Source organism: Arthrobacter sp. ov118, from assembly GCF_900116495.1.
Lineage (GTDB): Bacteria > Actinomycetota > Actinomycetes > Actinomycetales > Micrococcaceae > Arthrobacter.
Window position 1 is genome coordinate 56722 of sequence record NZ_FPAY01000009.1, and the last position, 113133, is coordinate 169854.

General features: G+C 67.2%; 111 protein-coding genes and 1 pseudogene (2 of these 112 cut by a window edge). 87 read left to right on the plus strand and 25 right to left on the minus strand.

The window, feature by feature from the left end:
- Both BM372_RS15655 and BM372_RS15660 read left to right on the plus strand, forming a co-directional pair.
- Positions 1-309: the final stretch of a phosphatidate cytidylyltransferase gene (locus tag BM372_RS15655; protein WP_090956381.1), read on the plus strand. 624 nt of this gene lie to the left of the window's left edge; the window shows 309 of its 933 coding nt (coding positions 625-933); its start codon lies beyond the left edge, outside the window; its stop codon occupies positions 307-309.
- A gap of 33 nt (positions 310-342) precedes the next feature.
- The gene (locus BM372_RS15660; RefSeq protein ID WP_090956382.1) at positions 343-969 is read left to right on the plus strand and encodes a DivIVA domain-containing protein; all 627 of its coding nucleotides are present in this window, start codon (positions 343-345) and stop codon (positions 967-969) included.
- Between the two features lie 36 nt (positions 970-1005).
- Here BM372_RS15660 and BM372_RS21105 read toward each other — a convergent pair whose 3' ends face one another.
- From BM372_RS21105 to BM372_RS15680, 4 genes are all read right to left on the minus strand, one after another.
- Positions 1006-1731 (minus strand): hypothetical protein, encoded by a 726-nt coding sequence (locus BM372_RS21105; RefSeq protein ID WP_256214323.1) that lies wholly within the window; start codon positions 1729-1731, stop codon positions 1006-1008.
- Positions 1732-1846: 115 nt separating this feature from the next.
- Positions 1847-2251 (minus strand): DUF4383 domain-containing protein, encoded by a 405-nt coding sequence (locus BM372_RS15670; RefSeq protein ID WP_090956383.1) that lies wholly within the window; start codon positions 2249-2251, stop codon positions 1847-1849.
- A 127-nt stretch (positions 2252-2378) separates the two neighbouring features.
- Positions 2379-3083 carry a hypothetical protein gene (locus BM372_RS21110; RefSeq protein ID WP_256214324.1) on the minus strand — a complete coding sequence of 235 codons (705 nt, stop codon included), beginning with the start codon at positions 3081-3083 and terminating at the stop codon, positions 2379-2381.
- 186 nt (positions 3084-3269) lie between these two features.
- Positions 3270-3743, minus strand: a complete 474-nt coding sequence (locus tag BM372_RS15680) for an Lrp/AsnC family transcriptional regulator (protein ID WP_090956384.1) — start codon at positions 3741-3743, stop codon at positions 3270-3272.
- Positions 3744-3938: 195 nt separating this feature from the next.
- Between BM372_RS15680 and pdhA the strand changes: the two genes are divergently transcribed.
- The 3 genes from pdhA to BM372_RS15695 are packed head-to-tail and all read left to right on the plus strand — an operon-like array spanning position 3939 to position 7560.
- Complete coding sequence (pdhA, locus tag BM372_RS15685; protein WP_090956385.1) at positions 3939-5117, plus strand: pyruvate dehydrogenase (acetyl-transferring) E1 component subunit alpha; 1179 nt, start codon at positions 3939-3941, stop codon at positions 5115-5117.
- Positions 5117-6127, plus strand: coding sequence for an alpha-ketoacid dehydrogenase subunit beta (locus BM372_RS15690; protein ID WP_090956386.1), 1011 nt, complete (start codon positions 5117-5119; stop codon positions 6125-6127). Before pdhA ends, BM372_RS15690 begins: the two co-directional genes overlap by 1 nt.
- Complete coding sequence (locus tag BM372_RS15695; RefSeq protein WP_090956387.1) at positions 6124-7560, plus strand: dihydrolipoamide acetyltransferase family protein; 1437 nt, start codon at positions 6124-6126, stop codon at positions 7558-7560. The genes BM372_RS15690 and BM372_RS15695 overlap by 4 nt, the downstream gene beginning before the upstream one ends.
- Before the next feature lie 127 nt (positions 7561-7687).
- Here the strand turns inward: BM372_RS15695 and BM372_RS15700 are convergent, their stop codons facing one another.
- Complete coding sequence (locus BM372_RS15700) at positions 7688-8338, minus strand: SACE_7040 family transcriptional regulator (RefSeq protein ID WP_090956388.1); 651 nt, start codon at positions 8336-8338, stop codon at positions 7688-7690.
- Between the two features lie 147 nt (positions 8339-8485).
- Here BM372_RS15700 and BM372_RS15705 point away from each other — a divergent pair, with 147 nt between their 5' ends.
- From BM372_RS15705 to BM372_RS15735, 7 genes are all read left to right on the plus strand, one after another.
- Positions 8486-10093: a carboxyl transferase domain-containing protein gene (locus BM372_RS15705; RefSeq protein WP_090956389.1), complete on the plus strand. Its 1608-nt coding sequence runs from the start codon at positions 8486-8488 to the stop codon at positions 10091-10093.
- A 7-nt stretch (positions 10094-10100) separates the two neighbouring features.
- Positions 10101-12323 (plus strand): ATP-binding protein, encoded by a 2223-nt coding sequence (locus BM372_RS15710; RefSeq protein WP_090956390.1) that lies wholly within the window; start codon positions 10101-10103, stop codon positions 12321-12323.
- 89 nt (positions 12324-12412) lie between these two features.
- Entirely contained in the window at positions 12413-13576 is a 1164-nt protein-coding gene (locus tag BM372_RS15715) for an acyl-CoA dehydrogenase family protein (protein ID WP_090956391.1), read from the plus strand.
- Positions 13577-13595: 19 nt separating this feature from the next.
- Positions 13596-14399 carry a CoA transferase subunit A gene (locus BM372_RS15720; RefSeq protein ID WP_090956392.1) on the plus strand — a complete coding sequence of 268 codons (804 nt, stop codon included), beginning with the start codon at positions 13596-13598 and terminating at the stop codon, positions 14397-14399.
- A 2-nt stretch (positions 14400-14401) separates the two neighbouring features.
- Positions 14402-15163 carry a CoA transferase subunit B gene (locus BM372_RS15725; protein WP_090956393.1) on the plus strand — a complete coding sequence of 254 codons (762 nt, stop codon included), beginning with the start codon at positions 14402-14404 and terminating at the stop codon, positions 15161-15163.
- A complete protein-coding gene (locus tag BM372_RS15730) occupies positions 15160-15720 on the plus strand; it encodes a MaoC family dehydratase (RefSeq protein WP_090956394.1) in 561 nt (186 codons plus the stop codon). The genes BM372_RS15725 and BM372_RS15730 overlap by 4 nt, the downstream gene beginning before the upstream one ends.
- Positions 15717-16550 (plus strand): HpcH/HpaI aldolase/citrate lyase family protein, encoded by an 834-nt coding sequence (locus tag BM372_RS15735; RefSeq protein WP_090956395.1) that lies wholly within the window; start codon positions 15717-15719, stop codon positions 16548-16550. Before BM372_RS15730 ends, BM372_RS15735 begins: the two co-directional genes overlap by 4 nt.
- 144 nt (positions 16551-16694) lie before the next feature.
- On the opposite strand, the gene BM372_RS15740 is transcribed toward BM372_RS15735, so the two are convergent.
- Genes BM372_RS15740 through BM372_RS15755 form a run of 4 tightly spaced genes read right to left on the minus strand, consistent with a single transcriptional unit; the run spans position 16695 to position 20265 of the window.
- A complete protein-coding gene (locus tag BM372_RS15740; RefSeq protein ID WP_090956396.1) occupies positions 16695-17096 on the minus strand; it encodes a universal stress protein in 402 nt (133 codons plus the stop codon).
- Entirely contained in the window at positions 17093-18754 is a 1662-nt protein-coding gene (locus BM372_RS15745; RefSeq protein WP_256214327.1) for a tripartite tricarboxylate transporter permease, read from the minus strand. Before BM372_RS15745 ends, BM372_RS15740 begins: the two co-directional genes overlap by 4 nt.
- Complete coding sequence (locus BM372_RS15750) at positions 18755-19258, minus strand: tripartite tricarboxylate transporter TctB family protein (protein WP_090956397.1); 504 nt, start codon at positions 19256-19258, stop codon at positions 18755-18757.
- Positions 19255-20265: a Bug family tripartite tricarboxylate transporter substrate binding protein gene (locus BM372_RS15755; protein WP_090956398.1), complete on the minus strand. Its 1011-nt coding sequence runs from the start codon at positions 20263-20265 to the stop codon at positions 19255-19257. Before BM372_RS15755 ends, BM372_RS15750 begins: the two co-directional genes overlap by 4 nt.
- 291 nt (positions 20266-20556) lie before the next feature.
- Between BM372_RS15755 and BM372_RS15760 the strand changes: the two genes are divergently transcribed.
- From BM372_RS15760 to BM372_RS15815, 12 genes are all read left to right on the plus strand, one after another.
- Entirely contained in the window at positions 20557-22134 is a 1578-nt protein-coding gene (locus BM372_RS15760) for a sensor histidine kinase (RefSeq protein WP_090956399.1), read from the plus strand.
- Positions 22131-22808 (plus strand): response regulator, encoded by a 678-nt coding sequence (locus BM372_RS15765; RefSeq protein ID WP_090956400.1) that lies wholly within the window; start codon positions 22131-22133, stop codon positions 22806-22808. Before BM372_RS15760 ends, BM372_RS15765 begins: the two co-directional genes overlap by 4 nt.
- Before the next feature lie 45 nt (positions 22809-22853).
- Entirely contained in the window at positions 22854-24038 is a 1185-nt protein-coding gene (gene dxr / locus BM372_RS15770) for a 1-deoxy-D-xylulose-5-phosphate reductoisomerase (RefSeq protein ID WP_090956401.1), read from the plus strand.
- A gap of 33 nt (positions 24039-24071) precedes the next feature.
- Positions 24072-25403: a M50 family metallopeptidase gene (locus BM372_RS15775; protein WP_090956402.1), complete on the plus strand. Its 1332-nt coding sequence runs from the start codon at positions 24072-24074 to the stop codon at positions 25401-25403.
- 149 nt (positions 25404-25552) lie between these two features.
- Positions 25553-26401, plus strand: a complete 849-nt coding sequence (locus BM372_RS15780) for a MarR family transcriptional regulator (protein WP_256214330.1) — start codon at positions 25553-25555, stop codon at positions 26399-26401.
- Complete coding sequence (locus tag BM372_RS15785) at positions 26398-26982, plus strand: hypothetical protein (protein ID WP_090956403.1); 585 nt, start codon at positions 26398-26400, stop codon at positions 26980-26982. The genes BM372_RS15780 and BM372_RS15785 overlap by 4 nt, the downstream gene beginning before the upstream one ends.
- Positions 26983-27050: 68 nt before the next feature.
- The gene (locus BM372_RS15790; RefSeq protein ID WP_090956404.1) at positions 27051-27344 is read left to right on the plus strand and encodes a YciI family protein; all 294 of its coding nucleotides are present in this window, start codon (positions 27051-27053) and stop codon (positions 27342-27344) included.
- 40 nt (positions 27345-27384) lie between these two features.
- Positions 27385-28551, plus strand: a complete 1167-nt coding sequence (gene ispG / locus BM372_RS15795) for a flavodoxin-dependent (E)-4-hydroxy-3-methylbut-2-enyl-diphosphate synthase (protein ID WP_090956405.1) — start codon at positions 27385-27387, stop codon at positions 28549-28551.
- Positions 28505-29401: a GNAT family N-acetyltransferase gene (locus tag BM372_RS15800; RefSeq protein ID WP_371261753.1), complete on the plus strand. Its 897-nt coding sequence runs from the start codon at positions 28505-28507 to the stop codon at positions 29399-29401. Before ispG ends, BM372_RS15800 begins: the two co-directional genes overlap by 47 nt.
- Positions 29402-29935: 534 nt before the next feature.
- Positions 29936-31747 carry a proline--tRNA ligase gene (locus tag BM372_RS15805; protein WP_090956406.1) on the plus strand — a complete coding sequence of 604 codons (1812 nt, stop codon included), beginning with the start codon at positions 29936-29938 and terminating at the stop codon, positions 31745-31747.
- Positions 31748-31776: 29 nt separating this feature from the next.
- The gene (locus tag BM372_RS15810; RefSeq protein ID WP_090956407.1) at positions 31777-32571 is read left to right on the plus strand and encodes a sulfite exporter TauE/SafE family protein; all 795 of its coding nucleotides are present in this window, start codon (positions 31777-31779) and stop codon (positions 32569-32571) included.
- An 82-nt stretch (positions 32572-32653) separates the two neighbouring features.
- Positions 32654-34066: a pyridoxal phosphate-dependent decarboxylase family protein gene (locus BM372_RS15815; RefSeq protein WP_090956408.1), complete on the plus strand. Its 1413-nt coding sequence runs from the start codon at positions 32654-32656 to the stop codon at positions 34064-34066.
- Between the two features lie 63 nt (positions 34067-34129).
- On the opposite strand, the gene BM372_RS15820 is transcribed toward BM372_RS15815, so the two are convergent.
- From BM372_RS15820 to BM372_RS15830, 3 genes are all read right to left on the minus strand, one after another.
- On the minus strand, positions 34130-35194 hold the full coding sequence (locus tag BM372_RS15820) for an aminoglycoside phosphotransferase family protein (protein WP_090956409.1): 1065 nt from the start codon (positions 35192-35194) through the stop codon (positions 34130-34132).
- Positions 35195-35236: 42 nt separating this feature from the next.
- Positions 35237-35965 carry a VIT1/CCC1 transporter family protein gene (locus BM372_RS15825; RefSeq protein ID WP_090956410.1) on the minus strand — a complete coding sequence of 243 codons (729 nt, stop codon included), beginning with the start codon at positions 35963-35965 and terminating at the stop codon, positions 35237-35239.
- 130 nt (positions 35966-36095) lie between these two features.
- Positions 36096-37394, minus strand: coding sequence for a DUF4439 domain-containing protein (locus BM372_RS15830; RefSeq protein WP_090956411.1), 1299 nt, complete (start codon positions 37392-37394; stop codon positions 36096-36098).
- A gap of 106 nt (positions 37395-37500) precedes the next feature.
- Here BM372_RS15830 and rimP point away from each other — a divergent pair, with 106 nt between their 5' ends.
- The 5 genes from rimP to rbfA all read left to right on the plus strand — a co-directional run bounded on the left by rimP (position 37501) and on the right by rbfA (position 43527).
- A complete protein-coding gene (gene rimP / locus BM372_RS15835; protein WP_090956412.1) occupies positions 37501-38118 on the plus strand; it encodes a ribosome maturation factor RimP in 618 nt (205 codons plus the stop codon).
- Positions 38118-39098, plus strand: coding sequence for a transcription termination factor NusA (nusA, locus tag BM372_RS15840; protein ID WP_090956413.1), 981 nt, complete (start codon positions 38118-38120; stop codon positions 39096-39098). The genes rimP and nusA overlap by 1 nt, the downstream gene beginning before the upstream one ends.
- Positions 39099-39398: 300 nt before the next feature.
- Positions 39399-39731, plus strand: a complete 333-nt coding sequence (locus BM372_RS15845; protein ID WP_371261756.1) for a YlxR family protein — start codon at positions 39399-39401, stop codon at positions 39729-39731.
- 152 nt (positions 39732-39883) lie between these two features.
- Complete coding sequence (gene infB, locus BM372_RS15850; protein WP_090956415.1) at positions 39884-42775, plus strand: translation initiation factor IF-2; 2892 nt, start codon at positions 39884-39886, stop codon at positions 42773-42775.
- Positions 42776-43017: 242 nt separating this feature from the next.
- Entirely contained in the window at positions 43018-43527 is a 510-nt protein-coding gene (gene rbfA / locus BM372_RS15855; RefSeq protein WP_090956416.1) for a 30S ribosome-binding factor RbfA, read from the plus strand.
- 103 nt (positions 43528-43630) lie between these two features.
- On the opposite strand, the gene BM372_RS15860 is transcribed toward rbfA, so the two are convergent.
- Entirely contained in the window at positions 43631-44758 is a 1128-nt protein-coding gene (locus tag BM372_RS15860; RefSeq protein ID WP_090956417.1) for a ScyD/ScyE family protein, read from the minus strand.
- A 490-nt stretch (positions 44759-45248) separates the two neighbouring features.
- Positions 45249-46463, minus strand: coding sequence for a pyridoxal phosphate-dependent aminotransferase (locus BM372_RS15870; RefSeq protein ID WP_177236038.1), 1215 nt, complete (start codon positions 46461-46463; stop codon positions 45249-45251).
- 129 nt (positions 46464-46592) lie between these two features.
- Between BM372_RS15870 and truB the strand changes: the two genes are divergently transcribed.
- The 3 genes from truB to BM372_RS15885 are packed head-to-tail and all read left to right on the plus strand — an operon-like array spanning position 46593 to position 48362.
- Entirely contained in the window at positions 46593-47546 is a 954-nt protein-coding gene (gene truB, locus BM372_RS15875; protein ID WP_090956420.1) for a tRNA pseudouridine(55) synthase TruB, read from the plus strand.
- Positions 47546-47899 carry a hypothetical protein gene (locus BM372_RS15880; RefSeq protein WP_090956421.1) on the plus strand — a complete coding sequence of 118 codons (354 nt, stop codon included), beginning with the start codon at positions 47546-47548 and terminating at the stop codon, positions 47897-47899. Before truB ends, BM372_RS15880 begins: the two co-directional genes overlap by 1 nt.
- Before the next feature lies 1 nt (position 47900).
- Positions 47901-48362: a hypothetical protein gene (locus BM372_RS15885; protein WP_090956422.1), complete on the plus strand. Its 462-nt coding sequence runs from the start codon at positions 47901-47903 to the stop codon at positions 48360-48362.
- 37 nt (positions 48363-48399) lie between these two features.
- Here BM372_RS15885 and BM372_RS15890 read toward each other — a convergent pair whose 3' ends face one another.
- Positions 48400-48945, minus strand: coding sequence for an NUDIX domain-containing protein (locus BM372_RS15890; protein ID WP_090956508.1), 546 nt, complete (start codon positions 48943-48945; stop codon positions 48400-48402).
- 364 nt (positions 48946-49309) lie between these two features.
- On the opposite strand from BM372_RS15890, the gene BM372_RS15895 reads away from it, so the two are divergent.
- Positions 49310-51157, plus strand: coding sequence for an HNH endonuclease signature motif containing protein (locus BM372_RS15895; protein WP_090956423.1), 1848 nt, complete (start codon positions 49310-49312; stop codon positions 51155-51157).
- 31 nt (positions 51158-51188) lie between these two features.
- On the opposite strand, the gene BM372_RS15900 is transcribed toward BM372_RS15895, so the two are convergent.
- Positions 51189-51656 (minus strand): hypothetical protein, encoded by a 468-nt coding sequence (locus tag BM372_RS15900; protein WP_090956424.1) that lies wholly within the window; start codon positions 51654-51656, stop codon positions 51189-51191.
- Positions 51657-51770: 114 nt separating this feature from the next.
- Between BM372_RS15900 and BM372_RS15905 the strand changes: the two genes are divergently transcribed.
- Positions 51771-52154: a hypothetical protein gene (locus tag BM372_RS15905; RefSeq protein ID WP_090956425.1), complete on the plus strand. Its 384-nt coding sequence runs from the start codon at positions 51771-51773 to the stop codon at positions 52152-52154.
- A 65-nt stretch (positions 52155-52219) separates the two neighbouring features.
- On the opposite strand, the gene BM372_RS15910 is transcribed toward BM372_RS15905, so the two are convergent.
- Complete coding sequence (locus BM372_RS15910; RefSeq protein WP_090956426.1) at positions 52220-52864, minus strand: DUF937 domain-containing protein; 645 nt, start codon at positions 52862-52864, stop codon at positions 52220-52222.
- Positions 52865-53099: 235 nt separating this feature from the next.
- Between BM372_RS15910 and BM372_RS15915 the strand changes: the two genes are divergently transcribed.
- The 15 genes and pseudogenes from BM372_RS15915 (at position 53100) to BM372_RS15985 (ending at position 69810) form a co-directional block, all read left to right on the plus strand.
- Positions 53100-54083: a bifunctional riboflavin kinase/FAD synthetase gene (locus tag BM372_RS15915; protein ID WP_090956427.1), complete on the plus strand. Its 984-nt coding sequence runs from the start codon at positions 53100-53102 to the stop codon at positions 54081-54083.
- A 144-nt stretch (positions 54084-54227) separates the two neighbouring features.
- Entirely contained in the window at positions 54228-55082 is an 855-nt protein-coding gene (gene kynA, locus BM372_RS15920; protein ID WP_090956428.1) for a tryptophan 2,3-dioxygenase, read from the plus strand.
- The gene (kynU, locus tag BM372_RS15925) at positions 55079-56407 is read left to right on the plus strand and encodes a kynureninase (protein ID WP_090956429.1); all 1329 of its coding nucleotides are present in this window, start codon (positions 55079-55081) and stop codon (positions 56405-56407) included. The genes kynA and kynU overlap by 4 nt, the downstream gene beginning before the upstream one ends.
- Positions 56408-56545: 138 nt before the next feature.
- Entirely contained in the window at positions 56546-56815 is a 270-nt protein-coding gene (rpsO, locus tag BM372_RS15930; RefSeq protein ID WP_090956430.1) for a 30S ribosomal protein S15, read from the plus strand.
- A 246-nt stretch (positions 56816-57061) separates the two neighbouring features.
- Positions 57062-59320 carry a polyribonucleotide nucleotidyltransferase gene (locus BM372_RS15935; RefSeq protein WP_090956509.1) on the plus strand — a complete coding sequence of 753 codons (2259 nt, stop codon included), beginning with the start codon at positions 57062-57064 and terminating at the stop codon, positions 59318-59320.
- A gap of 175 nt (positions 59321-59495) precedes the next feature.
- Positions 59496-60839 (plus strand): M16 family metallopeptidase, encoded by a 1344-nt coding sequence (locus tag BM372_RS15940; protein WP_090956431.1) that lies wholly within the window; start codon positions 59496-59498, stop codon positions 60837-60839.
- A 108-nt stretch (positions 60840-60947) separates the two neighbouring features.
- Complete coding sequence (locus BM372_RS15945; protein WP_177236039.1) at positions 60948-61400, plus strand: DUF1579 domain-containing protein; 453 nt, start codon at positions 60948-60950, stop codon at positions 61398-61400.
- Between the two features lie 249 nt (positions 61401-61649).
- Positions 61650-62843, plus strand: coding sequence for a substrate-binding domain-containing protein (locus tag BM372_RS15950; RefSeq protein WP_090956433.1), 1194 nt, complete (start codon positions 61650-61652; stop codon positions 62841-62843).
- 59 nt (positions 62844-62902) lie between these two features.
- Positions 62903-63666 (plus strand): annotated as a pseudogene (locus tag BM372_RS15955) (ABC transporter ATP-binding protein).
- Positions 63663-64460, plus strand: coding sequence for an ABC transporter ATP-binding protein (locus BM372_RS15960; protein WP_090956434.1), 798 nt, complete (start codon positions 63663-63665; stop codon positions 64458-64460). The pseudogene BM372_RS15955 and the gene BM372_RS15960 overlap by 4 nt, the downstream one beginning before the upstream one ends.
- On the plus strand, positions 64457-65332 hold the full coding sequence (locus BM372_RS15965; protein WP_090956435.1) for a branched-chain amino acid ABC transporter permease: 876 nt from the start codon (positions 64457-64459) through the stop codon (positions 65330-65332). Before BM372_RS15960 ends, BM372_RS15965 begins: the two co-directional genes overlap by 4 nt.
- 155 nt (positions 65333-65487) lie before the next feature.
- On the plus strand, positions 65488-66564 hold the full coding sequence (locus BM372_RS15970; RefSeq protein WP_256214349.1) for a branched-chain amino acid ABC transporter permease: 1077 nt from the start codon (positions 65488-65490) through the stop codon (positions 66562-66564).
- Positions 66561-68237, plus strand: coding sequence for a class I adenylate-forming enzyme family protein (locus BM372_RS15975; protein WP_090956437.1), 1677 nt, complete (start codon positions 66561-66563; stop codon positions 68235-68237). Before BM372_RS15970 ends, BM372_RS15975 begins: the two co-directional genes overlap by 4 nt.
- A complete protein-coding gene (locus BM372_RS15980) occupies positions 68234-68911 on the plus strand; it encodes a TetR/AcrR family transcriptional regulator (RefSeq protein ID WP_090956438.1) in 678 nt (225 codons plus the stop codon). The genes BM372_RS15975 and BM372_RS15980 overlap by 4 nt, the downstream gene beginning before the upstream one ends.
- On the plus strand, positions 68908-69810 hold the full coding sequence (locus BM372_RS15985; protein WP_090956439.1) for an alpha/beta hydrolase: 903 nt from the start codon (positions 68908-68910) through the stop codon (positions 69808-69810). The genes BM372_RS15980 and BM372_RS15985 overlap by 4 nt, the downstream gene beginning before the upstream one ends.
- Here BM372_RS15985 and BM372_RS15990 read toward each other — a convergent pair.
- Both BM372_RS15990 and moaA read right to left on the minus strand, forming a co-directional pair.
- The gene (locus BM372_RS15990; protein ID WP_090956440.1) at positions 69807-70073 is read right to left on the minus strand and encodes a MoaD/ThiS family protein; all 267 of its coding nucleotides are present in this window, start codon (positions 70071-70073) and stop codon (positions 69807-69809) included. The two genes, BM372_RS15985 and BM372_RS15990, sit on opposite strands and share 4 nt — an antisense overlap.
- A 7-nt stretch (positions 70074-70080) precedes the next feature.
- A complete protein-coding gene (moaA, locus tag BM372_RS15995; RefSeq protein ID WP_090956441.1) occupies positions 70081-71214 on the minus strand; it encodes a GTP 3',8-cyclase MoaA in 1134 nt (377 codons plus the stop codon).
- Positions 71215-71346: 132 nt separating this feature from the next.
- Between moaA and BM372_RS16000 the strand changes: the two genes are divergently transcribed.
- The 9 genes from BM372_RS16000 to BM372_RS16040 all read left to right on the plus strand — a co-directional run bounded on the left by BM372_RS16000 (position 71347) and on the right by BM372_RS16040 (position 79278).
- Positions 71347-72090 carry a response regulator transcription factor gene (locus BM372_RS16000; protein ID WP_090956442.1) on the plus strand — a complete coding sequence of 248 codons (744 nt, stop codon included), beginning with the start codon at positions 71347-71349 and terminating at the stop codon, positions 72088-72090.
- Positions 72077-73456 carry a sensor histidine kinase gene (locus BM372_RS16005; RefSeq protein WP_090956443.1) on the plus strand — a complete coding sequence of 460 codons (1380 nt, stop codon included), beginning with the start codon at positions 72077-72079 and terminating at the stop codon, positions 73454-73456. Before BM372_RS16000 ends, BM372_RS16005 begins: the two co-directional genes overlap by 14 nt.
- A gap of 35 nt (positions 73457-73491) precedes the next feature.
- Positions 73492-75168, plus strand: coding sequence for a molybdopterin-dependent oxidoreductase (locus BM372_RS16010; RefSeq protein WP_090956510.1), 1677 nt, complete (start codon positions 73492-73494; stop codon positions 75166-75168).
- Between the two features lie 25 nt (positions 75169-75193).
- Complete coding sequence (gene glp / locus BM372_RS16015; protein WP_090956444.1) at positions 75194-76417, plus strand: molybdopterin molybdotransferase MoeA; 1224 nt, start codon at positions 75194-75196, stop codon at positions 76415-76417.
- Positions 76405-76926 carry a cyclic pyranopterin monophosphate synthase MoaC gene (moaC, locus tag BM372_RS16020; RefSeq protein WP_177236040.1) on the plus strand — a complete coding sequence of 174 codons (522 nt, stop codon included), beginning with the start codon at positions 76405-76407 and terminating at the stop codon, positions 76924-76926. Before glp ends, moaC begins: the two co-directional genes overlap by 13 nt.
- Positions 76923-77435 carry a MogA/MoaB family molybdenum cofactor biosynthesis protein gene (locus tag BM372_RS16025; RefSeq protein ID WP_090956445.1) on the plus strand — a complete coding sequence of 171 codons (513 nt, stop codon included), beginning with the start codon at positions 76923-76925 and terminating at the stop codon, positions 77433-77435. Before moaC ends, BM372_RS16025 begins: the two co-directional genes overlap by 4 nt.
- Positions 77425-77898 carry a molybdenum cofactor biosynthesis protein MoaE gene (locus BM372_RS16030; RefSeq protein WP_090956446.1) on the plus strand — a complete coding sequence of 158 codons (474 nt, stop codon included), beginning with the start codon at positions 77425-77427 and terminating at the stop codon, positions 77896-77898. The genes BM372_RS16025 and BM372_RS16030 overlap by 11 nt, the downstream gene beginning before the upstream one ends.
- Before the next feature lie 133 nt (positions 77899-78031).
- Positions 78032-78790, plus strand: a complete 759-nt coding sequence (gene dapB / locus BM372_RS16035) for a 4-hydroxy-tetrahydrodipicolinate reductase (RefSeq protein WP_090956447.1) — start codon at positions 78032-78034, stop codon at positions 78788-78790.
- Positions 78791-78795: 5 nt separating this feature from the next.
- Positions 78796-79278, plus strand: a complete 483-nt coding sequence (locus BM372_RS16040; RefSeq protein ID WP_090956448.1) for a hypothetical protein — start codon at positions 78796-78798, stop codon at positions 79276-79278.
- Between the two features lie 29 nt (positions 79279-79307).
- On the opposite strand, the gene BM372_RS16045 is transcribed toward BM372_RS16040, so the two are convergent.
- Positions 79308-80561 (minus strand): heparan-alpha-glucosaminide N-acetyltransferase domain-containing protein, encoded by a 1254-nt coding sequence (locus BM372_RS16045; protein WP_090956449.1) that lies wholly within the window; start codon positions 80559-80561, stop codon positions 79308-79310.
- Between the two features lie 93 nt (positions 80562-80654).
- Here BM372_RS16045 and BM372_RS16050 point away from each other — a divergent pair, with 93 nt between their 5' ends.
- The 8 genes from BM372_RS16050 to BM372_RS16085 all read left to right on the plus strand — a co-directional run bounded on the left by BM372_RS16050 (position 80655) and on the right by BM372_RS16085 (position 89563).
- A complete protein-coding gene (locus tag BM372_RS16050; RefSeq protein ID WP_256214338.1) occupies positions 80655-81086 on the plus strand; it encodes a hypothetical protein in 432 nt (143 codons plus the stop codon).
- Positions 81087-81090: 4 nt separating this feature from the next.
- Positions 81091-81855 carry a carbon-nitrogen hydrolase family protein gene (locus tag BM372_RS16055; RefSeq protein ID WP_090956450.1) on the plus strand — a complete coding sequence of 255 codons (765 nt, stop codon included), beginning with the start codon at positions 81091-81093 and terminating at the stop codon, positions 81853-81855.
- 105 nt (positions 81856-81960) lie between these two features.
- Complete coding sequence (dapA, locus tag BM372_RS16060; RefSeq protein WP_090956451.1) at positions 81961-82869, plus strand: 4-hydroxy-tetrahydrodipicolinate synthase; 909 nt, start codon at positions 81961-81963, stop codon at positions 82867-82869.
- A gap of 60 nt (positions 82870-82929) precedes the next feature.
- Positions 82930-84621: a ribonuclease J gene (locus BM372_RS16065; protein WP_090956452.1), complete on the plus strand. Its 1692-nt coding sequence runs from the start codon at positions 82930-82932 to the stop codon at positions 84619-84621.
- A 202-nt stretch (positions 84622-84823) separates the two neighbouring features.
- Entirely contained in the window at positions 84824-87769 is a 2946-nt protein-coding gene (locus tag BM372_RS16070; RefSeq protein WP_090956453.1) for an FtsK/SpoIIIE family DNA translocase, read from the plus strand.
- A 25-nt stretch (positions 87770-87794) separates the two neighbouring features.
- Positions 87795-88433 (plus strand): CDP-diacylglycerol--glycerol-3-phosphate 3-phosphatidyltransferase, encoded by a 639-nt coding sequence (gene pgsA / locus BM372_RS16075; RefSeq protein WP_090956454.1) that lies wholly within the window; start codon positions 87795-87797, stop codon positions 88431-88433.
- Positions 88434-88495: 62 nt separating this feature from the next.
- A complete protein-coding gene (locus BM372_RS16080; protein ID WP_371261757.1) occupies positions 88496-88972 on the plus strand; it encodes a CinA family protein in 477 nt (158 codons plus the stop codon).
- Between the two features lie 138 nt (positions 88973-89110).
- A complete protein-coding gene (locus BM372_RS16085; RefSeq protein ID WP_018774460.1) occupies positions 89111-89563 on the plus strand; it encodes a helix-turn-helix domain-containing protein in 453 nt (150 codons plus the stop codon).
- A gap of 151 nt (positions 89564-89714) precedes the next feature.
- Here BM372_RS16085 and BM372_RS16090 read toward each other — a convergent pair whose 3' ends face one another.
- Positions 89715-90230 carry a MarR family winged helix-turn-helix transcriptional regulator gene (locus tag BM372_RS16090; protein ID WP_090956456.1) on the minus strand — a complete coding sequence of 172 codons (516 nt, stop codon included), beginning with the start codon at positions 90228-90230 and terminating at the stop codon, positions 89715-89717.
- Between the two features lie 41 nt (positions 90231-90271).
- Between BM372_RS16090 and BM372_RS16095 the strand changes: the two genes are divergently transcribed.
- From BM372_RS16095 to dapF, 6 genes are all read left to right on the plus strand, one after another.
- On the plus strand, positions 90272-90508 hold the full coding sequence (locus tag BM372_RS16095) for a DUF3046 domain-containing protein (RefSeq protein WP_090956457.1): 237 nt from the start codon (positions 90272-90274) through the stop codon (positions 90506-90508).
- Positions 90509-90743: 235 nt separating this feature from the next.
- A complete protein-coding gene (gene recA, locus BM372_RS16100) occupies positions 90744-91796 on the plus strand; it encodes a recombinase RecA (protein WP_090956458.1) in 1053 nt (350 codons plus the stop codon).
- 265 nt (positions 91797-92061) lie between these two features.
- Positions 92062-92535, plus strand: coding sequence for a regulatory protein RecX (locus BM372_RS16105; RefSeq protein ID WP_090956513.1), 474 nt, complete (start codon positions 92062-92064; stop codon positions 92533-92535).
- A 55-nt stretch (positions 92536-92590) separates the two neighbouring features.
- A complete protein-coding gene (miaB, locus tag BM372_RS16110) occupies positions 92591-94201 on the plus strand; it encodes a tRNA (N6-isopentenyl adenosine(37)-C2)-methylthiotransferase MiaB (protein WP_371261754.1) in 1611 nt (536 codons plus the stop codon).
- 70 nt (positions 94202-94271) lie between these two features.
- Positions 94272-95201 carry a tRNA (adenosine(37)-N6)-dimethylallyltransferase MiaA gene (gene miaA, locus BM372_RS16115; RefSeq protein ID WP_090956460.1) on the plus strand — a complete coding sequence of 310 codons (930 nt, stop codon included), beginning with the start codon at positions 94272-94274 and terminating at the stop codon, positions 95199-95201.
- Between the two features lie 51 nt (positions 95202-95252).
- Positions 95253-96206 (plus strand): diaminopimelate epimerase, encoded by a 954-nt coding sequence (gene dapF, locus BM372_RS16120; protein WP_090956461.1) that lies wholly within the window; start codon positions 95253-95255, stop codon positions 96204-96206.
- Here dapF and BM372_RS16125 read toward each other — a convergent pair.
- Positions 96187-96801, minus strand: a complete 615-nt coding sequence (locus tag BM372_RS16125; RefSeq protein ID WP_090956462.1) for a class I SAM-dependent methyltransferase — start codon at positions 96799-96801, stop codon at positions 96187-96189. The genes dapF and BM372_RS16125 overlap by 20 nt on opposite strands.
- Positions 96802-97384: 583 nt before the next feature.
- Between BM372_RS16125 and hflX the strand changes: the two genes are divergently transcribed.
- Both hflX and BM372_RS16135 read left to right on the plus strand, forming a co-directional pair.
- The gene (gene hflX, locus BM372_RS16130) at positions 97385-98995 is read left to right on the plus strand and encodes a GTPase HflX (RefSeq protein ID WP_090956463.1); all 1611 of its coding nucleotides are present in this window, start codon (positions 97385-97387) and stop codon (positions 98993-98995) included.
- Positions 98988-101111 carry an ATP-dependent DNA helicase gene (locus BM372_RS16135; RefSeq protein ID WP_305728173.1) on the plus strand — a complete coding sequence of 708 codons (2124 nt, stop codon included), beginning with the start codon at positions 98988-98990 and terminating at the stop codon, positions 101109-101111. Before hflX ends, BM372_RS16135 begins: the two co-directional genes overlap by 8 nt.
- A 2-nt stretch (positions 101112-101113) precedes the next feature.
- On the opposite strand, the gene lexA is transcribed toward BM372_RS16135, so the two are convergent.
- A complete protein-coding gene (gene lexA, locus BM372_RS16140) occupies positions 101114-101863 on the minus strand; it encodes a transcriptional repressor LexA (protein ID WP_090956464.1) in 750 nt (249 codons plus the stop codon).
- Between the two features lie 353 nt (positions 101864-102216).
- Between lexA and BM372_RS16145 the strand changes: the two genes are divergently transcribed.
- The 8 genes from BM372_RS16145 (at position 102217) to BM372_RS16175 (ending at position 108637) form a co-directional block, all read left to right on the plus strand.
- Positions 102217-102630, plus strand: coding sequence for a LysM peptidoglycan-binding domain-containing protein (locus tag BM372_RS16145; protein WP_256214343.1), 414 nt, complete (start codon positions 102217-102219; stop codon positions 102628-102630).
- Positions 102631-102697: 67 nt separating this feature from the next.
- Entirely contained in the window at positions 102698-103816 is a 1119-nt protein-coding gene (locus BM372_RS16150) for a histidinol-phosphate transaminase (RefSeq protein WP_090956516.1), read from the plus strand.
- Between the two features lie 96 nt (positions 103817-103912).
- Positions 103913-104539 (plus strand): imidazoleglycerol-phosphate dehydratase HisB, encoded by a 627-nt coding sequence (hisB, locus tag BM372_RS16155; RefSeq protein ID WP_090956465.1) that lies wholly within the window; start codon positions 103913-103915, stop codon positions 104537-104539.
- Complete coding sequence (hisH, locus tag BM372_RS16160; protein WP_090956466.1) at positions 104536-105327, plus strand: imidazole glycerol phosphate synthase subunit HisH; 792 nt, start codon at positions 104536-104538, stop codon at positions 105325-105327. The genes hisB and hisH overlap by 4 nt, the downstream gene beginning before the upstream one ends.
- Positions 105328-105486, plus strand: a complete 159-nt coding sequence (locus BM372_RS20740; protein WP_177236041.1) for a hypothetical protein — start codon at positions 105328-105330, stop codon at positions 105484-105486.
- A 49-nt stretch (positions 105487-105535) separates the two neighbouring features.
- Positions 105536-106282, plus strand: coding sequence for a bifunctional 1-(5-phosphoribosyl)-5-((5-phosphoribosylamino)methylideneamino)imidazole-4-carboxamide isomerase/phosphoribosylanthranilate isomerase PriA (gene priA / locus BM372_RS16165; RefSeq protein WP_090956467.1), 747 nt, complete (start codon positions 105536-105538; stop codon positions 106280-106282).
- A gap of 13 nt (positions 106283-106295) precedes the next feature.
- Entirely contained in the window at positions 106296-107261 is a 966-nt protein-coding gene (locus BM372_RS16170; protein WP_090956517.1) for an SseB family protein, read from the plus strand.
- A 62-nt stretch (positions 107262-107323) separates the two neighbouring features.
- A complete protein-coding gene (locus tag BM372_RS16175) occupies positions 107324-108637 on the plus strand; it encodes an MFS transporter (RefSeq protein WP_090956518.1) in 1314 nt (437 codons plus the stop codon).
- A 105-nt stretch (positions 108638-108742) separates the two neighbouring features.
- Here the strand turns inward: BM372_RS16175 and BM372_RS16180 are convergent, their stop codons facing one another.
- Entirely contained in the window at positions 108743-109129 is a 387-nt protein-coding gene (locus tag BM372_RS16180) for a DUF1844 domain-containing protein (protein ID WP_090956468.1), read from the minus strand.
- Positions 109130-109421: 292 nt separating this feature from the next.
- Between BM372_RS16180 and infC the strand changes: the two genes are divergently transcribed.
- The 4 genes from infC (at position 109422) to BM372_RS16200 (ending at position 112477) form a co-directional block, all read left to right on the plus strand.
- Positions 109422-110627, plus strand: a complete 1206-nt coding sequence (infC, locus tag BM372_RS16185) for a translation initiation factor IF-3 (RefSeq protein ID WP_256214350.1) — start codon at positions 109422-109424, stop codon at positions 110625-110627.
- A gap of 115 nt (positions 110628-110742) precedes the next feature.
- Entirely contained in the window at positions 110743-110937 is a 195-nt protein-coding gene (rpmI, locus tag BM372_RS16190) for a 50S ribosomal protein L35 (RefSeq protein ID WP_009358635.1), read from the plus strand.
- A 122-nt stretch (positions 110938-111059) separates the two neighbouring features.
- Positions 111060-111515, plus strand: a complete 456-nt coding sequence (gene rplT / locus BM372_RS16195) for a 50S ribosomal protein L20 (RefSeq protein WP_090956470.1) — start codon at positions 111060-111062, stop codon at positions 111513-111515.
- Positions 111516-111580: 65 nt separating this feature from the next.
- On the plus strand, positions 111581-112477 hold the full coding sequence (locus BM372_RS16200) for a TrmH family RNA methyltransferase (protein ID WP_090956471.1): 897 nt from the start codon (positions 111581-111583) through the stop codon (positions 112475-112477).
- 109 nt (positions 112478-112586) lie between these two features.
- Here BM372_RS16200 and BM372_RS16205 read toward each other — a convergent pair whose 3' ends face one another.
- Complete coding sequence (locus BM372_RS16205; protein WP_090956472.1) at positions 112587-112853, minus strand: GlsB/YeaQ/YmgE family stress response membrane protein; 267 nt, start codon at positions 112851-112853, stop codon at positions 112587-112589.
- A 229-nt stretch (positions 112854-113082) separates the two neighbouring features.
- Here BM372_RS16205 and BM372_RS16210 point away from each other — a divergent pair, with 229 nt between their 5' ends.
- Positions 113083-113133 carry the start of a cation diffusion facilitator family transporter gene (locus BM372_RS16210; protein ID WP_090956473.1) on the plus strand. The gene runs 870 nt beyond the window's last position, so 51 of the gene's 921 nt are visible here — the first part of the coding sequence; it begins with the start codon at positions 113083-113085; the stop codon falls past the right edge of the window.

Below are 113133 nucleotides of genomic sequence, written 5' to 3' on the forward strand. Positions count from 1 at the left end.
CCGAAGAAGACCTGGGAAGGCTTCGCGGGCTCCATCGCCGGCGCCGTGATCATCGGCGTCCTCGCCTCGGTCTTCGTGCTGGGCGGTCCCTGGTGGGTCGGCGTCGTCCTTGCCGTCGGCATGGTGGCGGCCGCCACTGCGGGGGACCTTGCCGAGTCCATGGTCAAGCGGGAACTCGGCATCAAGGACATGAGCAGCATTCTCCCCGGGCACGGAGGCGTCATGGACCGCCTGGACTCGATCGTTTTCGCCGCGCCGACGGCGTTCATCCTGTTTTCGGCCGTGGCCGGTGTGGTCGCCGGTGGCTAGGTGCATCCCGGATTAGCCTTTCCGGCGCCTAGAATGGTGCCGAGCAAACCAGCCGAACGGCATCGAAGGAACAAAGTTACAGTGGACATTCAACGGCAAATTCCTGCGTCTTTTGACCGCGTGCAGCGGAACCAGTATGGCTACAACGCCAGGCAGGTTGACGAGTTTCTGCAACGCGCACGGGTGTCATTCGAAGCTCCGAGCTCGGCCGGGCGGTCTATCCATAGCGCCGATGTCCGCGCCGTCTCCTTCGATCCCGTCAAGGGCGGCTATGCTGCAGCCGGCGTGGACGCTGCACTGGACCGGCTGGAAGACGCCCTCGCCCGGCGGGAGCGCGACGAGTTGGTTGCCGAACGCGGCGAGGAGGCATGGCTGCGCGAAATCGGCAGGCTGGCGGGTGTCCTGCGCGGGCGTCTGCACCGCCCGGACGGCCAGCGCTTCCGGCGCCCGTCCAAGGCCAAGGTGCGCAGCTACAACACGAGTGACGTTGACGATCTCTGCCGAGAGCTGATCGGCTACCTCGAGGAGGACCAGCCGCTGAGCGTTGACAACGTCCGGCGTGCCGTCTTCCGCCCCGCCGTCGGCCCGGACGGCTACGAAGAAAGCCAGGTTGACGCGTTCCTGGAGCGCGCCGTCGAGCTCATGGCGGCAATCGACTAGTTCCGCCCCCGCCCTCGTGCAGGCGGCGGGGTGCGCCTATCCGCCGTGGTGGCCCGAGGCAGGGGCCCCGTGGCTGCCATGGGGGACCGCGAAGTGGCCCGCGGTTGAGGCCGCCAGGCCGGGTGTGGCCACTGCGGCCACCAGAACTGCGCAGCCAAACGCGGCGAGCAGGAGCCGTCCGGGCCGAAGACTGGCTGTGTCCGCGCCTCCCGGAGCCGTGCCCGCGCCGGAGCCGTGGCGGCGCAGCCAGCCTGCGGCCGCCAGGATCATGAGGGTCAGAAGCAAGGCCGCAAGGTGGCTCACCACGAGCGACCCGCTGCTCATCGATTGCCCTCCGGCCGCCGCGACGGCATGCACGAGTGCCGCCGCCGCCAGCAGTGCCGTGGTCGGACCGGTCCGCATCAGCTGTCCCCGGCGCAGCGTCAGGACCGTCCACGCAAGGACGGCTAGACCCCAGATCCCGGCGACGGCTCCCGCAGCGGCGAGGCCGCCAGCCGGCGGGGCGCCCGCTCCTGCCGCCGGTGGCAGGAGCAGGCTCGCTGAGATCGCCAGATTTACCGCGCCGGCGCCGAACCCGGCGAAGCCGGCAAATAGCCCGACGGCGGCGGCCTTAGTACTGCTGGAGACCGTACCGCCGGAAGGCGTACCGCCGGAAGCCGCACCGCCGGAAGCCGTACCGCCGTGCGCCCAAGCGCTGCCGGCTGCCGCCCCGCCGCCGTCCGCCGTCGTGCTGCCAGGCCTGTGCCGGGGAACTGACCGCATCTCGACCATCCTTTGCCTTCACTAGTGACGCTGTTAGGCGCCGTGAGCTGACTGCTGAGCAGAACTAACTGCTGGCCAGAACCACCTGCTGAACAGAATTGTCCTAGGCCTCGGCCTAGGCGCGGGCAGGAGCCACGGCCTTGTCCATGGAGAGCCCGACGCCCAGCAGCAGTACGGCGCTGGCAAGGTGCAGGACGTTGTCCGGACCGTTGAGGGCGATGATGTTCAGCGGCGAGCTGAGCAGGAAGAGCCCGATGATGCCCACGAGCAGATACACGGCACCCACAGCGGTGTTGATGGCCTTGGCGGTGGCCACGCCCTTAAGGCCCGCGTAGAGCAAGGCTGCGCCGATGGCCAGGTGGATGACGTTATGCAGAGGGTTCACCTCGAAGATGATCAGGTTGGAGCCTTCGGTGGCGGCAAAGCCGACGCCGGAGGTGACCACAAAGCCAAGGAGGCCGACAAGCAGGTAGACGGCTCCGAAGACGGTGGCGATCAAACGGTTCGGTGATGTGCGCATGGTTCCGAATCCTTTCTACGGGCCGACTTGCTGGTCGGCCGGGGTGGGAGCCCCCGGGCGGGACTCTCTGTAGGCGATTCGGACCCTTCGCGGCTGTGGATGGGCGCCGCTCGGAGACTTTCCAGGGTCAGCCCTCCGGCCGCAAGCGGATATTCACCATCTTCAGCTCATCGCGGCCCTCAAAGCGGTAGGCCAGCTCCACCCGCTTGGTGGAACACTCGATGAATCCGGCGATCTCGGCGGCGTTGGCGCCGTTGCTCGAATTGACCTTGACGCTGGAGTAGGTAGGTTTACAGCTGCCGTCCAGCCTCAGGCTCTGCACCCCGGCGGCAAACTCCTCCCGGGACAACTTCTGCATGAGGGCCGGGTCCAGGTAATTCTCATAGGCAGTGTTGACGTCGCCGGCAACGATCAGTCTGGTGAACTCATCCGACAGGCCCCGGGCCCGGTTGGTGGCGCCGCCCACCAGGCTGACCAGGATCGCGACGCCGGCGGCCGCCAGCAGGAGGACACCGCCGACGACCCCCAGGACGATCCACAACGCCTTGCGGCTCTTCTTTGGCGGTGGCTGGCCAGGGAACACGTAGTAAGGCGGCCCGTAGGACGGCGGCCCGTAGGACGGCGGCCCGTAGGACGGCGGCCCCGACGGCGGCCCGTAGGGCGGGGCGCCGTTGGTGGGCTGGGCGCCGTAGGGCGGGGCGCCGTAGGTGGGAGGCCCGGCCGGGGCCGCATAGTAGGGAGTGGGCGGCTCCCCGGGGAGCGGGTGGCCGGATGCAGGCTCGTGCCCTGGCTGGGGCGGGGCCGGGCGGCGCGGTTCCTCAGGACTGCTCACGGTTCAAGCCTTTCCGGCAGTCCAGACAGCCACTGCCTGTTGTGCAGGGCCGCCTGCGCGGACCCAAGAACTCGAGGAGACCCAACGGACACAGCCTAGCGCCGCGCTCGGCGACCGGACAGATCACCAGCGCCGATAAAGCCGCAGATAAACACAGAGCCACCCGCACGGGACCGGACGCGCAGATCAGGCGTCGGCGGATCCGCGCTCCAGCAGGGGCTGTATCCGGAACGGGATCAGCTCGCCCATCGCAAGGGCGGTGTCAGTGCGGTCCACGCCGTCGCAGGCCAGGATCTTGCCGTTGATCCGGAACAGATCCTCGGCGTCGAGCGCCACCACCCTCAGGAGCAGATCGGCCGAGCCCGTGAGGCCGTAGGCCTCAAGGATTTCCGGAATGTCGGCAAGCTCCGCGGCCAGGGTGCCGAGCTTTTGTTGCTGCACATGGACGGAGATGAACGCCATCAGCGGGTAGCCGAGGGACACGGGGTTGATGCGTCGTTCGAAGGAGAGGAAGACGTGCTTCTTCTCCAGTTGGGCCATCCTGGCCTGCACCGTATTTCGCGACAGTCCCAGTTTCTGGGCGAGCGCAACCACGGTCCCCCGGGGGTCCCGGGCCATGGCCGAAAGTAGGCGGGTGTCAGTGCCATCCAAAGCTTGCATAATGCGCAAGATTAGCACGGCTCCAACGGTCGAGAGCATGCATAATGCTCAAGATAATTACTGGCGGTTGTACCCAATGAGCATTGTGAGTAGGGTCACAATTATCCGGGGCAACGGCGCCCGGGCGGCTGGCGCGCCGCGGGATCACGAGTCCTGCGAGTTCCGGTCAGACGACGTCAGAAGGTGCGGACAACTGTGTTAACCGACGACGCGGGCAAGGGCGGAATTGCCGCCGGGGGCCCCCGAAACAGTGAAGATTCAACGCGGCGGACGGGCGGCGATCTCGTCCAGCTCATCACCCCGGCGGGTGAGCGAATCAGCCATCCGGAGTTTGATCCTTGGATCCAGGATGTCAGCGATGAGCAGCTTGGTTCGCTCTACGAAGACATGGTGGTCATCCGCCGGATCGATGCCGAGGCTACCGCTCTCCAGCGGCAGGGCGAGCTCGCACTCTGGCCGCCCCTGCTCGGCCAGGAAGCGTCCCAGATCGGCTCGGCCCGCGCGTTACGCGAGGACGACTTTGTTTTCCCCAGTTACCGTGACAACGGCGTCGGCTATTGCCGCGGGGTCAAGGTCGAGGACCTCGTCCGGGCCTGGCGCGGCAGCGCATCGTCCGGCTGGGACCCCTACACCGTCAATGTGGCCACCCAGCAGATCATCATCGGCTCGCAGTCCCTGCATGCCACCGGATATGCGATGGGCATCCAGAACGACGGCGCCGACTGCGTCGCCGTGGCCTACTTCGGCGACGGTGCAACGAGCGAAGGCGACGTCAATGAAGCCATGGTCTTCGCCGCGAGCTTCCAGGTACCGGTCGTCTTTTTCTGCCAAAACAACCACTGGGCCATCTCCGAGCCCGTCCGCGTGCAGTCCCACATCCAGCTGGCAGACCGTGCCGCGGGTTTCGGCATTCCCAGCATGCGGGTGGACGGAAACGACGTCCTCGCCGTCATGGCGGCCACGCGCATCGCCCTGGACCGCGCGAGGCGGGGCGGCGGTCCTACCTTCATCGAGGCAGTGACCTACAGGATGGGCCCGCACACGACGGCGGATGACCCCACCCGCTACCGGGATGCCAACGAACTCGAGGACTGGGCCGCCAAGGATCCGATCGCCCGGCTGAAATCCCTCCTGGACCGCAAGGGGCTGCTGACGGCGGACCTTGAAGCCGCCGTCGCCGCGAAGGCAGATGCCGTGGCTGCGGAACTGCGCGCCGGCACCATCAACATGCCCGACCCCGAGCCGCTGGATATCTTCAAGCACGTCTACAGCACGCCCAACTCCTGGCTTGACCGCCAGCAGGACCACTACTCCCGCTACCTGGCTTCCTTCGGCGATCCCGCAGAAGCCGCTTCTGAAGAAGGTGCACGCTGATGACGCAGATGACCTTTGCCCGAGCCATCAATTCGGGCCTGCGCAAGTCCCTCGAAAACGATCCCAAGGTAGTCCTGATGGGGGAGGACATCGGTGCCCTCGGCGGCGTTTTCCGCGTCACCGACGGCCTGCAGAAAGACTTCGGGAAGCACCGCGTCGTCGATACACCGCTGGCGGAATCCGGCATCATGGGCACCGCCGTCGGCCTGGCCTACCGCGGATACCGGCCCGTTGTGGAGATCCAGTTCGACGGGTTCATCTACCCGGCGTTCGACCAGATCGTCAGCCAGGTCGCCAAGATGCACTACCGCACGCGGGGCGCCGTCAAAATGCCCATCACCATCCGCGTCCCGTTCGGCGGCGGCATCGGTTCCCCGGAACACCACTCCGAATCGCCCGAAGCGTACTTCACTCACACGTCGGGGCTGCGCGTCATCAGCGTCTCCAGCCCCCAGGACGCCTACACCATGATCCAGCAGGCCATCGCGTCCGATGATCCCGTGCTGTTCTTCGAACCCAAGCGGCGCTACCACGACAAGGGCGAGGTGGACGAGTCCATGGACCTCGCAGGCACGCTGTCCATGGAAAAGGCCCGCGTGGTCAGCGAGGGCAAGGACGTGACCCTCGTGGCCTACGGTCCGCTCGTTAAAACCGCCCGCGACGCCGCCCTCGCGGCAGCTGATGAAGGCGTCTCGGTCGAGGTGATCGACCTGCGCTCGCTGGCGCCGCTGGACTTCGCCACCCTGGAAGCCTCGGTCCGCAAGACCGGCAGGCTGGTCATCACGCACGAAGCCTCTCAGTCCGGCGGCCTCGGCGCCGAAGTCGCCGCGAGCATCACCGAACGCTGCTTCTACCACCTCGAGACGGCCCCCGTCCGGGTGACCGGCTTCGACGTTCCGTACCCGTACTCGAAGCTGGAAATGCATCACCTTCCGGGTCTGGACCGGATTCTCGACGGCGTAGACCGTGCCCTGGGACGCCCCAACTCCCTCAGCGGGCTGGAAGGATGAGCGCCACCATGATCAAGGAATTCAGGCTCCCGGACCTCGGCGAAGGACTGACCGAGTCGGAAATCGTGGCCTGGAAGGTCGCCGTGGGGGACACCGTGACCCTCAACCAGATCATCGCCGAGGTGGAGACTGCCAAGGCCGTCGTCGAGCTGCCCTCGCCGTTCGCCGGCGTGGTGGCGGCCCTGCACGAACAGCCCGGCACCGTGGTTGAGGTCGGAAAGCCGATCGTCTCCTTTGAAATTGAGGGCGACGACGGCGCCGGCGGTTCCGCGCCCGCTGCAGAAACGGCCAAGCGCGAGCCGAACCTGGTCGGCTACGGCGCCGTGCTCGAAGCCTCCGGCCGGCCCGCCCGCCGCGCGCGCACCTTCCCATCCACCGCGGCAGCCCCGGCGGCTGCCCCGGTCACGGCTGCGCCCGCGGCGGCTGCCCCGGTCACGGCTGCGCCCGCGCCAGCTGTTGAGCGCGCCGGGAGTTCGGTGTCCGAGGCTGTGGCCAAACCCGCAGCGCCTCCCGCGGAGCGTCCGCGGTCCACGCCGCCGGTTCGCAAGCTCGCCAAGGATCTCGGCGTCGACCTTGAGGCAGTTACCGGCACGGGGGAGCGGGGGCTCATTACCCGCGACGACGTCCGGAACTTCGTCGGCGGCGGGGACCTGCCTGCTGCGGCGCAGGAACTGGCCGGTGCGCAGGTACTTGGCGGCCCGCAGGTGCAGCCCGTCGGGCCGGCCGGCGGGGTGCGGGAGACCCGCATTCCGATCAAGGGAGTGCGCAAGTTCACGGCCGCGGCCATGGTGGCGAGCGCCTTCACCGCGCCGCACGTGACGGAGTTCTTGACCATTGACGTCACACCCACGATGGAGCTGCTGGGACGGCTGAAGGACAGCCGGGCGTTTGCCGGGTACAAGCTCACCCCGCTGACGCTGGTGTCCAAGGCCGTGCTGATCGCCCTGCGTAATCACCCGACGCTCAACGCCCGCTGGGACGAGGCCAACCAGGAGATCGTCCAGTTCAACTACGTGAACCTGGGCATCGCGGCGGCAACCCCGCGGGGACTGACGGTTCCGAACATCAAGGACGCGGACCGGATGTCCCTTCGGGAGCTGTCTTCCGCGCTGACGGAACTGACGGGCACCGCCCGGGCGGGCAAGACGAGCCCGGAGGGCCTCTCCGGCGGCACGATCTCCATCACGAACATCGGTGTCTTCGGCATTGATGCCGGCACGCCCATCCTGAATCCGGGCGAGGCCGCCATCCTGGCCCTCGGCGCTGTGCGGAAGATGCCGTGGGAATACCAGGACGAGGTCGCGCTGCGCCAAGTGATGACCCTCAGCCTCTCCTTCGACCACCGCCTGGTGGACGGCGAACAGGGATCGCGGTTCCTCCAGGACCTCGGCACCATGCTGGCCGACCCGGGCATGGTCCTCGCGATGGTCTAGCCCGAGCTCAACACTGCCGGCCGTTCCTTTGAAATGGGAGCGGCCGGCAGCTTTTTCTCTCCGGGTTTTCGTCCATGGGCACTTCGACGGGGATTTCGACGTCGGCGGCGGGAGTTTTGGGCGGCACCTACTCCGGCGGGGCAGCCGGCGCCAGGAGCGCAGCCATTGCCATGCTCTCCAACAGCGGCCGTGCGCGCCGGACGCCGATCCGGCGGCCGTGGCTGCGCACCGAATGCGGGGTGGAGTTGATCAGGCCGAAGGTGGCGTGTGCCCGCATCCGCAGCTCGGCGGCCTCGGTGCCCTCGTGCAGTCCGGCCAGCACCTCCACCCAGAGTTCAACGTAGTTGCGCTGGAGGGTGCGGACCTCGTCCTGGTCCGCGTCGGCAAGGTTGCTGAAATCCTGGTCCTGGACCCGGATGACGTCCGGGTTGCTCAAGGCGAAGTCCACATGGAACGCCACGAGGCCGCCCAGTGCCGCCAGGGCGCCGTCGGACTCGGCCACAACCCGCCGGCCGCCGTCGAGCAGGTCCTGGCTGACGCTGAGCAGCAGGGCACCCAGGACCGCCTGTTTGCCGGCGAAGTGGCGGTAGACGGCGGGCCCGCTGACGCCGGCCGCGGCCCCCAGGTCCTCCAGGGAGACACGGTTGAACCCCTGGAGTGCGAACAGCGTGGCGGCAGCGGACAAGAGGGCCCGCCGGCGGTTTGCCTTGGCCTGGCTCCGCTGCGTGGAGGGGGCCGGGGTTGACGGCGTCTGGGTGGTCAGGCTGGGCTCGGTCACCGGCGCATCCCCTCGTTGCAGATAGTCCCTGTGTTGGACATCACAGTTAATAGAGACTAACCTAAATCTCAGTTATGCGGTACTAACCGAAATTGCTGGGCGGCGGAATTGGCCGGCCCGGTGCAGGCCAGGGGACGGAAGCAGTCAATGGAGACAATCGCCAGCCGGGTGGACGCGACCAGCGCCGCCTATGCCGCGAACCGCGAGGCCCAGCGTGGACTCGCCTGTGAGCTGAGGGAACGGCTTGCCGCCGCAGCTCTGGGCGGCCCGGAAAAATCCCGGGAACGGCACGTGGCCCGCGGCAAGCTCCTTCCGCGCGAGCGGATCGACCAGTTGCTCGACGACGGCAGTCCGTTCCTGGAGATCGCGCCGCTGGCCGCCAACGGCATGTACAACGATGACTCCCCGGGCGCGGGGGTGATTGCCGGGATAGGGCTGGTCCACGGCCGCCAGGTCCTGGTGATTTCCAACGACGCGACCGTCAAGGGCGGCACTTACTATCCGATGACGGTGAAAAAGCACCTCCGGGCGCAGGAAATCGCACTGGAGAACCGGTTGCCTTGCATCTACCTCGTGGACTCTGGCGGGGCGTTCCTGCCCAAGCAGGACGAGGTCTTCCCGGACAGGGAGCACTTCGGCAGGATCTTTTTCAACCAGGCGAAGATGTCTGCGGCCAAGATCCCCCAGATCGCCTCGGTCATGGGCTCCTGCACGGCCGGCGGCGCTTACGTCCCGGCGATGAGCGACGAGACCGTCATTGTCCGCAACCAGGGCACCATCTTCCTGGGCGGCCCGCCGCTTGTGAAAGCCGCGATCGGCGAGATCGTCACAGCGGAGGAGCTTGGCGGCGGCGACGTGCACTCGAAGATCTCCGGGGTTACTGACCACCTGGCCGAGAACGACGAGCACGCCCTGCAGATCGTCCGCGACATCGTCTCCACCCTGCCCAAACCGGCCACCCCGGCCTGGGAGGTCGACGCGGTTGTCGAACCGGTGGCGGACCCGGACGAGCTCCACGGCGCCGTGCCAACCGACGTCAACGCCCAGTACGACGTCCGTGAGGTCATCGCCCGGCTCGTGGACGGCAGCCGGTTCCACGAGTTCAAGAAGAACTACGGCACCACGCTGGTCACCGGCTTCGCGAAGCTGCACGGCCACCCGGTGGGCATCGTGGCGAACAACGGCGTGCTCTTCAGCGAGTCGTCGCTCAAGGGGGCCCACTTCATTGAGCTGTGCGACCAGCGCGGCATCCCGCTGCTCTTCCTGCAGAACCTGTCCGGCTTTATGGTGGGAAAGGACTACGAGCAGGGCGGCATCGCCAAGAACGGCGCCAAAATGGTCACCGCCGTCGCCACGGCCAGGGTGCCCAAGCTGACAGTGGTGATCGGCGGGTCCTTCGGCGCCGGCAACTACTCGATGTGCGGGCGCGCCTACTCTCCGCGGTTCCTCTGGATGTGGCCGGCGTCCCGGATCTCGGTGATGGGCGGCAACCAGGCCTCCAGTGTCCTGGCCACGGTCAAGCGGGACCAGTACGAGGCCCGCGGCGAGGAATGGTCCGCAGCGGACGAGGAAGCCTTCAAGGCGCCGATCAAGCAGCAGTACGAGGACCAGGGCAGCCCGTACTATTCCACGGCGCGCCTCTGGGACGACGGCGTCATCGACCCCGCGGACACCCGCACCGTCCTGGGACTGGCGCTCGACGTCGTTTCCCGCACCCCGCTGCCGGAGACCTCCTTCGGCCTGTTCCGGATGTGAGCCAGAAATGACCACTACCTCCCCGAAACCACTCTTCGGCACCGTCCTGGTGGCCAACCGCGGCGAGATCGCCTGCCGCGTGATCCGAACCCTGCGCAGCCTGGGGATCCGTTCGGTGGCCGTTTATTCCGACGCCGACGCCGGCGCCCGCCACGTGCGCGAGGCCGACGTCGCCGTACGGATCGGTCCGGCCGCCGCGACCGAGAGCTACCTGAAAATCGAGGCCATCCTCCAGGCCTGCCGCGACACCGGTGCCGAAGCCGTGCACCCGGGCTACGGCTTCCTGAGCGAGAACGCCGACTTCGCCCGCGCCCTCCAAAAGGCCGGAATCACGTTCATCGGCCCCGGCGTCGAAGCCCTCAATGTCATGGGGGACAAGATCCGCTCCAAGAACCATGTGGCCGGCTACGGGGTCCCGGTGGTTCCCGGCGTGGCTGAACCCGGCATGACGGACGCTCAGCTGATCGCGGCCGCGGCCGACGTCGGGTTCCCGCTGCTGATCAAGCCCTCCGCCGGCGGCGGCGGGAAGGGCATGCACAGCGTCGAACGGCCCGAGGACCTGGCAGCCACGCTGGCCACCGCCCGACGTGTCGCGGCCAGCGCCTTCGGCGACGACACCCTCTTCCTGGAACGGCTCGTCAGCACGCCCCGCCACATCGAGGTCCAGGTCCTCGCGGACAACCACGGCAACGTCATCCACCTGGGCGAACGCGAGTGCTCGCTGCAACGGCGGCACCAGAAGGTCATCGAGGAGGCCCCGTCACCACTGCTGGAATCACTGCCCGACGGCGCCGCCATCCGCGCCCGCCTCGGCGAGGCCGCCTGCAACGCCGCCCGCAGCGTCAACTACTCCGGCGCCGGCACCGTGGAATTCCTGGTCTCGGACAACGCACCCGACGAGTTCTTCTTCATGGAAATGAACACCCGGCTGCAGGTCGAGCACCCCGTCACCGAGATGGTCACCGGCATCGACCTTGTTGAATGGCAGGTCCGCATCGCCGCCGGCGAGGAATTGACTGTGCAACAGGACGACGTCGTGCTCACCGGCCACTCGGTGGAGGCCCGTGTCTACGCCGAGGTTCCGGAGAAGAACTTCCTTCCGTCGACGGGAACAGTTCTCCTGCTGGACGAGATCCCCGGCCCCGCCCCGCGCCCCAGCGCCCCGGCCCGCAACGAGGTCGAAACAGCCCGGGGCCGCGTCCGGGTGGACTCGGCCCTGGTGGACGGCCTGGAGATCTCTTCCAACTACGACCCGATGATCTCCAAGGTCATCGCGTGGGGTGAAGACCGCAAGGCCGCCCTCGACACCCTGGACGAGGCGCTCGCCGGGTACACCGCACTGGGAATCCATACCAACGTCGAGTACCTGCGCCTGCTAATCAACGACGTCGATGTCCGCGCCGGCCGTCTCGACACCGGCCTGATCGAGCGGAAGATGGCGGAATTCACCTTCCGCCAGCCGGGCGACGCTGAACTTGTTGTCGCCGCCTTGTACGCCCTGGACCAGGCGGACGAACAGCTCCAGCATGAACCTGCGGCGGGCCCGTGGCGGCGCCGCGACAGCTGGCGAATCGGTGCCGCGGCTCCGCGACGGATCAGCTTGGGCACCTCCGACGGCGGCGTCGCCGCCGTGGAGGTGAGCCGGTCGGCAGTGGGGGAACCGGTCACTGTGCACGTGAACGGAGGGCCGCAGCTCACGGCCCTCCTGCGGTACACGGGTCGCGAACGTCCGGTGCTCACCCTCAACGGCGAAGTCACCAGCTATGGACTGGCCCCCGTTCACACCGGTCCTCCCGCCCAGAGCTGGCTCGAGCCCGATCCCCGCGTCCTATCGGAGGTCTTCCTCGGCAACGAGGGCTGGTCCTGCCGCCTTGAGGTACTCACCCGGGAGGCCCGGCTCGCCCGGGTGCTGGCCGCCGTCGAACGCATTGAAGGCGCCGCTGACCCGGCGGTCCGCTCGCCCATGCCAGGCACCGTGGTGTCCGTCTCCGTCAGCGATGGCGACACCGTGGAGGCCGGCCAGGTGCTGCTCTCGGTGGAGGCCATGAAAATGGAGCACCAGCTCGTGGCACCCCTCGACGGGACCGCGCATATCAGTGTGGGATCCGGGGACCTCGTCAAGGCAGACCAGATTCTCGCCACCATCCACCCCACGGACCACCCGCCGGAGTCCTCCAGGTCCGAGGACACAGTGGAGGAAGCCGTCATTGCGATGGGCGCAACCGAATGACCACAGCCGCATGACCAAACCGGCGGACCACAGCCCACACTTTTCGACATCTAAACCACAGAACTACCCCAGACACAGGAGTCACCCCCATGGCCAGTTTTGAACTCAGCGAGGAATACCAGGAGCTCAGCGACACCGTCCGCGCATTTGCCGACGAAGTGGTGGCCCCGGTCTCCACCAAACACGACGCGGAACACAGCTTCCCTTACGAGATCGTCGCCCAGATGGCAGACATGGGCCTGTTTGGCCTGCCGTTCCCGGAAGAATTCGGCGGCATGGGCGGGGACTACTTCGCCCTGGCCCTGGCCCTGGAACAGCTCGGCCGGGTGGACCAGTCCGTCGCCATCACCCTGGAGGCCGGCGTCTCCCTTGGCGCCATGCCGATCCACCGCTTCGGTAACGCCGCGCAAAAGGAGGAATGGCTGCCGCTGCTGGCCTCCGGCCAGGCGCTCGCCGGCTTCGGCCTCACCGAACCGGAGGCAGGCTCGGACGCCGGAGGCACCAAGACCACGGCCAAGCTGGGTGGTGGCGAATGGGTGATCAATGGCAACAAGGAATTCATCACCAACTCCGGCACCGACATCACCAAGCTTGTCACCGTCACCGCGGTAACCGGCCAGCAGGAGCGCCCGGACGGCAGCATCAAGAAGGAAATTTCCACCATCCTCGTGCCCACCAACACCCCGGGCTTCACGGCCGAGAAGGCCTACAACAAGGTCGGCTGGAACGCCTCGGACACCCACCCGCTGACACTCAACAACGTCCACGTCCCCGAGGAAAACCTGCTCGGCACCCGGGGCCGCGGCTACGCGAACTTCCTCTCCATCCTCGACGAGGGCAGGATCGCGATCGCAGCCCTCGCCGTGGGCGCCGCGCAGGGCTGCGTGGACCAATCGGTGAAATACGCCAAGGAACGCAGCGCCTTCGGCCAGAGCATCGGCAAGTACCAGGCCGTCAGTTTCAAGATCGCCCGCATGCACGCCCGCGCCCACACGGCCCGCCTGGCCTACTACGATGCCGCGGCCCGGATGCTCGCCGGCAAGCCATTCAAGACCGAAGCGGCCATCGCTAAGATGGTCGCAGGCGAGGCAGCCATGGACAACGCGCGGGACGCCACCCAGGTGTTCGGCGGCTATGGTTTCATCAACGACTTCACCGTGGCACGCCACTACCGCGACTCCAAGATCCTTGAAGTCGGGGAGGGCACCACGGAGGTCCAGCTGATGCTGATCGCCCGCGAACTGGGACTGTAGCCGGCCGGAAGGATCACCGATGATCAACAAAGTTGTTGCCAGCGCCGCCGTTGCTGTCGCGGACATCCACGACGGCGCCTCGCTCGCCGTCGGCGGCTTCGGGCTGTGCGGCATCCCGGTGGCCCTGATCGAGGCCCTGCACCAGGGCGGTGCGAGGAACCTGGAGACAGTGAGCAACAACTGCGGAGTCGACGACTGGGGCCTCGGGATCCTCCTAAAGGACGGCCGGATCCGCCGCACCATCAGCTCGTACGTGGGGGAGAACAAGGAATTCGCCCGGCAATACCTCGCCGGCGAGCTAGAGGTGGTTCTCACCCCCCAGGGCACCCTGGCCGAGAAACTGCGCGCCGGCGGCGCCGGCATTCCTGCCTTCTACACGCCGGCCGGCGTCGGAACCCAGGTGTCCGACGGCGGGCTGCCGCAGAAGTACGACGCCGCGGGCCACGTTGCGGTCGCCTCCGCCGCCAAGGAAGTCCGCAGCTTCAACGGCGCGGACTATGTGCTGGAGGAATCGCTGAGCCCCGACTTCGGCCTTGTGCACGCCTGGAAGGGAGACCGCCACGGCAATCTCGTTTTCCACGCCACCGCCATGAACTTCAACCCGTTGTGCGCCATGGCCGGGCGGATCACGATTGCCGAGGTTGAGGAACTCGTCGAGCCGGGGGAGCTGGACCCGGAGCACGTCCACGTACCGGGCATCTTCGTCCAGCGCGTGGTGCTGGCCCCGCAGGGAGAGAAACGCATTGAAAAGCGGACGGTGGCAGTGTCCTCCGCAGCTTCAAAGGCGCAGGGTGCAGATGCAGCAGCGCAGGCAGGAGCATAGCCGTGGAATCGAACAACACCCAGAGCGCTCCGCCCCGTCCCGAAGCCGTGCGGCACGAGTACCGGCGCTCCACCGTCGTCCATCCTGACGGCAGCCAAGGCAAGGGCTGGACCCGGAACGAACTCGCCGCGCGCGTGGCGCAGGAACTGCACAACGGGCAGTACGTCAACTTGGGGATCGGGATGCCGACGCTGATCCCGAACTACATTCCCGCCGGCGTCGAGGTGGTGCTGCATTCGGAAAACGGGATCCTCGGTGTCGGGCCGTACCCGGCCGAGGACCAGGTCGATCCTGACCTCATCAACGCCGGCAAGGAAACCGTTACGGTCAACAAGGGCGCCGCGTTCTTTGATTCCGCCGCTTCCTTTGGCATGATCCGCGGCGGCCACGTCGATGTTGCTGTGCTCGGCGCCATGGAGGTCGCCGCCAATGGCGACCTCGCCAACTGGATGATCCCCGGCAAGATGGTCAAAGGCATGGGCGGCGCGATGGACCTGGTTTTCGGTGCCAAGAAGGTGATCGTGATGATGGAGCACGTGGACCGCAACGGCAAGCCCAAAATCGTGGATGCCTGCACGCTGCCGCTGACCGGGAAGGGCTGCGTGGACCGGATCATCACCGACCTCGCCGTGATCGACATCGTGACCGAGGGCGGGCGCTCCCGGCTGGTGCTGCGCGAACTGGCCCCCGACGTGACCGTGGAAGAAGTGGTGGCAGCCACCGGAGCCGAACTCTTCGAAGAAGACCAGGAACTGACCGTATGAGGGACGCAGAGCGGACGTCGACCGGCACCAGTGCGGGCAGCCCCCGCGTGATTGAACAGCGCGGCCTCTACTTCGATGAGCTGGAAGAGGGCGTGGTGTATGCCCACCGGCCCGGCCGGACCGTCACGGAGACGGACAACGTCCTGTTCACCACCATGACCATGAACACCCAGGCACTGCACCTGGACGCGGCCTGGAGCGCCGGGCAGCCGTTCGGCCAGCGGTTGATGAATTCGATGTTCACCCTTGCCACCGTGGTGGGTCAGTCCGTTCCCCAGTTGACCCAGGGCACCATCGTGGCCCAGCTGGGCCTGACGGATGTGTCCTTTCCGCACCCGCTCTACCACGGGGACACCCTGTACACCGAGACAGTGGTCACCGGGAAGCGGCTCTCCTCCTCCCGTCCCGGCCAGGGCATCGTGACCATGCAGCACACCGGCCGGAACCAACACGGCGACGTCGTGGCGCTCGCCGCCCGGAGCTGCCTGATGTGGACACGCGAGGCCCACGCCGCTGCCGGGCTGGAAGCGGCGCAAAAGGGGACAATAGAGACATGAGTTTCCTGATGGGTCCCGCAATGCTGTTCTGCCCCGCCGACCGCCCCGAACGGTACCAAAAAGCTGCCGGACGCTCCGACACCGTGATCGTGGACCTCGAGGACGCTGTGGCCCCCGGGGACAAACAGCGGGCCCGCGGCGCCATCCTCGCCCAGCTCGGTGCCACCGGCGACGTCCCGGAGCTGGATCCGAGCCGCACCATCATCCGGGTCAACCCGGCCGGCACGGACGAGTTCGAGAAGGACCTGCACTGCCTCAAGCACACGCCCTACCGGCACATCATGCTGGCCAAGGCCGAGAACGCCGACCAGCTCAAGGAGCTGGAGGGCTACAGCGTCATTGCGCTCTGCGAGACGGCCGCGGGCGTCCTCAACGCCCCCGCCATCGCCGCCGAGCCCAACGTCGTGGCCCTGATGTGGGGAGCCGAAGACCTGCTGGCGTCGCTCGGCGGCACCTCCAGCCGGACGGAGAACGGCGACTACCGGGCGGTGGCCCTCCACGCCCGCTCCAGCGTGCTTCTGGCCGCCGGCGCCTTCGGCAAGGACGCGATCGACGCCGTCTACGTCAACATCCCGGACCTGAACGGCCTGGCCGCCGAGGCACGGGACGCCGTGGCATCCGGGTTCGCGGCGAAGGCTTGCATCCACCCGGACCAGGTGGCCGTGGTCCGGGAAGCCTATGCACCCTCCGAGGCCGACGTCGCAGCGGCCGCCGAACTGCTCGACGCCGCCGCTGCCGCGGGCACGGGCGTCTTCCAGTTCCAGGGCAAGATGATCGATGGCCCCATCCTCAAGCACGCCGAGTCGACACTGCGCCGCGCCGGCCGCTAGATCGCTTCCGCCAGCACGCGAAAAGGCACTTCGCGACAATGCTTCCTCAACATTGTCGCGAAGTGCCTTCCCGGCGGGCGGGTCTTGGGGTTCCCGCGCCGCTAGTTCACTGCGCCGCTAGTTCCCTGTTCGGTTAGCCACCGACTAGTTCCGCGGTGCCGCCTTGACGGCGAGGATGGGGCAGTCCGCTTCGAGCAGGATCTGCTGGGCCGTGCTTCCCATGATGAGCTTCCCCACGGGGGTGCGTTTCCGCAGCCCGATCACGATCAGATCGGCCTGGTGCTCGTCGGCCGCCTGCAGGACCTCGCTGGCCGCGCCGTTGCCGCGGACCGGCTGCAGGATCAGGTGCTCAACGCCTTCGGCCTTGAGCCGGTCCGCGACCGCGGCGATGTCGTCGCCCTGGACGTAGCGCCGGTCGACGAGGGCATCTCCGCGGGACGAGTTGACCACCACCAGAAGCTTCTGGCTCTTCCGGGCCTCGGTGATCGCGGTTTCAAGCGCGGCCACACCCTCGGAGCTGGGAACGTATCCGACAATGATGCTCACGGTTCCTCCTGTCGCCGTCGTGCGTGGACGGACTGGTTGGTGCTTCCTGTGGCCTCGGCCATTTCGCTGCCGTCGTTGGCGCCGCCGTCGGCCTCTGCCATCCGGAGGTCGCTGCCGGCCTGGGCCTGATCGTCCTGCGGCAGCGGTCCTGCGGTGCCTGCCGGAACCGCCTGCGGCCGCGACCGGCGCCAGAGCTTGAGCAGCAGCGGCCAGACCAGGATGATCGCCACAATGATGTAGATGCCGACGGCGATCGGCTCGCTCAAGAGACCGGAGGGGTCGCCGCCGAAGAGCTGAAGGGTCTTGCGCAGCTGGCCCTCGACACGCGGGCCCAGGATCACGCCCAGGATGAGCGGCAGGACGGGCAGCCCGAACCGGCGCATCATGAACCCGAGGGCGCCGAGCGCCAGCAGGATTACCAGATCGAACGCCTGCAGGTTCACCGAGTAAGCGCCCAGCGTGGCGAAGAACAGGATTCCGGCATAGAGGTACGGACGCGGCAGTTGCAGAAGCTTGGCCCACAGGGGTGCCAGCGGCAGGTTGATGACCAGGAGCAGGAAGTTGCCGATGAAGAGGCTGGCGATCAGCGCCCACACCAGCGGTCCCTCGCTCTCGAACAGCTGAGGTCCTGGCTGGATGCCGTACGAGGTGAACGCTGCCAGCATCACGGCCGCGGTGGCGTTGGTAGGCAGCCCCATCGCCAGCAATGGGGTCAGGGTGCCGGCCGCGGCTGCGTTGTTCGCGGCCTCCGGTCCGGCCACGCCTTCGATGGCGCCCTTGCCGAACTCCTCCGGATGCTTGGAGAGGCGCTTTTCCGTGACATAGGAAAGGAAGGTCGGGATCTCGGCGCCGCCGGCAGGCAGTGCACCGAACGGGAAGCCGTACACGGTTCCGCGCAGCCAAGGTTTCCAGGACCGCTTCCAGTCCTGTTTTCGCATCCAGGGCTGCCCCACGGGGATGATGTTGGCCGGGGTCCGGCGCAGGTGGGCCGCGACCCAGAGGGCTTCACCCACGGCGAAGATGGCGACCGCCACCACCACAATGTCCAAGCCGTCGGTGAGCAGCGGCTGGCCAAAGGTGAGCCGCCGCTGTCCTGTGACGGAGTCCATGCCGACCAGCCCGATCGCCAGGCCCAGCCCCAGCGAGGCAAAGCCGCGCAGCCGGGAGGAGCCCAGCACCGCAGTGACGGCAAGGAGGGCCAGGATCATGATCGCGAAGTAGCTCGGCGATCCCAGGCTGACGGCGAACTTGACCACAATGGGTGCACACACCGCGAGCAGTGTGGTGCCGATGGTGCCCGCTACGAAGGAGCCGATGGCCGCGGTGGCCAGGGCCTGGGCCGCTCTGCCGGCCTTGGCCATCTTGTGGCCTTCGATGGCCGTGACCACCGAAGAGGATTCACCGGGGGTGTTGAGCAGGATGGAAGTGGTGGAGCCGCCGTACATGCCGCCGTAGTAGATGCCGGCGAACATGATGAAGGCGCTGGTGGGCTCCAGGACTTGCGTCACGGGAAGCAGCAGCGCCACGGTCATCGCCGGGCCCAGTCCGGGAAGGACGCCGACAGCGGTGCCCAGGACCACACCGATCACGGCGTAGAGGAAGTTCATGGGAGTCAGGGCGGTGGCAAAGCCGTCCATGAGGGAGCTAAAGACGTCCATTTAGAGGATTCCTTCCAGCAGCCCGGCGGGGAGCGAAATTCCGAGGCCGAGGTAGAAGCCGTAGAAGGTCAGCAGTGACAGGGCAACGGAGATAAGTCCGTCGCGGACATAGTGCCGGCTGCCGAGCGCCCAGACGCTGCCCCAGAAGAGCACAGTTCCGGAGATGACCCAGCCGGTCCAGTCGATGAGCAGGATGTTGGCAACGAAAGCGCCGGCGAGGGGGAGCACGGTCTTCCAGTCGGCAGGATGGGACAGGTCGACGTCTTCGCCGCCTTCAACCTCGCCCTGCCCGCCGCGCATCACGTTGATGGCCAGCATCACGGCGCAGACGATCAGGAGGCCGGCCACGATGTAGGGGACCGTTTTCGGCCCGACCGGGTCCGACTTGGAATAGGGGGTCACCAGGCCGGCGGCGTCCCACAGGACCAGCACGCCGGCCGCCCCGAGCAGGAGGGCGACCCCCAGCTCGGAGCGGCCTTTGAGCCTGGAAGTCAGGGACGTCACGCCAGCCCAAGCTTCGTCAAAACGTCTGCTACCCGCTTGTCCTGCTCGGTGAGGAAGGACTTGAATTCGTCACCGGTGAGGAAGGCATCAGTCCAGCTGTGCAACTTGAGGGCTTCCTGCCAGGAGGCCGAGCCGTGCATCTTCTCCAGGGCGGCGATCAGGGAAGCCTTGTCCGCGTCGCTGATGCCGGGAGGGGCCACCACGCCGCGCCAGTTGCTGAAGATCAGGTCAATTCCGGACTCCTTCAGCGTGGGGGCATCAACGCCTTCGAGGCGCTTCTCGCCACTCGTGGCCAGTACGCGGACCTCTCCGGACTCGATCTGCTTCAGGTACTCGCCGGCGCCCGAAGCTGCGAAGCCCAGCTTGTTGCCAAGGATGGCCGGAAGCAGATCGCCACCGCCGTCGTAAGAAACGAAGTTGACCTTGGTCGCGTCAATGCCAACGGCTCCGGCGAGCTGCATCGGAAGCAGGTGATCGGGGCCGCCGGGGGAAGAACCGCCGCCTACGCTGATCGATCCGGGGTTGGCCTTCCACGCCTTCACCAGGTCGCCGATGGTCTTGTAGGGAGAGTCCTTGCCGACCATGATCGCGCCGGGCTCTTCGATGAGCCGGGCCAAGGGAGTGGTGTCCGTCAGCTTCGACCCGGACTTGTTGGTGTAGCTGGCGCCGACGACGCCGAGGCCCATCAGCATGGCCAGGTCGCCGTTGCCCTTCTCGTTTACGACGCGTGCCAAGCCGACGGTGCCGCCGGCACCGGCGAGGTTGAACACCTCGGTGTTGCTCGCGATCTTCTCGTCGTCGAGGACCTTCGCGGCGGCCCGGGCGGTGGTGTCGTACCCTCCGCCGGCGGTGTTGGGGACCATGATCTGCAGCCCGGTAATGGGTCCCGCAGCGGCTCCGGTGCTGGCCGTTCCGGTGGTGCTCTTGGCGGTGGCACCGCAGCCGGTGGCCATTAGTGCGATGCCGGCAGCGACGGCGGCAATGCGCAATGCGCGGATCTGGCGCATGTTTCCCTCTTCTCAAATAAGGATGTTCAATTTTCGGCCAGCGGACTGGCCGGTGGTTCGATGCTAGGGGCGCACGTGACGGGGATCACTCTTGTGTTCGCAGAGAAACTTAAGTTCATTTCGTTCACGTTTCAGCCGCCTGACATGGTCCGCCTTACAGGCGAAGCGGCACGGCGCGGTGGGGTATAGTTCACGGCACCGCCGCGGACTGTGCCCTCAAACGCGCCGTGACCCGCTCCCGCAAGCCGGCAACCACCACACGAAAGACAGCACGTGACTCGACGAAGAGGAATGTCCCTCGCAGGACAGTATCTGGTTCTGCAGTTGCTCATTGTCTTGGCCGTACTGGTTGGGGTGGTTGCAATCTCGCTGGCACAGTCAGCGGCTGCCTTCGAACGTATAGAGGGCCGCCGGGCGTTGTCCGCTGCCGAGGCCCTGGGCGGCAACCCCGCCGTCCGGGCATTGCTTCCCGCGGCCGAGCCGCGGGCCGGCTCGGCGCTGCCGTCGGTGGCAGAGTCGGTGAGAACGGTTTCCGGGTCATCGCGGGTGGTCCTCGCCAGGCTGGACCGCACCGTCGTGGCGTCGTCCGACCCCTCTTTGCTGGGCCGCCCGCTGGAGCTGGGGGAGAGCCGCGTCATGGAGGGCCGGGCGTGGACCGGCGTTGTGGACGGCTCCGGCACCGTACTGCTCTCCGCCCATGTTCCCGTACTGGACGATTCCGGAAGTATGATCGGCATCGCGTCGATCGGCCGAAACTACCCCTCCGCCTGGGAACGGCTGGGGGAGGTCATTCCGAATCTGCTGACCTACCTCGGCGTTGCCAGCGTGCTCGGCGTGGCCGGGTCGCTGCTCCTCTCGCGCCGGGTCAAGCGGCAGACCCTCGGCATGGAGCCCACGGAAATTACCGGGCTCGTGGAAAACCGGGAGGCCATGCTGCACGGCTTGAAAGAAGGCGTGGTCGCACTGGACCCGCACGAACGCATCACCGTCGTGAACGAAAGCGCCCGGCGGTTGCTGGGGTTGGCGCCGGACTGCGTGGGCCGTCACATCGGCAGCCTGGCCATGGAACCGGCCCTGCGGGAAGTGCTCACCAGGGACCAGCCGGGCCCGGACCGGCTGGTGCTTGTTGGCGAGCGGCTGGTGGTCCTTAACCGGATGCCCATGCTGTCACACGGACGGAACATCGGCTCCGTGACCACTCTGCGGGACCGCACAGAACTCGCCTCGCTCGAGCGGGAACTCGGGACCACGCGCACCACCACGGATACCCTCCGCGCCCAGGCCCACGAGTTCGCCAACCAGCTCCACACCATTTCGGGTCTGATCCAGATCGGTGAGTATGACGCCGTCGTGCAATTCGTCAACGGCACCACCCTTGACCGGACCCGGCTCAACGATGAAGTCACCAGCCGGATCGAGGACCCTGCGGTGGCGGCGCTGCTCATCGCCAAATCCAGCCTCGCCGCTGAACGCGGCGTCGTTCTCCAGCTTGCCCCCGCCTCCCGGCTGGGCCGGGTAAGCGAGGACGTCTCCCGGGATCTGGCCACCGTCGTCGGCAATCTTGTGGACAACGCCCTGGACGCCGTCACCGGGACGCCGGAGCCCACGGTCGACGTTCTGATCACCGACGGCGGCGACGGGCCGCTCGTCACGGTCCGGGACTCCGGTCCGGGGGTGCCCCCTGCGGACCTGGAGGCCGTTTTCCGCCAGGGCTTCACCACCAAGCGCCCAACCAGCGAGGGTGAGCGCGGCTACGGGCTGGCGCTTTCACGGGTCGTGTGCCAGCGCCGCGGCGGCCAGCTCACTGTGCACAACGACGGCGGCGCCGTGTTCACGGCCAGGTTCGCCCAAAGGAAGGTTTACGCATGATCACGGTCCTGATTGTCGATGACGACTTCATGGTCGCGAAGGTCCACGCCGGGTTCATCCAGGCCACGCCCGGTTTCACGGTTGTCGGCGCTGCCCACACCGGTGCCGAGGCGATGCTGAAGACCCGGGAACTGCAGCCGGACCTGGTCCTCCTGGACATCCATCTGCCTGACGCGAATGGGCTCGAACTCATGGCGGCGCTGCGGGAGGAGGCCCCCGAACTCGATGTGTTCGTGATCAGCGCGGCACGGGAGGTGGAGACGGTGCGGCGGGCGCTTCGCGGAGGCATTGTCCATTACCTCATCAAGCCGTTCTCCCAGGGTGACCTGCAGGAGCGGCTGGAGCACTACCGGAGCGCCTACCAGGGCTTGGACTCGATCAAGGAGGTGGCCGAACAATCCGACGTCAACCGGCTCTTTGGGGTGGAAAAGTCCGATAGCGTCCGGCCGCCGCTTCCGAAGGGCTGCAGCGCGGAAACCCTCAGCCTCGTGATCCGGGCGCTGCATTCGGCGGCGTCGAACCTGTCGGCCGCGGAGGTTGCCGACCTGCTGGGAACCTCCCGCGTCAGCGCCCGCCGCTACCTCGAGTACCTGCACGACGAAGCGAAGGTGGAGGTTCGCCTCAAGTACGGCGCCGGACGGCCGGAACGCCGCTATGCCTTGAAGGCGCTCTGACGGCTGTTTCACGGCTCCGCCTCCGCGGTGCGGGATACTTGAATCATGCAGCCGCGCAAGATCGTCCTCCTCGGGTCCACCGGTTCCATCGGCACACAGGCGATTGACGTCGTCGACGGCGCCCCGCACCTTTTTGAGATTGTGGCGCTCAGCGCCGGCGGCGGCAACCTCGAACTCCTGGCTCGGCAGGCCGTCCACACCCGCGCCCAGGCCATCGGCGTCGCCGCCGGAGACACCTCTGCGCTCCGGGACATGATCCAGGACGCCGCCCGCGAGGCGGGCCTGCTCGGGTACCGGCCAGAGCTTATCGCCGGCCCGGACGCGTCCACCCGGATCGCGGAAGTGAACGCCGACGTCGTCCTCAACGGCATTACTGGCTCCATCGGGCTTGCGCCGACCCTGGCAGCCCTCAAAACCGGAGCCACGCTGGCCCTGGCCAACAAGGAGTCCCTGATTGTCGGCGGCTCGCTGGTCAAAGCCGCGGCCCGCGAAGGGCAGATCGTCCCTGTGGATTCGGAGCATTCGGCGATTGCCCAGTGCCTGCGCTCCGGGGCTGCCGCCGAGGTGGACCGGCTGATCCTTACGGCGTCCGGGGGCCCGTTCCGTGGCAAGACCCGGGACGAACTGCGCGACGTCTCGCCGCAGGACGCCCTGGCCCACCCCACGTGGGACATGGGCCTCATGGTCACTACCAACTCCGCGAGCCTGGTCAACAAGGGGCTGGAGGTGATCGAGGCGCACCTGCTCTTCGACATCCCGCTGGAGAGGATCGACGTCGTGGTCCACCCGCAGTCAGTGGTGCACTCCATGGTCCAATTCGTCGACGGATCCACGATCGCCCAGGCCTCGCCGCCGGACATGCGCCTGCCCATCGCTCTCGGCCTTGGCTGGCCGGAGCGTGTCCCCGGCTCGGCTAAAGCCTGCGACTGGAGCAAAGCCACCAGCTGGACTTTCGAACCGCTGGACGCCACGGCGTTCCCCGCCGTCGGCCTGGCCAAGGATGCCGCCAGACAGGGCAGTACTTTCCCGGCCGTGTTCAACGCCGCGAACGAGGAAGCCGTGATGGCCTTCCATGCCGGGCGGATCCGGTTCACCGACATCGTCGATACCATCGAAGCCGTCCTCAGCGAACACTCAGGGTCCTCCGGGTTGACGGTGGAGTCAGTGCTGGATGCTGAAAGATGGGCACGCGCCCGCACCCACGAACGTTTAGCCGTCAGAAGCGTCTAGTTTGCCAGTTTTCAGGAAGCAGCAGATCACAGCATGAGCCCCGTCCTCCTCTTTATCCTCGGCGTCGTCTTCGTGGCGGTCGGCATAGCCGTGTCCATTGCCCTGCACGAAGTTGGGCACCTGGTGCCGGCCAAGCTGTTCAAAGTCCGCGTAACCAAGTACATGATCGGCTTTGGACCCACCGTCTGGTCCAGGAAGCGGGGCGAAACCGAATACGGCTTCAAGGCCATCCCGCTGGGCGGCTACGTGTCCATGATCGGGATGTATCCGCCGAACAGGGAAGACGGCTCCGTCCGCCCGTCGAGCACCGGCATGTTCCAGTCCCTGGCCTCCGATGCCCGCTCCCTGGCGCACGAGGAAGTCGGCCCGGGAGATGAAAAGCGGGTCTTCTACCGGCTGCCGGTCTGGAAGAAGATCATCATCATGCTCGGCGGTCCCGCCATGAACCTGCTGATCGGCGTCGCGTTAACCGCGGTGCTGCTGATGGGATTCGGGGTCGCCAGCCAGACCACCACCATCGCCGATGTCTCAAAGTGCCAGGTCAAGGCCGGCGAGACCGTGGACCCCAATTCCGCGGACTGCAAGCTCACCCCTGCGGCGGCGGCCGGTCTCAAGCCGAATGACAAGATCACCTCCTTCGACGGCAAGGCCGTCACCAGTTGGGACGAACTGACCGGCTGGATCCGCGCCTCGGCGGACAAGCAGGTCACCATCACCGTGGCGCGCGACGGCGCCACAGTCACCACTGCCGTCACCCCGGTGCTCTCCTCCCGCCCGGTGGTGGGCGCCGATGGCCGGCAGGCCAAGAACGCCGACGGTTCGCTCCAGTACCAGGACGTCGGCTTCTTGGGCATCGGCGCCCAGACGGCACTTGTCCCGCAGCCGGCATCGTCCGTTTTGCCGATGGCGGGGGAGAACATCAAGCAGGTTGCCGGGGTGGTCGTGAACCTGCCTGCCCGCGTGGCCGGCGTCGCCAAGGCGGCTTTCAGCGAGGAACCCCGGGACCCCAACGGCCCCATCAGCGTGGTGGGTGTGGGCCGCGTGGCCGGCGAGGTCGCCGCCATGGAGGAAGTTCCGCTGCAGTCCCGCTTCGCCGCCTTGGTGGGCTTGCTGGCCGGACTGAACTTCGCCCTGGCCGTGTTCAACCTCATTCCGCTGTTGCCGCTCGACGGCGGCCACGTGGCCGGGGCGCTGTACGAGGGGGCCCGCCGCCAGGTCGCCAAGCTGTTCGGCCGCCCGGATCCCGGCGCCTTCGACATCGCCAAGCTGCTCCCGGTGACCTATGTGGTGGCCGTGCTGCTGATGGGCATGGGAGCCCTGCTGATCTATGCGGACATCGTCAAACCGGTCAACCTCTTCGGGTAGCGGGATCTGTGCTGGGAGCTGCGATCCGCGTCGGGGGACTGTTTCCAGACGGTTTCGGCTGATTCTTATTCATAAGCTTATTGCGGCTGATTTTTAACAATCAGTTGAAAGCGGTTGATTATCAAAGATCACCTTCTTATGCTGGGGCCATGTACGTTTTGACAATCGACCAACGCGGGAGCACGGGGGACGTTGACCGGGTCCCCGCCCTTTTGGCGGAACTGAGCACACTCTCCGCCGAGCTCCCCACCGCGGGCCATTTTGAGCGTTCGGTCGGCGACGAGATCCAGGGCGTCGTCGAAGGTGCCGGCGAGGTCGTGGAGATCGCACTGCATGCCCTCCGCAGCGGCCGCTGGTACGTCGGGATCGGCGTGGGGGAGGTGGACCTGCCGCTGCCCGCCAGCCCGCGGGAAGGCTCAGGTCCGGCCTTTGTGGCCGCCCGGGCCGCAGTGGACCGGGCCAAGGCCGCGGCCGCACACGTCCCGCTCGCCGTGGCCGGCGGCGTCGGCCGGAAGGTTGCTACGGGACCGGCGCGCCGGAACGGAGGGGCCGCTACGGGATCGGACGGGCCGGACGGGCTCGACAGGCTGGAAGAGCTGGACAGGCTGGACGGGCTCGACAGGGTGGACAGGGCGCTTGCCTGCGCCAATGCGGAGGCGGTGCTGCGGCTGATTGGCCGGCTGGTCCTGGACCGCACGCCGGCCCAGTGGAAAGTGGTGGACATGCTGCGCTCGGTGCGGCACGGACAGCCCGGCACCCACGGAACCCAAAAAATTGCGGCGCAGAATCTCGGAATCACGGAGCAGTCGGTGAGCCGCGCGGTGCTGCGTTCCGGCTGGCAGGAAGAATGGGCCGCGAGGCCGGCGGCGGAAATGTTGCTGGCTCTCGCCGACAGCCTGATCGCGGGCACGGACGACGGCGGGCCTGCTCGCCACCCGGGCGAGGCAAAGCTCCGGCATCCGCAAGCCCGGGCCCGCACCACACAAGGAGACACGTGAACGCCCTCTGGATCACGCTGGCACTGCTCACCGCCGGCTTTGTCGGCTGGCCGGTCACTTCCCTGGTGTTCCGACTCGCCCGAACAATTGACGACCGGACGCTTGACGGCCAGTCGACCGGCGGCAGCGCCGGCGTCCCCGGCCCTGATGCCGGCGCGGCTGAAGACCCTTCCGCCGACTCCACCACGGATCCGGAAATCCCCGCGGCAGCGGAAGCTTCCCCAGGCGCGGCCGCGCAGGGCACTGGCGATGCAACACAAGACCATGCAACACAAGACCGTGCAACCCAGGACCAGACCGCCGACGCCAACCAGGACCCGGCCGCCGACTCCGTCAGCAGCGCGCGAATACTCCGGGGCGGCGCCATCATCGGAGTCCTGGAGCGGTTCGCCGTCTGCCTGGCGATCCTCGCCGGGCAGCCCGTTGCCATCGCCTACGTCGTGGCCATCAAGGGCTTGGGCCGCTTCGCGGAGTTGAAGGGCACCCCGGTCGCCGCCGAGCGGTTCATCATCGGAACCCTCACCTCCATGCTCTGGGCAGCCGGCGTCGCCGCACTCACCAAGGTCCTGGTTTTCGGCTGACAGTGTGCTGAGAGGTTGTGCCGGGGCGCTGGATGGGAACCGGGCAAACAGGGCGATAGTGTATCCGTATGACTGTTTTTGCTGTGGAGTACGTGTACGACGCCGAATCTTCCGAGATCCGCGATGCCAGCCGCCCGGCGCACCGCGAATGGACGGCGGAACTTGCCCGCGAGGGAGCCCTGCTCGCAAGCGGCCCCTACGGGGACGGTGCGGGCGCGCTGCTCATCCTGAAGGCGGCCGACGAAGCCGCCCTGAACGACATCCTGCGGCAGGACCCGTTCGCGGCCGCCGGGGCCATCTCGGGCACGCGTACCACCGAGTGGGCGCCCGTGACGGGTCTCTTGGCCCCGCACGCCGCCTAGCCCTTCCCGCCCGTACCTTCGATACCACAAGGGAGTCCACGTGACCTCGGTCAGCCTGGGAATGCCGTCAGCACCGCCCCCCGTCCTTGCCCCCCGCCGGAAGACGCGCCAGATCAAGGTGGGGTCGGTGGGAGTCGGCTCCGATTCGCCCATCAGCGTCCAGTCCATGACCACGACGCCGACGACCGACATCAACGCCACCCTGCAGCAGATCGCGGAGCTCACTGCCTCCGGCTGCGACATTGTGCGCGTCGCCTGCCCCTCTGCCGACGACGCCGAGGCGCTGCCGATCATCGCCAAGAAGTCCCAGATTCCAGTGATCGCGGACATCCATTTCCAGCCGAAGTACGTCTTCGCCGCGATCGAAGCCGGCTGCGCCGCCGTCCGCGTGAACCCGGGCAACATCCGCAAATTCGATGACCAGGTGAAGGAAATCGCCCGCGCCGCCAAGGACCACGGCACCTCGATCCGGATCGGCGTCAACGCCGGCTCCCTGGAACCCGGCATCCTGAAGAAGTATGGCAAGGCGACCCCGGAAGCCCTCGTGGAATCCGCCGTCTGGGAGGCCTCGCTCTTTGAGGAGCACGGCTTCCACGACTTCAAGATCTCGGTCAAACATAATGACCCTGTGGTCATGGTCGCCGCCTACGAGATGCTGGCCGAAAAGGGCGACTGGCCGCTCCACCTCGGCGTGACCGAGGCCGGACCGGCGTTCCAGGGCACCATCAAGTCCGCGACCGCCTTCGGGGCCCTGCTCTCGCGCGGGATCGGCGACACGATCCGGGTGTCCCTGTCGGCCCCGCCGGTCGAGGAAATCAAGGTGGGCAACCAGATCCTGCAGTCGCTGAACCTGCGGCCCCGCAAGCTGGAAATTGTCTCTTGCCCGTCCTGCGGGCGGGCCCAGGTGGATGTTTACACGCTCGCGGAGCAGGTCACCGCCGGCCTGGAGGGCATGGAGATCCCGCTGCGCGTGGCCGTCATGGGTTGCGTCGTCAACGGGCCGGGGGAGGCCCGCGAGGCCGACCTCGGTGTCGCCTCGGGCAACGGCAAGGGCCAGATCTTCGTGAAGGGCGAGGTCATCAAGACCGTACCCGAGGACCAGATAGTTGAGACACTGATCGAAGAAGCCATGCGTATCGCGGAAGAGATGGGGGACGCCGATGGCGAAGATGCTGTCAAGGGTAGCCCCGTGGTTAGCGTCTCGTAGGGAAGACGCCGCACCCGGCGTCGTTGTCCGCGTCCTCGGCGGCGCGGACACCGCACAACTGCTTGCCCTGGCCCGCCAGGACGCCGTCGCCAACGTCTTCATCCTTTCGCATCTGGAGACCGTCGGCACGGCGTCCCCCACAGCCGGCGGCGCCAGCATCTTCGGCGTGTTCGACGGCGGCGCCCTCCTGGGCGCCTGCTGGGCCGGTGCCAACCTGGTGCCGGTTCAGCTGGACCCAGATCTCGCCGGCGTCGTCGCCATGGCGGCGCACCGCTCCGGGCGCCGCTACGCCTCGATCTTTGGCCCGGCAGAGACCGTTTTGGCCCTCTACGTAGCACTGGAACAGCTCGGCCTGGCCGCGCACGAAGTCCGTGACCACCAGCCCCTCCTGACGATCACGGGGCCGCCGGCCGTTCGGCCCGAGCCCGCGCTCGGCTTCGGCCAACTGGCCGACTTCGACAAAATCCTGCCCGCATGCGCAGCGATGTTCGAGGAAGAGGTCGGCTACTCGCCCTACGTTGGCGGCAAGGAGTACTACAGCCGCCGTGTGAAAAGCCTCATCCGCCAGGGCCATTCCCTCGTGCACATGAACGCCGACGGCGAGGTGGTCTTCAAGGCCGAACTGGGCGCTGTTACGCCGGAAGTCACCCAGGTCCAGGGCGTTTGGATGAATCCCGAGTTCCGTGGCCAAGGCCTAAGCGCTGGCTACATGGCCGCCGTCGTCGTCCTGGCACAGACCTTGGCGCCGGTCACCAGCCTGTACGTCAACGACTTCAATGCCAAAGCCCGGGCCACCTACGACCGGGTGGGCTTCCACCAGGTGGGCACGTTCGCCACAGTGCTTTTTTAGAGACGGTGCTGTTTTAGAGACAGTGCTGTTTTAGAGACAGTGCTGTTTTAGAGACAGTGCTCTCCTAGCGGGCCGGTGCTCTCCTAGCGGAGCCCGTCCAGCCGCGGAAGGAATTATCCGGTTGCAGACTCTTGCTTTCGCGGCACCGTGTCGCATAGGTTCTAGCTAGCCATGTCGCATAGGCGCGTACCCTCCCCGGGGACGTTTCCGGGGAAGGCGACGCCGGGAGGCGACACCAGGTAGCTCGCAGCCTCAGATTTGGGGGTGCTTGGGCCACGGAGCCACGCCATGACGGGATGACCAGCCGGGATCGGCCAGGGGCTTCCATCAGTCATGGCGTGGCTCTTCCGCGTCGGGCGCTGCCCCGGCGGACCGCTTTAGTGGGCCGCCGCGCTGTGCTGTCATCCTGAACCGGCGCGCCGGGCCCGCGGCAAAGTGGTGCTGTCTGGACGGTAGATTAGTACCTAGACGATATTTCCGGATTTTCGGGCTTCCCGGATTTCCCGCACTTCCCCAGAAACGGATACCCCACCTGTGGTCCTTCGACTCTCCCAGCTGTTCCTGCGCACCCTGCGCGAAGATCCCGCCGACGCCGAGGTGGCCAGCCACCGGCTCCTTGTCCGCGCCGGGTACATCCGGCGGGCCGCGCCGGGCATCTACACCTGGCTGCCGCTCGGTCTGAGCGTGCTGCGCAAGGTGGAGCAGGTTATCCGCGAGGAAATGTCCGCCATCGGCGCGCAGGAAGTCCACTTCCCGGCGCTGCTGCCCAAGGAGCCCTACGAGGCCACCAACCGCTGGACCGAATACGGCGAGGGCATCTTCCGGCTCAAGGACCGCAAGGGCAACGACTACCTGCTGGCGCCCACGCACGAGGAAATGTTCACCCTGCTGGTCAAGGACCTGTACTCCTCGTACAAGGACCTACCGCTGAGCATCTACCAGATCCAGAACAAATACCGCGATGAGGCGCGTCCCCGCGCGGGCCTGCTGCGCGGCCGCGAATTCATCATGAAGGACTCCTACTCCTTCGATGTCGACGACGCCGGCCTGGACGCCAGCTACGAGGCGCACCGCGGCGCCTACCTGAAGATCTTCGAACGCCTCGGCCTGGAAGTCGTGCCCGTGACCGCCACGGCCGGGGCCATGGGCGGATCCAAGAGCGAGGAATTCCTGCACCCCACCGAGGTCGGTGAAGACACCTTCGTGCGCTCCGCCGGCGGCTATGCGGCCAACGTCGAGGCCGTCACCACCGTGGTCCCGGCAGAAATCGACTTCAGCAACGCCCCGGCCGCCGAAGTCCGCGACACCCCGGACACGCCCACCATCGAAACGCTCGTGGCTGCGGCCAACATGCTCGTTCCGCGCAGCGAGGCCGACGGCGGCGCCTGGACCGCCGCGGACACGCTCAAGAACGTCGTGCTCGCCGTCACGCTGCCCACCGGTGAACGCCAGCTCGTGGTCCTTGGCGTACCCGGCGACCGCGGCGTCGACCTCAAACGTGTCGAAGCCAACATCGGCGCGTTCCTGCCCATGGCCGGTGAGATCACGCTCGAGGCCGCCAACGACGACGACCTGAAGAAGCAGCCGCTGATCGTGAAGGGCTACCTCGGGCCCGGGATGTCGCTGGACGCGCCTCTGCTGGGTGCCGAGGGCGCCGCAAAGCTGCCCTACCTCGTAGATCCCCGCGTTGTCAGCGGCACCGCCTGGGTCACGGGCGCCAACGAGGCCGGCAAGCACGTCTTTGGTCTGGTCGCGGGCCGCGACTTCGGCTGGGACGGCGTCATTGAGTGCACAGATGTCCGCGCCGGCGACGAGGCCCCGGACGGCTCCGGACCGCTGGAAACCGCCCGCGGCATCGAGATGGGCCACATCTTCCAGCTGGGACGCAAGTACGCCGCGGCCCTCGACCTGAAGGTCTTGGACCAGAACGGCAAACAGGTCGTCGTGACCATGGGTTCCTACGGCGTCGGCGTCACCCGCGCCGTCGCGGCCCTGGCCGAGTCCAACCACGACGACAAGGGCCTGGTCTGGCCGCGCGCCGTTGCCCCGGCCGACGTCCATGTGGTGGCCGTAGGCCGCGGGGAAGAAATCTTCGCCGCTGCCGAAAAGCTGGCTCTGGAGCTCGAGGCCGCCGGCCTCGACGTCATCTACGATGACCGGCCCAAGGTTTCCCCCGGCGTAAAGTTCGGCGACGCCGAACTCGTCGGCGTGCCCACCATCCTCGCCGTTGGACGTGGACTCGTGGACGGTGTCGTGGAGATCAAGGACCGCCGCAGCGGCAATGCCGAGAATGTCGCCGTTGACAAGGCTGTTGACTACGTGGTCAACGCCGTGCGCAACAGCTGACGCCGCGCAGTCCTAAGCCGGACTAAGGAATGGTCTCGGGACTCGAGTCGATCCAGCTCGGTACTGTCATCCTCATCGTCGTGGCGGGTCTGGCCGCGGGCTGGGTGGACGCCGTCGTCGGTGGCGGCGGACTCATCCAGCTCCCGGCCATGCTCCTGGTGCCGGGCATCAGCCCGGTCCAGGCGCTGGCCACGAACAAGATGGGATCCATCTTCGGCACCACCACAAGTGCGGTCACCTTCTACGGGCGTGTCCGGCCCGATCTGCGCACGGCCCTGCCCATGGCGGCGATCGCGATGGCGGGCAGCTTCGGCGGTGCGGTACTGGCCGCCAACCTGCCGGCGAGCGTGTTCAAACCGATCATCGTGGTGGCGCTGATCGCCGTCGCGCTTTTCACCGCCTTCCGGCCCAACGTCGGTGAGCTGACCAAACTGCGCCACGAGGGCCACCGGCACTACGTGGTGGCCTGCCTCATCGGCGGGCTGATCGGCTTCTATGACGGCCTGATCGGCCCCGGAACCGGCTCGTTCCTGATCATCGCGCTCGTTTCGGCCATGGGCTACGCCTTCCTGGAAGCCAGCGCCAAGGCCAAAATCGTGAACGTGGCCACCAACGCCGGCGCCCTGCTGTTCTTCGTGCCGCACGGTGCCGTGCTGTGGGGGCTCGGGCTGCTGCTGGGTGCGGCAAACATGGCCGGCGGCTACCTCGGCGCCCGGACCGCCGTCAGCCAGGGGAACAAGTTCATCCGCATCGTCTTCCTGGCGGTCGTGGGCGCGCTGATCATCAAGCTGGGTTCCGACGTCTGGCAGGACAACTTCGTCTGAGCCCCTGCCGGCAGAGCGCGCAGGCTTCCACGAGTCACTGCGGGGTCTCCCGGTCCCGCGGCGCCGGGCGTAGCATGCAGCTATGTCAGCAGGCGAGGAACGCTACCGGGATGCCCTCGAAGCCGCGGCCGGGCACGCGCGACGGTGGCTGGAGAGCCAGGGAACACGCCCCATCGGACCACAGGTCACGGCCGCCGGGCTCGCGGCCGACTTCGGCGGCCCGCTGCCCCGGGAGGGAATGCCGGCGGCGGAGGTGGTGAACTATCTGGCGGCCAAGGCCGAACCTGGCCTGATGGCCATGCCGTCGGGGCGTTTCTTCGGCTGGGTCATTGGCGGTACCCTGCCGGCCGCGCTGGCGGCGGACTGGCTGGTCAGCGCCTGGGACCAGAACGCCGGACTGCGCTTCGCCACGCCAGCGGCCGCCGCAATCGAGGAAGCCGCCGGCAAGTGGATCCTTGAGCTGCTGGGCCTCCCCGAGGAGTCCGGCGTCGGCTTCGCCACCGGCGCCACCATGGCCAACTTCACCGGACTCGCCGCCGCCCGTTGGCGGCTCATGGCCGATGCCGGCTGGGACCTCGACGGCGACGGGCTCGCCGGCGCGCCCCGGATCCGCTGCTTCGTGGGGCAGGAAAGGCACGACACCATCGACCTCGGTCTGCGCTATCTGGGGCTCGGGGCACCCATCGTGGTGCCGTCCGACCGCCAAGGACGCATTAACCCGGCCGAACTGGATCGCGCCCTGGACGTTGCGCTCAGCGCCGGAGAGGACGGCCGTCCCGTCCCTGCCCTGGTGTGCCTGCAGGCCGGGAACCTGCATTCTGGCGCTTTCGACCCCTTCACTGAGGCGATCGCCGTCGCGAAAGCCCACGGCGCGTGGGTGCACGTGGACGGGGCGTTCGGGCTCTGGGCCGCCGCTGTTCCGGAACTGTCCGCCCTGACCGCCGGACTCCGGCTGGCGGACTCGTGGGGGAGCGATGCGCACAAGACCCTCAACGTCCCGTACGACTGCGGAATCGTGGTGGTGCGCGACGCCCGTGCCTTGCGTTCGGCTATGGGGGTGCACACCAGCTACCTGATCCAAGCCGTGGACGGTGCCGGCGACCCGCACGAGAGCGTGCCTGAGCTTTCCCGGCGGGCACGCGGCGTGCCCGTATGGGCGGCGCTGAAATCCCTGGGCCGCGACGGTGTCACCGGGCAGGTCCGCACCCTCGTGCTGCGGGCCGCCCAGCTGGCGGAACAGCTCGCCGCCCTGGACGGCGTCGAGGTGCTCAACGACGTCGACTACACCCAGGTGTCCCTGGCCTTCGGGGATGATGCCGTGACGCGCGCCGTGACGGAGCGGATCATGAGTGACGGGCGGGTCTGGATGTCCGGTTCGCGCTGGCAGGACCGCGAGATCCTGCGGATTTCGGTGAGTAACTGGAGCACGGACGACGCCGACGTCGCAGTCGCCGTCGATGCCGTCCGTGACGCCTTGGCGGCCGTGCGCGGCTAGCGGTGGCTGCTACGACTGGCGGCTGTGGGTCTAGCCGTGGCCTCGCTTTTGCCGAGGGCATCGCTACCCGGCGGCATCGCCCGGCGCCGGCAGCTCCTGTGCCGCGGGCAAACCGGGAAGCGTCTTGCCCGCCAGCGTGCTCGCCACCCAGAGGGAACGGGCCAGATCGCCTTCGTGATGCGGCTTCGAGGCATACCAGAGGGCGTTCTCCACCTCGCGCACCAGACTCCACTGCCGGGCGGTTTCGGCGTCCAGGCCGGCCGCCTCGCTGAAATCCCGGCAACGTGCGAGCAGCGCCCGTCCGGGATCCTGCTGCGGCAATTCGCGGAGCCTGTTCCACAGCACGGGGGCCACGGCAAACTCGGCCTCGCCGATCAGGGGTTGCGGATCGATCGCGGCATACGGCCCAAGGCCTGTTGGCGGGCCCTGCCAGGTGCCCGCATTCGGCGCGCCAGGCCGAGCCAGGATGTTCAGGTAGTGCAGGTCCGCGTGAACCAGGACGTCTTTGCCGGACCGCCTGCCGACGGCACCGCGGGTCTGGCAGACTTCAAGCGCCGCCTCCAGCAACCACCGGGGGAACGGCCGCGCCAGCTCTTCCCACGCCGCCGGGAACTCATCGCTCCACTGTTCGGCACGGGCCGCCACGTGATCGATCTGCTGCCACTGCGGCCGGTCGTCCGGGACCACACTGAGTTGGCGGACCAAGTCGCCCCACACGGGCACCGCCGCTTCCAAGGGGACATCCAGGAGGGAACGGGAGGCATCCAGCCGCTCCAGGAGCAGGGCACAGGATCCGATGTCCGCGGCCAGCAGCCGAACGGCGCCGCGGCCTGCCCACAAGGCGAGGGCGAGGTGCTCGCTGGCGGCTTCCTCATCAGGGAAGGCCACCTTGAGGACAGCATCGCCGCCGTTGCCCGGGGACCCGTCGCGGCGCCGCACGGGGATCACGACGCCGCCGTGACCGTTCCAGGGCAGGGCGCCAGGCTCGAGGTCCAGCACAAGGTCCCACTCGTCAAGGAACTGTCCGATCAGTCCGGGAAGTGTCTGCAGCCAGTTCCGTCCGGCTTGCGTGCGGCTGTAGCGGCGGGAGAGATCGGGCGGAATGGGGACATCCGGGATTGGGCTCACGGGACCTATCGTAGGTGCTCGACTCATTGGTGCCGCCAGGAACTAGCCGACGACGGTCGCGCCGAGCAGGTTGCCGATCAGGAACGTGGCCACCAGCGCCGCGGCGCCGCCTATCACCACGCGGATGGCGGCCCTGACCTTGGAGCCGCCGCCGATCCACGCACCGATGGCGCCGGTGGCCGCCAACGCCACGAGCACGGCCACGAAGGTCAGCGGAATCCTGATGTTTTCCGGCGGCAGCAGGATGGCCAGCATGGGCAGGACCGCCCCGGTGAGAAACGCTATGGCGGACGCCAAGGCCGCGTGCCACGGACTGACAATGTCAGTTTCATCAATGTTGAGCTCGGCCGAGAGGTGGGCGCTGAGGGCATCGTGGGCCGTGAGCTCCGCGGCTACGGTGCGGGCCGTCTCGGGGCGAAGGCCTTTGCTTTGGTAGATGGCGGCGAGCTCCTCGAGTTCCTCCTCGGGCTGCTCTTCCAGTTCCCGCCGTTCCTTTTCAATCAGGGCGTTCTGGCTGTCCTTCTGGCTGCTGACGGATACGTATTCGCCCAGAGCCATCGAGATTGCGCCACCCACCACCCCTGCGGCGCCGGCGATGAGGATGGGGCCGGTATCCGTCGTGGCGCCGGCGACACCGACCACGATCGCCGCCACGGAGACGATGCCGTCGTTCGCGCCGAGAACGCCCGCACGGAGCCAGTTCAAACGGTGCGCGAGGTCATTGTGGTGCGGTTCGTTCTCATGCAGGGTTGCGGCGCCGGTGCTTTCCATGACTCCAGCAAAGCACCCGGGTTGCCGGGCTGGCCAGTATTCCAAGGCTAACCATGCTAAGGCGACGCTTGGCCCGGTTAGATGCCACGATGGCGCGGAACGGGAGCCCCCAGCCCGCCGCCAGGACACCTCAGTCTGATGGAAGCGGCGCCGGCGACGGCAGTGATGCGCCATCCAGCCCTGGCAGTGCGCCGGGATCCGCACCCCAGAGGACGGACCGCTTCCCGGCGTCGTAGAGCGCCGCGATGGCCCACTGCCGGGTTTCACCCTCGCCCAGCGCCACGAGGTCGCCGTACGCCGGCAGCCCTGCGGCCTCCAGCCTGCCGAGGCCGGCGGCGGGGGAGGCCAGGAATGACTGGCCCAGCGCGTAGCCCGCCTCGCGCGGCCGAACAGCAAAGCAGAGCCGCCTGCTAAGGGATTCCGCGCCGCTGAGGAGCACCTCATGGCGCGCCAGCGCCTCGGCCGCGGATTTCGCTGCGGCGCCGCCTACCCGGGGCAGCGCCACTTGGTAACCGTAGACAGCCTCCGCTTCGGTCTGAATAACCGCGGCCAGGGCGGCCTCCGCGGAAACACCGGCCGGGTGGGTCGCCGGGACCCCCTGCGTCCCGGCGGCGGGGGCATTGTCGGGCGCAGCGGCGTCACCGGATGCGGACTCGGCAGGGCCGGTAGTGGCCTGAGCGGATCCGGGCTGAGCGGATCCGGGCTGAGAAGATCGGGCCTGCGTGGATTCGGAGGGGCAGGTCCCGGACAGCTTGGGGAAAGCGACGTCGGCGCGCGGCGGGGCCGCCGTTCCGGTTTCCGAAGCCAGAGCGGAGGCCCGCAACAGCTGCCCGGTCCCGACGGCGGCCAGCAGCCGCGCCATGCCGCCGTCGGCCGCCGCAGCGTCGGCCAGGCGCTGGCGTCCGCTGTCCGCGAGGGCGGTAACGAGCGCGGGGACGGTCGCCGGCAGCCGCGCAGCGGGAGTTCCGGCAGGAGTGGGCGCGGCAGTGGCTGTATTGGCTGCAGTGGCGGGGGTTGCCGGGGTTGACGCGCCCGACTCTGCGGGCGGGGCGTCCGACGCCTCGGAGGCACTCTCGCCGGGTGCCAGAAGGGCTTGCGCCTGGGTAGTCAGCAACGTCACAGTATGCTCGACGGCGGGACTCCCGGCAGGCGCCGAACCACGAGCAGAGCTGGTGCGCGGAGGCTCTGAAGCTTCCTGCGCGGCGGTCCCAAGATGGCGGCCGGCGGCCAACAGCTGCAGCGTTTCGGTCAGCGCGGCGACGCGGGCCTGCTCAGAGGACGACGGTTCCGCGGGTTCCGGCGCCCGGGCCGGCGTCAGCGCCACTCCGAGGCTCACCACCACCAGCGCCAGGCAAGCCAACAATGCGTAGCGGGGGAACAACCGGGGAAGGTGGTCCTGCCATCGCTTTTCCCGGGAGACGTCATTCACAACAGTCCATGTTGTCATGCCGGCCCGGAACTGAAGTGCACCATGCCGCCCGGAATATCGCTAGGCTAGTACACACAACATCATCTAGAGGGAGGCGGCCGGCATCATGACCAACGCAGAAGCCACGACTTCAACAGACCGGACCGGGACGGGGAAGGCTGAAGCCGCACCCGTTCACAATGTGGAGGCCGAACGCCTGCATGCTCTCCTGGAACCCGCAGTCCTGGCGAACCGGTTGTATCTGGAGGACGTCTCCATCCATGTAGCCGGCGCCAATCGGGTGGTCCACGTGGTGGTGGACCTGCCGCAGGAGGAGACCGGCGGCGTCGGGCTCGACGTCATCGCCGAGATCTCCAAGACCCTCTCCGACACCTTGGACAACGACCCCAGCATGGACGCGCGCCCTTATGAGCTCGAGGTCTCTTCGCCCGGCGTCGGGCGCCCGCTGACCGAGGAACGCCACTGGCACCGCGCCCGGGGGCGGATGGTCAATGTGAACGTGATCCAAGGTGACAATGTCACCGGCAGGATCCAGTCCGTGGATGACGGGGGCGTCCTCCTGGTCCCCGAAATTGCCGTCAAGAAGGGCATGAAACCCAAACACGGTGAGCCCGTCAAACTTCCTTTCGACAGGATCCGTAGCGGAAAAGTCGAGATAGAGTTCAGCCGCCTCGAAGAAGCCGGTCTGGAAAAAGAACACAATGGACCTTCCGAGGAGGCCTAATGGATATTGACATGAGCGCGCTGAGACTCCTGGAGCGTGAGCGTGAAATCCCTCTGGATCTCCTGATTCCGACGATTGAGCAGGCACTTCTGGTTGCCTACCACAAGACGCCGGGCGCCTTCGAGAAAGCGCGGGCCGAGCTGGACCGCAAGAGTGGCCACGTGACGATCTGGGCCACCGAGATCGACGACGACGGCGCCCCCATCGGTGAATTTGAGGACACGCCGGCCGGATTCGGCCGCATCGCGGCGAGCACCGCACGGCAGATCATCCTCCAGCGCCTCCGGGACGCGGAGGATGACAATGTGCTGGGCCAGTTCAAGGGCCGTGAAGGCGAGCTCGTGGCAGGCACCATCCAGCAGGGCAACAACCCGCACATGATCCAGGTGAACCTGGGCACGGTGGAGGCGCTGCTGCCGCCGCCCGAGCAGGTTCCCGGTGAGAAGTACATCCACGGCAACCGGCTGCGCGCGTTCGTGATCGACGTTCACCGCGGCACCAAGGGCCCGTCCATCACGCTGTCCCGCTCGCACCCCGGCCTTGTCCGGAAGCTCTTTGAACTCGAAGTCCCGGAGATCGCGGACCGTTCCGTCGAAATCGTGGCGCTTGCCCGCGAAGCCGGCCACCGCACCAAGATCGCTGTCAAGGCAAACACTGCCGGCGTGAACGCCAAGGGTGCCTGCATCGGGGAAATGGGCTCGCGTGTCCGCGCCGTCATGACCGAACTGAATGACGAAAAGATCGACATTGTCGATTACAGCGACGACGCCGCGACCTTCATCGCCAGTGCACTCTCGCCGTCGCGAGTGAATTCGGTCACGATCACCGACGAGGCGACCCGCTCCGCCCGCGTGGTTGTTCCCGATTACCAGCTTTCCCTGGCGATCGGAAAAGAGGGGCAAAACGCCCGTCTTGCCGCCAAGCTCACGGGCTGGCGGATCGACATCGTCTCCGACGCCGCCGTCAACACCGGCCAATAGCTCGCGCGCGCAGGCGCACGGAAACAGTAGCGGGCCGCCGGCGCGGCCCGCTACCTGCGCGCTGCCTTCCGGGAACGCGCGAGCTGCCTTCCGGGCTGTCACCCCCGGGGCAGGCGCCGGTTTCACCGCCGACCGGCGTGCCCGGGTTCGGGACCCGGGCACCGGAGGGGCTAGAATAGACATGACCGCGCCTAAGGGCCGGTATCTGTGTGTCCTTGGCGCGTCCGGTTTTTCCGGACTTCCGGGGATGCAGATACACCAACAGATGCACTGGCAGGAAGATACTCGAACGTGGCACAAGTGCAACACCTCGGGAATCAGCCGCAGCGCACCTGCATCGGATGCCGACAAAAAGGGTCGCGGTCGGAGTTACTCCGGCTCGTCGCCGGCGCCGGCGGTTCGTCCGCCGTCGTTGTGGATGAACGACGCCGGATGGCTGGCCGGGGAGCATGGCTGCACCCCAGCGAGAAGTGCCTGGCACTGGCGGTGAAACGTCGAGCGTTCGGTCGCGCCCTAAACGGCGCAGCCGGTACAGCTGACGTTGAACGCCGGATCACTGCCGGCACGAAAGCCGCGGACACCCCGGTGGCCGCAGCAACAACCGTCCAACCTGAAAGCGGGTCAGAAAACTGATGGAAACCCGATGAGTTCCCAGCGATGAGTGCGCAACGATGACAACTTTGTTGCGCTCTGTAATGGGCCTTTCAGCTGCGTTCGCGGCGGAGGCCCGCAGTAAGAAGTAGACGGTTCGTGCCTGGCTCGGTGCGGACCGAGACAGGAGAAATGTGGCCAAGGTCCGCGTACATGAGCTTGCTAAAGAGCTCGGTATTACTTCCAAAGATGCAGTAACCAAACTGCAGGAACTGGGCGAATTCGTTCGCTCCGCCTCGTCAACCATCGAGGCCCCCGTTGTGCGGAAACTGCGCAACGCCTTCCCGGATGCCCCCGCAGCGTCGAAGTCCGAAGCTCCGGCGTCCGCCCCCCAGACAGCTAACAGCCAGACAGCTAACAGCCAGGCAGCTCCCAGCCCGGCCGCAACCCGTCCGGCGCCTGCGCCTGGTCCTGCTGCGCCCAAGGCTGCAGAACCCAAGGCCGAAGCTCCGGCTCCGGCGGCCGCTGCTCCGGCTGCGCCCGCGGCCCAGGCCCCGGCAGCCCCGGCGGCTCCCTCGACGGGCATCAAGCCCGGCGCGCGTCCGGCCCCCAAGGCTGAAACCCCGGCGGCTCCGGCACGCCAGGGCGGTTCTGCACCGCGTCCGGGCGGTCCCCGTCCCGGCAACAACCCCTTCGCCACGTCCCAGGGCATGCCCCGCGGCCGCGGCGGCGACAACGATCGTCCCTCGCGTCCGGGCAACAACCCGTTCGCTCCTTCTCAGGGCATGCCCCGTCCCGGTGGAAGCCGCACCGAGGGCGAACGCCCCGGTGGTCCGCGTCCGGCAGCAGGCGCAGGCGGCCCCCGTCCCGGTGGTCCCCGTCCGGCAGCTGGCGCAGGCGGCCCCCGCCCCGGTGCCCCGCGTCCGGCCGGCGCTCCCGGCGCACGTCCCGGCGCCGGCGGTAACCGCCCGACGCCGGGCATGATGCCTAACCGCACCGAACGTCCCGCACCCGCAGGTGCCGGTCGTCCCGGTGGCGGCGGCCGTGGCCCGGGTCGTCCGGGCGGCGCTCCAGGTACCGGTGCTCCCGGTGCCGGTGGCGGTGCTCCGGCCGGTGGCGGCTTTGGCAAGGGCGGCCGCGGCCGTGGCGGCACCCAGGGTGCCTTCGGCAAGGGCGGCGCAGGCCGTGGCAAGCAGCGCAAGTCGAAGCGTGCCAAGCGCCAGGAACTGGAGCAGATGAGTGCTCCGTCGCTGGGCGGCGTGAGCGTGCCCCGCGGCGACGGCAACACCGTTGTCCGGCTTCGCCGCGGCTCGTCCATCACGGACTTTGCCGACAAGATCGAGGCGAACCCCGCAGCACTGGTAACCGTTCTGTTCCACCTCGGCGAAATGGCCACGGCCACGCAGTCGCTGGATGAAGAGACGTTTGCCCTGCTGGGCGAGGAACTTGGCTACAAACTGCAGGTTGTTTCGCCGGAGGACGAGGAGCGCGAGCTGCTCTCCACCTTCGACATCGACTTCGAAGCCGAGCTCGAAGCCGAAGGCGATGAAGACCTCGAGGCTCGTCCTCCGGTTGTCACCGTCATGGGCCACGTTGACCACGGTAAGACCCGCCTGCTCGATGCCATCCGCAAGTCGGATGTCATGGCTGGCGAACACGGCGGCATCACGCAGCACATCGGTGCCTACCAGGTCACGCACAACCATGAAGGCGACGATCGCAAGATCACCTTCATCGATACCCCGGGCCACGAGGCGTTCACCGCCATGCGTGCCCGTGGTGCGAAGGTCACCGACATCGCCATCCTGGTGGTCGCAGCGGACGACGGCGTTATGCCGCAGACCGTTGAAGCCCTCAACCACGCCCAGGCGGCCAACGTGCCGATCGTCGTGGCCGTGAACAAGATCGACAAGGAAGGCGCCAACCCGGACAAGGTCCGTGGCCAGCTGACTGAGTACGGCCTCGTTCCGGAAGAATACGGTGGCGACACCATGTTCGTGGAGGTCTCGGCCCGCCAGAACCTCAACATCGACGAACTCCTCGGCGCCGTCCTGCTCACCGCAGACGCTGCCTTGGACATGCGTGCCAACCCGAACAAGGACGCCCGCGGTATCGCGATCGAAGCCAACCTGGACAAGGGCCGCGGTTCCGTAGCCACTGTCCTGGTCCAGTCCGGTACCTTGAACGTCGGCGACACCATCGTGGCAGGCACGGCCCACGGCCGCGTCCGTGCGATGTTCGACGACGACGGCAGCGCCCTGACCGAGGCCGGCCCGTCCCGCCCCGTCCAGGTGCTGGGTCTGTCCAACGTGCCGCGCGCCGGTGACACCTTCTTCGTGACCGCTGACGAGCGCACCGCCCGCCAGATCGCCGAGAAGCGTGAAGCCGCCGACCGCAACGCCGCCCTGGCCAAGCGCCGCAAGCGCATCAGCCTGGAAGACTTCGACCAGGCCGTCGCCGAAGGCAAGATCGACACCCTCAACCTCATCCTCAAGGGTGACGTGTCCGGTGCCGTGGAAGCCCTCGAAGACGCGCTGCTCAAGATCGACGTCGGCGAAGGTGTCCAGCTCCGCGTCATCCACCGCGGTGTCGGTGCGATCACGCAGAACGACGTCAACCTGGCAACGGTCGACAGCGCCGTCATCATCGGCTTCAACGTCAAGCCCGCCGAGCGTGTTGCCGAACTGGCAGACCGCGAAGGCGTGGACATGCGCTTCTACTCCGTCATCTATGCAGCAATCGATGACATCGAGGCAGCCCTCAAGGGCATGCTCAAGCCGGAGTACGAAGAAGTCCAGCTTGGCACCGCCGAGGTCCGCGAAGTGTTCCGTTCTTCCAAGTTCGGCAACATTGCAGGCTCGATCGTCCGCTCCGGAATCATCCGGCGCAACGCCAAGGCCCGCATCAGCCGCGACGGCAAGATCATCGGCGACAACCTCACCGTTGAGACGCTCAAGCGCTTCAAGGACGACGCCACCGAGGTCCGCACGGACTTCGAGTGTGGTATCGGTCTTGGTTCGTACAACGACATCACCGAGGGCGACATCATCGAGACCTTCGAGATGCGCGAGAAGCCGCGCGTCTAGGGTGTTGCTTCGAAGGTGCGGGGCCGTCGGAATTTTTCCGGCGGCCCCGCCCCTACGCTGGGCGGCAATGGATCTGCGATCCCTTGCCGCCCAGCTTCGGCAGGCCCGATGCCACTCCCGGGCCGCCGGAAAAATTCCAACGGGAGTCCGTCGTTGACTCGCCGTAGTGCGTGGCAGAAAACTGAAACGAGCGACCCCGCCCAACAGGCGCCGTCGTACATCCGAATTTTTTAGGAGTGGAAATGGCTGATCCCGCACGGGCTGCCAAGTTGGCGCAGCGGATTAAGGTTGTTGTTGCGGAGGCCCTGGGCCGGCGCGTGAAGGATCCCCGGTTGGAAGGCGTGACCGTGACCGACGCACGTGTGACCAATGATCTGCAGCATGCCACGGTTTACTACACGGTCCTCGGCGACGACGTGGCCCAGGCGGATGCTGCCAAGGGGCTAGAGAAGGCGAAAGGCGTGCTGCGACAGGAAGTCGGCCGTAACATCACCGTCCGGTTGACCCCGACGCTGGAATTCGTCGCCGACCAGATCCCCGTAGTGGCCTCAAACCTCGAAGAACTCCTGCGTGCGGCCAAGAAGCGCGACGCCGAAGTGGCCGCCCTCGCAGCCAGCGCCAAGCACGCCGGGGACGCGGATCCTTACAAGAGTGACACGCCGCAGGATGTTGAGCTCGACGAGGACGACTTTGACGAAGAAGACCTGGATCTGATCGAGCACGACGTGATAGACGAGGACCGCAACAAGTAGGGCCTCGCCACGGGGCCGGGCTGACGGCTTTAGCACTGCGGCTTAAGCACTACGGCAATGGCCGGACCGGGTAACCGGTCCGGCCATTTGTCGTCTGGGTGAGTCAGTCGTCGTGCGAGCCGTGGCCCACCTCGGTGGAGGCCACCTGGCCGTTGGGCGGGCCAGGTGCGGCGCCTTCCGGCGGCAGCGCATTCACCGTCGCGTACAGTGTGGAACCGCGGAGATCGACGTCGGCCGTGAGGGCGGCGCTGAGCGCGAGGCTCTGCTTGCCGGAGTGCCGGTCAATCTTGAGGACACCCTTGCCGAACAGCGATGCTACGTAGACGTCGCCGTCGTCGTTAACCACCAGCCCTGTGGGGGACATGACCTGGTCCGCCAGCAGCTTCACCCTGCCGTTGTCCGGGTCCACCTTGAAGACAGCGCCCCGGGCACCGAGGGCAGGGTCCTCCGGACCGCCTGGGAGCGTTGAGACGTAGAGCCAGTCACCGGGCCCGGGGGCCACGTCCGTGGGTACGGGCTCGAAGGCGTAGGTCTGTCCCACGGTGCAGGCCGGAAGGTGGCTGGCGGCCGCAGCTTCGGCAGTGATCTTGAACGGGCGGGGCGGCAGCACAGCCACAGTCTTCATCCGCCCGGTCCGGATGTCCACGGAGACCACGCTGTTCGCGCCGGCGTCGGCAACGTAGATCGTTCGGCCGGAGACGGTCATTCCGTACGGGTGGGAATCGACGTCGCCCCTGGAAGCAGCAGGGACCTCGGGAGGCAGCTGGGCAGCGCAGCCAGCGGGCAGGTTGTGGAAACCGTAGTGCACCTCCTTGTCGGCGTTGTGCTGCGTTTCCAGCGCGGCAAAATCACCGAACGTGCGCTGGTGGCCGTCCTCGTCGATGCTGCGCACATGCCCCACGAGCGGACGCGAATCCATGGGGCCGGCGCCCTGGCTCTCGACGAAGTACGTGGTGGAACCCTGCTGGGCATTTCCGGCGACGTCCCAGTCCGCGTTCTCATACAGGACTTTCTTCGTGCCGTGCGCGTCGATCCGGGTCAGCCGTCCCACGAACTCTTCGCTGACAGTCACGGTTCCATGCTCGCCGGCACTCAGATGCAGAGGGCCGGCCAACCCACTGGCAAGGATTGCCGGCGGCGGCCCGTTGGCGGCTACGACCGCCGAGGGCCCGGCGGAGAGGAAGGCCGCGACGGTGGCGGCTGCGGCCAACAATGACAGATCTTTTCTCATGACGTGCTCCCGTGGCGGCGAGGAATAATCCACGGCTCTAAAACCGGGCCAGACCCATGAGACCGGGCGCGTGCCGAAAGGCTCGCACCGGAAATGCACTGCCCCCACGAGCGGATTTTAATCCTCGGCGGTCCCTAAGTCGATGCCCCGTGAGTCGATGCCACCGTGACTCGCTGCCACCAAGAAGGCGGCTGGCCTAGCGGCGCCTGGAGCGTGCTCCCAGGCCGCCGCCCAGCACCGGGGACCCCATGCCGAGGAGGAAGCCGAAGTCATACCAATTGCCCGACCGGGCGGAGTTGTAAAAAGGGAACTCACTCCAGGCCCCGAACACATGAGCGATCAAGACAATCCACGCTGTCAAACCGTTCCAGAAACCCCACAACAGGTCTTGCCACCACACGATGTACTCCCTTGGCCGAAGTCCCGGCACCCGGACGAACCAGGTCAACCCAATGTCAGGCTAGCCGGGCCAGCTGGGAGCGCCGTGTGTTTAAGCTATGGCTCCAGAGGCTCCGGCAACAGGGTCGGTGGTCCCGGCGAGGCCCCTGGCTGATTCGCGTGCAGGGAGGCGGCCGAGGCCCTCCACAAGATCGGTCTGGTCTGCGCAGAGCGCAATGCGGATCCAGCCCTCGCCGATCGAACCGAACGCCGTGCCGGGCGCAAAGGCCACGCCGGAGTCTGCCAGGAACCGATGGGTCCAGGCCCGGACATCCCCGTTGCTGGCATGGGACACATCCGCCCACAGATAAAAGGCACCCTGGGCGCTCAGGTAGCGGATGCCGCGGGAGCGCAGAATCGCTGAGGCGGCGTCGCGGTTGGCTCGATAGTGGGCGCGGGCCGAGCTGACGTAGTCCTGCGGGCCGGTCAGCGCCGCCAGCGCGGCGTACTGCGACGGCGACGCCACGCAGGACACGATCGACTCCATGACGTTGTTCATTTTCCGCTCCAGCCCCGGCGGGCAGATCAGCGCGCCGATGCGCAGCCCGGTGAGCCCGTAGGTCTTGGACAGGGTCAGCGAGGTGAACACCCGAGCTTCACCTGGGACGTCGCTGTCGAAGCGGGCCGGGCTGACATGGGGGACATCGTAGGTGAATGCCTCGTAGCATTCATCCGAGATGATCCACAGATCGTGCCGCCTTGCCAGCTCCACGAGGCGCCGCGTGAGGTCCTCGCCCAGGACAGCGCCGAGGGGGTTGGACGGCGAGTTCAGCATCAGCACCTTGGTCCGAGGCGTGATCAGTGCCTCAATGTCCTCGATCCGCGGCTGGAAATCGTACTCCGGGTACAGCGGGTAGCGGACGGGGACGGCGTTCAGCAGACTGCTCGTCATCACGAAGGTGGGGTAGCCCGGGTTGGGAATCAGGATCTCGTCCCCGGGGGAGAGCAGCAGGCTCATGGCCAAGTGCAGGCCTTGCTGGGCGCCGCCGACCACATAGACGCGGTCGGCGGCGATCGGCGTCGCATTTTGTTCCCGGAAGCGGTCGGCGAAGGCCTCGCGCAGCGCGGGGATTCCGGCATTGGGCGTGTAGTTGGTCTCGTCCCGGTCGAGGCAGGCCATTCCGGCCTCCAAGACGTGGCGGGGGACGGCGAAGCCGGGCTCCCCGATACTCAGCACGATCGCGCCGGGCGTTCCCCACGCGGCTTCGGTGATCTCGCGGATCTGGTTGACCGGAACGTCACGGACATGTGCTGCAAGCTCGGGCATGCAAGCCATCCTAGCGGCCGGGGTCCGCGTTAGCCCGGGCATTTGTGCCGGGGTGGGGCCGGATTGCTCAGCTCAGCGGTGTTTGCCTGTGGCCCGTGGGGCACGGCTGGCCCGCATATACTGGGAGGCGTGCTTTCTGGACTGGTGATAGTGGACAAGCCGCAAGGTTGGACCAGCCACGATGTGGTTGGACGGATGCGGCGGATCGCCGGTACCCGAAAGGTCGGCCACGCCGGGACCCTGGATCCGATGGCTACCGGCGTGCTCGTGGTGGGCATCAACAAGGCAACCCGGCTGTTGACCTACATCGTGGGCACGTCCAAGACCTACACCGCCACCGTCCGGCTCGGTGAATCCACGGTAACGGACGACGCCGAAGGCGAGGTCACTGCCACCCGCACCGCCGCCGCGGTCACCGACGACGCCGTCCGCGCCGGCGTCGTCGCGCTGACCGGGGACATCGAGCAGGTTCCCAGCAGTGTCAGCGCCATCAAGGTCAACGGCGAACGGGCGTACGCGCGGGTCCGCTCCGGTGAAGAGGTCAAGCTGGCGGCCCGCCCCGTGACGATCCACCGCTTTGAGGTCCACGAAATCCGACGCGTGCGCGACGGGGAGGCCCTGGATGTGGACGTCACCGTGGAGTGTTCCTCCGGTACCTACATCCGTGCCCTGGCCCGCGACCTCGGTGAGGCTCTCGGCGTCGGCGGCCACCTGACGGCACTGCGCCGGACCCAAGTGGGCCCCTACACGCTTGACCAGGCGCACACCCTCGAACAACTGGCCGAGACGCTGGACGTCCTGGAGATGTCCGACGCTGCCCGGGCACTCATGCCGAACCGGGAACTCAGCGAGGCAGAGACCACCGAGATTTCCTTCGGCCGGCGCATCGCCGCCGGAGCCGGCGCCGGCACGCCGGAAGCGGCGACGGCGGACAAGCCGGCAGCGGCGTTCGCGCCGGACGGTACGCTGGTGGCCCTGCTGGCCGATGCGGGAAGCTACGCCAAGCCTGTGCTGGTCTTTGCGCCGGACAATGAAAAGCGTGGCAACGAAAAGCACGGCAATGAAAAGCAGACCGGCCAGTAGTGGACGCATATTTTTACATCATTCTGGTGGTTGGCTTGCTCTCCACCGTCATCTGCGCCGTCGCAGGCATCCTGAAAAAGGCGCCCAATGACACGACGATACTGTCCGTGGCCGCAGTCGAACTATCCTTGTTGGTCTATCTGGTCGGTTCGATCATCCGGGTGGCCAGCGGGGAGCAGATCGCGGGGGAGCCGTGGGAGTTCTGGGGCTATCTGCTGACGGCGCTGATCCTCCCGATCGGCGCCGTGTACTGGTCCATCCTGGAGCGGACCCGCTGGAGCAACTTCGTCCTGGCGGCCGTCGGCGTCACGGCCCTGGTGATGGCCGCCCGCATGAACCAGATCTGGTACTGACATGGAAGAGGCAGAAAACGTGAGCGCAAAATTCTCGCAGGCGGCGGAGACCGCGCCGGCGCCGACCAATACCCGCAACACCGGCCCTGGCCGGCTGCTGATCGCTGTCTATGCCATCTTCGCGATATCGGCTACGGCCCGGGCCGGCTACCAGATCCTCACCAAGTTTTCCGAGGCCCCGCTCGCGTATCTGTTGTCGGCGTTCGCCGCCGTCGTCTACGTCGTGGCGACTGTGTCCTTGGCCAAGCCGGGCCGCACCGCATTCAAGGTCTCCGTGGTGGCAGTCTTGGTGGAACTCGTTGGGGTTCTCGTGGTGGGTGCGCTGAGCGTGTTCGACGCAGTTAACTTCCCCCACGAGACGGTGTGGTCCTTGTTTGGCCGCGGCTACGGCTTCATTCCGCTCCTGCTACCCATCCTGGGACTCATCTGGCTGTACCGCCGCCGGCCCACACCGAGCGTCTAAGGCGCGTCTTGCGGCTTTCGCCGGTCATGCGCGGAGCTTAGGGCCCGTCAGGCAGATCCAGCAGCCGGCGGCGGAGGCCGGGCCACGAGGCGCCGAACCCGGGGTGCAACTCCTTGTCGCGGACACCTTCCAGCGGCACCCACTGGAGTTCAAGGCTTTCGGGGTCGCTGATGGCAGGGTCGAACGGCATCAGCGTTTCCGCAACCACCGTCGTGTAGGTCCAGTAGCCGACGTCGAACACTGAGGTAAACAGCACGCGGACGTTCTCCGGCGGCACGGCTGCTTCTTCCTTCGCCTCCCGGAGGGCTCCGTCGATAGCCTCCTCACCTTGGTGCAGGGCACCTCCGGGCAGCCCCCAGGTTCCGCCGTGATCGCTCCAGAGTGCACGGTGCTGCAGCAAAACACCCTTCGACGGGTCGTGGACGAGCAGGCCAGCCGAGCCGAACCGCCCCCAGAACCGTCCGCGGTCACCTTCGACCCAGGCATCACCGGGGTCGCGCGGCCCGAGAGGCCTTCGCAGTTCGCTGGGTAACGACCCTGCGAACGATGTTTCGCCGGGCTGAGGGGCGTGTATGCGTTCCATCCCTACAGCTTGCCACGCGCCGGACCGCGCGACGGAGGATGGCCTACGAAGTGTTACGGCCGGGGGAACGGAGTTGGCTACCTTGTTCCGGCTTGTCCCGGCGGTGATCAGTATGCGGTCGGCCACCTCCGCGTGGACCCCGGCCACGCCACGGAGCGCCGGCGCGCAGGTACCAAGGAATTCCTGGAGCTGCCCGCGGTGGGATTTTGCCGAAGGGGAGAGTGAGGCGGTTTTTAGCTGGGGCACACCGGCTCAAGGCCTTTTCGTGTTTACCGCTCTTTAGAAAAACACCAAAGGATGCCCGGCTCGCGCCGCGACAACCACTTTCATCATTACTGTCGTACCCCTTTGGGAGAGTTGAGTCATGGAAGCTGTTGGAGAGTTCGTCCCGGATGAGGCCGGCCGGCCGAGGTCCGGGATGCCCGTCCGGTTTCGGCAGCAGGCAGCCGTTCCCGGTGCCGCGGCTGATTCGGTGGACGGTGCTGTAGCCGTGGCTGTGGCGTTGCTTCGGGCATCCGCTGAGACAGCGGCGGAGGACGTTGCCCGGTTGGACTTCTTCGAGGCGTCGGATTTCGCCGAGGGGGTGGAGGACCTGTCCCGCGTTGTCGAGTATCTGCAGATCATCGGTGCCGCCCGCGTGGACCGCACCCGCCGCGACGCGGCGGCGGTGGAGAAGGCGCCCGGCGGGTGGGGTTCGGAGCCGGCGGCTCGAAGTGCCGGTGGCTGGCTGACGGGGTGGAACCAGGAACCCGGTACAGGCGAGACCGGGGGAGACGCCAAGCCCGGGGACGAATCCGATGGCGTGAACGGGGCCGGGGCCGAAGGCGGGGCGGCCCCGCACGGAAGTCCGGCTGGGCCTTGGGGAACGTCCGGCGCCGCCGTGTCTGCTTTGGCCGCGGCCGCGGTGGCGGATGACGGGTACCGGAACTCGGCGGAGTTCCTGCGGGCGCGGCTGCGCATCAGCGCACCCGAGGCCAAGCGCCGGCTAAGCCTTGGCGGCGGGCTGCTGCCCCGGACCGGCATTGCGGGCCGGAGCCTCCCGCCGGCGCGGCAGGAACTCGCGGCAGCCGTGGCCGAAGGGACCATCGCCTCCCGCACCGCCACGCTGATCGCGATGTCCTTGGACCGGGTCGGGCGGGTGGCCCCGCCGGAGGCTGTTGATGGCATGGAGCATGCCCTGACGATGACGGCGGCCGAGAACGACCCCGATTTCCTGGCCCGGGTCGCCCGGCGCTGGGTCGAGGCCCTGGACCAGGACGGCACCGAGCCCTCGGAGGAGTCGCTGCGCCGGCTCCAGGGCGTCTTCATCCGCAAACCCCGGCACGGGCTGCATCATCTGGAAATCTTCGCCACCACGGACCAGTTCGAGGACCTGGCCACGGTGATGAATGTGGCCACCAATCCACGCCTGGGAGCCACAGCCAATCCGGGCGCCGCCGGCGACGCGGCTGCCACCGCCAACGACGGTGCGGGCGCCGCTGCCAACGCGCGCGCCGCAGCCGACGACGGGGCTGCCGCGGCCGGGAACGGGACCGACCCGGTCGAGGCCCGCCTGGACCGCCGAACACGGCCGCAGAAACTCCTCGACGGACTCGTCGGCGGCTGCAAGGCCGCCCTGGCTTCAGGACACCTGTCTGCGGCGGGAGGGCTCCGCCCCCAGATCATGGCAACCATCAACTACCGGGACCTGCTGGAAGGGCTCGACGCCAGCGAACCCCAGACGAATCAAACCCAGGCCAATCAATCCTGGGCCAGCGGAGCTTCCGGCACCGCAGCTCACAGCACGGGCGGGGCCGGATCCTTGGTGTTCACCGGGCCGGTCACGGCGTCGACTGTGCGCAAGATCGCCTGCGACGCCGAGATCATCCCGGTCCTGCTCGGCGGCGAGGGCAGGGTTCTGGACATCGGCCGGGCCTCAAGGGTCTTTCCGCCGCACATCCGCAAGGCCATCACGGCCCGGGACCAGGGGTGTTCATTCCCGCAATGCACCATCCCCGCGCCATGGTGCGAAGCCCACCACGTGACGTACTGGTCCCGGGGCGGCAGCACCGGAACAGACAACGGAACGCTGCTGTGTTCGCACCACCACCACCTGATCCACAAGGAACAGTGGACCATCCAGATGCGCAGCGGCATTCCCTGGTTCATCCCGCCGCCGCATGTGGATCCGGGCCAAACGCCCCGCCGGAACAGATACTTCCGCCTCGACTAACCCTCGGACCTCCGGGCCGCCTGTGCCCGGGCTAACCCTTAGCCGGGGTCGTGGCGAAGGGGAGTGGCGTGCCGGTGTCGAGAGGCACAGCGCCTTGAGCGGGGGTAATGGTGAACCAGTAGCCGTCCTGCTTGTTGGCATAGATCAACATCCGTCGGCGCTGGTCGAGGGGATCACCGTCCGGATAGGACACGCCCTGAGTGCACGTCGCCGGCATCGATGCAATCTGAAGCTGCCCCGGTTCTGGTTCGCCTTTGAGTACGGTCTCGATCTCCACGACATGGAACTGTGCCGTGTAACCGTAGATGCTGGTTTCGCCATCCCGTCCAGCGGGTATCCCGATCAGCACCAGAGCTGCCTCATTGAACTGGTCCTGTGGTTTTTCAAAAAGCACCCAGTCGGCGCAGACATCACCCCTCGTTACGGGCAGCAGCCCACAGCCGGAAACCAGCGCGCCAAGGAGCGCCCCGACCACCGCGAGCTGCACGTGCCTCGTCATTCTCAGAACCTAGCGTTCGGGCCCGTCGCGGTCCAGAGCAGAAAGCGGACCTGTGACCGCTGAAACGGGTTTCCTCCGGAACTGTTCTCGCTTCGACGGGCCTACGCTGGAGGCATGGCCGAACGTCGGATCCTGCTGCGGGCTATCAAGTCGTTCCACACTTTCGCCTGGTTCACCATCGAGGCTTGCGTGGTTTACGTCCTATGCACCGGCGTCAGAGGCCGCACCGACCGGAAGACCGGCGCGGCCGCCGTCGTGGTGGCGGGCGAGACCCTGATCTTTGCCGCGAACGGATTCCATTGCCCGCTCACCGCTGTCGCGCAGAACCTCGGCGACGTCCACGGCTCCGTCACCGACCTCTATCTGCCGCATTGGTTCGCCAGAAACTTGCCCGCGATCCACGTCCCACTGATCGTTGTCGCCGTGCTGCTGCATTGGAGAATCTGGCGCAACAACGCTGTGCGGGACAGCCAGCGGAGGCTCCTGCTCAGGAGGTAGCGAGCTGTTCCGGCCGCGGGCACAACGAGCCAACGCCATCGCGCGCCGCCCAAGGGGCGGTGTGCCTACTTCTTCCCGAACAGGCCGCCAAGAATATCGCCCAGCCCGCCGAAGCCGCCCTGCTCGCCTTGACCGCCTTGTCCACCCGGGCCTGCCTGGCCCGCGGCGCTGCCCTGCCCGCCCTGGCCACCCACCATTCCGCCGAGAATCCCGCCCAGGACCCCGCCGAGGTCCACTCCGCTGCCCTGGCCGGAACCGGACGCAGCGCCGTCCCCCACCGGGGAACCCACCCCCGTCTGGCTTCCGCCGAGGAACTTCTGCGCAAGATAGGACATGACGATCGGCGCCAGGATGGGCAGCAATTTCCGGACCAGGTCACTTCCGGCGCCGCCAAGTTGTCCTGACCCGGCGAGTTGGCTGGCCACATGGTCCTGCTGCCCGCCGAAGACGTGATCGACGATCTTCTCGCCGTCGGCCGTGTCCACCTGAGCGACGTCGACGCCGCCGTCGATCAGTCCATCCTGATGCTGGCCCAGGGCCGATTGAAGGGACGCAGCACCGTCCGGGGCCTGCGCATTGCTGTGCATACCGGCGAGGAGCGTGGGCACGGCGGCTTCCACGGCGGCACGGGCTGTCGGTTCGTCGGTGCCTAGCAGGCCGGCGATCTGGCCCATCGGGATCTGCCCGATGATGTCTTGGAGCTCAGTCATGTCGTACTCCTTCAGCCTCGCGTGGCAGCGGGCATCGCGGGAAACGGCGCCCGTATGGACGCCGCCGAACTAGTGCCCTTGAATCGTAGCCCTGCAGAACAGGGCCGTGGAAGGCCCGCTCCGGGGCCTGGCGCAGCGTCCGGAAGCGGCCCGGAATGCGGGTAATCTTAGAGAGTTCCGGAGCCGGCACCGTCCCTTCGGAAGAGTTCACGGCAGGCAGCAAAAGGCGAGGTTGATGGTCCACATCTGGAACGATCTGTCCGAAGTCCCGGCGGACTTTGGTCCTTCGGTTGTCACGTTTGGCAATTTCGACGGCGTGCATCGCGGGCACCAGCAGGTGCTGTCGCAGCTCATCCGCACCGCCCGACTCAACCATGCCCGCGCCGTGGCGATCACCTTCGATCCCCACCCCGCACAGGTACACCGTCCTGAATCGGCTCCCGAGCTGATCATGGGTCTGGAGGACAAGCTTGTGGCCCTGGGTGAGCTCGGCCTGGATGCCGTCCTGGTGATGAAGTACTCCCTCGAACTCGCCAGCCTGACACCCGAAGAATTTGTCGCCACGGTCCTGGTGGACACCTTGAAGGCGAGCCACGTGGTGATCGGCCATGACGCCCGGTTCGGCCGCGGCAATTCCGGCGACCTCTCCACCATGGAGGAACTGGGCAAAAAGCTCGGATTCGAGGTGCTGGTCATCAGCGAGTTCGGTTCAGAAGGTTTCCCCATCCACGACGACGCCGGGACGGACCGCCGCTGCTCGTCCACGTGGGTGCGTGAGGCCCTGCGCGTGGGCGACGTTGCCACCGCCGCTGCTGTCCTCGGGAGGCCGCACCGGATGCGCGGCGAAGTGGTCCACGGTGCCGCACGCGGCCGCGATCTCGGCTTCCCCACGGCAAACCTGGCATCGACGGCGAGCGGCTACATTCCCGCGGACGGGATCTATGCCGGCTGGCTCGTGGACCAGGCGGGCACCCGCTGGCCCGCCGCCATCTCCGTCGGCTCCAATCCCACGTTCGACGGCGTGAGCCGTCAGGTCGAGGCCCACGTCATCGACCGCCCGGAAGAGTCGGTGGACGACTTCGATCTGTACGACCAGACAGTTGTGGTCGAATTCGTCTCCAGGCTCCGCGGCATGGTGGCGTACCGTGGGCCTGAGGCATTGGTGGAGCAGATGGGCCTGGACGTCCTCCAGGCCCACGACATCCTGTTCGCCCGCTGACAACGGGCCGGACCGGCGCCCAACCGGCGTCCGATCCCTGACTGGCGTAACCCCCGGACCGGCGTCGGATCCCGGACTGACGGCGCACTGACGCACTGGAGCCGGGCACTGATTCGCAGCCATGCAGCAAGGAAGGCAAGAGACGTGAGTATCGAGAAGAACACGAGGGAGCTGGACCGGGACATCGTCCGCGACTTCAGCGCGCGGATGAGCTACGCGTCCTATCTGCAGCTGCCAACCCTGCTCAGCGCGCAGCAGCCGGTCAGCAATCCGGAACACCACGACGAGATGCTGTTCATCATCCAGCACCAGACCACAGAGCTGTGGCTGAAGCTGGTGCTGCACGAACTTCGCAGCGCCGCCGCCTGGCTGCGTTCTGATGACCTTGGCTCCGCCCTGAAGGCGATCGCCCGGGTCAAGCACATCCAGAAAACGCTCACCGAGCAATGGTCCGTGCTGGCCACCCTGACGCCAACCGAGTACTCGCAGTTCCGCGGCTTCCTCGGCAACTCCTCCGGGTTCCAGTCCAGCCAGTACCGCGCAGTCGAGTTCATCCTCGGCAACAAGAACGCCAAGATGCTCCCGGTCTTCGACTCGGACCCGGCGGCCCAGGAGATGCTGTGCGAGCTGCTTGAGGCCCCCAGCATCTATGACGACTTCCTCGCCTACCTCAAGCGCCAGGGCTTCGAGGTCCCCGCTTCAGTGCTGGAACGCGACGTCAGCAAGGCCCATGAGTTCTGCCCGGAGCTGGTCCCGGTGTTCAAGTACATCTACGAGAACGCCGCCGACAACTGGGGCGCCTACGAGGCCTGCGAGGAACTCGTGGACCTCGAGGACAACTTCCAGCTCTGGCGCTTCCGCCACTTGCGCACGGTCCAGCGCACCATCGGCATGAAATCCGGCACCGGCGGGTCCAGCGGTGCCGCGTTCCTGCAGAAGGCCCTCGAGCTGACCTTCTTCCCCGAGCTCTTCGCGGTGCGGACGGAGATCGGCCAGTGAGCGCGGTCGAGGCTGAGACCTCGGGCAACACGACCGACGCCCTGAGCCAGCGTGCCCGCGATCTCGATGCCGCGGACCCGCTGGCGGATTACCGGAACCTCTTCGTGGGCACGGACACCGATCTGTCCTACCTGGACGGCAACTCCCTCGGCCGCCCGCTCAAGCGGACGGTCACGGACATCAGCAGCTTCATCCAGGACAGCTGGGGCGGACGCCTGATCCGGGGCTGGGACGAGGAATGGCTCGAACTGCCCCAGGCCATCGGCGACCAGCTTGGCCGCGCAGTGCTCGGCGCGGCGCCCGGACAGACTGTGATTGCCGATTCCACCACCGTGGTGCTGTACAAGCTGATCCGCGCCGCCCTGGCCGCTGTCACGGATCCGGCCCGGACGGAAATCGTGCTGGATACGGACAATTTCCCCACCGACCGCTATCTGGTCGAAGGAATCGCGCGCGAAGAAGGCCTGACCCTGCGCTGGATCGACGCCGACCCCGCCTCCGGCGTCAGCGTTGACCAGGTGCGGGCCGCCGCCGGCCCGGCCACCGCCGTCGTGGTCCTGAGCCATGTCGCCTACCGCTCCGGCTTCCTCGCGGACCTGCCGGCCATCACTGCCGCAGTCCACGACGCCGGCGCTCTGATGGTGTGGGACCTTTGCCACTCCGCAGGGTCGGTGGAAATCGCCCTGGACGACGCCGACGTCGACTTCGCGGCCGGCTGCACCTACAAATACCTGAACGGGGGACCGGGCTCGCCGGCGTTCGCCTATGTCAACACCCGGCACCTGGGCGGACTGCGGCAGCCGATCTGGGGCTGGATGGGGCGCAAGGACGCGTTCGAAATGGGCCCCGGCTACGAGGCCGCTCCCGGCGTCCGCGGTTTCCTCAGCGGCACTCCGGCCATCTTCGGGATGCTCGCGATGCGCGGCACCTTGGACCTGATCGAGGAAGTGGGGATGGCCGCCGTCCGGAAGAAGTCACGGCTCCTGACAGCCTTTGCCCTGGAACTGTACGAAGCTTGGCTTGCGCCGGCGGGCGTCCAGCTGTCCACCCCGAGGGACCCGGAACTGCGCGGCAGCCACGTCACTATCGATCACCCGGCCTTCCGGGAAATGACCGCTACCTTGTGGGGACAGGATGTGATTCCCGATTTCCGTGCCCCGCAAGGGATCAGGATTGGTCTGTCGCCGCTCAGTACCTCCTTCTCGGAGCTGTACCGCGGCGTCGCTGCCATCCGGGAACTGCTCGGCGGCCCCGAAAGCGGAGCCACGCCCTTGCCGGGTGCGGCCGGCGGTTTCGACAACATTGGGGACGTGCCACTAAACTAAACGTTGGATCCGGCTGCAGTCCGTGGCGGCTGGCTCCTGCTGTGCACGAAATCCCTGGCTTCGGCAGGGGATTCCGGGACGGCACACCCGGCAGTGAATTACTGACTCGGGCCTCACGGCACATCTCTAGGAGTTATTGTGGCACTTGACGCCGCTGTAAAGCAGTCCATCATCAAGGAATACGCAACCACCGAGGGCGACACCGGTTCACCGGAGGTCCAGGTTGCAGTCCTGACTCAGCGGATCAAGGATCTCACTGAGCACATGAAGGAGCACAAGCACGATTACCACACCCAGCGCGGTCTGCTGGCCATGGTTGGTCGTCGCAAGCGCATGCTCACCTACCTCAAGAACACTGACATCACCCGCTACCGTCAGCTCATCGAGCGCCTCGGCCTGCGTCGCTAGTCAGCTTTAAGGGGCGGCCCCTTCCGGACCGGAAAGGGCCGCCTTCTTCAGGAAATAACTAAACAGGAGGATCAACCGCATCACGCATTCGCGGTCCTCGGTAGTGATTCCCGGGAACGGCTTCAAGGACTGAAGCCCGGCCCGTGGGTCTCGATCGATGACCGGGTGCAGTGCAGGCCAGTAGACAGATGCTGGACTGGGTTGATGCGGCTGGGCTCCGTGAACCATGAAACGGAGGTGACTCTCTTGGAGGGTCCCGAAATCCAGTTCTCAGAAGCAGTCATTGACAATGGCCGCTTCGGTAAGCGTGTAATCCGCTTCGAAACCGGCCGTCTTGCCAAGCAGGCCGCCGGCGCAGCGATGGTCTACATTGACGAAGAGACCGCACTGCTGTCCGCCACCACCGCCGGCAAGCACCCGCGTGAAGGCTTCGACTTCTTCCCGCTGACGGTCGACGTCGAAGAGCGCATGTACGCCGCCGGACGCATCCCGGGCTCGTTCTTCCGCCGCGAAGGCCGCCCGTCCACCGAAGCCATCCTGGCCTGCCGCCTCATGGACCGCCCCCTGCGCCCCGCTTTCGTCAAGGGCCTGCGCAATGAGGTCCAGATCGTCGTCACCGTGCTGTCCATCAACCCGGACGAGCTCTACGACGTTGTGGCCATCAACGCATCCTCGATGTCCACCCAGCTCTCCGGCCTGCCCTTCTCCGGCCCGATCGGCGGCGTCCGCGTTGCCCTCGTCGCTGACGAGAACGGCTCGCAGTGGGTTGCGTTCCCGAAGCACTCCCAGCTCGAGAACGCTGTCTTCAACATGGTCGTCGCCGGCCGCATCGCCGGTGACGACGTCGCCATCATGATGGTTGAAGCCGAAGCCACGGACAACTCCTGGAACCTGATCAAGGAACAGGGCGCCACCGCCCCGACCGAAGAGGTTGTCTCCGAAGGCCTCGAGGCTGCGAAGCCGTTCATCAAGGCACTCTGCGAAGCCCAGGCCGACCTGGCAGCCCGCGCCGCCAAGCCGACCGTCGAGTTCCCGGTTTTCCTGGACTACCAGGACGACGTCTACGCCGCCGTCGAGTCTGCTGCCGCCGAAAAGCTGGCCGCTGTCTTCCAGATCGCCGACAAGCAGGAACGCGACACCGCCTCCGACGCGCTCAAGGACGAGGTCACCTCTTCCCTGGCAGGCCAGTTCGAAGGCCGCGAGAAGGAGCTCTCCGCAGCCTTCCGCTCCGTCACCAAGCAGGTTGTGCGCCAGCGCATCCTCAAGGACCAGATCCGCATCGACGGCCGTGGCCTGACGGACATCCGCCAGCTCACCGCCGAGGTTGAGGTTCTGCCCCGCGTCCACGGCTCGGCCATCTTCGAACGCGGCGAGACCCAGATCATGGGTGTCACCACGCTGAACATGCTCAAGATGGAACAGCAGATCGACTCGCTGTCTCCCGTGACGCGCAAGCGCTACATGCACAACTACAACTTCCCGCCGTACTCCACCGGCGAGACCGGCCGCGTCGGTTCCCCGAAGCGCCGCGAAATCGGCCACGGTGCCCTCGCCGAGCGCGCCATCATGCCGGTGCTGCCCTCCCGCGAGGAATTCCCCTACGCCATCCGCCAGGTGTCTGAGGCTCTCAGCTCCAACGGTTCGACGTCGATGGGTTCCGTCTGCGCCTCCACGCTGTCCCTGCTCAACGCAGGCGTGCCGCTGAAGGCTGCCGTTGCCGGTATTGCCATGGGCCTGGTTTCCGACCAGGTTGACGGCCAGACCCGCTACGCCGCCCTGACCGACATCCTGGGCGCCGAAGATGCTTTCGGTGACATGGACTTCAAGGTCGCCGGTACCTCCGAGTTCGTCACGGCCATCCAGCTCGACACCAAGCTCGACGGCATCCCCGCCTCGGTCCTTGCTGCCGCACTGAAGCAGGCCCGCGAAGCCCGCCTGCACATCCTTGATGTCCTGAACTCCGCCATTGACACCCCGGATGAGCTCTCCGAGTTCGCACCGCGTGTCATCGCGGTCAAGATCCCGGTAGACAAGATCGGCGAGGTCATCGGCCCGAAGGGCAAGATGATCAACCAGATCCAGGAAGACACCGGGGCCGACATCTCGATCGAGGACGACGGAACTGTCTACATCGGCGCCACCAACGGCCCGTCTGCCGACGCAGCACGGTCCGCGATCAACGCCATCGCCAACCCGCAGGTTCCGGAAATCGGCGAGCGCTACCTGGGTACGGTCGTCAAGACCACCACCTTTGGCGCCTTCGTGTCCCTGACTCCGGGCAAGGACGGTCTGCTGCACATCTCCGAGCTGCGTAAGATCGCCGGCGGCAAGCGGGTGGACAACGTCGAGGACGTCGTCTCTGTGGGCCAGAAGATCCAGGTCGAAATCACCAAGATCGACGACCGCGGCAAGCTCTCCCTGTCGCCCGTTGTGGCTGACGAGGCAGGTTCCGAAAACTCAGAAAACGCTGCCAGCGTTGAGGTGTCCGCGGACGCCGCAGAGTAGTCGAGCCTGACAAACGGCGGGGCCGGTGGATTCTTCCACCGGCTCCGCCGCTGGTTTAAGCCCCGGTGATCTTGAGCCCCAGCGACGTCTCGGCGGGGTCCACCCGCGAGCGGGCCGCTGGTACGATAACAGGCAGATTTGACGCGTTTTTTCAATGTTTTATGGAAAGGTCTTGATGACAGTCGTCCCCCTGCCGCTTGAGCAGAATCAGCACTCAGACACCCTGATCCACGGAGCCGACGGCGGGTCCGAGGTTCGCCGTTCGGTCCTTCCCGGGGGCGTCCGTGTGCTGACCGAAGCCATGCCCGGCCAGCGGTCGGCCACCATCGGCTTCTGGGTCGGCGTGGGATCGCGCGACGAGGCCCCCGGCCAGCACGGCTCTACCCACTTCCTGGAACACCTGCTGTTCAAAGGCACCAGGCGCCGCACGGCCCTGGAAATCGCCTCGGCCTTCGACGAGGTCGGCGGGGAATCGAACGCCGCCACCGCGAAGGAGAGTACCTGCTACTTTGCCCGCGTGCTGGACAGCGACCTGCCCATGGCGATCGACGTCATCGCGGATATGATCACCGGCGCCGTCCTTGACCCGCAGGAGATGGAGCAGGAACGCGACGTCATCCTTGAGGAAATCGCGATGGACAGCGACGACCCCACCGACGTCGCTCACGAACATTTCGTCGCCGCCGTCCTCGGATCGCACCCGCTCGGCCGACCGATTGGCGGCACCCCCGCGGCCATCCGGGCCGTGGCCCGGGACTCGGTGTGGGACCACTACCGGCGCTACTACCGCCCCGACGAGCTCGTGGTCACCGCGGCCGGCGGGTTGGACCACGACGTCGTCTGCGGCCTTGTGGTGGACGCCCTGCACTCCGCCGGCTGGAAGCTGGAGCCCGCTGCCGCGCCTGTCCAGCGCCGCCCCACCGACCGTGCGGCGATCACCGGCACAGCCGGGTTGCATGTGGTCAAGCGCCCGGTGGAACAGGCCAATATCATCATGGGTTGCCCGTCGCTGGTGGCCACCGACGACCGCCGCTTTGTCATGAGCGTGCTCAATGCCGTCCTGGGCGGGGGCATGTCCTCACGGCTCTTCCAGGAGGTCCGGGAGAAGCGCGGGCTGGTCTACTCGACCTACTCCTTCGCTTCCTCCTACGCCGACGCCGGCTATTTCGGCATGTACGCCGGATGCATGCCGTCGAAGGTTCAGCAGGTCATCGAGCTGCTGGGCGCCGAGCTGGACAAGCTGGCTGCGGACGGAATTTCGGACGAGGAGCTCCGCAAGGCCGTCGGGCAGCTCTGCGGCGGCATCGTGCTGGCGCTGGAGGATACCGGATCCCGGATGTCACGGCTGGGCCGCGCGGAACTCGTGTCCGGGGAGTACCAGGACATCGACGAGACGCTGCGCCTGATCAAGGCAGTCACCGCAGTGGAAGTCCAGCAGCTTGCCCGCGAGCTCGCCGCGGCCCCGCGGACCGTCACGGTAGTGGGCCCGTTTGAGGAAACCGAGACGTTCGGGCTCTAAAACGTAGACTCCGCCGTGTGCGCGGCGTGATGATGGTGGCGGGGGCACTGGCGAGGAACTCCATCAGGAGGAAGTGTGGACCGGCCGCTGCGAGGCAGTGCATGCGAGATGCTTGGGACATTTCTGGGCCGCTGGACGGGGACAACGCACTGGGAGGCCACCGTGTGGGGGCCGGCGCACAGCGCGGAGTCCGAGATTGTCTTCTCCTTGGCCGCCGCCGGGCTGGCCGTTACCCACAGCTACCGCCATACCGATGCGGACGGGACCCGCTCCGAAGGCCACGGTGTTTTCACGACCGACCCGGACCACCCGGAAATCCTTTGGTACCACGTCAACAGCATGGGCCTGCCACCCGAAGCCCCCGCCCGCGCCGGCTGGCACGACGGTACCCTGACCGTGGAACGGCGCAGCGACCGCGGCACCGCACGGCACACCTTCCGGATCGACGACGGTGTGCTGACGCACGCCGCCGGACTCCGCCTGGGCCAAGCCAGCGGGTTCACCCCGTTCATGGCCACAGTGTGCCGGCGCGTCGATGAAGGCGCCCCTATCCCGGTGTGACGCCGCCCGGTCGGGCGACCGCCCGGCCGACTCTTTCCCTACAGCTCCCGATTAGTGGCTGCCCCGTGCCCGGCGTGCCGCCGGCCACGGCCTAACCGTTGCCGGAATGTTGCCAAACCGCCTCCATGAGCCGTTGACACCGCGTGACGCGCACCATAGATTTACCGTGACCTGAATCACCTTTCAGGTTTGATCCGGGTTCTCACCCAGAATTCTGCCCCACCCGTGGGTTCTCAAGAAAGGCATCCCGTGAAGGATACAAAGAAGTTCCTGTTGGCCGCCGTCATGGCCGGCGGGCTCGCCCTTACCGCCTGCGCTCCCACTGCCGGCTCCGCTACACCGGCCGGTTCCGGCGGCGCGAAGGCCGATCCCGTCAACGTCGGCATCATCTACTCCAAGACCGGACCCCTGGCGGCGTACGGCGCAACCTACTACGAGGGGCTGCAGGCCGGCATCGACTACGCCACGGGCGGCACTGGCGAGATCAACGGAGCCAAGATCAACCTGACCTACGCTGACGACGGCGGCGACCCGGACAAGGCCGTTACCGCGGCCAAGGACATGATCGGCAAGGGCTACAAGGTCATCGGCGGAACGGCGTCGTCCGGTATCGCCCTGAAGCTCGCGGAGCAGGCGCAGCAAAACAAGGTCCTGTACATCTCCGGACCCGCGGCCACCGACGCCATCCAGGGCATCAACAAGTACACCTTCCGCTCCGGCCGGCAGAGCCTGCAGGACGTCGCCACCGCCGGCACGTTCATCGACACCAAGGGCAAGAAGGTTGTTGTCTTCGCCCAGGACAACGCTTTCGGCCAAGGCAACGTCGCCGCGGTGAAGGCGGTACTGGGCGCCAAGGGTGCCAACGTGGAATCCGTCCTCGTCCCGGAGAACCAGGAACTCACCCCGTTCGCGCGCCAGCTCCTCGACGCCAAGCCGGACATGGTCTTCGTGGCCTGGGCCGGGGCAACGTCCGGCACCATGTGGCAGGCGCTGAGCCAGCAGGGAGTCTTCGACGCCGCCCCCGTCGTAACCGGCCTGGGCGATGCGGCAACCTTCGGCGCCTACGGCCCGGCGAGCTCGAAGATCAGCTTCCTCAACCACTACTTCCCGGGTGCTGCAGGCAACGATGTGGAAAAGAAGATGATCGCCGCCGTCGAGAAGGCCGGCAAGAAGGCCGACCTCTTCACTCCGGACGGCTTCGTGGCCGGCCAGCTGATCGCGCAGGCCATCAAGGAGGGCGGCTCGGACCCGGACGCCATGGTCAAGGCCCTCGAAGGCTTCAGCTTCGATGGGCCCAAGGGCAAGGAAACCGTCCGCGCCTCCGATCACGCCCTGATCCAGGACATGTACCAGGCCAAGCTTGTCCAGAAGGGCGGCACCTGGGCCCCCGAGCTCATCAAGGCGGTTCCGGGCGACTCGGTCGCGCCGCCGGAAAAGAAGTAGCCCGGCCGGGTAGAGCCCGAGCTCGCGTCCGCCCTTCAGAGCCAACCAAAAGGACCCGTATGAATGCCCCAGCCCTGCCCGCCCTCGCGGTGGACGGCCTCGGTCTGCAGATCGGCGGTGCGCGCATCCTCCAGGATGTGAGCTTCGCGGTCGGCGCCGGCGAAATGATCGGCGTCATCGGCCCCAACGGGGCCGGCAAGACCACCTTGTTCAACCTGATTTCCGGCGTGATGCGGCCCACCGCGGGGCGCATTGAGCTGAACGGCAGGGAGATCACAGCCGCGCCGATCCACCGCCGGGCCCGTGCGGGGCTGGGCCGGACCTTCCAGACCTCCAACCTGTTTCCGCGGCTTACTGTGCTGGAAACGTCCGGCTCGCCGCCCAGGCGAAACTCGGTGGCAGCTTCAGTGTCTTGCGCTTCCCTTCGGCGACAGATGATGCCACGCGGATCGCGCTCGGCACCATCGCGGAGGTCGGTCTCACCGGCAAGCTCACGACGGCGGCCGGCGACCTCTCGCACGGCGAGAAACGCAAGGTGGAGATCGCCGTGCTGCTGGCGACGGATCCCGCCGTCGTGCTGCTCGATGAACCGATGGCCGGGGTGGCGTCGGGGGACGTCCCGTCCCTCACCGCGATCATCGCAGGATTGCACCGTGACCGCGGCTGCACCGTCATGATGGTGGAGCATCACATGGACGTTGTGCTGGGCCTCGTGGACCGGGTGGCCGTGATGCACCACGGCAGCCTGCTGGCCCTGGACAGCCCCGACGCCGTGATGGCGGACCCCACCGTGCAAAGCGCCTACCTCGGAGAACCCGTATGAGCACCACAGCCGAACACCGCGCCACCGAAGTCCCGCCCATCCTGAGGGTGGAGGGCCTCAACGCCACGATCGCGGGCCAGCAGGTGGTGGAGGACGTGTCGTTCACCGTCCCGGCAACCGGGATCACCGCGTTGCTGGGCCGCAACGGCGTCGGGAAGACCAGTACCATCAAGGCCATCATCGGCCTGATAGACCGCGCCGGCGTGGTGGAACTGGACGGCGAGCGGATCGAGAAGGAAGCCACGTTCAAGATCATTCGCAGCGGCGTGGGCTACGTCCCGGAGGACCGGGAGGTCTTCTCCAAACTCACTGTCGCGGAGAACCTCCGGCTCGCCGAACGTGACGCCGCGCCCCGCCGGCAGCTGGTCGAGGAGCTCTTCCCGGACCTGCTGGCCCGCTCCGCCCAGATGGCCGGAACGCTTTCCGGCGGGCAGCAGCAGATGGTCTCGCTGGCCCGCGCCCTGCTGAACACCAACAAGATCCTGCTGGTCGATGAGCCCACCAAAGGCCTCGCTCCCAAAATCGTCGGCGAGGTGGCCGAGACCCTGGCCGAAGCGGCGAAGACCGTACCCATCCTGCTCGTCGAGCAGAACCTGCACGTCGTCGGCCAGCTTGCCGAGGGCGCCGTGGTGCTGTCCGGCGGACGCGTGGTCCACACCGGCCCGGCCCGGGACTTCCTCGAGGACGCCGGGCTGATCCAGCGGCATCTGGGTGTGTCCACCGACTCCGGCCCTGCCGGAGAACTTGCCGGAAAACCTGCCGGACAACCAGTCGAGAAAGGCGCTGCCCTGTGAGCACCGTCGTGCTGCTGATGTTCACCGGCCTCGGCCTCGGTGCACTGTACTTCCTCGTGGCCGCCGGGCTGTCCCTGATCTACGGTCTGATGGGCGTGCTCAACTTCGCGCACGGCGCCTTCCTGACGCTGGGTGCCTTCGCCGGCTGGGAAATCGCCCGCCGCGCGGGCTCCGACAACTGGGGAACCTTCCTGTTGTCCCTCGTGATCGGGGCCGCCGCGGGAGCCGCCTTTGCTGCCTTCACGGAGTTCGTCCTCATCCGGCGGCTGTACCAGCGGCACATCGAACAGGTCCTCGTCACAGTGGGTCTCGCACTCGCGGCAGTGGCCCTTTTCGATGGCATCTGGGGCACCGACCCGGTGTTCATCCAGGGTCCGGCCTGGTTCAAGGACACCACCGAAATCCTCGGCGCCCGGATTCCCAATGACCGCTTCGTCTGCATCGTCGCGGCCGTCATGGTGCTGCTGGCCCTGGTGTTCTTCCTGAAGAAGACCCGCTACGGCATGATCATCCGCGCCGGCGTCGAAAACCGGTCCATGGTCACCGCCCTCGGGATCGACGTGCGCAAAGCCTTCACCCTCGTCTTTACCATCGGAGGGGCGGCGGCGGGCCTCGGCGGTGTCCTCGCCTCGCACTACTTCGGCTACGTTTCACCCATGCTCGGCGGGTCGCTGCTGATCTTCGCCTTCATTGTCACGGTGATCGGCGGGCTCGGTTCGCTGACCGGGGCGGCCATCGCCGCCGTCGCCGTCGCCGTCCTGCAGCAGTTCGCGAACTTCTATCTGGGCGGCACCGGTGACTTCGTCGTGGTGCTTGCGCTGGCGCTCGTGCTGCTGTTCCGTCCCACCGGCCTGCTCGGGAGAACCTCATGACCACCGACACCGATACCAACAGCTCCGGAGGACCCGCCTCCGACGGCGGTGCCACCCCCCGTCCGGGGAAAAACAGGACGCGGAAGCACGACGCCCGGGAGCCGGGCGGTGACCCCGGCGTTCGGCGCCCCGCCATCACCGGCCGCCGCCTCACGATGTGGGCGGCGGGCCTGGCCGGGGTGCTGCTCCTGGTACTGCTGCCGCTGCTGAATATCTCACTGCCCGGCATGCTGCCCGGCCCCAGCTACACGCCCGGGTCCTTGCAGTTGCTGGCCATGTGCATGCTGATGGCAGCCGCAGCCCTGACCTACCACCTGCTCCTTGGCGTGGCCGGGCTGCTGTCCTTCGGGCACGCGCTTTATTTCGGCGCCGGCGTCTACGGCCTCGCGGTCATCCTGCAGAATATGGACATTCCGCTGCTGCCGGCGATGGGGCTGACCCTGCTGATCGTCATTGTGCTGGCCCACGTGGTGGGCAGCATCAGCCTGCGTGTCAGCGGCATCCCCTTCGCTATGGTCACGCTAGCCTTCGCCCAGGCCGGCTCGGTCATCGTGGGGCGTAACCCGGACGGCAGGACTGGCGGCGACGAGGGCCTGACGCTGCGCACCGACAACCTGCCCGACTTCCTGGTCGGCGTCGTCAACACCCGCAACCTGTACTGGCTAGCCTTGGCTGTGCTCGTGGCTGTGTTCGTGATCGTCACCTGGGTGCAGTCCTCCCGGGCCGGGCACGCCGCGGCGGCCGTCCGTGAGAACGAACTGCGCGTCCGTGTCCTGGGCCTTCAGCCGTACCTTGTGAAGCTGCTGATTTTCGTTCTGTCCGCGGTCCTGGTCTGCGTGATCGGCATGGTCTTTCTGCTGCTGCAAAGCGGAGCCGTTCCCCGGGCCATCTCCTCGGACCTCACCATCACGCTGCTCGTGATGGTGGTCCTGGGCGGCGTCGGCTCGCGCTGGGGCGCCGTGATCGGCGGCGTGTTCTACACGGTCCTTGACCAGCGTCTGACGGCGCTGGCCAATTCCGAGGCCGTCAAGTCCCTCCCCGATGTCCTGCGGGTACCGTTGTCTGAGCCGTTGTTCATCCTCGGCACGCTGTTCATCCTGGTGGTGCTGTTCCTGCCCGGCGGCGTAACTGGAACCGCCGAGCGGCTGGCGCAGCGACGTCGTCGCGGCAACCGGCGTGCCGGCAACCAGGGCGCCGAAACGCCCCGCGACATCCTGGAGGACGCAGCATGAGCAACACAACCGGCCCCGGCCGCCCGGACGGCCTGCACACTCTGGGCCGCTGGACCACCGACCGCAGCCTCGCCACCCCGCACCGCGTCGCCATCGACGACCGCGGCTGCACCCTGCTCTACAGCGAGCTGGAACGCCGCGCCGCTGCCTTGGCCGCCGGGTTCCGGGCCGCCGGTTACGGGATCGGGGACCGGATCGCCACGTTGACCGGCAACAGTTCGGACCACGTGGTGGCCTTCTTCGCCTGCGCCAAGGCCGGATTGGTCCTGGTTCCGCTGTCCTGGCGGCTCTCACCCCGGGAGCTCTCTGCCCAGTTGGAGCTCGCCGAGCCCCAGCTGCTGCTGGTGGAAGGCGAACTCGACACCCTGGCTGCCGCGGCGTGCGCGCTGCTGCCGCACCGGCCCCGGACCGCGGCCCTCGGACCTGGCGGCGTCGAAAAGTCTGTGCCGCCGCCTTCACGCGTTCGGCCGGCAGCGCCGGGCAGGGCGGAGCATTCCCGCCGGGAAGTGCACGACGACGACGCGCTGCTGATGATTTTCACCTCCGGCACCGAGGGTGCCAGCAAGGCCGCCGTCCTTACCCACGCCAACTGCTTCTGGAACAACCTGTCGCTCTCCCGGACTCTCGACATGGGCAGCAGTGACGTGGTGCTCGCCGTGCTGCCTCAGTTCCACGTGGGCGGCTGGAACATTCAGCCGCTGCTGGCCTGGTGGGTCGGGGCCACCGTGGTGCTGGAACGCGGTTTCGATCCCGGCCGCGTCCTGCAGCTCATCGCGGAGCGCGGCGTGACAATGCTGATGGGAGTTCCCACCCAGTACTTGATGCTGGCCGAACACCCGGACTTTGCCCATGCCGAGCTGGGCAGCCTGCGCCAGGCGGTGGTGGGCGGGGCGCCGATGCCGGCGCCGCTGCTGCGGATCTGGCACCGCCGTGGGGTGGCCCTGAGCCAGGGTTACGGACTGACCGAGGCGTCCCCGAATGTGCTGTGTCTGCCGAACGATGACGCCGAACGGATGGTCGGCTATTCGGGCAAGCCGTACCCGCACGTCGCCGTCGCCGTGGCGGATCCCGTCACCGGGGAAATCCTGGACGGCGCCGCCAGCGGCGAGCTGCTGGTGGGGGGCCCGGGGGTGTTCGCCGGTTATTTCCGCGACCCCGCCGCCACGGCGGCCGTCCTCGTCGACGGCTGGCTGCGCACCGGCGACCTCGTAGAGCGCGACGCCGAGGGGTACATCAAGGTGGTGGACCGGCTCAAGGACATCTACATCTCCGGCGGCGAGAACGTGGCCCCCGCCGAGGTCGAGGCCGCCCTGCTGGCGCACCCCGCGGTGGCGCAGGCCGCCGTCGTCGGGGTGGAGGACGCGCACTGGGGCGAAAGCGGCATGGCATTCGTGGTGGTCCGGCCCGGCATGGCCACGGACGAGCAGGAACTGCTGGAGCACTGCGCCTCCCGGCTGGCCCGCTTCAAGGTCCCGACAGGGGTCGAAATGGTCCCGGCGCTGCCCCGCACGGCACTGAACAAGGTGCTCCGCGCCAAGCTGCGCGAAGAACTGGCCGGACGTGAACCGGCAGTACGTGAACTTGCAGTACGTGAACTTGCAGTACGCGAGCCGGCCGGAACTGCCGGGCGGGCTTCGTCGCAGCGCTCTCCCGCGGCGGGGGAGCGGGAGTGAGCGCGGCACCGCGCACCGCACGGGGCACGCGCACCCGGGCCAAACTGCTCGAGGCAGCGGAGTCGGTCTTCGCTTCGGTGGGCTATCACGAGGCCTCGATCGTCAAGATCACCGAGGCGGCCGGCGTCGGCCTCGGCACGTTCTACCTGTACTTCGACGGCAAGCAGTCCATCTTCGATGAAGTGGTCGAGGACCTGAACCGGCGAGTCCGGCACGCCATGACCGACGCCGCCAGAAGCGCCGGCACCCGGCTAGAGGCGGAACGGGCTGGCTTCCGGGCCTTCTTCCGCTTCACCGCCCAGCACCCCGCCCTGTACCGGATAGTCCGCCAGGCCGAATTCGTCTCGCCCGGCGCCTTGCGGCTGCACTACACGCGGATCGTCAACGGCTACATCGAAGGCTTGAAGGCGGCCCAGCTCACCGGCGAGGTCCGGGAGATGGATCCCACCGTGGCCGCCTGGGCCCTGATGGGCATCGGCGAGCTGATCGGCATGCGCTGGGTCCTTTGGGACGAGGAAGGCGCCGAACCTGCCGCCGGAGCCCGGCCGGAGGTACCCGAAGAGGTCTTTGAGGAAATGATGCAGTTCATCGAACGGGCCCTTGCGCCCAGCCCCGGCTCTGCCCCCGCCACGACCGCGAACCCCACCCCGCCCCAGGAAGGGACAGCCTCATGACCCAGACAACCAGCCAGGACACTTACCGCACCGCCGAAGTCGCGGTCCGTGGCGGCACGCTCCACACCGGCATCTGGGGCCCAACGGATCCCGACGCCCCGACCATCCTCGCCGTCCACGGCGTCACCGCATCGCACAAGGCCTGGCCGTACTTGGCCGCGGCCCTGCCCGAGGTGCGGATCATCGCCCCGGACCTTCGCGGGCGCGGCCGCAGCAACTCGCTGCCGGCGCCGTATGGCATGACCTCGCACGCGGAAGACCTCGCGGCCGTGCTCGCGGAGCTGGCCCCGGGGCCAGTCGTCGTGGTGGGTCACTCGATGGGCGGCTTCGCCTCCCTCGTCCTCGCCAACCTGTTTCCGGAGCGCGTCCGCTCGCTCGTGCTGGTGGACGGCGGCCTGCCGCTGCAGGTCCCGGAGGGGCTCTCGGACGAGGAAGTCATTTCCTCGGTCCTGGGCGCGGCGGCCGAACGCTTGAACGCCACGTTCCCGAGCCGTGAAGTGTACCGGTCCTTCTGGCGGCAGCACCCGGCTTTCAGCGAGGACTGGAGCCCTCTCGTGGACGCCTACGTGGAGTACGACCTCACCGGCGAGGAGCCTGAGCTCAGGCCGGCCACGCGCTACCAGGCCATGGCGGAGGACACCGCCGACCTGCACCGCGGTGCCTCGTTGCTGAAGGCGCTGGACGAGCTCGCGGTGGAAGCCGAGGTCCTGCGGGCGCCGCGCGGCTTGCTCAACGAACCCGCCGCCCTTTATTCGCCCGGCTACCTGGACGCCTGGGCGGAGAAACTGCCGTCCCTGCGGGTCCGCGAGGTGCCGGAGGTCAATCACTACACGATCGTCATGGGCGAGGCCGGAGCCGCCGCGGTGGCACGCCGCGTGCGGGAAGCCCTGGAGAGCTAGCCCCCGGCGAAAGGCGGCAGGACGTCCACAACGTCGGCGGGCTTGAGCGCCGCGGCGTGGTCACGCACGGCCACTTCGTTGAGCAGGAAGCTGGAACGGGACAGGATCCGGGCCAGGGGAGGAGTGCCGGCCGGCGGTTCGGGCCGCTCGACGGCGAGGATTGCCTCGAGCAGCGAGGCGAGCGTGTCGCCGTCGGAGAGCTCGAAGCGTTCTTCATCCACGCCGGCGGCAGCGCGCGCGGCAGCGAAGTAGCGTACGTTCACGAAAAAGTCAGCCTCCGATGGCGCTCATGCTGCGGTCCGGCTGGACAAAGTCGGCGGCGCCGAGACCCACGTGGTCCATGCCGTGGGCTTTGGGCTTGATCCACATGGCATCCTGCCAGCGTTCGGCGAGCTGTTCGTCGCTGGCGCCCTCGCGCAGCAGACCCAGCAGGTCCGCTTCCTCGCGGGAGAACAGGCAGCTCATGATCTTGCCCTCGGCAGTGATGCGGGTGCGGCGGCAATCTGAGCAGAACGGCTCGGTAACGGAGGCGATGATGCCCACGGTACCGAGCACGGGGCCGGTGGCCTCGGAGGAGCCGGGAACGCGGGCCCGGACTTCGAACCGTTCCGCGGGCGCACCGTCACGGTCCCGCGGATCGGAGCTGAGCACGTAGTCGGTGGAGAGCAATTCGCGGATCTCCGCGGCGGTGATCATGTCCCGGCGGGTCCAGCCGTGGTCCGCGTCGAGCGGCATCTGCTCGATGAAGCGCAGCTCATAGCCGCGCTCCAGGGCCCAGGCCAGCAGGGCCGGAGACTCGGCGTCGTTGATTCCGCGCATAAGCACGGCGTTGAGCTTGACCGGGCCCAGGCCGGCCGCCCAGGCGGCGTCCACACCGGCCAGGACCCTGTTCAGGAAGGGGCGGCGGGTCAACTTGGCAAACGTTTCCTCGTGCAGCGAATCCAGGGAGACATTGATCCTGGACAGGCCCGCGGCCTTGAGCCCGGCGGCCTTCTTGTCCAGGCCCACGCCATTGGTGGTCATGGAGATCGGCAGGGTCGGGTGGGCTTGGCGCAGGGCGGCGATGATGTCCAGCAGGTCTGCGCGCACCAGCGGTTCACCGCCGGTCAGCCGGAGTTCACGCACGCCCAGCATGTCGACGCCGATCCGGACGATGCGCACGATTTCCTCCGCGGACATGACGGCCTGCTTCGCAAGCCAGTCCAGCCCTTCGGCCGGCATGCAGTACGTGCACCGCAGATTGCACTTGTCCGTCAGTGACAGCCGCATGTCCGTGGCACGGCGGCCGAAACGGTCCACGAGCCCGGCAGGCAGGCCCTCGGGGCGTCCGGACAGTGCGGGCGCCGCAGCCTGGCCCGCTTCGGGACTGCCGGCCAGCAGGGGCATACCCAGTTGAACTGTCATAGAGTCAGGCTACGCCACCTCGCGGCGGTCGTCACAGCCGCATGACGACAGGGATATTACGGGTTCGGGAAGGATGCCCTGCGGGGATCAGGATGCCTGCCCGCGGCGGGGTCGCGAACCTATGCTGGAAGCGTGAACAAGACCCAGCCGGCCCCGGACGCGGCGGAGCACCGGCGCATCCTCCTCGTTGAAGACGAGCCGACCATCGCCGGGGTTGTCCGCGACTATCTCGTCCAGGCCGGATTCCAGGTGGTCCTGGCGGCGGACGGGTTTGCCGCCCTCCGCCTCGCCGCCGAACGCCGACCTGACCTTGTCCTGCTGGACCGGATGCTGCCCGGACTCGACGGCGTGGAAGTCTGCCGCCGGCTCCGGGCAGCACACAGCGTCCCCGTCATCATGCTCACGGCCCTTGGAACCGAGGACGACCGCATCCTGGGCCTTGAGGCCGGCGCGGACGACTACGTCACCAAGCCCTTCTCACCGCGTGAACTGGTCCTGCGGGTCCGTTCGGTCCTGCGCCGAAGCCTTCCGGAATTCAGCCCGGAGCCTTCCGTCGAAGTGGGCGGCTTCGACTTGAGCCCGGCCGCGCGCACGGTCTCCCGGCACGGCCGGCCGCTGGCGCTGACGGCCCGGGAATTCGACCTGCTGGCCTTCATGTTGCGCCGGCCCCGCCAGGTTTTCAGCCGCGAAGAGCTCATGAAGGCCGTCTGGGGCTGGGACTACGGCGACCTCTCCACGGTGACCGTCCACGTGCGACGGCTTCGCGAGAAAATCGAGCAGGATCCCACCAAGCCCGCCATCCTGAAAACGGTCTGGGGTGTGGGATACCGGCTCGATCCGAGCGACGAGGAGGAACCGGCCGGTGCAGACCTCTGAACTCCTGACCATCATCGGCTGGGCTGTGGCGTGGGGCGTCCTGATCGGGGCCGCTTCACTGCTCATCCTGAAACCGCTGCGCAGGGCATCCTTCGCAGTGCAGATCTGTGTGGTGGTGCTCGCTGCGGTCGCCGTCCTGACGGCCGGCATGGTCAGCGCCTTTAACGCCATGTTCATTTCCGCACGGGACCTTGAGGTCATGTGGTACGTCCTGGCCGTGGCCTCGGCGGTGGCCATTGCCATCGCGCTCGTGCTGGGATCGCGGGTGTCGCGGAACGCCAAGGAACTGGCCGACGCCGCCCGGAGCATCGGCCGCGGCGAGAGCCCGGGGATCCAGTCCGCGGTCATGAGCCACGAGCTCGCCGCCCTCGCCGCCGAACTCGAAGCCAGCAGCCGGATGCTGGAGGCATCACGGGAGCGCGAGGCGGCCGTCGAGAACGCCCGCCGCGAGCTCGTCAGCTGGATCTCGCATGATTTGAGGACTCCGCTGGCGAGCATGCGGGCCATGACCGAGGCACTCGAGGACGGCATGGCGGCGGACGTCCCGGGCTACTACCGGAAGATCATCGCGCAGACCGACCTCATGGCCGGCATGGTCAACGACCTTTTGGAGCTGTCCCGGATCCATGCCGGAACCATGCGGCTGAAGGCTGAGCCTTTGGATCTGTACGACCTCGCCAGCGACGCCATCGCCGACCTCGCCGCGCTGGCGGGACAGCATGGCATAACGCTCGACGGCGGCGGCCGGCGGGAATGTCTGGCTCTCGCGGACGGCCCTTCGATGGGACGCGCCGTCCGGAACGTCGTGCTCAACGCCATTGTCCACAGCGCCCCCGGCTCCCGCGTTACCGTGGAGGTGGGGCGGAAAGGCGACCGGGCCGTCGTCGCTGTCACGGACGGCTGCGGCGGGATCCCCGAAGAAGACCTGCCGCATGTTTTCGAGACCGGCTGGCAGAAGGATCCCTCCCGGCGGCGGGCCGGCAGGCCGTCCGTTAAGGGCCGCCTGTCCGGTGAGGATGATCACGGACCGGGTGATGGTGCCGGCATTCTCCGGCCGGACGGGCCGCAGGAGGAGCCGACGGGTGCCCTGCGCTACAGCGGGGCCGGACTTGGCCTGAGCATCGTTGCCGGAATCGTCAGTGCCCACCAGGGCACCGTCAGCGTGGAAAACGTCGACGGCGGCTGCCGCTTCTCGCTGCTGCTTCCCGCCGAGGGGCTTCACGGCCAAGTTCTCAGGCAGGGGCCCGCTGCCGGCCTGCCCTCCACCGGCATGCCGTCCGCCGACGCTTCACGGGCCGCCGGTTCGCAGGAGATGGTTCTGCCTGGCCCGGCGCAAGAGCAGATCCAGACAGGACGCACACCGTGAAGCGCGACGTTGCCCTGGACGGGCAAGGAGATGAAATGGACGAGACGCGCGCTGGCCACGGCCAGCACGGAGGGAAAGTACAGGTACAGCAAGGACCGGCCCAGCAACCGCAGCCCCGGCAACCGCGGCAGCGGCCGCGGCCCCAGCGGCGGCGGGACCTGTGGGCTGCCGGGGCCGGACTGGTGGCCGTCGGAACCGCGGTGCTGCTCGGCGAACTCGCCGCGGGCCTGGTGAGCCCCACGGTTTCGCCGGTGACCGCCGTCGGCGGGGCCGTGATCGATGCCGTCCCGCCGGGCGTCAAAGAGTGGGTCATTTCGGTGTTTGGTACGGCGGACAAGGTGGCGCTGCTCGGCGGCATGTCGCTGGTCATCGCCGCGCTCGCGGCCTTGTCCGGTGTCCTCGAAGTGCGGCGCCGATTCGCCGGGGTGGCCGTCATCGCTGTGTTCGGGGCGGTGGGCCTCGTGGCCGTGGTGAGCCGGGCTGACGCCACTGCCAACGCCATCGCGGTGCCTGTGCTCGTGGCCCTGGTGGGGATCGCGCTGCTGCGGTGGCTCATCCGAAAACTGTTGGCGTGGCAGGCCGCCGCCCCGGCGGCACCGGCTGCGGCGGCGCCGGACGAAAGTCCCGCCGGCGAAGCCGCACTGGCACGGCGCCGTTTCCTGTTGGCCCTCGGCGGCACTGCCGCGGGTGCCGGCGTCGTCGGTGTGCTCGCCTCCACCCTGCGGGGAGCGGCCGCCGTCGTCAGCGATGTGCGCAGCAGGCTGGCCCTCCCGGCGGCCGCCGCGCCCGTGCCGCCCATACCCGCAGGTGCCGAGATCCGGCTGGACGGCCTGGGGCCGCTCGTGACCCCGAACAAGGACTTCTACCGGATCGATACCGCCCTGCGGGTTCCCCTGGTCGACCCCACTACGTGGACGCTAAAGGTCGCGGGCATGGTGGAACGCGAGGTAGAACTCGACTTCGCCACCCTCCTGGCCAAGCCCATGACCGAACGCCATGTCACTATCGCCTGCGTTTCCAACGAGGTGGGCGGGGACCTGATTGGCAATGCCCGCTGGCTCGGCTGGCCGGTCCGCGAGCTGCTCGCCATGGCCGGTCCCAAGCCCGGGGCGGACATGGTGCTGTCCCGGAGCACGGACGGCTTTACCGCCGGGACGCCGCTGGAGGCCCTCACGGACAGCCGGGACGCGCTGCTGGTCGTGGGAATGAACGGCGAACCGCTCCCGTTCGAGCACGGCTTCCCTGTCCGGCTGATCGTGCCCGGCCTGTACGGCTACGTCTCGGCCACCAAGTGGGTCACGGAGCTCAAGGTGACCCGCTACTCGGACGACGTCGCCTACTGGACGCCCCGCGGCTGGAGTGAGCGCGGGCCCATCAAGACCTCGTCGCGGATTGACGTGCCGCAGGACGGGCACGGCGTGACGGCGGGGATTGTGGTGTTCGGCGGCGTCGCGTGGGCACAGCATACGGGCATCGGGAAGGTGGAACTGCGGGTCAACCGCGGCGGCTGGCAGCAGGCCGAATTGGCCCCGGGCATCTCGAAGGACACGTGGTACCAGTGGAAGCTTCCGCTGGCACTGACGCCGGGACAGTACGAGGTCCAGGTCCGGGCCACAACTCTCGACGGCGTCCCACAAGTGGAGGAGTCCGCCCCTGTCGCGCCGAGCGGGGCCACCGGCTTCCACACGGTTAGAGTTATGGTGAATTCCTAGCGAGCTGAGCAAAGGTCAGAACCGCATGCACCGCACCGAGACAAGGCACGTCAGCGTGGAAGCGCACCGGGACAAGGTACGGACGCTCCTGGCCCCACTCCGCACGGAGGACCGGGTGGAGCGGCTCCCGTTGCTCGAGGCATTGGGCCGCGGACTCGTCGCCGATATCCACGCCCCGCTGGACCTTCCCCCGTTTGCCAACTCGCAGATGGACGGCTTCGCGATCCGCAGCGGCGACGTGCCCGACGGCGGAACGGAACTGCGCGTGGTCGCGCCCGTCCCGGCCGGCGCAGCACCAGCGGAACTGGCCGCCGGCACCGCCGCGCCGATCATGACCGGGGCCATGCTGCCGGCCGGAGCCGACGCCGTCGTTCCCATCGAGCAGGCCGTACCGGATTCGTTCCCGCTCCCCGGAGAGCCCGCCATGGTGCGTGTGCCGGCCACGGCCGCCGGAACGTTTGTGCGTGCCGCCGGCAGCGACATTCGCTCAGGTGAGCTCGCGCTCGGCGCCGGAACGTTCCTCGGCCCCGGCCAGCTGGGACTCCTGGCGGCCTTGGGTCATACGGACGTGCCCGTCCGCGTCCGCCTCCGGGTCCTGCTGGTCACCACGGGCGACGAAGTCGTGGAACCGGGCCACCCGCTGGGACCGGGCAAGATCTTCGACTCCAATGGCACCCTGCTCGAATCCGCCATGCGCCAGGCCGGCCTCGAGGTCACACGAACGGGCATCTCCACTGACCGGCCGGACGAGCTGGCCGGACTGCTGCGCCGGCATGCCCCGGCTGTGGACCTGATCATCACCACCGGCGGCGTCAGCAAGGGCGCCTATGAGGTGGTCCGCCAGGCGATGGCCGGACACGACGTCGAATTCACCCCGGTGGCGATGCAGCCGGGCGGCCCGCAGGGGATCGGCCGCTTCGACGGTGTTCCCGTGCTGGGATTCCCGGGCAACCCGGTGAGCTGCCTCGTATCCTTTGAAATGTTCCTGCGCCCCGTCCTCACCGAGCTTTTCGGTGCCCCCGCACCGCGGCCCGCGGTCCGTGCGCCGCTCGCCGAGCCACTGACCTCCCCGGCTGGCAAGCACCAGGTCCGGCGCGGCACGCTGGCCCCGGACGGCACGGTCCGGCTGGAGGGCGGCCCGGGTTCCCACCTGGTCCACGCCCTGGCCCGTTCCAACGCCCTCGTCCACATTCCCGAGGAGACAACGTCTCTCGCCGCGGGCGATGAGGTGGAAGTATGGATTCTGTGAATGATGCAGACAGCTCCGGAACGGAGCACTCCACAGCCGTTAGTGCCGGCCTGACCCACCTCCGCCACGACGGCACAGCCCAGATGGTTGATGTGTCCAACAAGGCCGAGTCCACGCGGGAGGCCACTGCCACCGCGACAGTCCGCAGCACGGCCGAGGTCCTTTCCCTCCTCGGCTCGGGCGAGCTTCCCAAGGGCGACGCGCTCGCCGTGGCCCGCGTTGCCGGGATCATGGCGGCTAAGAAGACCCCCGATCTGATCCCGCTGTGCCACCCGCTGCCGATCGCCAAGGTCACCATCGACTTCGAGCTCGACGCCGACTTCGTCACTGTGTTTGCCACGGTCAAGACGCGCGGCGTCACCGGCGTCGAGATGGAAGCATTGACCGCGGCGTCGGTCGCCGCGCTGAGCGTCTACGACATGATCAAGGCCGTGGACAAACACGCCGTCCTGACCGACATCAAAGTGCTCGCCAAAAGCGGCGGCAAGAGCGGGGACTGGACCCTATGAACATGCCCGAACCGCACCGCCACGGTGAGGCCACGGGCCGGAAGGCCGGCGTCGTGATTGCCTCCACCCGGGCGGCCGCCGGCGTCTACGACGACCTCACGGGTCCCGTCATCATCGACTGGCTCACCGAACACGGCTTCGAGCCCTTCCCCGCCCTGGTGGTTCCGGACGGTGCACCGGTGGGAGCTGCGCTCCGTGCCCTGCTGAGCCAGCAGCCGGCCGTCATCATCACCAGCGGCGGCACGGGCCTGAGCCCCACCGACGCGACCCCCGAAGAGACCCTGCCCCTGCTGGACCGGGAAATCCCGGGCATCATGGAGGGCATCCGGAATGCCGGAATGGCCAAGACGCCCATGGCTATGCTCAGCCGGGGCCACGCGGGCGCGGCCGGCCAGACGTTCATCGTGAACCTCCCAGGTTCACCCAAGGGCGTGATGGACGGGCTCAGCGTGCTGGATCCCATCGTGGGACATCTCTGCGACCAGCTGGAAGGCAGCCATGGGCACTGAAACCGGATTTGAAATCGTACACGCCGTCCTGAGCGCCGAGCCCATCTCGGTGGACCAGGCGATCGCGGCCGTCGAATCGGACACCGCCGGGGCCGTAGTCAGCTTCAGCGGTGTGGTCCGCAACCACGACGGCGGCAAGCAGGTCTCCCGACTCAGCTACAGCGCCCACCCGACGGCGCACCAGGTGATGGCCGACGTCGTCGCCCGGCTCGTGGCGGAGCACACCGTCCCCGCCGCTGGCGCTCATGACCAGCAGCAGCCCGTGCGGATCTGGGCGGCCCACCGGATCGGCATGCTCGAAATCGGCGACCCTGCCCTGGTCTGTGCCGTCTCCGCCGCCCACCGCGGCCAGGCTTTCGCGGTGTGTGCCGAACTGGTGGACCGGATCAAGGCCCAGGTGCCGATCTGGAAGGAACAGTTCTTCGCCGACGGCACCGTTGAATGGGTCGGCGCCGGCGAATAGGGCCAGGGCCGGCGAATAGGGCGGGAATAGGCGAGCGAGCCTGTGCCGGAACGTGTAAGCCGTGGCCGCGGTGGCTCGTAACCCAACGCCGACGGTTCCGGGAGGGCGCGGCCCCGGCGGTAGGGTTGATGGCATGACCGAACAACTCTCCGTCGCCGTGCTGGGCGCCCGCGGGCGCATGGGCGTCGAAGCCGTGAAAGCTATCGACGCCGCCGCGGACCTCAAGCTTGTCGCGGCACTTGGCCGCAACGACTCCCTGGACACTCTGATCAGCTCCGGCGCACAGATCGTCGTCGACCTGACCATCCCCGAAAGCACCGAGGCGAACGTCCGCTTCGCCGTCGAGCACGGCATGCACGCCGTGGTCGGCACCACCGGCTGGGACGCCGGGCGGCTCGCGGACCTTCAAGAGCAGCTTGCCGACCGGCCCGGCGTCGGTGTGCTCATCGCCCCGAACTTCGCCCTCGGTTCGGTCCTGGCTTCTGCCTTTGCCGCCAAGGCGTCCAAGTACTTCGATTCCGTCGAAATTATCGAACTGCACCATCCGGAGAAGGTGGATGCCCCCTCCGGCACGGCTGTGCGGACCGCGCAGCTCATCTCGGCCGAGCGCGCTGCGGCCGGGATGCCCTCCAGCCCGGATGCCACGACCACTGAGCTGGCCGGCGCCCGCGGCTGCGACGTCGACGGCGTCCGGGTCCACAGCGTCCGGCTCCGCGGCCTCGTCGCGCACCAGGAGGTCCTGCTGGGCGGCCCGGGGGAGCAGTTGACGCTCCGCCACGACTCCTTTGACAGGGCCTCCTTCATGCCCGGCGTGTTGCTCGGGGTCCGCAACGTCGCGGCACACCCCGGACTCACTGTGGGGCTCGACGGCTATCTGGACCTGGGACTCTGAGCCCCGTGGCTGCTGCCCTGTCCGCCCTGAAAGCCAACCGCACCAAGATCTGGGTGGGGGCTGTCACGCTGTTGCTGGTGTTCTACCTGGTGGTGTCCTTTCAGCGTTCCCTGCTCCTCATGTCGGACCCCAGCCTCGTGGCGAAGGCCATCGGCGTCGCCTACCTCGTGCTGCCGGCCATCGGGGCCTGGGCCCTGGTCAGGGAGCTCCTCTTCGGTGCCCGCACCGAGCGTCTGGCGAAAATCCTCGAAGCCGAAGGCGGCCTGCCCGAGGACACCCTGCCGCGCACGCCTGCCGGCAGAATTGTCCGCGAGGCAGCAGACCGGGAATTCGAGAAATACCGCGCCGAGGCGGAAGCCGCCCCGGAAGACTGGCGTTCCTGGTTCCGGCTCAGCTGTGCTTACGACGCCGCCGGCGACCGCAAGCGCGCGCGCACCTCGATGCGCGATGCCGTACGGATGTTCCGCGCCGGGTCCCGGAAACCGTAGTAGATAGCCAGTAGCTTACGGACTAGTAGTTAACGGAAACGGGTCGGTTGGCGGACCCGGGCCGACTGGTGGCTGCCCACCCGGCTGGCGGCATGGGTGACCCACTCCAGCGGCCCGCGCCAGGTAAGTGCCGCAAAAGCGGCTCCGATCACCAGGACCCCGATGACCTGCGCCCAGTAGACGCCATCCACTGTCCAGCCGGGCGCCAGTGGCTGATTGTGCAGGGCCGCCATGACGCACAGATGCCCCGTGTAGAGGCTCAGCGTCATGGCCCCGGCGCCCCGGAACGCGAGCAGCAGATCAAGCTCCACCCATTCGCCCAGCCGGGCCAGCAGCAGGCACGCGCCAATCACGGCGGCGGCGACCCCCGCAGTGTGCAGCAGATCCAGCGTGCTGCCCGCGTGCGGTGAACTGGTGGCCAACCACCACACCGAGCCGGACTGTTCGGCGCCGACGAGGTTCACCTGCAGCAGACTTTCCAGCGGGTACGAGGGATCGCCGATTTGCGCCTCCAAGGCATGCCTTCCACCCCAGTCCTCCATCAGGATTATGCCCAGCCACTTGGCGCCGAGGGCCACCACCGTTCCCGCGGCGAGCAGCAGGAACGGCGTCATGCTTTTCGATAGCGCCATCCGGCCGATCGCCAGCCCCACCAGAAGGTAGGCGATCCACTGGAGCACAGGGTAATAGCCCGTGAGGAATAGGTCGCCCAGCAGTCTTGCCGGCGTGGTCAGGTCCTCCCAGCCGGGGTTATGCCCCAGCCGCAGGGGCGGATCTGCTGCCAGCAGCCAGGGCCGCAACAGGTATGCCAGCACCGGGGAGGCCAGGACCCAAGCGGCCGCGAGCAGCAGAAGGCGCCTGGCTCCCAATCCGACAAACGGCAACACGCACAAGAACAACAGCGCGTAGTGGACCAGAATGATGGCGATATTGACTTCCAAGCCGCCTACCGAGAAGCCGACGGCACCTATGACGAGCGCCCTGAGGGCGATGCCACGGCGGGCAGCTCCGAGCGCGGATCCCTCGAGGGGCTGCTGCTTGCCGGTGGAGAGGGCTAGTCCGACGCCGGCCAGCACGGCGAACAGCGCGGCCGCCCGTCCGGAAAATGCCAGCCCAACCCAGGTGGGCGTGAGCTGCGGATCCGACTCGAAGGTCGGCAGCACGTGGGTGGCCATCATCGCCAGCAACGCCAGCCCGCGTGCTGCGTCAATCCCGGTCAGCCGGGCGCCGGCAGAGGTGCCTTTGGCGGTCCGGGAGGCAGTGGCGGTTCCGCGTGCGGTCATCGTTTGATCGTCTCATGTTCGGCCTCGTTGAGGCGTCATTAAGAGTCCTGAGCCACCCTTGTATTCGAATACATGTTCGAATAAGATGGCCGCATGGACGACGCCTCAGAACCCGCATTCCTGAACCCCGACTTCGCAGGCCCGGAACGGACCGGTTTGCCGGCCGTTGGTCGTGCCAAGGGCTGCGAAGCCGGGGCTGGAGTCCTTAAGGCCATGAGCCCGGGCGTTGTGGACTTCCTCTTCCGGCGGCTTGTTGCGGGTGAGCCGGCGGAAGATGTCCAGTGGGGGCAGGAAGGGACGGCCCTGGCCGTAGCGCCGCCAGGAGCGGAGCTGGCCCGGCGGCTGGCTGAGACTGATCTCGACGCGCTCACTCCAACGGAATTGTTCCACTACGTGCGGGCGGCCCAGCGGCTCGCCTCCTGGGCGGAGTCTCTGCGCGAGACCGCTGTCGGACGTTACTGCTCGTTGCCCGCGGCACCGTCAACGTCCTCCGATTATCAAGAGGGAGGTGGATGCCTAGGATGACAGGGTGACCACTGGCTCAATGACCTCGCTGACGCTTTCCGCCATTCAGTACGTTTCCCTGGATGGTGGCGTGGCGGCCAACGTGACCGAACACATCCGCCTGATCGAGGATGCAGAGTCGCACGGGGCCCGGCTCGTCATTTTTCCGGAACTCTCCCTGACCGGGTATCGGCTGGATCTGCTGGAGGGCCCGGGGGATTGGCTGAGTGCGGCCGACGGACGCTTGGACGGCATCCGCGAGATCTGCCGGCGGACCGGAATCACGGCTGTGGTCGGTGCGGCGTTCAAGGAGGACGACGGCACGCCGCGGCTCGCCTCCCTGGCGATCCACCCCACGGGAACCATCGAGCCCAGCTTCAAAACCCGGCTGCACGGGGCGGAGCAGGAGCTTTTTGTTGCCGGAAGCCACCCCTTGGTCCTGGAGGTCGACGGCTGGAAGGTCGCTTTGGCCCTTTGTCTCGACGCCGCCCACCCTGCCCACGCGGAGTGGGCTGCCCGGTCGGGCGCCGACGTCTATGCCGTCTCGGCTCTCTACACGGCCGGGGAAGACCATCGGCTGGGACTCCATCTTGGCGCCCGCGCCATGGACAACCGGATGTTCTCCGTTCTGGCGAACCTCGGGGGCGCCACGCCGTCGGGCCCCTCCTGCGGGCTGAGCGGCTTTTGGGGACCGGACGGGCTTCCTCACGGGCAGGCGGCCGGAACCGGGACCGAAGTACTGACGGCCAGTCTCCAGTACAGTCTTCTGGCCCGGTACCGGCAGCCCTGAGCCCCGGCCGGAAGACCGAAAAGTGACCTGCGGACCGGCGAGTTTGACGTTCGTCACACTGTCCCCATTGTCCTAACATGCCGGAGACAAGGTAACGTTTTTCATATGGCTGACTCTGATATTCGCTCTTACACGTTCGGGACCCTCGTGACTGCCATGGTCACACCTTTCACCGCCGACGGTGAGGTCGATTACCAGCAGAACGCCGAACTGGCGAACAGGCTCGTCGACGAAGGCAATGACGCCCTCGTCATCTCCGGCACCACCGGGGAGACCTCCACGCTCGAGGACGACGAAAAAGAGAAGCTTTTCCGCGTTATTGTCGAGGCCGTCGGCGACCGCGCGAAGGTGATCGCCGGAACCGGGACCAACCACACGTCGCACTCGATCGAGATGGCCAAGCGCGCCGCCAAGGCCGGAGCCCACGGCCAGCTGATCGTCACGCCGTATTACAACAAGCCGAGCCAAGCTGGCATCATCGCCCACGTCGAGGCCGTGGCAGACGCCGCCGACCTCCCCGTCATGGTGTACGACATCCCTGGCCGCGCCGGAGTCCCCATCCTGCCCGAGACCATGATCCGGCTCGCCGACCACCCCAACGTCGTGGCCCTCAAGGACGCGAAGGCAGATTTCGCCGCCGTCACCCAGGTGCTGGCGAACACCGACCTTGATGTCTACTCCGGCGACGACGGACTCACGCTGCCCTGGATGGCCGCCGGCGCCGTCGGGCTGGTGAGCGTCTCTGCGCACGTCGCGTCGCGGCAGTTCCGCGCCCTGATCGATGCCGCCCTTGCAGGTGATTTCGCAACCGCCCGCACCCTACATTTCGAACTGGACCCCGTGGTCCGCGCAGTGATGTCCCATATCCAGGGTGCTGTCGCTGCCAAGCAGGTTCTTAAGTGGCAGGGAGTCCTGCCCAACTCGGTTGTCCGTTTGCCCCTCGTGGAGCCGGGCGAGGCCGAGATCGCAATCATCCGCGAGGATTTGGCGGAAGCGGGGATGGTCTTGTCCTGATCAGGAGCATCTCCCGATCGTCAAGAACCAGCCCGGCTCCTGCCTGGAAAGTAGTGCACTATGACCCAAACCGCCCTTCTTGGCCTTGCCACGCCCCCGAAACTGCCGAAGGACACCCTGCGGATCGTCCCGCTCGGTGGCCTCGGGGAAATCGGCCGCAATATGACGGTCTTCGAGATCGAGGGCAAGCTCCTCATCGTTGACTGCGGCGTGCTGTTCCCTGAGGAGACGCAGCCCGGCGTCGACCTCATCCTGCCGGACTTCTCCTACATCGAGAACCGACTCGATGACATCGTCGCGGTGGTGCTCACGCACGGCCACGAGGACCACATCGGAGCTGTCCCGTACCTGCTGCGCCTGCGCGCCGACATCCCCATCGTGGGTTCGCAGCTGACGCTGGCCCTCATTGAGGCCAAGCTGCAGGAGCACCGGATCAAGCCGTACACGATGACCGTTGTCGAGGGCCAGGTCGAGAAGTTCGGGCCGTTCGAATGCGAGTTCGTCGCCGTCAACCACTCGATCCCGGACGCCCTGGCAGTGTTCCTGCGGACCGCGGGCGGCACCGTCCTGCACACCGGTGACTTCAAGATGGACCAGCTGCCGCTGGACGGCCGCATCACCGACCTCCGGCACTTCGCCAAGCTGGGCGAAGAAGGCGTGGACCTGTTCATGTCGGACTCGACCAATGCCGACGTCCCGGGCTTCACCACCGCCGAGAAGGAAATCGGACCGACGCTGGACCGGATGTTCGGCCAGGCCTCCAAGCGCATCATCGTGGCCTCCTTCTCTTCCCACGTGCACCGCGTCCAGCAGGTGCTCGACGCCGCCGCCAACCACAATCGCAAGGTCGCCTTCGTGGGCCGCTCCATGGTCCGGAACATGGCCATCGCCGCGAAGCTGGGCTACCTGGAGGTCCCGGCCGGGATCCTCGTGGACATCAAGAACATCGACAACCTGCCGGACAACCGGGTGGTGCTGATGTCCACCGGTTCCCAGGGTGAGCCCATGGCGGCCTTGTCCCGCATGGCCAACGGCGACCACCGCGTCGTCGTCGGCGATGGCGACACTGTCATCCTCGCCTCAAGCCTGATCCCGGGCAACGAAAACGCGGTCTTCCGCATCATCAACGGGCTGTTGAAGCTCGGCGCCGATGTCATCCACAAGGGCAACGCCAAGGTGCACGTCTCCGGCCATGCCGCCGCCGGCGAGCTGCTTTACTGCTACAACATCCTTGAACCGCTCAACGCCATGCCGGTGCACGGCGAAACCCGGCACCTTATCGCCAACGGCAAGATCGCCCTTGAGTCCGGAGTTCCGGAGGAGAGCATTCTGCTCGCGGACAACGGCACGGTGATCGACCTGCGCGACCACCAGGCAGACATCGTGGGCCAGGTCGAGGTCGGTTTCGTCTATGTTGACGGCTCCAGCGTCGGCGAGGTCACCGAAGCCGACCTCAAGGACCGGCAGACGCTCGGGGACGAAGGCTTCATTTCCATCATCACCGTCATCCACCGCGCCACCGGCAAGGTGGTGTCCGGACCGGAGATTCATGCCCGCGGCGTGGCCGAGGACGATTCCGTTTTCGATGAAATCATCCCCAAGATCAACCAGGCGCTCGAAGAGGCCGTGCAGAACCGCACGGACCACACGACGCACCAGTTGCAGCAGGTCGTCCGGCGCGTGGTGGGCACCTGGGTCAACCGCAAGCTGCGTCGCAAGCCCATGATCATCCCGGTGGTCCTGGAGGCATAGAACGGCGTAAGGCGGCGTGGGGAGGCGTGAGCCCCCACGCCCGCCGCTTGCATCCTTCGGTGAACGGCCTCTCCGGCCCGCTCGCAGCCCCAGGGCCGCGGCGGGCAGGGGAGGCCGTTTCGCGTAGGAGCGGGAGGCAACATGATCCCGGCCGCCCCGGAAATCCGGGGTTTTCGGCCCGGCGTCCGGTACCGTGGCGGGTATGGCGACTCGTACTTCTTCCGCGCCTAGAGGAAACTCAAGCGGCAAATCAGGCAGTTCTCCCGGCCGGGGGTCCAGTCCCGCCGCATCCAAATCTGCCCGGCCACGGGGCACCGCAGGTGGAACCACGGCCCGGACCCGGCAGATGGCCGCCGTCGAGCCGCACCAGCCGTGGGCCGTACGGCTGCTGGCCGGTGCGTGGCTCGGCATCGGCCATGTTGTCGGCGCGGGGATCCGGCGGGTCGGCCACGACGTCAGCGACCTCGCCCCCGAGGACCGCCGCGACGGCGCCGCACTATTCAACCTGGCCCTGGGCGTCTTCATCGCCACGTTCGCATGGTGGGGGTTCCGAGGCTGGTTCCCCGACCTCGTGTTTGCGATTGTCAACGGCACCTTCGGCTGGATGTCCCTGCTGCTGCCGCTCATGCTGTTCGTGTGCGCCTTTCGCCTGTTCCGCCAGCCTCACGACGGCCGCGGCAACAACAGGATCGGCATCGGCTTCCTGATCATGACCTTTGCCGGCTCCGGCCTGGCCCACGTGATTGGCGGCCAGCCCACCGTGGCCGAGGGGTTCGACGGCCTGCGCAGGGCCGGCGGCATGCTCGGCTACCTCGCCGCGGCCCCGCTGGCCGCACTCCACCCCGCAGTCCCTCTGGTGGTGTACGGGCTGCTGGCCTTCACCTCGCTGCTGATTGTGACGGCAACACCGTTCGGCGCCATCCCCGGCCGCCTGCGCGACGGATACGAGCACCTGATGGGCATCGACCTGCGCGACGACGACGCCGGTGACGGGCATGACCGCAGCTACCTCTACGAGAACGACGCCCCGGCCTCGCCCAAGAAGAAGCGCAAGCGCCTGTTCGGCAAGGATCAGGACGACGTCGACGTCGACGGCTACGTCGGCGACGAAGCGTTCGAGCGGGCACTGATCGACGATGACGAAGCAGCCGATGCCGCGCCGCCCGCGCGGGGGAAGGGCGCCAAGGCGCTCCCTGCCGTGGCACCCGATGTCGCGCCGGGAGTCCGCCGTCCCACGCAGGCCGAGATCGCCGTCGAAAAGATCAAGGCGGCCCAGGGCCTCGGCTCCTCCGCACCGGGCACGGCCGAGTCCTCCGCTGACGAGTTCGCCACCGAAGCCATTCCGCTGGTGACGCCCGGGATGGTCGGCGCGGGTAGCCAAAACCCGGCAGCCGTGGCAGCCGCGAAAGTTCCCTCCAACCCGGTGGCACCGGCACCGCTGCCCACCCCAATACCGCAGCGCACCGAGCAGCTCTCGCTGGCCGGCGATGTCACCTACACGCTGCCGGCGTCGGACATGCTCACGCCCGGCTCCATTCCGAAGGAACGCACCGAGGCCAACGACGCCATTGTGGCCTCGCTGACCGAGACCCTCACACAGTTCAACGTGGACGCCCAGGTGACCGGCTTCAGCCGCGGCCCCACGGTGACGCGGTACGAGATCGAGCTGTCCCCGGGCACCAAGGTGGAGCGGGTTACCGCGCTGTCCAAGAACATCTCCTACGCGGTGGCGAGCTCGGACGTCCGCATTCTGAGCCCCATCCCGGGCAAGTCCGCCATCGGCATCGAAATCCCCAATACGGACCGCGAGACCGTGTCCCTGGGCGACGTGCTCCGCAGCCAGAACGCCCGACGCACGGACCACCCGATGGTCATGGGCGTAGGCAAGGACGTCGAGGGCGGCTACGTCGTGGCCAACCTCGCCAAGATGCCGCACCTGCTGGTCGCCGGCGCCACCGGTGCCGGCAAGTCCTCATTCGTGAACTCGATGATCACCTCGATTCTCATGCGTGCCACCCCGGACGAGGTCCGCATGGTCATGGTGGACCCCAAGCGCGTGGAGCTGACGGCCTACGAGGGGGTTCCGCACCTCATCACCCCCATCATCACAAACCCGAAGAAGGCGGCAGAGGCGCTGCAGTGGGTGGTCCGGGAAATGGACGCCCGTTACGACGACCTCGCCAACTACGGGTTCAAGCACATCGATGACTTCAACAAAGCTGTCCGGGCCGGCAAGGTCCACCCGCCGGTGGACTCCAAGCGCGTCATCAAGCCCTACCCCTACCTGCTGGTGATCGTGGACGAACTCGCCGACCTCATGATGGTGGCCCCGCGCGACGTCGAAGACTCCATTGTTCGCATCACCCAGTTGGCGCGTGCCGCCGGCATCCACCTGGTGCTGGCTACCCAGCGTCCGTCTGTCGACGTCGTGACCGGCCTGATCAAGGCCAACGTGCCCTCGCGCATGGCCTTCGCCACCTCCTCCGTCACCGACTCCCGCGTGGTCTTGGACCAGCCGGGCGCCGAAAAACTGATCGGCCAGGGCGACGCTTTGTTCCTGCCGATGGGCGCCTCCAAGGCGATGCGTGTCCAGGGCGCATGGGTCACCGAGTCTGAGATCCACAAGGTGGTCGAGCACGTCAAGGGCCAGCTCCAGGCCGTCTACCGTGACGACGTCGCGCCCGAAGCGCAGAAGAAGCAGATCGACGACGACATCGGGGACGACCTCGAAGTCCTGCTGCAGGCGACCGAGCTCGTCGTGACCACCCAGTTCGGCTCCACCTCGATGTTGCAGCGCAAGCTCCGGGTCGGCTTCGCCAAGGCCGGACGCCTCATGGACCTGCTGGAGTCACGCGGAGTGGTGGGCCCGTCCGAGGGCTCCAAGGCCCGCGATGTGCTGGTCAAGCCGGATGACCTCGCCGCCGTGCTCGCCGCCATGAAGGGCCTCGAGGCTCCCGCCGCCGCGGACTCCCAGACGGCGGCCCTGAGCGATAACGCCAATGCAAACATCGCCCAGGGCGGCTACGCGGAGGACCTCGTGGCGGCTGACCTGGATAACCGTACCCAGGCAATCGACTACCACGACGGAGCCGACAGCTCCGAGGATGAGGACGGCTCAGAGGACGCCTGGTCGCTCACCGGACGGTAGGGTGCTGAGACGGTAGCCTAGGAAGGTGAATAGCGCCGAAGCCAACGCCGGGTCCGCCTCGCGGATCTGGAACCTGCCGAACATCCTGACGATGCTGCGGATTGTGCTGGTGCCATTCTTCGTCTGGTTCCTGGTCCTCGACGCCCCCGGACTGCAGGCCCAAAACGGCATCTGGCGCTGGGCCGCCGCGCTTGTTTTCGCCGTCGCGATCTACACGGACAAGCTCGACGGCGACATCGCCAGGTCCCGCGGACTGGTCACCGACTTCGGCAAGATTGCGGACCCGATCGCCGACAAGCTCCTGATCGGCTCTGCCCTGGTCATGCTCTCGCTGCTGCAGGAACTCCCGTGGTGGGTCACCATCCTGATCTTGGTCAGGGAATGGGGCATCACAGCTTTGCGGTTCTTCGTCATCCGCTACGGCGTCATTCCGGCCTCGCGCGGCGGGAAGCTCAAGACGGTGGTGCAGACGTTGGCCATCTTCCTGTACATCCTTCCGCTCTCATCAATCGCCCCCTGGCTCGGCGTCGTGGCGTTCGTCGTCATGATGGCTGCACTGGCCATCACGCTGTGGACCGGCGGCGAATACGTCATTGAGGCCCTCAAGGTCCGGTCCTCCGGGATCAGGGCCGAGAAAGCACGGGTACGGGAGGACAAACCATGACGGAGCCGAACGACGACGCGAACTCCGGTCAGCACGCCAAACTCCACCCCAATCTTCACCGGATGTCGGAGCTGGCCGTCACCGAGGCCATCGGCCGCGGCATGACTGCTGCCACCGCAGAATCCCTGACGGCCGGTATGGTGGCTGCCGTTTTGGCCGACACGCCCGGAGCGTCGGCAATGCTGCAGGGCGGTGTGGTGTCCTACGCCAACTCCGTCAAGACCGGCGTCCTGGGCGTCCCAGGCGAACTGCTCGCAGCCGTCGGCTCCGTGGATGGACAGGTCGCCGCGGCCATGGCAGACGGCGCCCGCCGTGTCTGCGGCGCCGACATCGGCGTGTCCACCACCGGTGTTGCCGGCCCCGAGCCGCATGACGGCAAGGCCGTCGGCACGGTCTTTATCGGCATCGCCACGACAGCAGGATCGACATCGTACCCGTATTCCTTTGAGGGCACCCGCGCCGAGATCCGTGCCCTTGCCTGTAGTGCGGCCCTGGAACGCCTGCTGGAAGCCCTATCTTCTGAAAGCTACCGGGCGTAAAGTTGCCGGGAACAAAAGTTGATTCCGAATAGTTGTTACATTGTGTCGCTTCCAAATGAGGGAGGCGCCTAGGATGAAGTCATCAGCAGAGTCCGCCCCACCGGCGGATGAAACAGTACGAGGAGCAAGGCGATACAGATGGTAAAGCAGCCCGTATCCGTAAACGGCGTTGTCCGCTGGAAGGATGTGGGCCTCGCCGATCAGGCAAAGAGCGAACAGAAGGAGCGCAAGATGGTTGTACTTCGTCACGAAATCGGTGATGTCCTGCGCGATGTCCGCCAGCGCCAAGGCCGTACCCTCCGCGAAGTCTCGCACAGTGCCCGTGTTTCCCTGGGCTACCTGAGTGAAGTGGAACGTGGCCAAAAGGAAGCCTCCTCGGAGTTGCTGTCCTCGATCTGCTCGGCCCTCGATGTTCCGCTTTCGAGCATGCTCCGTGAAGTCAGCGACCGCGTTGCGGTCGCCGAGGGTGTGGCCGTTCCGGACACCGTCCCCCAGGAGTTCGCGCAACGCTACGGCCGCGACCTCGACCGCGAACTCAACTCCGACCTCAGCGACGAGCTGGCGAAGGGCCTCCTTTCCGGAGCACGCTAAACGCCAACTCACCTGACACTCAGACAAGGACCCCCAGCTGTTAGCCGGGGGTCCTTTCGCGTTCCTTCACAGCGCCAACATCACAGCACAGACTTCACAGCACAGACATCATCTCGCCGAGTTCATCCCGCCGTCAGGCCGCATGGTCCCGTCAGGCGGAATCGTCCCGGGGGAACCCGTCGCGTTCGTAGGTGGCATTGAGCTTCGCCATGTAAGTCGCAAGTGCCTGCAGGTCCTCGGCGGGCCACTCCGACAAGCGCTCCCGGAATACTTCACGCCGCGCGTCCTGGACATCGTGCATCCTTTTCTCGCCCTCGGGAGTCAGCCGGATGGACTGCGCCCGGCCGTCGAGGGGATCTGCTTCCTTCGACACTAGGCCGAGGCCCTCGAGGAAGGCGATCTGCCGGCTCACCGAGGGCTTGCCGACGCCGATGCACGAGGCGAGTTCGGTCAGCCGGATGGGCCCCTGCTTGCGGATCACGCTGAGCAGCCCGTAGGCGGCGGGTTCCATGTCCGGATGGACCTCGCGCGAGAGCTGATGGGAAATAGACCGGCCACGGCGCCACAGCAGGCTCAGTTGATCCTCGACGGCGTTCAGGGCGGTGTCGACATCAGGATCGGCGTTTCCGGAGGCGGACTCTCCGGCAGCGTCGGGTGGGTTGCTCATGGCAACCATTCTAAGGTCCCGCGCCGTGAGAGACTTTACTGGTGCGAATCAGCGACTTTTGGCGGCTTATGGACGACGAGTTCGGTGCGGGATATTCCCGCGTGCTCAGCAGTTCCCTGGTCCTGGCCGGGGTCGGCGGACGCACGGCGGACCAGGCGCTCAGTGCCGGAATCCCGCCCCGCCAGGTCTGGCTGGCCGTCTGCGATGTCCAGGACGTTCCGCCGGAACGCCGCCTCGGCCGGGACATCAAACCCCGGGACAACGCCGGCCCCAATTAGCGTCCGTAGCGCCGGACCCGGTTAGCGCCCGGGGCGCCGGGGGAGCGGCTCGGCCTGACACGCCACCCCCGTTGTTCGAATATCTGTTCGGATAGGGATATGCTTTTTTCCAAAGCGTTTTCCACATACGCGGTCCCCTCCGCAACTTTGTCGGAGGGTGCCAGTAGCGTCAGTGATGACAGACGAAGGGCCTACTCGGCCACTCCACAGCGAGAAAGTATTAGAGGTGTGAACCATGGCCGCAGCCCCGGATCGCCAGAAGGCGCTCGACGCAGCGCTTGCCCAGATTGACAAGCAGTTCGGCAAAGGCTCGGTCATGCGCCTCGGCGACGAAGTCCGTGCGCCCATCGAGGTCATTCCGACCGGTTCCATCGCCCTGGACGTCGCTTTGGGAATTGGCGGCCTGCCCCGCGGCCGCATCGTGGAAATCTACGGACCGGAATCTTCCGGTAAGACCACCGTCGCCCTGCACGCCGTCGCCAACGCGCAGCGCAACGGCGGCATTGCGGCGTTCATTGACGCCGAACACGCCCTGGATCCGGAATACGCTGCCAAGCTGGGCGTCGACACCGACGCGCTGCTCGTATCCCAGCCGGACACCGGCGAGCAGGCCCTGGAAATCATGGACATGCTCATCGGCTCCGGCTCCCTGGACGTCATCGTCATTGACTCCGTCGCCGCCCTCGTTCCCCGGGCGGAAATCGAAGGCGACATGGGCGACAGCCACGTGGGCCTGCAGGCCCGCCTGATGAGCCAGGCGCTGCGTAAGATCACCGGCCGCCTGAGCCAAACCAAGACCACGGCCATCTTCATCAACCAGCTGCGCGAGAAGATCGGCGTGTTCTTCGGCTCACCCGAGACCACTACCGGTGGTAAGGCCCTGAAGTTCTACGCGTCGGTCCGCATCGACGTCCGCCGGATCCAGACCCTGAAGGAAGGCGCGGACTCGGTCGGCAACCGGACCAAGGCCAAGATCGTCAAGAACAAGATGGCCCCGCCCTTCAAGATCGCAGAGTTCGACATCATCTACGGCCAGGGCATCTCCCGCGAGGGCGGCATCATCGATATGGGCGTCGAGCACGGCCTGATCAAGAAGTCGGGCTCCTGGTTCACCTACGACGGCGACCAGCTCGGCCAGGGCATGGAGAACTCCCGCCGCTTCCTGCGCGACAACCCTGAGCTGGCGGCTGAACTCGAGCGCCTTATCAAGGAAAAGCTCGGCGTCGGTGTGAAGGCCCCGGCCGAAACCGAGGAATCACCGAAGCTGAAGGCCGTTGACGGCTTCTAGCGCCGGAGCCGGCACCGGGTCAGGGTTCCAGCAGTGGAACCCTGACCCGGATGCCGCCAGTGACCCCTGGGCTGGTTCCGACGGTCGTGAGTCGCGTGGATCGCGAGTCTCAAGCTCCCGCAGTTCACAGAGCTCAGGCAATTCACACAGCTCACATAATTCACAGAACTCACGCAGTTCACGGAGCTCACGCAAAGCCCAGGGCTCAGCTGGGCCAGCTCCGGAGCTCGATCCGGAAGCAGATCCCGCGGCCGTTGCCAGGGCCATCGTGCTGCGGCAACTGACGAGTTCGCCTAAGAGCCGGCTGCAGCTTTCGCGCAAACTAGCCGAACGCAACGTCCCCGAGGACGTGGCCGAGGCCGTGCTGGACCGCTTCGAGGAAGTGCGGCTGGTAGACGATACCGAGTTCGCGGACATGTGGGTCCGCAGCCGGTCCCAGACGCGCAAGCTCGCCAAAGGCGCCTTGAGGCGTGAACTCGCGGACAAGGGCATCGACCCGGAGACTGCTGCCGGCGCGCTCGAACAGCTCAGCGACGCCGACGAAGAGGCGGCCGCCCGCGAGCTCGTCGAGCGCAAGCTGCGCGGATTCACCGGCGGCGAGGACCGGGCGGAACGCGACAAGGTCACGCGGCGCCTCGCGTCCATGCTGGCCCGCAAGGGATACCAGCCATCGCTCGCCTTCCGGATTGTCGGTGAGGTGCTCAATGCCGTTGCCGGCAACGCCGCGGCAAGAGACTGAGCGTCTGGGCAGACGGCCTGCGCCAGCCATGGTGCCGACCCGTTACCCTTAACAGGTGAGTTTTACCATTCCCTCCCCGGCAGCCGGCACAACGTCTCAATCAGAGTCCCCAGCTGTGTCTGCGGCTGCCAGCTCGGACGCGGCTGCCGCAGGGCACAGTTCCGGGCCGGCCCAGCCGCGCACCTACCAGGTCCGCACCTTCGGCTGCCAAATGAACGTGCACGATTCCGAGCGTATGGCGGGCATGCTGGAGGCCGCGGGCTACGTTCCGTCCGCCGGCGAATTGGCTGACGTCGTGGTCTTCAACACCTGCGCCGTGCGGGAGAACGCGGACAACAAGCTGTACGGCAACCTCGGCATCCTGGCCCCGGTGAAGGCCGCGAACCCGGGCATGCAGATCGCCGTCGGCGGCTGTCTCGCGCAGAAGGACCGGGAGACCATCCTGAAGAAGGCTCCGTGGGTGGACGCAGTCTTCGGAACTCACAATGTCGGGGCCCTGCCGGCGCTGCTCGACCGCGCCCGCCACAACAGCGAGGCCCAGCTGGAGATCCTCGAGTCCCTCGACGTCTTCCCCTCAACTCTCCCCACCAAGCGCGACTCCGTCTATTCGGGCTGGGTGTCCATTTCGGTCGGGTGCAACAACACGTGTACTTTCTGCATCGTCCCTGCCCTGCGGGGCAAGGAAAAAGACCGCCGCCCAGGGGAGATCCTGGCCGAAATCCAGGCCCTCGTGGACGACGGCGCCATTGAGGTGACCCTGCTGGGTCAGAACGTGAATTCCTACGGCGTCGAGTTCGGCGACCGGCAGGCCTTCTCGAAGCTCCTGCGCGCCTGCGGGGAAATACCCGGCCTTGAGCGCGTCCGCTTCACGAGCCCGCACCCGGCAGCCTTCACCGACGACGTCATCGACGCCATGGCAGAGACCGCCAACGTCATGCCCCAGCTGCACATGCCCCTGCAGTCCGGTTCGGACAAGGTCCTCAAGGACATGAAGCGGTCCTACCGGTCCACCAAGTTCCTCGGCATCCTGGAGAAGGTCCGGGAGAAAATCCCGCACGCGGCGATCTCCACCGACATCATCGTCGGTTTCCCCGGCGAGACCGAGGAAGACTTCCAGGCCACGCTCGACGTCGTCGAGAAGTCCCGGTTCGCCACCGCCTTCACCTTCCAGTACTCCAAGCGCCCGGGCACCCCCGCCGCGGACCTGCCGGATCAACTGCCCAAAGCCGTGGTCCAGGAACGCTTCGAGCGCCTCACAGCCCTGCAGGACCGGATCGCGGCGGAGGAAAACGCCCGCCAGCTCGGCCGCCGAGTCGAAGTTCTGGTCACCGCCCAGTCGGGCCGCAAAGCCGAGGAAACCCACCGCCTCTCCGGCCGCTCCCAGGACCAGCGGCTGGTGCACTTCTCTGTGCCCGCCGGCGCCGAAGTGCCCCGGCCCGGCGACCTGGTGACCGTCACCATCACGGAGGCGGGCGCTTTCCACCTGATCGCCGATCCCGCAACCGCCGAGGACTACAGCCTGCGCCGCTCCCGTGCCGGCGACGCCTGGGACCGTTCGCAGGCCGACTCCTGCGGCGCCCCGGCAGGGCCTGGAGGAAAAACCCGGACTTCGGGCAGCACCGGCGTGTCGTTGGGCATGCCAAGCCTGCCGATCCGCGGCCGTTAGCCCCGTGCCGGGCCCGCAAGGCACTGCCCCTGGCACGCCACAAGACAAGACACCACTTCAGGCACCGCCGGTGATCGCCGTCGTCGGACCCACCGGCTCCGGCAAGTCCGATCTTGCCGTTTCGCTCGCGTTGGAGCTCGGAGGCGAAGTCATTAACGCCGACGCCATGCAGTTCTACCGCGGCATGGACATCGGCACCGCCAAAATCACCGACGCCGAACGCAGGGGAGTGCCGCACCACCTCCTGGACATTCTGGACGTGACCGCGGAGGCGAGCGTTTCGGATTTCCAGCAGCAGGCCCGCGCCCTGATCCGGGACATCCACGGCCGGGGCAAGCGGGCCATTTTGGCCGGAGGATCCGGACTCTATGTCCGCGCGGCGCTGGATGTCCTGGACTTTCCCGGCACGGACCCGGAAATCCGCCGCCGCCTGGAGACGGAACTGCAGACGGCGGGACCGGCACCGTTGCGCGAACGGCTGGAAGCCGTGGACCCCGTGTCCGCCGGCAGGCTGGGCGATGCCCGGCGCATCGTCCGCGCCCTGGAGGTCTTCGAACTGACCGGCCGTCCCTTCAGCTCGTTCATGCCCGCCCGCGAGTACTTCCAGCCTGCCGTCCAGATCGGTCTCGAAGTCGACCGGGAACTGCTCCGGGAGCGACTGGCGCGCCGCGTGCACTCGATGGTGGACCAGGGGCTCTTGGCGGAAGTGCGCCGACTGGACGCCGCCGGTCTCCGCAACGGAAAGACAGCGCCCCGCGCCCTCGGCTACGCCCAGTTCCTCCGGGTTCTCGACGGCGGCTCCACCGTGGAACAGGCCGCGGACGAAACCATCATCGCCACGCGGCAATTCGCGCGCCGCCAGCTGACCTGGTTCCGCGCCGATCCCAGGGTCACGTGGCTGGACTGGCAGGACCCGGACCTGCTGGCCAAGGCCGCTGCCCTGTGCCGGACGCCGCCGGTTCTGTCGCCGGGTGTGCCGCCGGTTCTGCCGGGGGCGTAGCGGTCCTGTCACGGTGACGGAGCTGTCCGGGCGGAACGGTAACCTTGGAGCATGGACGAACCCCAAACCGTAGCCGCTGAGCGGACAGCCGGCAATGCCGCTTCCCTCAGCGGTCTGAAGTTTTCCAAAGGCCACGGAACGGGCAACGACTTTGTCCTGATTGCCGACCCGAACGGCACATTGTCCATCGCTCCCGAGCACGTTACGGCGCTCTGTGACCGGCACCGCGGCATTGGCGGAGACGGGCTGATCCGCGCGGTGCCTTCCCGGTTCCTGCCCGAAGGCCAGGAGCTGCTGGCCGCGCACCCTGACGCCGAATGGTTCATGGACTACCGCAACGGCGACGGTTCACTGTCTGAGATGTGCGGCAACGGCGTCCGCGTCTTTGTGCACTTCCTCATCGCCGAAGGCCTCGTTGACCTGCCGGCCGGTGGCTCCCTCGTCATCGGCACCCGGGGCGGCGTGAAGACGATCGTCCGGACAGCTGCCGGTTACGCCGTCGACATGGGCCCGTGGGAGTTCATCTTCCCGGGCGAGGCCACAGCGCGCGCCATGGACTCGCTTGTCAGTGCCGACGGTCTGGAGGTCGCCCGGCCGGCCCTTTCTGTCAGCATGGGGAACCCGCATACCGTCGTGGCCCTGGCCGAAACGGGCGAGCTCGAGGCCACGCGGCTGTTTACGGCCCCGCGGGTGGACCCGACGCCCCCGCACGGCACCAACGTCGAGTTTGTTGTGCCGTCCGAGCCACTCGTCCACGAGGGCACGGGGACCATCACCATGCGGGTCCACGAACGGGGAGTGGGGGAGACCCAGTCCTGCGGCACCGGCGCCTGCGCCGCCGCCGTCGCCATCCGCCATTGGGCCGGCCAGGGCGCACCGGACGCCTGGAACGTGCACGTGCCCGGCGGCGTCGTCGGCGTGAAATTCTTCGTCGGGCCGGAAGGCCACGAACACGTCGAACTCAGCGGCCCGGCCGTGATCGTGGCTAGTGGGACGCTTTCCTGATCCGAAGGATCCGGAACGACTTTGATGTGCTCTCGCGGGTCACGCTGAAGCTGGAATCGAGTTCCGCCGCAAGCCAGCGCTGTAGCGAGTCCGAGCCGAGGTTCTTTTGGACGACGAGCCACGCGGACCCACCTGGTGCCAGCCGGGGAATCCACAAGCGCAGGAGGGCATGCAGCTCGTCCTTTCCGATCCGGATCGGCGGGTTGGACCAGATGGTGTCGAAACGCAGTTCTGGGTCCACGGCCTCCGGCGTGCTAGCGGTCAGGTTGTTCAGCCCCAGCAGGCCGGCATTTTCGTTGGTCAAGGTCACACAGCGTTCGTTCACGTCCACCGCGTAGACCTTGGCATGCGGTGCCCGCAGGGCCATGGTCAGGGCGATCGGGCCCCAGCCGCAGCCGATGTCGAGAAGATTGCCTTGCGGGGCCGGAGCCGGGACGTCGGCCAGCAGGACGGCCGTTCCCTTGTCGATTCCGTCAGGGCTGAAGATTCCAGAGGAAGTCTGCAGCCGGCGCGTTTCACCGGCAAGGTCCACGATGAGCGGCTTGCGGGTGAAAGGCCCGGCGGGCTGGGCGCTGAAATAGTGTGCAGACTCCATAATGGGCCAGATTAGTTGCCGGTCCGCCGGATTGGGAAACCGGGGCAGCCCCGGCGTCTGCTAGGCTACAGACCATGATCTTGATCTCCAAGTAGCCGGCACGGGCCTGGCCGTTTCCGAAACGTCCGTTTCGCACGGTCTCTAATCACGGTCTCTGACCACGGTTTCTAACACAGCCCCGTTCCGCAGCGATGCAGGTATTTGCCTTCCGCTCCGTGCGCCATCCCAAGGGTGAGGTATCCACTTGGCGCCCGAATCACTTGGAATCCAGCCGCTCCCTTTCGCACTGTCGATTTGGCACTGTCTATCAGGGCACTGTTTTCTGCAGCACGATTTCCCGCGGCCCCGCATCTGCGGTAGCGGACGGCAATTACCTCACTGTGTACCTCACAGCCAGGCGCATCCGGCGCCTCTCTCCCTGCCCAGCCACCGCTCCGTCAGGAGCCAGTCCTGCCCGCCGGCACCGTTGCCGCGGACATTCCAGGAGGCCCGCATGACCCCTCGCCGTCAGCCCAGCGCGAATACCGCCCCACAGAGCAACAATCGGCACTATTCTGAAATAGCCGAACCTTCAAAGGAGACCATGACCAGCCACCCCAACACCGGACCCGATTCAGCCGCCCAGGACATGAGTCCTGAGGAGATTCAGGCTGTCATCGACCGGATCCTCTCCAAGGACACTCCCGCCCCGGGCGCAGGCCGCAGTGCCGGCTCCGATGCCGGCGCTGACGCCCAGCCCGGTGCGGACGCCGACGGCCAGAGGGGCCTGCTTGGCAAAGCACAAGCCATTTCGCGCCTGGACGAGGTGTACACCAACTTCGACGGCGACCAGCAGGATCTCGAGGAGCGCCACGCGCTGCGGCGCAAGGCCGGGCTCTCCACTGAACTCGAAGATGTCACCGAGGTCGAATACCGGCAGTTGCGCCTCGAACGCGTCGTCCTGGCAGGCCTCTGGGTCGAAGGCACCCTGGCTGATGCCGAGAACTCGCTGCGCGAACTCGCCGCCCTCGCCGAGACGGCCGGCTCGGAGGTCCTCGACGGGCTCGTCCAGCGCCGGTCCAAGCCCGATCCCGGAACCTTCCTTGGATCCGGCAAGGCCCAGGAACTCAAAGCCATCGTGATGTCCACCGGTGCCGACACCGTGGTGGTCGATGCCGAGTTGGCCCCGTCCCAGCGGCGCGGCCTGGAAGACATCGTCAAGGTCAAGGTCATCGACCGCACAGCGCTGATCCTGGACATCTTTGCGCAGCATGCGAAGAGCAGGGAAGGCAAGGCACAGGTGGAACTGGCCCAGCTGGAATACCTGCTCCCGCGCCTGCGCGGCTGGGGTGAGTCGATGTCCCGCCAGGCCGGTGGCCAGGTGGGTGGCGCCGGGGCCGGCATGGGTTCGCGTGGTCCTGGTGAAACCAAGATCGAACTGGACCGTCGCCGGATCCGCACCCGGATGGCGAAGTTGCGGCGTGAAATCGCTGCCATGAAGCCGGCCCGGGAAACCAAGCGCGCCAACCGCCGTCGTAATGCCGTGCCGTCAGTAGCAATCGCCGGGTACACCAACGCCGGGAAGTCCTCACTGCTGAACCGGCTGACCGACGCCGGGGTGCTGGTGGAGAACGCCCTGTTCGCCACTCTGGACCCCACCGTCCGCAAGGCCGAAACTGCCGACGGTCTGGGCTACACGCTGGCGGACACCGTGGGATTTGTCCGCTCGCTCCCCACCCAGCTCGTGGAAGCGTTCCGTTCCACCCTGGAAGAGGTGGCCGACTCTGACCTGATCCTGCACGTTGTGGACGTGTCGCACCCCGATCCGGAGGGCCAGATCGCCGCCGTCCGGTCCGTTTTCAGCGAAGTCGACGCCCGCAAGGTTCCAGAAATCATCGTCCTCAACAAGGCCGACGCCGCCGACCCCTTCGTGGTTGAACGGCTCAAGCAGCGCGAACCGCGCCACGTGGTGGTCTCGGCCCGCACGGGTGAGGGCATTCCGGAATTGCTGAAGGCCATCAGCGACGGCATCCCGCGCCCCAGCGTCAAGCTTGAACTGCTGATCCCGTACAACCGCGGGGACCTGCTCAGCAAGCTCCACGAAACGGACGCTGAAATCCTGAGCCTGGACCACGAGGAAACCGGGACCCGTGCCGTAGTGATGGTGCGTGAAGGGCTGGCCGCTGAACTGGATCCCTTCATCAGCAATGACTGAGGCTGCGGTGACCGAAACTGACGCTGAATCTACGCACGGCTTGACTGCGGACGCTTCTCCGGACAGAACTGCAGACGCCGGCGAGGAGTTCGTTCTTGAGCTGCTCGACCGTGCCGTGTCCGGCATGGGTGGCCAGAGCCGCGACGGTCAGCACGAAATGGCCCGGCAGGTGGCGCGCGCGATCGACAGCGGCGACCACCTGCTGGTCCAGGCCGGCACCGGCACCGGCAAATCCCTGGCCTACCTGATTCCGCTGATCGCCCACTCGCTGACCAGCAACAAGCCCACCCTGGTCTCCACGGCCACCTTGGCGCTGCAAACCCAGATTGTTGGCCGGGACCTGCCCAGGCTGCTCAAGACCATCACGCCCGCCTTGGAGCGGCCCGTGAAGGTCGCGCTGGTGAAGGGCCGGTCCAACTACGTGTGCCGGCACAAACTCGAGGGCGGCTTCCCGTCCGAAGAACCGTCCGAGGGGCAGTTGTTTTCCCTCGGCGAGGACACCAGCGTGCCGCACTTCGCCGCCGCGCTCGGGGGCCCGTCCTCCCAGCTCGGCAAGGAAGTGGTCCGCCTGCGCGAGTGGGCCGAGGAGACGGCCACGGGGGACCGGGACGAACTGATGCCCGGAGTCACGGACCGTGCCTGGCGTCAGGTCTCGGTCACCTCCATGGAATGCCTGGGCGCGCAAAAGTGCCCGCACGCTGCCGAGTGCTTCAGCGAACTGGCCCGCCAGAATGCCGCGGACGCCGACGTCGTCGTCACCAACCACGCCATGCTGGCCGTCAGCGCCTTCGAAGGCCTGGCGGTCCTGCCCGAGTACGACGTCGTGGTGGTGGACGAGGCCCACGAACTGCAGGACCGCGTCACGGGCGCGGTCTCCGGCCAGCTCTCCGTGGCCATGGTGCACGCCGCCGCCTCCGGGGCGCGGAAGCACACCGGCATCACCGTGGACGCGCTGAACAATGCCGCGTCCCACCTGGAACTGGCCCTTGCCGGTGTCCCCAGCGGGTTGATGCCCAACGGCTTGAACTCGGAGCAGCTGGACTGCATCGACCAGCTGCGCGACGCCTGCCGCGCCGCGCTGTCCGACTCCAAGGGGGACAGCTCCACGACGGCCGACGGCGGCCGCCAGCTCGCCCGCTCGCGGCTGATGGTCATCCTGGAACTCTGCGAACGCCTCCTGGCTGCCCGCGAAAACCGCGAAGTGGTCTGGTTCTCCCGCAACAGCACCTTTGACCCGGCGCAAGGCTACTCCCCGCCGGACGAGAGCGCGCCGGCCTTGATCAACGTTGCTCCGCTGAGCGTTGCCGGGCGCCTGCGTGAGGGATTGTTCGCCGATCACACCGTCATCCTGACGTCGGCAACGCTGGCCATCGGGGCAGCCTTCGAGCCTGCGGCCGGCGGCCTCGGTCTCGTGGGCAGCGGCGCCCCGAGCTGGACCGGCGTCGACGTCGGATCCCCCTTCGACTATCCGAAGCAGGGCATCCTCTACGTCGCACAGCACCTGCCCAAACCCGGCCGCGGAACCTCACCGGAGGCCCTGGACGAACTCGAGAAGCTGATCCGTGCCTCCGGCGGCGGCGCTTTGTGCCTGTTCTCTTCCCGGCGGGCGGCCGAGGAAGCCGCTGACGCCATGCGGCCCCGGCTGGGCATGAGCATCCTGTGCCAGGGGGAGTCGAGCATGACGGCGCTCGTGCGCCAGTTTGCCGACGAGCCGGACACGTGCCTGTTCGGCACCATGTCTCTGTGGCAGGGCGTCGACGTTCCGGGGGTGTCCTGCCGGCTGGTGGTCATCGACAGGATCCCCTTCCCGCGGCCTGACGACCCGCTGATGACGGCTCGCTCGCGCGCGGTCGCCCAGTCCGGTGGCAACGGCTTCATGGCCGTCTCGGCCACGCACGCCGCGATCCGGCTCGCCCAGGGGGCCGGGCGGCTGATCCGTTCGACGTCGGACAAGGGAGTGGTGGCGGTGCTTGATTCACGGCTCTCCACGGAGCGCTACGGCGGCTTCCTGCGCGCCGCGCTTCCGCCCTTCTGGCCCACCACCGATCCGTCGATCGCCGTGGCCGCCCTCAAGCGCCTCGCCAAGGACACGGCGAAGGACGCCGCCAAGGACTAGCGCTAAAGGGAACGGAGCACCGAGACGACCTTGCCCATGATCACGGCGTGGTCGCCGAGAATGGGCTCGTACTGGGTGTTTTGCGGCAAGAGCCAGGTGTGGCCGTCCCGCTGACGGAACGTCTTGACCGTGGCTTCGTCGTCCAGTAGTGCGGCAACGATGTCGCCGTTCACCGCGTCACCCTGGCGGCGGACAACCACCCAGTCGCCGTCGCAAATTGCGGCATCGATCATCGAGTCGCCGGCTACCTTGAGCATGAACAGCTCGCCGTGGCCCACCAGCTGGCGCGGGAGGGGCATGACATCCTCCACCACCTGGTCTGCGAGGATTGGCCCGCCGGCCGCGATACGTCCGACAAACGGCACCATCGCCGTGTCGGTGGCGCTGGCCAGTTCAGTGACGGAGAGGCCGCCGACGGCGCGGAGGCCGCTGGACTTCCCGACACCCGAAATGGCGGCGGTCCCCTCGTCCAGGGTCAGGGGCATGAGTACTTCCATGGCCCGCGGGCGCTTCGGATCCCGCCGCAGGTAGCCGAGCTTCTCAAGCTGGGAGAGCTGATGGGTGACGCTCGACAGGCTGGCGAGTCCGACGGTATCGCCGATTTCGCGCATGGACGGCGGGTAGCCGTTGTCCGTGACCGAGCGCTGGATGGTCTCCAGGATTTTCTTCTGCCGGACGGTGAGGCTCTTGGGGGCCCGTGCGGGCTGGGCGCTCCGTGAGGTTGCCCTTCCGCCGGTGGCTTGTGCTGCCATGTTCGCCAATGCCTTTCCGTTCGGCCCGGCCACCGTGGCTACTGTCACCGGGAACACCAGGCCTGGAATGTCAGACCCTGCTGATCAACTACCAATGATCGAGTTCACAAGTGGTTGTCCTTCCCCTCAAAAGTAGGCCAGCCGCAGAGCTTTTTCAAACATTTGTTCTAGCGAGTCTCGACATCGTTCGTTACTAAGTGCTAAAACAGAACCAGCAAGATTCGAAGATGTGTTCGATTCCAGGTTTCGGGAACCGAGCGGATCATTCGGTTCTATGTTCGAAAGTTCGGCCGGTTGGCGGCGGTAAGTGGAGCACGCCGGGCGGCACCGTATGGTCCAGGAGGGCTCAGTTCATGTCAGCAGCAAGCGCGTCCCACCTCAGTTTGGTTTCCGGGACTTTGGTTCCCGGCACTTTTGCCCGCACTATTCCGGTCTCGGCGGGCCGATCGAAGCACGCGCCGCTGCGCCTGACGCGGCGCGGACGTTTCGTCTTTTTCGGCGTCCCGCTGATCCTGCTTGCGGCGCTCATCCTGTCGCTCAGCGGATTTCTCTTTGCTCCCGCCAAGGCGGCGGATTCCCCCGACCAGCTGTCGGTGACGCCCACCATCTCCGTGACAGTCCAGCCGGGGGAGACGCTCTGGGCCATCGCAGGATCCGTAGCCCCGGAACGCGATCCCCGCGATGTCGTGGCCGATATCGTGCAGCTGAACAACCTCGATGCCGCGCGTGTGATGCCGGGCCAGCAGCTGTTCGTCCCGTCGAATTAGTCACCCCAAAGCACCGCCTAGTTGTCACAGTTTCAGCGCCCGTGCCTGTTCCACTTAAACTGGTATGGTGACTGACCAGCTTGAGCGCCTCAACCGACTGCCCCTCCGAACCAATTTGCGGGGCCTGCGTCCTTACGGCGCGCCCCAACTCGACGTCCCCATCCTGCTCAACGTCAACGAGAACACCCATGGCGTCCCGGATGATGTCCGCGCGGCCATCACCGAGGCTGTCAGCGCCGCCGCCGCCGGGCTGAACCGGTATCCGGACCGGGAGTTCACGGAACTGCGGGAGGCTCTCGCCGAGTACCTTGGCCACGGCCTGGGCGCGGAGAACATCTGGGCCGCGAATGGCTCCAACGAGGTGCTGCAGCAAATTCTCCAGGCTTTCGGTGGCCCCGGCCGCACGGCCCTCAGCTTCCCTCCCACGTACTCGATGTACCCCCTGCTGGCGTCCGGCACGGACACGGAATACATCGTCGGGACGCGGGCAGACGACTACGGACTCAGCGCCGAATCGGCAGCCCGCCAGGTCCGTGAGCTTCAGCCCAACATCGTTTTCCTGTGTTCCCCGAACAACCCCACCGGCACCGGACTGGGACCCGATGTGGTCGAGGCAGTGTACGAGGCCGGCGAGGCCAGCCAGACCATCGTGATCGTCGACGAGGCGTACCACGAGTTCGCCCACGACGGTACGCCCAGTGCCCTCGCCCTATTGCCGGGCAGGGAGCGGCTCATCATCTCGCGCACCATGAGCAAGGCTTTTGCCCTGGCCGGGGCGCGCCTGGGGTACATGGCCGCGGCTCCGGAGGTCGCCGACGCCCTGCGCCTGGTCCGCCTCCCGTACCACCTGTCCGCCATTACCCAGGCCACGGCCCTGGCTGCCCTGCGCCACCGGGTGGCCCTCATGGCGGACGTCGCCGACATCAAGCGCCAGCGCGACCGGATCGTGTCCGAACTGACCCGCCTGGGCCTGAAGCCGGCCGCCTCCGACTCCAACTACGTGTTCTTCGGCGGGCTCGAGAACCCCCACGAGGTCTGGCAGCGCCTGCTGGACGCCGGGGTCCTCATCCGCGACGTCGGCATCCCCGGGCACCTCCGCGTGACCGCGGGCACCGAGACGGAAACCACAGCCTTCCTTGAAACCCTTGAACGCATCCTGAACAGCCACGCCCGGCCGCGGGCTTAAACTTGATGGGGATCAAGCGCGCCCCGCCACACAGTCCTGGCATGCAGCATTGCCACCCAGCCCCGCCTCCGGCCTTCTTCCAAAGGACACATCTACATGAGCAACACCGGATCCACCGCCGCCGAGGGCCGGACCGCCCGCATGGAACGGACCACCAGCGAGTCCTCGGTCCTGGTCGAGATCAACCTGGACGGCACCGGGGTCTCCGAGATCAATACGTCGGTCCCTTTCTATGACCACATGCTGACGGCCCTGAGCAAGCACTCCCTGATTGACATGACCGTCAAGGCCTCCGGCGACACCCACATCGATGTCCACCACACGGTCGAGGACGTGGCCATCACGTTCGGCGAGGTGCTGCGCACGGCCTTGGGCAACAAGGCAGGGATCCGCCGCTTTGGCGAGGCGACAGTTCCCCTGGACGAGGCCCTCGCGCAAGCGGTCGTCGACGTCTCGGGCCGCCCGTACCTGGTCCACGCAGGAGAGCCGGCAGGACAGGAATACCACCTGATCGGCGGCCACTTCACGGGCTCCCTGACCCGTCACGTCTTCGAGGCCATCACGCTCCACGCCGGGATCTGCCTGCACATGAACGTCACCGCCGGACGCGACCCCCACCACATCGTCGAGGCCCAGTTCAAGGCTTTCGCCCGTGCCCTGCGCGCCGCCATCGAACCGGATCCGCGCGTCGAAGGCATCCCGTCCACCAAGGGTGCCCTGTGAGCGGCCCGATCCTCCGGGGCGGGGCCATCATCGACCCCGCCGCCGGCACCAAGCCCGCTTCGCCGGAGGGCAAGCCCACGGTGACGGTGCTGGACTATGGCTCCGGCAACGTCCGCTCTGCGGTCCGCGCGCTGGAGCGGGCCGGTGCCGAAGTCATCCTCAGTTCCAAGCCCGAGGATGTCCTGAATGCTGACGGGCTCGTTGTCCCCGGCGTCGGCGCGTTCGAGACCGTCATGCGGGAGCTCAAAGCCGTGGATGCCATCCGCATGATCGGCCGCCGGGTTGCGGGCGGACGGCCCGTGCTGGCCATCTGCGTCGGGCTCCAAGTGCTGTTCGATGCCGGCGTCGAACACGGCACCGAGGCCGAAGGCATGGGGGAGTGGCCCGGCAAGGTGGAGCTGCTGCCCGCCGACGTCGTGCCCCACATGGGCTGGAACACCGTCGCGGTGCCCGTTGGGTCCAAGCTGTTCGCCGGCGTCGAGGGCGAGCGGTTCTACTTCGTGCACTCCTACGGGGTGCAGAACTGGGACTTCGATGTTATCCAGCCCCGGATGGCGGCGCCTCTGGTGACCTGGTCCGACCACGGTGCCCCGTTCATCGCGGCGGTGGAAAACGGTCCGCTGTGCGCCACGCAGTTCCACCCGGAGAAGTCCGGCGACGCCGGTGCCCGACTGCTGCGCAACTGGGTCGGGAGCCTGCGGCCTGCAACGCCGAACTCTGCAGGGTCAGACCCCGCGACGCCGGGACCGGCTACCCCGGACCCTTCAACTCCGGAACAGACCGCCTAGATGTGGTCCCTGGTGCTCATGGGCCTCGCCGGACTTCTGGTGGGCGGCGCCATCTCCTTCAAGCAGCAGAAAAGTCCGCGCTGGGTGCAGATCGTGTTCTACATCCTGGCCGGCATGTCGCTGCTGGCCGCCTACCTGTTGACCCTGCCGGCGTCCTGACCGTCCCGCCGCCTTCCCAACCACCCATTCCCAAGCTGAGGACCCCACGATGACCACCGAATCCCCGCTGCCCGTACTCGAGCTTCTCCCCGCCGTCGACGTCGTCAACGGGCAGGCCGTCCGCCTGGTGCAGGGCGAAGCCGGCAGCGAGACGAGCTACGGCACGCCGTTGGAGGCCGCACTGAACTGGCAGCAGCAGGGCGCTGAATGGGTTCACCTGGTCGACCTGGACGCGGCCTTCGGGCGGGGCTCCAACGCGGAGCTGCTGCGCGAGGTCGTGGGCCGGCTCGACATCAACGTGGAGCTCTCCGGCGGCCTGCGCGACGACGAATCGCTCGAGAAGGCGCTCGATCTTGGCGTCGCCCGCGTCAACCTGGGCACGGCGGCTCTGGAGAACCCGGAATGGACGGCCCGCGCTATCGAGCGCTTTGGCGACAAGATCGCCGTCGGCCTGGACGTCCGCGGCACCACGCTCGCCGGCCGGGGCTGGACCAAGGAAGGCGGGGACCTCTGGGACGTGCTCGGCCGCCTGGAGGAGGCCGGCTGCGCCCGGTATGTCGTCACCGATGTGACCAAGGACGGCACGCTGCAGGGCCCCAATGTCGAACTTTTGCGGCAGATGGTCGAGAAGACGGGCAAGCCCGTGGTGGCCTCCGGCGGTATTTCCAGCCTCGAGGACCTGTTGGTCCTTCGTTCCCTGGTGCCGCTCGGCGTCGAGGGCGCCATCGTCGGCAAGGCCCTCTACAACGGCAACTTCACACTGCCTGAGGCCCTCGACGTCGCTGGCCGGCGCTAGAGGGGCGGTGGCCATGGCGCAGACGGGCGACCCCCGGGACCCTCATCAGCCCCATGGGTCCCAAGGTGCAGTGCAGGCGGGGGCGGAAGCGGCTCCGGTCCGGCACCTGCCCGGACACATCGCGGCTGCCCTTGCCGGCGCCGGCGGGGCCGCCGACTCCGCCGGGCAGCCGTGGGCAGGCCGAAGCCTGTCCGGCGACGACGCGAAGATCCACAATTTCGAAGACGACGACGGCACCGCCGACGCCGGCTACCTGGGCGCCATTGCCGGCCTCGCCGGGGGCACTGCCGATGAGGCGGCCGTGGTGACCGCGCTTGCCACAGCCCGCGTCTTCGTTCCCATCCTCGCCCAGCTCGCCGAAGAAGGTGAGGCCGTGGCCGGAGTGCACGGCGACAAACTGCACGGCCACAAACTGCACAGCGACAAACAAGCCGACATGGCACTGGTGACCCTCAAGGCGCCGGACGGGCGGACCGCCATGCCGGTCTTCACCTCGGTCGCGGCACTTCAGGCCTGGCATCCGGAAGCCCGGCCGGTCGCCGTCTACGCGGCCCGGGCGGCACTGTCCGCTGTCGCGGAAGGGGCCGAGTTGCTCGTCCTGGATCCCGGCTCCGATGTGACGTTCGTGGTGCGCCGCCCGGCGGTGTGGGCCCTTGCCCGGCAACAGCCGTGGACGCCGTCGTATACCGATCCGGAAGTTGCCCGCACCATCGGGGAGAGCACGGCAGGCTTCCCGCCGGTCCGGCGTGTCGCCATCCAGCCGGGCCCCGGGGTGGCGGCGGTGACGGCCGATGGCGGGCGGCTGCCCGGCGGGGGAGTCGGTCCGGAACTTCGCGTGGTCCTGTACCTTGAAGACGGACTCGATGCCGCCGGCGTGCAGTCCGTCGTCACCGGTCTCAATAACGCCTGGGCCCGGAATGAAATCTTTGCCGAGCGGGTTGATTCGATCGAGGTCAAGCTGCAGCGCGCAGCTCCATAGCTGTCGGCCCAACGGGGGACCCCCGGTGCTGCCGTCGGCAGTACCAGAAGGAAATGTACTCCGTGAATTTCGCGCTTTACCGGGAGCTGCTCTCCGTCCGCCCCATCAGGCGGCTCCTATTGGTCGGGATGATTGCCCGGATACCGCACTCGGCGGCCGGCGTCCTGCTGACTCTGCACATCGTCCTGACCCTCGGCCAGGGCTACGCCGCCGCCGGCGCAGCAGCCGCCGTCATGACGATCGGCATCGCCGTCGGCGCGCCGTGGCGTGGGCGCCGGGTCGACACCGTGGGGCTGCGCAAGGCGCTTATTCCGTCCGTCATCTCCGAGACCGTGATCTGGTCGGTCGTCCCGCACGTCTCCTACGAGGTCCTGTTGCCCCTGGTTTTCGTCGGCGGCCTGCTGACACTGCCCATCTTCAGCGTGGTGCGGCAGTCGCTGGGCGTACTGGCGCCCGGTGAACAGCGCCGCACGGCCTTCGCCCTGGACGCCATCGCCACCGAACTGGTCTTCATGATCGGCCCCGCGGTCGGCGCCGTCGTGGCGACCAGCGGGCAGTCCGTCCTGGGCCTGACGGTCGTGGGAGTGGCCACGTCCGTCTCGGGACTCTTCCTCATGTGGTTCAATCCGCCCACCCGCAGCGCTGCCCCAGATGCCGGGCTCGAGGCCGAAGAGCTCGAATGCGCGGAGGGCGCCGTCGTCGCCGCCGCACCGGCCCACCTGCAGGAAGCCGCGGCCGAGCTGGCGCCGCTGGCAGCCGCTGCAGAGGAACGGAGGCAGCGTGTTTCCGGCCTGCGGCACAGGGTGAGCCGCAACTTCAGCTGGTTCACGGCCGCTGTGGCATCCGTGTTCGCTGTCGCGGCCGGCGCCGGCATGGTCCTGAGCGGCACCGACGTCGGGATCGTCGCAGCCCTTCAGAGCGGAGGCCACGAGGCTGAAATCGGGATCGTCTTCCTCTTCTGGTGCGCAGCCTCGGTGGTGGGCGGCCTGCTCTACGGCGCCATGCACCGGCCGATCTCGCCGATCTTCCTGCTGCTGGGCATGTCCGCCCTGACCATCCCGATGGCCTTCGCCACCGACACCTGGACCCTCAGCCTGCTCGCGCTGTTGCCCGGTCTGCTCTGTGCACCGGTGCTGTCCGCGGCCTCGGAAAAAGTGGCAGAGCTGGTTGACGAGAGCCGGCGCGGCGAGGCGATGGGCTGGTACGGATCCTCACTCACCGGCGGAGTGGCCCTCGGCGCCCCGCTCGCCGGACTGTTCATCGACGTCATCGGCCCCTCGGCAGGCTTCGTTTCCGTAGGGCTGGCGGGTGTGGCCCTCTGCCTGGTTGGACTCGTCCTGCAGCGGGCGCGGCGCCGCCGCCTGGCTGCGGCCTGAGCGTTCGCCGGACGCCGCCGGTCGGTCGTTAACGACGCCGGCGGGCGGACCTGGCTGGTCCGCCCGCCGGCGTCTACTGGCTCAAAGCTTTAGTTGACTGATGCTTTAGTTCACTGGGCCGGTGTACTTCTCGCCCGGACCCTTGCCCGGGGCGTCCGGGATAGTCGATTCCTCGCGGAAGGCCAACTGGAGCGAGCGCAGTCCATCGCGCAACGGGCCGGCGTGCTGTGAGCCGATTTCCGGTGCAGCGGCGGTCACCAGGCCGGCAAGGGCGGTGATCAGCTTGCGGGCCTCGTCCAGGTCCTTGAGCTCCTGGGCATTTTCCTCGGCGGCGAGGCCGAGCTTCACTGCGGCGGCACTCATCAGGTGCACGGCGGCGGTGGTGATGACTTCGATTGCGGGGACTTCCGAGATGTCGCGGATCTGGGCCGACACGTCGGCCGGGGCGGCCGTGGACTCGAAAACGTGGGAATTACGGTCTGAAGTGCTCATGCTGGTAAGCTTGTCACAGACCGACTGAATGTCGTTATTCTCAGGGGGCGGCCGGCGACGCATACGTGCGTTGAGCGGGTGTCTTTCTGTAGGATTGGCTTTTAGTTTGCAAGCGGAGTTCTCTCCCACCCGCGTCAGCCGCGAAACTTCCTTCGGGAAGCCCCTCCCTCGCAGGAGTCAAGGTTGCCGGGTACCTGGTCGGGCATTACCTCGGACTCCGGTCCGATGGATGTGCATGCCGCCTCCCTGAGGCCGGCAGCTCCGATCTCGAGGCCTTCGATTGCTCCGGCAATTGGGGGCCTTCTCTTTTTGCCGGTGGAATACCCCTCACGAACACAGGAGCTTTAACATTAGCGAGCCAAGAATCAATGAGCGTATCCGCGTCCCCGAGGTGCGGCTGGTCGGCCCTGCAGGCGAACAGGTAGGAATCGTCCGTATTGAGGATGCCCTGCGTTTGGCTGCCGAGTCCGACCTTGATCTCGTTGAAGTTGCACCGCAGGCCAAGCCTCCGGTGTGCAAGCTGATGGACTTCGGCAAGTACAAGTACGAAGCCGCTGTCAAGGCGCGCGAGGCCCGGAAGAACCAGACCAACACGGTCCTGAAGGAAATCCGTTTCCGCCTGAAGATCGACACCCACGACTACGAGACGAAGCGCGGCCACGCGCTCCGCTTCCTCGGTGCCGGCGACAAGGTCAAGGCCATGATCCAGTTCCGCGGCCGTGAGCAGCAGCGCCCCGAAATGGGCATCCGTCTGCTGCAGCGCTTCGCCGAGGACGTCGCCGAAGTAGGCGTTGTGGAGTCCAGCCCGCGGATCGATGGCCGCAACATGGTCATGGTGGTGGGCCCGCTGAAGAACAAGGCTGAAGCCAAGGCGGAGGCGCGCCGCGCAACGCAGCGTGCAGAAGCCAAGGCGGAGAACGAAGCCAAGGCGTCTGGCCGTGTGGATGTCTCAGGTGGCAACGCACCGCTGACCCAGACGCTGTCGGATCTCCTGCCGGAAGGCTTTGCCGCTGCAACGGAGGCTCCGGCGACGGAAGCCCCCGCCGCCGAGGCGCCCGCGGCCGAAGAGACCCAGGCCGAAGAGGTCAAGGTCGAAGAGGTCAAGGTCGAAGAGGCCAAGGTCGAAGAGACCGCGGCCGCGCAGGCCCCGGTCGAAGAGGCCAAGGCTGCCGAGGCTCCGGCCCAGGAAGCACCGAAGGAAGCTGCTCCCAAGGCGGCCGAGAAGCCGGCAGAAGCGAAGGCTCCCGCGGCTCCGAAGGCGGCGGAGAAGCCCGCTGCAGCGAAGGCTCCCGCGGCTCCGAAGGCAGCCCCGGCGCCTGCAGCCAAGGCATCCGAGGAAAAGGCGCCTGAGGAAAAGGCCGCTCCGGCCGCTCCGGCTGCAGCTCCGAAGCCGGTCGCTGCTCCGAAGCCGGTGCCGAGGCCTTCAGCGCCGAAGCCCGCCGCGCGGCCGGCCGCCCCCCGGGCTGCGGCCAAGCCTGGCAGCAAGAAGACCAACTAGTTCACGGCTGCCGGACAGCAATGTCCGGCAGCAAGCAACCAGCACGCCGCCCGCAGGGGCGGCTGCACGAAAGAGCTGCAGACTTTTCTGCGGATACGTAAGGAGATCGGTTCCCATGCCGAAGATGAAGACCCACAGCGGTGCTAAGAAGCGCTTCAAGCTGACCGGTAGCGGCAAGCTGCGCCGCCAGCAGGCCAACCGCCGCCACTACCTCGAGCACAAGTCCTCGCGGCTGACCCGTCGCCTTGCCGGCGACAAGATCGTCTTCAAGGGCGACGCCAAGGTCATCCGCAAGATGCTCGGCATCTAAGTTCCAAGTTCCCTGGCTGTTCGCCACCTGGCAGCGGTCAACTACCAAAAAGGCTTCTCAGGCCAGCCGGACTACTTCCGGCAGTAGACGCTTGGGATCAGAATTTTCGAAGGAGTACGCACGTGGCACGTGTGAAGAGGGCAGTAAACGCCCACAAGAAGCGCCGGGTTATCCTCGAACGCGCAAAGGGCTACCGTGGACAGCGTTCACGCCTGTACCGCAAGGCCAAAGAGCAGCTGCTGCACTCGTTTGTGTACAGCTACGGCGACCGCAAGAAGAAGAAGGGCGACTTCCGCCGTCTTTGGATCCAGCGCATCAACGCTGCATCCCGCGCCAACGGCCTGACCTACAACCGCCTGATCCAGGGCCTGAAGGCCGCTGAGGTTGAGGTTGACCGCCGCATGCTGGCCGAGCTCGCCGTTTCCGACGCCAACGCCTTCGCCGCGCTGGTCCAGGTCGCCAAGGATGCGCTGCCCGCCGACACGTCCGCTCCGGCCGTCCAGGCCGAGGCCGCTGCCGCTCCGAAGGCTGCCAAGAAGGCTCCGGCCAAGAAGGCAACCGCCGAGGCCGCAAAGTAGTTCCTGCAGCCGTCCAAGGACTGCTCCGTTCAAGAACCTGCTGCGAGAGCAACTAAGGTTCTTATATGAACGAAACCGGGCGCCCGCAAGACTTTCCACTCTCCAATCCCCGAGCCGATCGGGTGCGGGACGTGGCAAAGCTTGCCGGGCGCCCGGCCCGTTTAAAGCGCGGGCAGTTCCTGGCCGAAGGCCCGCAAGCAGTGGGTGAGGCCCTGGCCCTGCACCAGAAGCGGATTGCGGCGGGGGAGCCCGGCATCGTCCGCGAAGTGTTCGCCAGCGGGGCCTGCCTGGACCGGCATCCGGAACTGGAGAAACTCGCCGAGGGAACCAACGCCCGGCTCGCCACCGACGATGTACTCGCCGCCATGGCGGATACGGTCAACCCGCAGGGAATCATCGCCGTCTGCACGTTCCTCGATGTCAGCCTCGAGGAAGTGCTGGATGCAGCGCCGAAGCTGATCGCCGTCCTGTGCCAGGTCCGGGACCCCGGCAACGCCGGCACCGTCCTCCGCGCGGCCGATGCGGCAGGTGCTGACGCCGTCGTCCTGACCGGCTCCAGCGTTGACATCTACAACCCCAAGGCAGTCCGCTCGACGGCGGGGTCCCTCTTCCACCTGCCGATCGTCCTCGGCGCCGATGTGGCGGAGCTGGTGGCCCGTTGCAAGGAGCGGGGTATCGGTGTGCTCGCCGCCGACGGGTACGGCCAGCTGAACCTGGACCGGCTCCAGGACGAGAACGCGGCCCGCCGGCTCGGGGCTTCAGCAGCGGAATCGGCCTACGCCCTGGAGAAGCCCACAGCGTGGCTCTTCGGCAACGAGGCGCAGGGGCTGTCCGAGGATGAAATCGCCCTGGCCGACCACCGCGTGGCCGTGCCGGTCTATGGGGAAGCGGAAAGCCTTAACCTCGGCACCGCGGCAACAGTGTGCCTCTACGCCAGTGCTCGCTCGCAGCAGGCACCCTAGGGCCCGGCGCCGGCCGGAACCGGGCCACAAAAAAGCGGGGCCCGCCTAAAGGTGGGCTCCGCCGTCGTACTGTAACTGCCGCGAAGTGCGCGGTCAGTGCCGTGCAGAATTAGGTGGTCTTGTTGCGTCCTGTGATGGCGCCGTAGATGCCTGCAACCGCGAGGCCACCGACAATGGCCAGGAGCCAGGAACCGAGGTTCCAGAATTCCATTTTGCCGCCGCCGAACAGAAGATCGCCGATCCAGCCACCGACAATGGCTCCGACGACGCCGAGAACGAGGCTGGTAACCCAACCGCCGCCGACCCTGCCGGGCATAACTGCCTTGACGATTGCACCTACTATGAGTCCGAGAATGATCCAGCCAAGAAAGCCCATGTCTCCTCCTACATATTCGTCGGCATCCAAATTGTGAATCCCGAACATGGCTTCAAGCTAACATAGGCCGGATTGCTTGTCAGCAGGGGAGTGCCCAATCGTTACGTGGCCGCGTCGGTCCCTGCGGCGATTCGGCGGCCGTCCTGAAACGGGTACGGTATTCCTTGGGCGCCGGGTTTTCCGGGGTCCGGTGTACACCGGGGTAAGAACCCGAAAAGGAGAAGCGCACGTGGCTGCAAATGGCGGTACCAAGGCGATAGTGGCGGCACTGGCCGCCAAC

What these genes read in the sequence shown, in the direction of transcription:
- BM372_RS15660 (WP_090956382.1), top strand. Translation starts at nt 343, where the DNA reads ATGGTGCCGAGCAAACCAGCCGAACGGCATCGAAGGAACAAAGTTACA.
- BM372_RS21105 (WP_256214323.1), bottom strand. Translation starts at nt 1,731, where the DNA reads ATGCGGTCAGTTCCCCGGCACAGGCCTGGCAGCACGACGGCGGACGGC.
- BM372_RS15670 (WP_090956383.1), bottom strand. Translation starts at nt 2,251, where the DNA reads ATGCGCACATCACCGAACCGTTTGATCGCCACCGTCTTCGGAGCCGTC.
- BM372_RS15680 (WP_090956384.1), bottom strand. Translation starts at nt 3,743, where the DNA reads ATGCAAGCTTTGGATGGCACTGACACCCGCCTACTTTCGGCCATGGCC.
- BM372_RS15690 (WP_090956386.1), top strand. Translation starts at nt 5,117, where the DNA reads ATGACGCAGATGACCTTTGCCCGAGCCATCAATTCGGGCCTGCGCAAG.
- BM372_RS15695 (WP_090956387.1), top strand. Translation starts at nt 6,124, where the DNA reads ATGAGCGCCACCATGATCAAGGAATTCAGGCTCCCGGACCTCGGCGAA.
- BM372_RS15705 (WP_090956389.1), top strand. Translation starts at nt 8,486, where the DNA reads ATGGAGACAATCGCCAGCCGGGTGGACGCGACCAGCGCCGCCTATGCC.
- BM372_RS15710 (WP_090956390.1), top strand. Translation starts at nt 10,101, where the DNA reads ATGACCACTACCTCCCCGAAACCACTCTTCGGCACCGTCCTGGTGGCC.
- BM372_RS15715 (WP_090956391.1), top strand. Translation starts at nt 12,413, where the DNA reads ATGGCCAGTTTTGAACTCAGCGAGGAATACCAGGAGCTCAGCGACACC.
- BM372_RS15720 (WP_090956392.1), top strand. Translation starts at nt 13,596, where the DNA reads ATGATCAACAAAGTTGTTGCCAGCGCCGCCGTTGCTGTCGCGGACATC.
- BM372_RS15730 (WP_090956394.1), top strand. Translation starts at nt 15,160, where the DNA reads ATGAGGGACGCAGAGCGGACGTCGACCGGCACCAGTGCGGGCAGCCCC.
- BM372_RS15735 (WP_090956395.1), top strand. Translation starts at nt 15,717, where the DNA reads ATGAGTTTCCTGATGGGTCCCGCAATGCTGTTCTGCCCCGCCGACCGC.
- BM372_RS15745 (WP_256214327.1), bottom strand. Translation starts at nt 18,754, where the DNA reads ATGGACGTCTTTAGCTCCCTCATGGACGGCTTTGCCACCGCCCTGACT.
- BM372_RS15755 (WP_090956398.1), bottom strand. Translation starts at nt 20,265, where the DNA reads ATGCGCCAGATCCGCGCATTGCGCATTGCCGCCGTCGCTGCCGGCATC.
- BM372_RS15760 (WP_090956399.1), top strand. Translation starts at nt 20,557, where the DNA reads ATGTCCCTCGCAGGACAGTATCTGGTTCTGCAGTTGCTCATTGTCTTG.
- BM372_RS15765 (WP_090956400.1), top strand. Translation starts at nt 22,131, where the DNA reads ATGATCACGGTCCTGATTGTCGATGACGACTTCATGGTCGCGAAGGTC.
- dxr (WP_090956401.1), top strand. Translation starts at nt 22,854, where the DNA reads ATGCAGCCGCGCAAGATCGTCCTCCTCGGGTCCACCGGTTCCATCGGC.
- BM372_RS15775 (WP_090956402.1), top strand. Translation starts at nt 24,072, where the DNA reads ATGAGCCCCGTCCTCCTCTTTATCCTCGGCGTCGTCTTCGTGGCGGTC.
- BM372_RS15780 (WP_256214330.1), top strand. Translation starts at nt 25,553, where the DNA reads ATGTACGTTTTGACAATCGACCAACGCGGGAGCACGGGGGACGTTGAC.
- BM372_RS15790 (WP_090956404.1), top strand. Translation starts at nt 27,051, where the DNA reads ATGACTGTTTTTGCTGTGGAGTACGTGTACGACGCCGAATCTTCCGAG.
- BM372_RS15800 (WP_371261753.1), top strand. Translation starts at nt 28,505, where the DNA reads ATGGCGAAGATGCTGTCAAGGGTAGCCCCGTGGTTAGCGTCTCGTAGG.
- BM372_RS15810 (WP_090956407.1), top strand. Translation starts at nt 31,777, where the DNA reads ATGGTCTCGGGACTCGAGTCGATCCAGCTCGGTACTGTCATCCTCATC.
- BM372_RS15815 (WP_090956408.1), top strand. Translation starts at nt 32,654, where the DNA reads ATGTCAGCAGGCGAGGAACGCTACCGGGATGCCCTCGAAGCCGCGGCC.
- BM372_RS15825 (WP_090956410.1), bottom strand. Translation starts at nt 35,965, where the DNA reads ATGGAAAGCACCGGCGCCGCAACCCTGCATGAGAACGAACCGCACCAC.
- rimP (WP_090956412.1), top strand. Translation starts at nt 37,501, where the DNA reads ATGACCAACGCAGAAGCCACGACTTCAACAGACCGGACCGGGACGGGG.
- nusA (WP_090956413.1), top strand. Translation starts at nt 38,118, where the DNA reads ATGGATATTGACATGAGCGCGCTGAGACTCCTGGAGCGTGAGCGTGAA.
- rbfA (WP_090956416.1), top strand. Translation starts at nt 43,018, where the DNA reads ATGGCTGATCCCGCACGGGCTGCCAAGTTGGCGCAGCGGATTAAGGTT.
- BM372_RS15860 (WP_090956417.1), bottom strand. Translation starts at nt 44,758, where the DNA reads ATGAGAAAAGATCTGTCATTGTTGGCCGCAGCCGCCACCGTCGCGGCC.
- BM372_RS15870 (WP_177236038.1), bottom strand. Translation starts at nt 46,463, where the DNA reads ATGCCCGAGCTTGCAGCACATGTCCGTGACGTTCCGGTCAACCAGATC.
- BM372_RS15885 (WP_090956422.1), top strand. Translation starts at nt 47,901, where the DNA reads ATGGAAGAGGCAGAAAACGTGAGCGCAAAATTCTCGCAGGCGGCGGAG.
- BM372_RS15890 (WP_090956508.1), bottom strand. Translation starts at nt 48,945, where the DNA reads ATGGAACGCATACACGCCCCTCAGCCCGGCGAAACATCGTTCGCAGGG.
- BM372_RS15895 (WP_090956423.1), top strand. Translation starts at nt 49,310, where the DNA reads ATGGAAGCTGTTGGAGAGTTCGTCCCGGATGAGGCCGGCCGGCCGAGG.
- BM372_RS15900 (WP_090956424.1), bottom strand. Translation starts at nt 51,656, where the DNA reads ATGACGAGGCACGTGCAGCTCGCGGTGGTCGGGGCGCTCCTTGGCGCG.
- BM372_RS15905 (WP_090956425.1), top strand. Translation starts at nt 51,771, where the DNA reads ATGGCCGAACGTCGGATCCTGCTGCGGGCTATCAAGTCGTTCCACACT.
- BM372_RS15910 (WP_090956426.1), bottom strand. Translation starts at nt 52,864, where the DNA reads ATGACTGAGCTCCAAGACATCATCGGGCAGATCCCGATGGGCCAGATC.
- BM372_RS15915 (WP_090956427.1), top strand. Translation starts at nt 53,100, where the DNA reads ATGGTCCACATCTGGAACGATCTGTCCGAAGTCCCGGCGGACTTTGGT.
- BM372_RS15940 (WP_090956431.1), top strand. Translation starts at nt 59,496, where the DNA reads ATGACAGTCGTCCCCCTGCCGCTTGAGCAGAATCAGCACTCAGACACC.
- BM372_RS15945 (WP_177236039.1), top strand. Translation starts at nt 60,948, where the DNA reads ATGCTTGGGACATTTCTGGGCCGCTGGACGGGGACAACGCACTGGGAG.
- BM372_RS15960 (WP_090956434.1), top strand. Translation starts at nt 63,663, where the DNA reads ATGAGCACCACAGCCGAACACCGCGCCACCGAAGTCCCGCCCATCCTG.
- BM372_RS15970 (WP_256214349.1), top strand. Translation starts at nt 65,488, where the DNA reads ATGTGGGCGGCGGGCCTGGCCGGGGTGCTGCTCCTGGTACTGCTGCCG.
- BM372_RS15975 (WP_090956437.1), top strand. Translation starts at nt 66,561, where the DNA reads ATGAGCAACACAACCGGCCCCGGCCGCCCGGACGGCCTGCACACTCTG.
- BM372_RS15985 (WP_090956439.1), top strand. Translation starts at nt 68,908, where the DNA reads ATGACCCAGACAACCAGCCAGGACACTTACCGCACCGCCGAAGTCGCG.
- moaA (WP_090956441.1), bottom strand. Translation starts at nt 71,214, where the DNA reads ATGACAGTTCAACTGGGTATGCCCCTGCTGGCCGGCAGTCCCGAAGCG.
- BM372_RS16010 (WP_090956510.1), top strand. Translation starts at nt 73,492, where the DNA reads ATGGACGAGACGCGCGCTGGCCACGGCCAGCACGGAGGGAAAGTACAG.
- glp (WP_090956444.1), top strand. Translation starts at nt 75,194, where the DNA reads ATGCACCGCACCGAGACAAGGCACGTCAGCGTGGAAGCGCACCGGGAC.
- moaC (WP_177236040.1), top strand. Translation starts at nt 76,405, where the DNA reads ATGGATTCTGTGAATGATGCAGACAGCTCCGGAACGGAGCACTCCACA.
- BM372_RS16025 (WP_090956445.1), top strand. Translation starts at nt 76,923, where the DNA reads ATGAACATGCCCGAACCGCACCGCCACGGTGAGGCCACGGGCCGGAAG.
- BM372_RS16030 (WP_090956446.1), top strand. Translation starts at nt 77,425, where the DNA reads ATGGGCACTGAAACCGGATTTGAAATCGTACACGCCGTCCTGAGCGCC.
- dapB (WP_090956447.1), top strand. Translation starts at nt 78,032, where the DNA reads ATGACCGAACAACTCTCCGTCGCCGTGCTGGGCGCCCGCGGGCGCATG.
- BM372_RS16045 (WP_090956449.1), bottom strand. Translation starts at nt 80,561, where the DNA reads ATGACCGCACGCGGAACCGCCACTGCCTCCCGGACCGCCAAAGGCACC.
- BM372_RS16050 (WP_256214338.1), top strand. Translation starts at nt 80,655, where the DNA reads ATGGACGACGCCTCAGAACCCGCATTCCTGAACCCCGACTTCGCAGGC.
- dapA (WP_090956451.1), top strand. Translation starts at nt 81,961, where the DNA reads ATGGCTGACTCTGATATTCGCTCTTACACGTTCGGGACCCTCGTGACT.
- BM372_RS16065 (WP_090956452.1), top strand. Translation starts at nt 82,930, where the DNA reads ATGACCCAAACCGCCCTTCTTGGCCTTGCCACGCCCCCGAAACTGCCG.
- BM372_RS16070 (WP_090956453.1), top strand. Translation starts at nt 84,824, where the DNA reads ATGGCGACTCGTACTTCTTCCGCGCCTAGAGGAAACTCAAGCGGCAAA.
- BM372_RS16080 (WP_371261757.1), top strand. Translation starts at nt 88,496, where the DNA reads ATGTCGGAGCTGGCCGTCACCGAGGCCATCGGCCGCGGCATGACTGCT.
- BM372_RS16085 (WP_018774460.1), top strand. Translation starts at nt 89,111, where the DNA reads ATGGTAAAGCAGCCCGTATCCGTAAACGGCGTTGTCCGCTGGAAGGAT.
- BM372_RS16090 (WP_090956456.1), bottom strand. Translation starts at nt 90,230, where the DNA reads ATGAGCAACCCACCCGACGCTGCCGGAGAGTCCGCCTCCGGAAACGCC.
- recA (WP_090956458.1), top strand. Translation starts at nt 90,744, where the DNA reads ATGGCCGCAGCCCCGGATCGCCAGAAGGCGCTCGACGCAGCGCTTGCC.
- dapF (WP_090956461.1), top strand. Translation starts at nt 95,253, where the DNA reads ATGGACGAACCCCAAACCGTAGCCGCTGAGCGGACAGCCGGCAATGCC.
- BM372_RS16125 (WP_090956462.1), bottom strand. Translation starts at nt 96,801, where the DNA reads ATGGAGTCTGCACACTATTTCAGCGCCCAGCCCGCCGGGCCTTTCACC.
- hflX (WP_090956463.1), top strand. Translation starts at nt 97,385, where the DNA reads ATGACCAGCCACCCCAACACCGGACCCGATTCAGCCGCCCAGGACATG.
- BM372_RS16135 (WP_305728173.1), top strand. Translation starts at nt 98,988, where the DNA reads ATGACTGAGGCTGCGGTGACCGAAACTGACGCTGAATCTACGCACGGC.
- lexA (WP_090956464.1), bottom strand. Translation starts at nt 101,863, where the DNA reads ATGGCAGCACAAGCCACCGGCGGAAGGGCAACCTCACGGAGCGCCCAG.
- BM372_RS16145 (WP_256214343.1), top strand. Translation starts at nt 102,217, where the DNA reads ATGTCAGCAGCAAGCGCGTCCCACCTCAGTTTGGTTTCCGGGACTTTG.
- hisB (WP_090956465.1), top strand. Translation starts at nt 103,913, where the DNA reads ATGAGCAACACCGGATCCACCGCCGCCGAGGGCCGGACCGCCCGCATG.
- BM372_RS20740 (WP_177236041.1), top strand. Translation starts at nt 105,328, where the DNA reads ATGTGGTCCCTGGTGCTCATGGGCCTCGCCGGACTTCTGGTGGGCGGC.
- priA (WP_090956467.1), top strand. Translation starts at nt 105,536, where the DNA reads ATGACCACCGAATCCCCGCTGCCCGTACTCGAGCTTCTCCCCGCCGTC.
- BM372_RS16170 (WP_090956517.1), top strand. Translation starts at nt 106,296, where the DNA reads ATGGCGCAGACGGGCGACCCCCGGGACCCTCATCAGCCCCATGGGTCC.
- BM372_RS16180 (WP_090956468.1), bottom strand. Translation starts at nt 109,129, where the DNA reads ATGAGCACTTCAGACCGTAATTCCCACGTTTTCGAGTCCACGGCCGCC.
- rpmI (WP_009358635.1), top strand. Translation starts at nt 110,743, where the DNA reads ATGCCGAAGATGAAGACCCACAGCGGTGCTAAGAAGCGCTTCAAGCTG.
- BM372_RS16200 (WP_090956471.1), top strand. Translation starts at nt 111,581, where the DNA reads ATGAACGAAACCGGGCGCCCGCAAGACTTTCCACTCTCCAATCCCCGA.
- BM372_RS16205 (WP_090956472.1), bottom strand. Translation starts at nt 112,853, where the DNA reads ATGGGCTTTCTTGGCTGGATCATTCTCGGACTCATAGTAGGTGCAATC.